The 99,411-nt window shown below is 70.0% G+C and carries 91 protein-coding genes and 13 pseudogenes; 52 read left to right on the forward strand and 52 right to left on the reverse strand.

The window, feature by feature from the left end; translation table 11 throughout:
- Positions 1 to 165: 165 nt before the first annotated feature.
- Positions 166 to 510, reverse strand: a complete 345-nt coding sequence (locus ACZ7GJ_RS30905) for a hypothetical protein (protein WP_470756197.1) — start codon at positions 508 to 510, stop codon at positions 166 to 168.
- Positions 511 to 1,169: 659 nt separating this feature from the next.
- Between ACZ7GJ_RS30905 and ACZ7GJ_RS30910 the strand changes: the two genes are divergently transcribed.
- The gene (locus ACZ7GJ_RS30910) at positions 1,170 to 1,442 is read left to right on the forward strand and encodes a hypothetical protein (protein WP_470756198.1); all 273 of its coding nucleotides are present in this window, start codon (positions 1,170 to 1,172) and stop codon (positions 1,440 to 1,442) included.
- Between the two features lie 30 nt (positions 1,443 to 1,472).
- Here ACZ7GJ_RS30910 and ACZ7GJ_RS30915 read toward each other — a convergent pair whose 3' ends face one another.
- Positions 1,473 to 2,078 carry an anthrone oxygenase family protein gene (locus ACZ7GJ_RS30915; RefSeq protein ID WP_470756199.1) on the reverse strand — a complete coding sequence of 202 codons (606 nt, stop codon included), beginning with the start codon at positions 2,076 to 2,078 and terminating at the stop codon, positions 1,473 to 1,475.
- A 71-nt stretch (positions 2,079 to 2,149) separates the two neighbouring features.
- The gene (locus tag ACZ7GJ_RS30920) at positions 2,150 to 3,112 is read right to left on the reverse strand and encodes an SDR family NAD(P)-dependent oxidoreductase (protein ID WP_470756200.1); all 963 of its coding nucleotides are present in this window, start codon (positions 3,110 to 3,112) and stop codon (positions 2,150 to 2,152) included.
- A 131-nt stretch (positions 3,113 to 3,243) separates the two neighbouring features.
- Between ACZ7GJ_RS30920 and ACZ7GJ_RS30925 the strand changes: the two genes are divergently transcribed.
- The gene (locus tag ACZ7GJ_RS30925) at positions 3,244 to 4,434 is read left to right on the forward strand and encodes a sensor histidine kinase (protein ID WP_470756201.1); all 1,191 of its coding nucleotides are present in this window, start codon (positions 3,244 to 3,246) and stop codon (positions 4,432 to 4,434) included.
- Positions 4,431 to 5,084, forward strand: coding sequence for a response regulator transcription factor (locus tag ACZ7GJ_RS30930; RefSeq protein ID WP_470756202.1), 654 nt, complete (start codon positions 4,431 to 4,433; stop codon positions 5,082 to 5,084). Before ACZ7GJ_RS30925 ends, ACZ7GJ_RS30930 begins: the two co-directional genes overlap by 4 nt.
- Positions 5,085 to 5,140: 56 nt before the next feature.
- Here ACZ7GJ_RS30930 and ACZ7GJ_RS30935 read toward each other — a convergent pair.
- Positions 5,141 to 5,236, reverse strand: a pseudogene (locus tag ACZ7GJ_RS30935) (RNA-guided endonuclease TnpB family protein); the annotation flags it as partial.
- A gap of 10 nt (positions 5,237 to 5,246) precedes the next feature.
- On the opposite strand from ACZ7GJ_RS30935, the pseudogene tnpA (ACZ7GJ_RS30940) reads away from it, so the two are divergent.
- A pseudogene (gene tnpA / locus ACZ7GJ_RS30940) lies at positions 5,247 to 5,450 on the forward strand (IS200/IS605 family transposase); the annotation flags it as partial.
- A 113-nt stretch (positions 5,451 to 5,563) separates the two neighbouring features.
- On the opposite strand, the gene ACZ7GJ_RS30945 reads toward tnpA (ACZ7GJ_RS30940), so the two are convergent.
- Positions 5,564 to 5,722, reverse strand: coding sequence for a hypothetical protein (locus ACZ7GJ_RS30945; RefSeq protein ID WP_470756203.1), 159 nt, complete (start codon positions 5,720 to 5,722; stop codon positions 5,564 to 5,566).
- Positions 5,723 to 5,983: 261 nt separating this feature from the next.
- Between ACZ7GJ_RS30945 and ACZ7GJ_RS30950 the strand changes: the two genes are divergently transcribed.
- Complete coding sequence (locus ACZ7GJ_RS30950; protein ID WP_470756204.1) at positions 5,984 to 6,514, forward strand: DUF6584 family protein; 531 nt, start codon at positions 5,984 to 5,986, stop codon at positions 6,512 to 6,514.
- 62 nt (positions 6,515 to 6,576) lie between these two features.
- Positions 6,577 to 6,786: pseudogene (locus ACZ7GJ_RS30955) on the forward strand (transposase); the annotation flags it as partial.
- An 82-nt stretch (positions 6,787 to 6,868) separates the two neighbouring features.
- Here ACZ7GJ_RS30955 and ACZ7GJ_RS30960 read toward each other — a convergent pair.
- The 3 genes and pseudogenes from ACZ7GJ_RS30960 to ACZ7GJ_RS30970 form a co-directional block, all read right to left on the reverse strand.
- Positions 6,869 to 7,417: a hypothetical protein gene (locus ACZ7GJ_RS30960; RefSeq protein ID WP_470756205.1), complete on the reverse strand. Its 549-nt coding sequence runs from the start codon at positions 7,415 to 7,417 to the stop codon at positions 6,869 to 6,871.
- 362 nt (positions 7,418 to 7,779) lie between these two features.
- A pseudogene (locus ACZ7GJ_RS30965) lies at positions 7,780 to 8,198 on the reverse strand (transposase); the annotation flags it as partial.
- Positions 8,199 to 8,409: 211 nt separating this feature from the next.
- Positions 8,410 to 9,099 carry a DUF4232 domain-containing protein gene (locus ACZ7GJ_RS30970; protein ID WP_470756206.1) on the reverse strand — a complete coding sequence of 230 codons (690 nt, stop codon included), beginning with the start codon at positions 9,097 to 9,099 and terminating at the stop codon, positions 8,410 to 8,412.
- A gap of 465 nt (positions 9,100 to 9,564) precedes the next feature.
- Between ACZ7GJ_RS30970 and ACZ7GJ_RS30975 the strand changes: the two genes are divergently transcribed.
- Positions 9,565 to 9,726: a hypothetical protein gene (locus tag ACZ7GJ_RS30975; protein ID WP_470756207.1), complete on the forward strand. Its 162-nt coding sequence runs from the start codon at positions 9,565 to 9,567 to the stop codon at positions 9,724 to 9,726.
- Between the two features lie 421 nt (positions 9,727 to 10,147).
- Here the strand turns inward: ACZ7GJ_RS30975 and ACZ7GJ_RS30980 are convergent, their stop codons facing one another.
- Positions 10,148 to 10,321 carry a hypothetical protein gene (locus ACZ7GJ_RS30980; RefSeq protein WP_470756208.1) on the reverse strand — a complete coding sequence of 58 codons (174 nt, stop codon included), beginning with the start codon at positions 10,319 to 10,321 and terminating at the stop codon, positions 10,148 to 10,150.
- Between the two features lie 370 nt (positions 10,322 to 10,691).
- On the opposite strand from ACZ7GJ_RS30980, the gene ACZ7GJ_RS30985 reads away from it, so the two are divergent.
- Together ACZ7GJ_RS30985 and ACZ7GJ_RS30990 are read left to right on the forward strand one after the other, a co-directional pair.
- A complete protein-coding gene (locus tag ACZ7GJ_RS30985; protein ID WP_470756209.1) occupies positions 10,692 to 10,988 on the forward strand; it encodes a hypothetical protein in 297 nt (98 codons plus the stop codon).
- A complete protein-coding gene (locus ACZ7GJ_RS30990) occupies positions 10,985 to 12,529 on the forward strand; it encodes a C2 family cysteine protease (RefSeq protein ID WP_470756210.1) in 1,545 nt (514 codons plus the stop codon). The genes ACZ7GJ_RS30985 and ACZ7GJ_RS30990 overlap by 4 nt, the downstream gene beginning before the upstream one ends.
- Before the next feature lie 1,121 nt (positions 12,530 to 13,650).
- Here ACZ7GJ_RS30990 and ACZ7GJ_RS30995 read toward each other — a convergent pair.
- Positions 13,651 to 15,270, reverse strand: a complete 1,620-nt coding sequence (locus tag ACZ7GJ_RS30995) for a sensor histidine kinase (RefSeq protein WP_470756211.1) — start codon at positions 15,268 to 15,270, stop codon at positions 13,651 to 13,653.
- Positions 15,260 to 15,958, reverse strand: a complete 699-nt coding sequence (locus ACZ7GJ_RS31000; protein ID WP_470756212.1) for a response regulator transcription factor — start codon at positions 15,956 to 15,958, stop codon at positions 15,260 to 15,262. The genes ACZ7GJ_RS30995 and ACZ7GJ_RS31000 overlap by 11 nt, the downstream gene beginning before the upstream one ends.
- Before the next feature lie 152 nt (positions 15,959 to 16,110).
- Here ACZ7GJ_RS31000 and ACZ7GJ_RS31005 point away from each other — a divergent pair, with 152 nt between their 5' ends.
- Genes ACZ7GJ_RS31005 through ACZ7GJ_RS31015 form a run of 3 tightly spaced genes read left to right on the forward strand, consistent with a single transcriptional unit; the run spans position 16,111 to position 18,518 of the window.
- On the forward strand, positions 16,111 to 16,926 hold the full coding sequence (locus ACZ7GJ_RS31005) for a polysaccharide deacetylase family protein (protein WP_470756213.1): 816 nt from the start codon (positions 16,111 to 16,113) through the stop codon (positions 16,924 to 16,926).
- Between the two features lie 56 nt (positions 16,927 to 16,982).
- Positions 16,983 to 18,269 (forward strand): glycosyltransferase, encoded by a 1,287-nt coding sequence (locus ACZ7GJ_RS31010; protein ID WP_470756214.1) that lies wholly within the window; start codon positions 16,983 to 16,985, stop codon positions 18,267 to 18,269.
- A 36-nt stretch (positions 18,270 to 18,305) separates the two neighbouring features.
- Positions 18,306 to 18,518 (forward strand): hypothetical protein, encoded by a 213-nt coding sequence (locus tag ACZ7GJ_RS31015; protein WP_470756215.1) that lies wholly within the window; start codon positions 18,306 to 18,308, stop codon positions 18,516 to 18,518.
- Positions 18,519 to 18,571: 53 nt separating this feature from the next.
- Here ACZ7GJ_RS31015 and ACZ7GJ_RS31020 read toward each other — a convergent pair whose 3' ends face one another.
- Positions 18,572 to 20,119 carry an alpha/beta hydrolase gene (locus ACZ7GJ_RS31020; RefSeq protein WP_470756217.1) on the reverse strand — a complete coding sequence of 516 codons (1,548 nt, stop codon included), beginning with the start codon at positions 20,117 to 20,119 and terminating at the stop codon, positions 18,572 to 18,574.
- Positions 20,120 to 20,409: 290 nt separating this feature from the next.
- On the opposite strand from ACZ7GJ_RS31020, the gene ACZ7GJ_RS31025 reads away from it, so the two are divergent.
- Positions 20,410 to 22,167 carry an FG-GAP repeat domain-containing protein gene (locus ACZ7GJ_RS31025; RefSeq protein WP_470756219.1) on the forward strand — a complete coding sequence of 586 codons (1,758 nt, stop codon included), beginning with the start codon at positions 20,410 to 20,412 and terminating at the stop codon, positions 22,165 to 22,167.
- A 635-nt stretch (positions 22,168 to 22,802) separates the two neighbouring features.
- Here the strand turns inward: ACZ7GJ_RS31025 and ACZ7GJ_RS31030 are convergent.
- From ACZ7GJ_RS31030 to ACZ7GJ_RS31045, 4 genes are all read right to left on the reverse strand, one after another.
- On the reverse strand, positions 22,803 to 24,077 hold the full coding sequence (locus ACZ7GJ_RS31030; protein ID WP_470756221.1) for a sensor histidine kinase: 1,275 nt from the start codon (positions 24,075 to 24,077) through the stop codon (positions 22,803 to 22,805).
- A 16-nt stretch (positions 24,078 to 24,093) separates the two neighbouring features.
- A complete protein-coding gene (gene cseB, locus ACZ7GJ_RS31035; RefSeq protein ID WP_470756223.1) occupies positions 24,094 to 24,882 on the reverse strand; it encodes a two-component system response regulator CseB in 789 nt (262 codons plus the stop codon).
- 38 nt (positions 24,883 to 24,920) lie between these two features.
- On the reverse strand, positions 24,921 to 25,817 hold the full coding sequence (locus ACZ7GJ_RS31040; protein WP_470756225.1) for an endonuclease/exonuclease/phosphatase family protein: 897 nt from the start codon (positions 25,815 to 25,817) through the stop codon (positions 24,921 to 24,923).
- 404 nt (positions 25,818 to 26,221) lie between these two features.
- On the reverse strand, positions 26,222 to 26,599 hold the full coding sequence (locus ACZ7GJ_RS31045; RefSeq protein WP_470756227.1) for a peptidylprolyl isomerase: 378 nt from the start codon (positions 26,597 to 26,599) through the stop codon (positions 26,222 to 26,224).
- A gap of 90 nt (positions 26,600 to 26,689) precedes the next feature.
- Here ACZ7GJ_RS31045 and ACZ7GJ_RS31050 point away from each other — a divergent pair, with 90 nt between their 5' ends.
- Positions 26,690 to 28,864, forward strand: a complete 2,175-nt coding sequence (locus ACZ7GJ_RS31050; RefSeq protein ID WP_470756229.1) for a SpoIIE family protein phosphatase — start codon at positions 26,690 to 26,692, stop codon at positions 28,862 to 28,864.
- A gap of 90 nt (positions 28,865 to 28,954) precedes the next feature.
- Here ACZ7GJ_RS31050 and ACZ7GJ_RS31055 read toward each other — a convergent pair whose 3' ends face one another.
- The 3 genes from ACZ7GJ_RS31055 to ACZ7GJ_RS31065 form a co-directional block, all read right to left on the reverse strand.
- Positions 28,955 to 29,542, reverse strand: a complete 588-nt coding sequence (locus ACZ7GJ_RS31055) for an HAD family hydrolase (RefSeq protein WP_470756231.1) — start codon at positions 29,540 to 29,542, stop codon at positions 28,955 to 28,957.
- A 38-nt stretch (positions 29,543 to 29,580) separates the two neighbouring features.
- Positions 29,581 to 30,399: a hypothetical protein gene (locus tag ACZ7GJ_RS31060; RefSeq protein ID WP_470756351.1), complete on the reverse strand. Its 819-nt coding sequence runs from the start codon at positions 30,397 to 30,399 to the stop codon at positions 29,581 to 29,583.
- A gap of 428 nt (positions 30,400 to 30,827) precedes the next feature.
- The gene (locus ACZ7GJ_RS31065; RefSeq protein WP_470756233.1) at positions 30,828 to 33,725 is read right to left on the reverse strand and encodes an AfsR/SARP family transcriptional regulator; all 2,898 of its coding nucleotides are present in this window, start codon (positions 33,723 to 33,725) and stop codon (positions 30,828 to 30,830) included.
- Positions 33,726 to 34,533: 808 nt separating this feature from the next.
- Between ACZ7GJ_RS31065 and ACZ7GJ_RS31070 the strand changes: the two genes are divergently transcribed.
- Positions 34,534 to 35,724 (forward strand): cytochrome P450, encoded by a 1,191-nt coding sequence (locus ACZ7GJ_RS31070; RefSeq protein ID WP_470756235.1) that lies wholly within the window; start codon positions 34,534 to 34,536, stop codon positions 35,722 to 35,724.
- 114 nt (positions 35,725 to 35,838) lie between these two features.
- Here the strand turns inward: ACZ7GJ_RS31070 and ACZ7GJ_RS31075 are convergent, their stop codons facing one another.
- Both ACZ7GJ_RS31075 and ACZ7GJ_RS31080 read right to left on the reverse strand, forming a co-directional pair.
- A complete protein-coding gene (locus tag ACZ7GJ_RS31075) occupies positions 35,839 to 36,000 on the reverse strand; it encodes a hypothetical protein (RefSeq protein ID WP_470756353.1) in 162 nt (53 codons plus the stop codon).
- On the reverse strand, positions 35,985 to 36,455 hold the full coding sequence (locus ACZ7GJ_RS31080; protein ID WP_470756237.1) for a transposase family protein: 471 nt from the start codon (positions 36,453 to 36,455) through the stop codon (positions 35,985 to 35,987). Before ACZ7GJ_RS31080 ends, ACZ7GJ_RS31075 begins: the two co-directional genes overlap by 16 nt.
- Before the next feature lie 316 nt (positions 36,456 to 36,771).
- Between ACZ7GJ_RS31080 and ACZ7GJ_RS31085 the strand changes: the two genes are divergently transcribed.
- Together ACZ7GJ_RS31085 and ACZ7GJ_RS31090 are read left to right on the forward strand one after the other, a co-directional pair.
- Positions 36,772 to 37,743, forward strand: coding sequence for a quinone oxidoreductase family protein (locus ACZ7GJ_RS31085; protein WP_470756239.1), 972 nt, complete (start codon positions 36,772 to 36,774; stop codon positions 37,741 to 37,743).
- 162 nt (positions 37,744 to 37,905) lie between these two features.
- Complete coding sequence (locus tag ACZ7GJ_RS31090; protein WP_470756241.1) at positions 37,906 to 38,052, forward strand: hypothetical protein; 147 nt, start codon at positions 37,906 to 37,908, stop codon at positions 38,050 to 38,052.
- Between the two features lie 214 nt (positions 38,053 to 38,266).
- Here ACZ7GJ_RS31090 and ACZ7GJ_RS31095 read toward each other — a convergent pair.
- Together ACZ7GJ_RS31095 and ACZ7GJ_RS31100 are read right to left on the reverse strand one after the other, a co-directional pair.
- Positions 38,267 to 38,754, reverse strand: a pseudogene (locus tag ACZ7GJ_RS31095) (transposase); the annotation flags it as partial.
- 27 nt (positions 38,755 to 38,781) lie between these two features.
- Positions 38,782 to 39,828, reverse strand: coding sequence for a M4 family metallopeptidase (locus tag ACZ7GJ_RS31100; protein ID WP_470756243.1), 1,047 nt, complete (start codon positions 39,826 to 39,828; stop codon positions 38,782 to 38,784).
- A gap of 311 nt (positions 39,829 to 40,139) precedes the next feature.
- Between ACZ7GJ_RS31100 and ACZ7GJ_RS31105 the strand changes: the two genes are divergently transcribed.
- The 8 genes and pseudogenes from ACZ7GJ_RS31105 to ACZ7GJ_RS31140 form a co-directional block, all read left to right on the forward strand.
- The gene (locus ACZ7GJ_RS31105; protein WP_470756245.1) at positions 40,140 to 40,826 is read left to right on the forward strand and encodes an RNA polymerase sigma factor; all 687 of its coding nucleotides are present in this window, start codon (positions 40,140 to 40,142) and stop codon (positions 40,824 to 40,826) included.
- On the forward strand, positions 40,823 to 41,647 hold the full coding sequence (locus tag ACZ7GJ_RS31110; RefSeq protein WP_470756247.1) for a hypothetical protein: 825 nt from the start codon (positions 40,823 to 40,825) through the stop codon (positions 41,645 to 41,647). The genes ACZ7GJ_RS31105 and ACZ7GJ_RS31110 overlap by 4 nt, the downstream gene beginning before the upstream one ends.
- Positions 41,648 to 41,715: 68 nt before the next feature.
- Positions 41,716 to 42,267 carry a hypothetical protein gene (locus ACZ7GJ_RS31115; protein WP_470756249.1) on the forward strand — a complete coding sequence of 184 codons (552 nt, stop codon included), beginning with the start codon at positions 41,716 to 41,718 and terminating at the stop codon, positions 42,265 to 42,267.
- Between the two features lie 102 nt (positions 42,268 to 42,369).
- Entirely contained in the window at positions 42,370 to 44,718 is a 2,349-nt protein-coding gene (locus tag ACZ7GJ_RS31120) for a bifunctional polysaccharide deacetylase/glycosyltransferase family 2 protein (protein ID WP_470756251.1), read from the forward strand.
- A 158-nt stretch (positions 44,719 to 44,876) separates the two neighbouring features.
- The gene (locus ACZ7GJ_RS31125) at positions 44,877 to 45,449 is read left to right on the forward strand and encodes a GNAT family N-acetyltransferase (protein WP_470756253.1); all 573 of its coding nucleotides are present in this window, start codon (positions 44,877 to 44,879) and stop codon (positions 45,447 to 45,449) included.
- A 98-nt stretch (positions 45,450 to 45,547) separates the two neighbouring features.
- A pseudogene (locus ACZ7GJ_RS31130) lies at positions 45,548 to 46,443 on the forward strand (TauD/TfdA family dioxygenase).
- 451 nt (positions 46,444 to 46,894) lie between these two features.
- On the forward strand, positions 46,895 to 47,545 hold the full coding sequence (locus ACZ7GJ_RS31135) for a DsbA family protein (protein ID WP_470756255.1): 651 nt from the start codon (positions 46,895 to 46,897) through the stop codon (positions 47,543 to 47,545).
- 137 nt (positions 47,546 to 47,682) lie between these two features.
- Positions 47,683 to 47,854 (forward strand): annotated as a pseudogene (locus ACZ7GJ_RS31140) (transposase); the annotation flags it as partial.
- A 28-nt stretch (positions 47,855 to 47,882) separates the two neighbouring features.
- Here ACZ7GJ_RS31140 and ACZ7GJ_RS31145 read toward each other — a convergent pair.
- On the reverse strand, positions 47,883 to 48,635 hold the full coding sequence (locus ACZ7GJ_RS31145) for a hypothetical protein (RefSeq protein WP_470756257.1): 753 nt from the start codon (positions 48,633 to 48,635) through the stop codon (positions 47,883 to 47,885).
- 991 nt (positions 48,636 to 49,626) lie between these two features.
- On the opposite strand from ACZ7GJ_RS31145, the gene ACZ7GJ_RS31150 reads away from it, so the two are divergent.
- Positions 49,627 to 50,193 (forward strand): hypothetical protein, encoded by a 567-nt coding sequence (locus ACZ7GJ_RS31150; protein WP_470756259.1) that lies wholly within the window; start codon positions 49,627 to 49,629, stop codon positions 50,191 to 50,193.
- A gap of 999 nt (positions 50,194 to 51,192) precedes the next feature.
- Here ACZ7GJ_RS31150 and ACZ7GJ_RS31155 read toward each other — a convergent pair.
- The gene (locus tag ACZ7GJ_RS31155; protein ID WP_470756261.1) at positions 51,193 to 52,035 is read right to left on the reverse strand and encodes a MerR family transcriptional regulator; all 843 of its coding nucleotides are present in this window, start codon (positions 52,033 to 52,035) and stop codon (positions 51,193 to 51,195) included.
- A gap of 263 nt (positions 52,036 to 52,298) precedes the next feature.
- Between ACZ7GJ_RS31155 and ACZ7GJ_RS31160 the strand changes: the two genes are divergently transcribed.
- From ACZ7GJ_RS31160 to ACZ7GJ_RS31180, 5 genes are all read left to right on the forward strand, one after another.
- Complete coding sequence (locus ACZ7GJ_RS31160; protein WP_470756263.1) at positions 52,299 to 52,775, forward strand: helix-turn-helix domain-containing protein; 477 nt, start codon at positions 52,299 to 52,301, stop codon at positions 52,773 to 52,775.
- Between the two features lie 200 nt (positions 52,776 to 52,975).
- On the forward strand, positions 52,976 to 53,809 hold the full coding sequence (locus ACZ7GJ_RS31165) for an SDR family oxidoreductase (RefSeq protein ID WP_470756265.1): 834 nt from the start codon (positions 52,976 to 52,978) through the stop codon (positions 53,807 to 53,809).
- A 125-nt stretch (positions 53,810 to 53,934) separates the two neighbouring features.
- Positions 53,935 to 54,402, forward strand: a complete 468-nt coding sequence (locus tag ACZ7GJ_RS31170; RefSeq protein ID WP_470756267.1) for a hypothetical protein — start codon at positions 53,935 to 53,937, stop codon at positions 54,400 to 54,402.
- 45 nt (positions 54,403 to 54,447) lie between these two features.
- Entirely contained in the window at positions 54,448 to 55,938 is a 1,491-nt protein-coding gene (locus tag ACZ7GJ_RS31175; protein WP_470756269.1) for a hypothetical protein, read from the forward strand.
- Positions 55,935 to 56,558 carry a hypothetical protein gene (locus ACZ7GJ_RS31180; RefSeq protein ID WP_470756271.1) on the forward strand — a complete coding sequence of 208 codons (624 nt, stop codon included), beginning with the start codon at positions 55,935 to 55,937 and terminating at the stop codon, positions 56,556 to 56,558. Before ACZ7GJ_RS31175 ends, ACZ7GJ_RS31180 begins: the two co-directional genes overlap by 4 nt.
- Positions 56,559 to 56,650: 92 nt before the next feature.
- Here the strand turns inward: ACZ7GJ_RS31180 and ACZ7GJ_RS31185 are convergent, their stop codons facing one another.
- From ACZ7GJ_RS31185 to ACZ7GJ_RS31220, 8 genes and pseudogenes are all read right to left on the reverse strand, one after another.
- Positions 56,651 to 57,397 (reverse strand): hypothetical protein, encoded by a 747-nt coding sequence (locus ACZ7GJ_RS31185; RefSeq protein ID WP_470756273.1) that lies wholly within the window; start codon positions 57,395 to 57,397, stop codon positions 56,651 to 56,653.
- A gap of 113 nt (positions 57,398 to 57,510) precedes the next feature.
- Positions 57,511 to 57,939, reverse strand: coding sequence for a hypothetical protein (locus ACZ7GJ_RS31190; protein WP_470756275.1), 429 nt, complete (start codon positions 57,937 to 57,939; stop codon positions 57,511 to 57,513).
- Between the two features lie 424 nt (positions 57,940 to 58,363).
- Positions 58,364 to 59,008: a LysE family translocator gene (locus tag ACZ7GJ_RS31195; protein WP_470756277.1), complete on the reverse strand. Its 645-nt coding sequence runs from the start codon at positions 59,006 to 59,008 to the stop codon at positions 58,364 to 58,366.
- 351 nt (positions 59,009 to 59,359) lie between these two features.
- A complete protein-coding gene (locus ACZ7GJ_RS31200; RefSeq protein WP_470756357.1) occupies positions 59,360 to 59,515 on the reverse strand; it encodes a hypothetical protein in 156 nt (51 codons plus the stop codon).
- A 15-nt stretch (positions 59,516 to 59,530) separates the two neighbouring features.
- Positions 59,531 to 59,836, reverse strand: a pseudogene (locus tag ACZ7GJ_RS31205) (DUF402 domain-containing protein); the annotation flags it as partial.
- Positions 59,818 to 60,615, reverse strand: a complete 798-nt coding sequence (locus ACZ7GJ_RS31210; protein WP_470756279.1) for a maleylpyruvate isomerase family mycothiol-dependent enzyme — start codon at positions 60,613 to 60,615, stop codon at positions 59,818 to 59,820. The pseudogene ACZ7GJ_RS31205 and the gene ACZ7GJ_RS31210, both read right to left, overlap by 19 nt.
- Before the next feature lie 350 nt (positions 60,616 to 60,965).
- A complete protein-coding gene (locus tag ACZ7GJ_RS31215; protein ID WP_470756281.1) occupies positions 60,966 to 61,664 on the reverse strand; it encodes a permease prefix domain 1-containing protein in 699 nt (232 codons plus the stop codon).
- Positions 61,661 to 62,002 (reverse strand): PadR family transcriptional regulator, encoded by a 342-nt coding sequence (locus ACZ7GJ_RS31220; protein ID WP_470756283.1) that lies wholly within the window; start codon positions 62,000 to 62,002, stop codon positions 61,661 to 61,663. Before ACZ7GJ_RS31220 ends, ACZ7GJ_RS31215 begins: the two co-directional genes overlap by 4 nt.
- Positions 62,003 to 62,088: 86 nt before the next feature.
- Between ACZ7GJ_RS31220 and ACZ7GJ_RS31225 the strand changes: the two genes are divergently transcribed.
- The 4 genes from ACZ7GJ_RS31225 (at position 62,089) to ACZ7GJ_RS31240 (ending at position 65,074) form a co-directional block, all read left to right on the forward strand.
- Complete coding sequence (locus ACZ7GJ_RS31225) at positions 62,089 to 62,562, forward strand: DUF2269 family protein (protein ID WP_470756285.1); 474 nt, start codon at positions 62,089 to 62,091, stop codon at positions 62,560 to 62,562.
- Positions 62,559 to 62,855, forward strand: a complete 297-nt coding sequence (locus ACZ7GJ_RS31230) for a hypothetical protein (RefSeq protein WP_470756287.1) — start codon at positions 62,559 to 62,561, stop codon at positions 62,853 to 62,855. The genes ACZ7GJ_RS31225 and ACZ7GJ_RS31230 overlap by 4 nt, the downstream gene beginning before the upstream one ends.
- Positions 62,856 to 62,859: 4 nt before the next feature.
- Positions 62,860 to 63,537 (forward strand): HD domain-containing protein, encoded by a 678-nt coding sequence (locus ACZ7GJ_RS31235; RefSeq protein WP_470756289.1) that lies wholly within the window; start codon positions 62,860 to 62,862, stop codon positions 63,535 to 63,537.
- A 676-nt stretch (positions 63,538 to 64,213) separates the two neighbouring features.
- Entirely contained in the window at positions 64,214 to 65,074 is an 861-nt protein-coding gene (locus ACZ7GJ_RS31240) for a TIGR03620 family F420-dependent LLM class oxidoreductase (protein ID WP_470756291.1), read from the forward strand.
- A 220-nt stretch (positions 65,075 to 65,294) separates the two neighbouring features.
- On the opposite strand, the pseudogene ACZ7GJ_RS31245 reads toward ACZ7GJ_RS31240, so the two are convergent.
- A pseudogene (locus ACZ7GJ_RS31245) lies at positions 65,295 to 66,509 on the reverse strand (RNA-guided endonuclease InsQ/TnpB family protein).
- A 51-nt stretch (positions 66,510 to 66,560) separates the two neighbouring features.
- Here ACZ7GJ_RS31245 and tnpA (ACZ7GJ_RS31250) point away from each other — a divergent pair.
- Positions 66,561 to 66,989 (forward strand): IS200/IS605 family transposase, encoded by a 429-nt coding sequence (gene tnpA, locus ACZ7GJ_RS31250; RefSeq protein ID WP_470756293.1) that lies wholly within the window; start codon positions 66,561 to 66,563, stop codon positions 66,987 to 66,989.
- Positions 66,990 to 67,842: 853 nt separating this feature from the next.
- Here tnpA (ACZ7GJ_RS31250) and ACZ7GJ_RS31255 read toward each other — a convergent pair.
- Both ACZ7GJ_RS31255 and ACZ7GJ_RS31260 read right to left on the reverse strand, forming a co-directional pair.
- Positions 67,843 to 68,352 (reverse strand): hypothetical protein, encoded by a 510-nt coding sequence (locus tag ACZ7GJ_RS31255; RefSeq protein ID WP_470756295.1) that lies wholly within the window; start codon positions 68,350 to 68,352, stop codon positions 67,843 to 67,845.
- A gap of 452 nt (positions 68,353 to 68,804) precedes the next feature.
- Positions 68,805 to 69,749 (reverse strand): LysR family transcriptional regulator, encoded by a 945-nt coding sequence (locus tag ACZ7GJ_RS31260; RefSeq protein ID WP_470756297.1) that lies wholly within the window; start codon positions 69,747 to 69,749, stop codon positions 68,805 to 68,807.
- A 116-nt stretch (positions 69,750 to 69,865) separates the two neighbouring features.
- Between ACZ7GJ_RS31260 and ACZ7GJ_RS31265 the strand changes: the two genes are divergently transcribed.
- Both ACZ7GJ_RS31265 and ACZ7GJ_RS31270 read left to right on the forward strand, forming a co-directional pair.
- Complete coding sequence (locus ACZ7GJ_RS31265; protein ID WP_470756299.1) at positions 69,866 to 70,678, forward strand: inositol monophosphatase family protein; 813 nt, start codon at positions 69,866 to 69,868, stop codon at positions 70,676 to 70,678.
- A gap of 82 nt (positions 70,679 to 70,760) precedes the next feature.
- On the forward strand, positions 70,761 to 71,408 hold the full coding sequence (locus ACZ7GJ_RS31270) for an NADPH-dependent F420 reductase (protein ID WP_470756301.1): 648 nt from the start codon (positions 70,761 to 70,763) through the stop codon (positions 71,406 to 71,408).
- A gap of 164 nt (positions 71,409 to 71,572) precedes the next feature.
- Here the strand turns inward: ACZ7GJ_RS31270 and ACZ7GJ_RS31275 are convergent, their stop codons facing one another.
- The 4 genes from ACZ7GJ_RS31275 to ACZ7GJ_RS31290 all read right to left on the reverse strand — a co-directional run bounded on the left by ACZ7GJ_RS31275 (position 71,573) and on the right by ACZ7GJ_RS31290 (position 74,704).
- Positions 71,573 to 72,304 carry a barstar family protein gene (locus ACZ7GJ_RS31275; RefSeq protein WP_470756303.1) on the reverse strand — a complete coding sequence of 244 codons (732 nt, stop codon included), beginning with the start codon at positions 72,302 to 72,304 and terminating at the stop codon, positions 71,573 to 71,575.
- Between the two features lie 846 nt (positions 72,305 to 73,150).
- The gene (locus ACZ7GJ_RS31280; RefSeq protein ID WP_470756305.1) at positions 73,151 to 73,537 is read right to left on the reverse strand and encodes a hypothetical protein; all 387 of its coding nucleotides are present in this window, start codon (positions 73,535 to 73,537) and stop codon (positions 73,151 to 73,153) included.
- Between the two features lie 268 nt (positions 73,538 to 73,805).
- On the reverse strand, positions 73,806 to 74,231 hold the full coding sequence (locus ACZ7GJ_RS31285) for a hypothetical protein (RefSeq protein WP_470756306.1): 426 nt from the start codon (positions 74,229 to 74,231) through the stop codon (positions 73,806 to 73,808).
- Between the two features lie 119 nt (positions 74,232 to 74,350).
- On the reverse strand, positions 74,351 to 74,704 hold the full coding sequence (locus ACZ7GJ_RS31290) for an STAS domain-containing protein (protein ID WP_470756308.1): 354 nt from the start codon (positions 74,702 to 74,704) through the stop codon (positions 74,351 to 74,353).
- A gap of 129 nt (positions 74,705 to 74,833) precedes the next feature.
- On the opposite strand from ACZ7GJ_RS31290, the gene ACZ7GJ_RS31295 reads away from it, so the two are divergent.
- A complete protein-coding gene (locus tag ACZ7GJ_RS31295) occupies positions 74,834 to 75,256 on the forward strand; it encodes a helix-turn-helix transcriptional regulator (protein ID WP_470756310.1) in 423 nt (140 codons plus the stop codon).
- Between the two features lie 288 nt (positions 75,257 to 75,544).
- On the opposite strand, the gene ACZ7GJ_RS31300 is transcribed toward ACZ7GJ_RS31295, so the two are convergent.
- The gene (locus ACZ7GJ_RS31300) at positions 75,545 to 76,444 is read right to left on the reverse strand and encodes a hypothetical protein (RefSeq protein ID WP_470756312.1); all 900 of its coding nucleotides are present in this window, start codon (positions 76,442 to 76,444) and stop codon (positions 75,545 to 75,547) included.
- The gene (locus ACZ7GJ_RS31305) at positions 76,441 to 77,454 is read right to left on the reverse strand and encodes an SPFH domain-containing protein (RefSeq protein WP_470756314.1); all 1,014 of its coding nucleotides are present in this window, start codon (positions 77,452 to 77,454) and stop codon (positions 76,441 to 76,443) included. Before ACZ7GJ_RS31305 ends, ACZ7GJ_RS31300 begins: the two co-directional genes overlap by 4 nt.
- An 879-nt stretch (positions 77,455 to 78,333) precedes the next feature.
- Between ACZ7GJ_RS31305 and ACZ7GJ_RS31310 the strand changes: the two are divergent.
- Positions 78,334 to 78,750: pseudogene (locus ACZ7GJ_RS31310) on the forward strand (tyrosine-type recombinase/integrase); the annotation flags it as partial.
- 36 nt (positions 78,751 to 78,786) lie between these two features.
- On the opposite strand, the pseudogene ACZ7GJ_RS31315 reads toward ACZ7GJ_RS31310, so the two are convergent.
- Positions 78,787 to 78,948 (reverse strand): annotated as a pseudogene (locus ACZ7GJ_RS31315) (IS701 family transposase); the annotation flags it as partial.
- Positions 78,949 to 79,179: 231 nt separating this feature from the next.
- On the opposite strand from ACZ7GJ_RS31315, the gene ACZ7GJ_RS31320 reads away from it, so the two are divergent.
- A complete protein-coding gene (locus tag ACZ7GJ_RS31320) occupies positions 79,180 to 80,079 on the forward strand; it encodes a GNAT family N-acetyltransferase (RefSeq protein ID WP_470756316.1) in 900 nt (299 codons plus the stop codon).
- A gap of 846 nt (positions 80,080 to 80,925) precedes the next feature.
- Here ACZ7GJ_RS31320 and ACZ7GJ_RS31325 read toward each other — a convergent pair.
- Positions 80,926 to 81,048 carry a hypothetical protein gene (locus tag ACZ7GJ_RS31325; RefSeq protein ID WP_470756318.1) on the reverse strand — a complete coding sequence of 41 codons (123 nt, stop codon included), beginning with the start codon at positions 81,046 to 81,048 and terminating at the stop codon, positions 80,926 to 80,928.
- A 324-nt stretch (positions 81,049 to 81,372) separates the two neighbouring features.
- On the opposite strand from ACZ7GJ_RS31325, the gene ACZ7GJ_RS31330 reads away from it, so the two are divergent.
- Positions 81,373 to 82,353: a GNAT family N-acetyltransferase gene (locus ACZ7GJ_RS31330; protein ID WP_470756320.1), complete on the forward strand. Its 981-nt coding sequence runs from the start codon at positions 81,373 to 81,375 to the stop codon at positions 82,351 to 82,353.
- 130 nt (positions 82,354 to 82,483) lie between these two features.
- Here ACZ7GJ_RS31330 and ACZ7GJ_RS31335 read toward each other — a convergent pair whose 3' ends face one another.
- The 7 genes and pseudogenes from ACZ7GJ_RS31335 to ACZ7GJ_RS31365 form a co-directional block, all read right to left on the reverse strand.
- The gene (locus ACZ7GJ_RS31335; RefSeq protein ID WP_470756322.1) at positions 82,484 to 83,047 is read right to left on the reverse strand and encodes a DUF6245 family protein; all 564 of its coding nucleotides are present in this window, start codon (positions 83,045 to 83,047) and stop codon (positions 82,484 to 82,486) included.
- Positions 83,048 to 83,122: 75 nt separating this feature from the next.
- Complete coding sequence (locus ACZ7GJ_RS31340) at positions 83,123 to 83,680, reverse strand: DUF3291 domain-containing protein (protein WP_470756324.1); 558 nt, start codon at positions 83,678 to 83,680, stop codon at positions 83,123 to 83,125.
- 702 nt (positions 83,681 to 84,382) lie between these two features.
- Positions 84,383 to 84,898 (reverse strand): hypothetical protein, encoded by a 516-nt coding sequence (locus tag ACZ7GJ_RS31345; RefSeq protein WP_470756326.1) that lies wholly within the window; start codon positions 84,896 to 84,898, stop codon positions 84,383 to 84,385.
- 406 nt (positions 84,899 to 85,304) lie between these two features.
- Positions 85,305 to 85,454, reverse strand: coding sequence for a hypothetical protein (locus ACZ7GJ_RS31350; protein WP_470756328.1), 150 nt, complete (start codon positions 85,452 to 85,454; stop codon positions 85,305 to 85,307).
- 384 nt (positions 85,455 to 85,838) lie between these two features.
- Positions 85,839 to 87,128 carry a M23 family metallopeptidase gene (locus tag ACZ7GJ_RS31355; protein WP_470756330.1) on the reverse strand — a complete coding sequence of 430 codons (1,290 nt, stop codon included), beginning with the start codon at positions 87,126 to 87,128 and terminating at the stop codon, positions 85,839 to 85,841.
- A gap of 499 nt (positions 87,129 to 87,627) precedes the next feature.
- Positions 87,628 to 88,204 (reverse strand): annotated as a pseudogene (locus ACZ7GJ_RS31360) (transposase family protein); the annotation flags it as partial.
- Positions 88,205 to 88,331: 127 nt separating this feature from the next.
- Entirely contained in the window at positions 88,332 to 88,772 is a 441-nt protein-coding gene (locus ACZ7GJ_RS31365) for a hypothetical protein (RefSeq protein ID WP_470756332.1), read from the reverse strand.
- 117 nt (positions 88,773 to 88,889) lie between these two features.
- On the opposite strand from ACZ7GJ_RS31365, the gene ACZ7GJ_RS31370 reads away from it, so the two are divergent.
- Entirely contained in the window at positions 88,890 to 89,687 is a 798-nt protein-coding gene (locus ACZ7GJ_RS31370) for an SDR family NAD(P)-dependent oxidoreductase (protein ID WP_470756334.1), read from the forward strand.
- 32 nt (positions 89,688 to 89,719) lie between these two features.
- On the opposite strand, the gene ACZ7GJ_RS31375 is transcribed toward ACZ7GJ_RS31370, so the two are convergent.
- Positions 89,720 to 90,832: an endonuclease/exonuclease/phosphatase family protein gene (locus tag ACZ7GJ_RS31375; RefSeq protein ID WP_470756336.1), complete on the reverse strand. Its 1,113-nt coding sequence runs from the start codon at positions 90,830 to 90,832 to the stop codon at positions 89,720 to 89,722.
- 306 nt (positions 90,833 to 91,138) lie between these two features.
- Between ACZ7GJ_RS31375 and ACZ7GJ_RS31380 the strand changes: the two genes are divergently transcribed.
- From ACZ7GJ_RS31380 to ACZ7GJ_RS31420, 9 genes and pseudogenes are all read left to right on the forward strand, one after another.
- Positions 91,139 to 91,387, forward strand: a complete 249-nt coding sequence (locus ACZ7GJ_RS31380) for a hypothetical protein (RefSeq protein WP_470756338.1) — start codon at positions 91,139 to 91,141, stop codon at positions 91,385 to 91,387.
- A gap of 75 nt (positions 91,388 to 91,462) precedes the next feature.
- Positions 91,463 to 92,302: a class II glutamine amidotransferase gene (locus ACZ7GJ_RS31385; RefSeq protein WP_470756340.1), complete on the forward strand. Its 840-nt coding sequence runs from the start codon at positions 91,463 to 91,465 to the stop codon at positions 92,300 to 92,302.
- Between the two features lie 223 nt (positions 92,303 to 92,525).
- Positions 92,526 to 93,611 (forward strand): carboxylate-amine ligase, encoded by a 1,086-nt coding sequence (locus ACZ7GJ_RS31390; protein ID WP_470756355.1) that lies wholly within the window; start codon positions 92,526 to 92,528, stop codon positions 93,609 to 93,611.
- Between the two features lie 140 nt (positions 93,612 to 93,751).
- On the forward strand, positions 93,752 to 93,949 hold the full coding sequence (locus ACZ7GJ_RS31395) for a hypothetical protein (protein WP_470756342.1): 198 nt from the start codon (positions 93,752 to 93,754) through the stop codon (positions 93,947 to 93,949).
- Between the two features lie 200 nt (positions 93,950 to 94,149).
- Positions 94,150 to 94,926, forward strand: a complete 777-nt coding sequence (locus ACZ7GJ_RS31400; RefSeq protein ID WP_470756343.1) for a hypothetical protein — start codon at positions 94,150 to 94,152, stop codon at positions 94,924 to 94,926.
- Positions 94,927 to 95,412: 486 nt separating this feature from the next.
- The gene (locus ACZ7GJ_RS31405; protein ID WP_470756345.1) at positions 95,413 to 96,090 is read left to right on the forward strand and encodes a response regulator; all 678 of its coding nucleotides are present in this window, start codon (positions 95,413 to 95,415) and stop codon (positions 96,088 to 96,090) included.
- The gene (locus ACZ7GJ_RS31410; protein ID WP_470756347.1) at positions 96,087 to 97,214 is read left to right on the forward strand and encodes a sensor histidine kinase; all 1,128 of its coding nucleotides are present in this window, start codon (positions 96,087 to 96,089) and stop codon (positions 97,212 to 97,214) included. Before ACZ7GJ_RS31405 ends, ACZ7GJ_RS31410 begins: the two co-directional genes overlap by 4 nt.
- Positions 97,215 to 97,300: 86 nt before the next feature.
- Complete coding sequence (locus tag ACZ7GJ_RS31415) at positions 97,301 to 98,569, forward strand: cation:proton antiporter (protein WP_470756349.1); 1,269 nt, start codon at positions 97,301 to 97,303, stop codon at positions 98,567 to 98,569.
- A gap of 248 nt (positions 98,570 to 98,817) precedes the next feature.
- Positions 98,818 to 98,952: pseudogene (locus tag ACZ7GJ_RS31420) on the forward strand (SigE family RNA polymerase sigma factor); the annotation flags it as partial.
- Positions 98,953 to 99,411: the final 459 nt, after the last annotated feature.

Genomic DNA, 99,411 nt, shown 5'->3' on the forward strand with positions numbered 1-99,411 from the left:
ACCCCCCCCCCCCCCCCCCCCCCACACCCCCCCCCCCCCCGCCCCCCACCCCCCCCCCCCCCCCCCCCCCCCCCCCCCCCCCCCCCGGCCCCTCCCCGCGTCCCTACCGGTACTCGACCGTCAGCGCGGGCCGCGGCGGCCGGGGAACACCGTGGGAGCACGGCGTCACCGCTGGCACCGTCCGAACGTCACCACGTAGGTCGCGGCGCCGCTCGGCGTGCCCGAGGTGCCCCCGCCGGTGTACGTGATCTCAGCGACCTGCCACGATCGGGGGTTGGGACAATGTTCATGCCGAGCCGCGGTATCGACCAGGGACGCGAGCATCACGCCATCCGTGGCGACGGCCCGCCCGACCGCGCCGTCGCCGTCGCCGTCGCCGTCGCCGTCGCCGTCGAACGAGGCCTGCGCGCGCTCACCGACGTGAACCTGCTCTTCGCGCTCAGGGTGTCCCACCCGGACATCCGGATCACCGCCAAGGACACGACGGACTGCCTCACCGTCCGGCTGCACGACCGCGTCAGCTCCTGGGCCACGCCGTCATCGATCAGGCCGGCACGACGGCAGCGTACGAAGGAGGCCCCCGCCAGCTCCTGGCGGAGGTCGACGCCGGGCGGAGGTACTGGCAGGAGCGCGGCTCACCGGGGCTGTGGGACTTCGGAATGACCCTCACACCCGACAGCCAGTGTGTCTGGTCCGGCGCCGCCGATGCCGGACCGTACGCGCCCTGACCGTTGTCGGTGTTCTGCGGCAAGCCGGCACGTGGGGTCCTCCCTCCTCGATGCGAGCAGGGAGGAGGACACCCCACCACGGTCTGCGGCCGGCAGCGGCATTTCCGGGCTGCCGACCAAACGATCTTGCAGCTGGGACCTACCGCTGCCGCTACTGGCCCAAGCTGTGCCAGCCTTGGCTGACGACCAGCGGGAGCAGTGCCGATCCTGCCCGCCAGCGTCTCGCCATCCAGGGCGGCCGCCACCTCGGGCGGGCTCATCCCGAACCGGCGCGGCCCGACCCCCTCCAGCGGCACCCACTCCCAGAGAGGGCTCTCATGGTCGGGCACCATCGGCCAGGCCCCAGGGTTCCGCCCCAGCTCGTGGACGTCACACCAGTGCATGACGGGCGCCGTCGCGTAGCGGTCGTGGGCCGGCTCGGGCCCGACGAGCAGGACAGAGGTGACCATCGTGTTCTTCTGCTCCAGCCTGCCCCTCGGCAGACAGTCCCAGTTCCTGCCCGGTTCCCAGGGACACCCCCACGCCGCGACCTCCGGGTCACCGCTCCAGTTCACCCTGACCATGACCTCCTCCAGGCGGGCGAGCTCACGTATCTCAGCGCGGAGCTCGGAAGCACCGGCCGATCAACTCGACCTCCCCGACCCTGACCAGGGGACCAACCAGGGCATCTGCTTCGAGGTCCCCTGGGCGCCCGCGATCTCCTCCCACGCGTAGTCAGCCCAAGCGACGGGGCTCCGGCTGCGCTCACCGATCAAGCCTTCGCCGCCATCGTCCCCGCACTGGACGCCCCCGGTAGGGAGCGCCGGCGCCCTCCCGGCACAGCCCCTCGTCGCCGGCTCCGTTGCCCACTACCCCTCCGGCCGGGCCGGGCCGTTGCCTGCCTGCCTGCTCGACGTCGGATCGGCGCAGGACCAGGAGGATCAGCAGGGTAAAAGCGGCGAACGCGGCGCCTGTGCGCGCGTAGTTGAAAGCCTCCCAGCGGTCCAGGATCTCGGCGTGATTCGGGGGCGCCGAGGAGACGGCCCACTCTTTGATCCGGCCGTTGATGGGAACGTTGCCGAGCCGGGTGATCAGGAAGGACGCCAGGGCCAGGAGCCCCGCGCCGCCGGCCAGCCGCCGCGGCGTGCCGCGGCTCATGACGGCGAGCGTCGCGGAACTGAGCGTGGACAGCCCCATGGCGGCCTGCATGGTGATCCCGTTCATCTCCATGAGCCGGGCATGGAAGGACAGCCTCATCTGGAGCGGTACGGCATCGAAGGTGGGGACGAGATTGGCCGCGCCGTAGCCGAACGCCCCAGCGAGGGCACCGGTGGATAGCAGGGCCAGACCCAAGACGAGTCGGGTGCGCATGTGGACTGTCTCCGTAGCTCGGCTAGAGGGGGACGATGGGTGTGAGGCGGTCGGAGTAATGGCGGCGGCCCTCAGGTACCGCTCGGCTGGATCATTCTCCGGCCCGCGGTGCTGCCGCCGTCCACGCTGATCGAGGCGCCCGTCATGTAGGGGAAGTCGTCGGACGCGAGGCCGAGCACCGCGCGCGCCATCTCCTCGACATCGGCGATCCGTTCGAGACCGTCGATGTTGAGCGGCCCCCACGCCCGCTTGTACGCGTCCCAGTCGGCGTCCGGGATTCCCGGCGGGCGGATGAACGGGGTGTCGGTGGTACCGGGCAGCAGGGCGTTGATCCTGATTCCCTTGGGTCCGTAGGCGAGCGCCGCGGACTTCACCAAGCCCTGCACCGCCCGCTTGCTCGCGGTGTACGCGGCGCCGTTCGGCCGAGCCTGTTCGGCCGCCGACGAGGACGTGCAGATGATGACGCCGCTCTGCGCCCTGAGCATGTGGGGGATCTCGTACTTGATCGCGAGGAACATCCCCCGGACGTTCGTGGCCTGGACGTCGTCCCATTCCTCGACGCTCATCTCGTGGGGCGGCTTGCCACCGCCGATGCCGGCGTTGTTGAAGGCCACGTCGATGCCGCCGTAACGGCTCGCGATCCGGTCGACGAAACCGCGCACCTGGGATTCGACACGTACATCGGCCTGTACGTACGTCGCCTCGCCGCCCGCGTCCCGGATCTCGCGTTCCACCTGGCGGCCCAGCCCGTCCCGCCTGCCGCAGAACCCGACGTGTGCACCCTCGGCGGCGAAGGCCTTCGCCGTTGCCCTGCCGATGCCGGAGGTGGCCCCCGTGATGAGAACCGACTTCCTGTGGAAGCGCCCGCCCTCGGGGCGGAACTCCGGCCGAGCGCCAGCCGCGTGGGCCGGGTTGGTGAATGCCGCACCGCCCAGCCCCAGAGCGGCCGCGCCACCGAGGAGGGACCGCCGCCCCATGGCGGCGGATCCGGCGTCCGTCTCGGCATTGGTGTCCGTATGCGCATTGGTATCCATGACGATCATCCTCGCTGTCCGCCCCGGACCTCCGGTTCCGCCCACCGGCCGGACATCGCGGCCGGTGGGAGGAGGCGCCCTCCTCCCATGGCAGGACCCCTGGCGCACGGGGTCCGCATATCGTGGACTCCATGAACCGATCTTGGATCGAGCTCGCGTTCGACAAGAGATTCGCCGGCATGCGGATCCTGGCGCTGGCCGGCGTACTGGTCGGGTACTTCCTGCTGCTGCAACAGCCGTCGGGGACACGGGACTGGAGCCTTGCCGCAGCCGGGGTCGCGCTGTGCCTAGTCGCGGGGAAGTGGCTGTTCGGCGCGCTGCTGGCGCAATCGGTACTGCTCATGGCCGCACACGCGCTGGGCGCGAGCACCGCCTCGTCGTTAAAGGTGCTGGCTGCCGTCACCCTCTTCGAGCTGGCGGTACAGCGCTCCGGACGCCTCCTCGCCGCCGGGGCGGCGGTACTGGCGCTCACCGTCGCAGTACACCGCTTCGACGAGCTGCCGGACGGCGCCCTCCCGCTGCTCTACAAGATGGGGATCGTCGCTGGAGTGCCGCTGCTCCTGGGCTCCTACGTACGCGTGACCCGCGAAGCCGCCCTGCACGCGCGGGAGCACGCACAGCAGCAAGAGCTCCGAGCGGAGCAACAGCTCCTGGCCGGCCGTACGGCGGAGCGCACCGCTATCGCGCGGGAGCTGCACGACCTGGTCGCCCATCACGTCTCCTCCATGGTGCTGCGCGTCGGTGTCGCCCGGCACGTCAACGGCGCGACCGGCACCACCGACCCGCGGATCACCGAAGTCCTCGACGACCTCCACGCCAGTGCCGGCGCGGCACTGGCCGATCTGCGGCGCTTGGTGGCCGTGCTGAGAGCCCCCGGCCGGACCGGTCCTGAGACCGGCTGCCTGGTCACGCCCGGGGCACTGCCGGCGACATTGGAGTCGGTGGTGGAACACGTCCGTCAGACCGGCCTGACCGTGACCGCCTCCGTCGACCCCCGTGTCGCGGGGCTCGACGCCGTACGCGGACTCGCCGTCCTCCGCCTGGCCCAGGAGGGCCTGGCCAACGCGGCCAAGCACGGTGGGCCCGGCGCACACGCCGAGCTGACCGTGCGCGTCGCCGATGGCTCCGTGCACGTCACGATCCAGGACGACGGGGCCGGAAGGGCCCGGACAGAGACGTACCCTTCGGGACACGGCTTGATCGGCATGCGCGAACGGGTGGACCTGCTCGGAGGCCGGCTGGACACGGGCCCCGCGGCTGAGGGCTGGCGACTTCGGGCCGAACTACCCCTCTCCGCAACCGAAATGGAGGCCCCGCTGTGATCCGCATCCTGGTCGTCGACGACCAGCACCTCGTCCGTATGGGATTACGCATGCTCTTCGAGCAGACTCCGGACATCGAGATCCAGGGGGAGGCGGACAACGGCGCGGAGGCGGTACGGCTGGCCGAACGCCTCACTCCCGACGTCATCCTCATGGACCTGAGGATGCCCGGCATGGACGGCATCACCGCCACCCGCCGCATCCTGGCCGCGCGCCCCGCTACCCGGGTAGTCGCCCTCACCACGTTCGACGACGACGACCATCTGTACCCGGTGCTGGCCGCCGGTGCCTGCGCCTTCCTAGTGAAGGACACCCCGCCCGCCGAACTCCTGGAGGCCGTACGCCGGGCGGCCGGCGGAGAGGCCCCCTTCAGCCGGGACGTCCTCGACCGCCTCGTCACCCAGGCCCTCCACACCCGCTCCTCCCCCGACGCCCCGGTGGACATCCCGGTGCCGGGCATCACCCCGCGCGAGCGGGAAGTGCTCAGCCTGCTCGGCGTCGGCCTGTCCAACAAGGAGATCGCCGACCGACTGCACCTCGGGGTCACCACGGTGAAGACACACGTGGCCAGCCTGATGGCGAAGACGGGCCGGGACAACCGCATCCGACTCGCCGTCCTCGCCGTCCTTTCCGGCATCACCCCGAACTGACCCGCCGCTGCTCAAGCCCGGCGCGGAGGACGTGCCCCAGGTACGTCACCACCGGGCTGCCAGGCGTCGCGCCGTTCCTGCAACGCCCCGTTGTAGAGGTGGTCGCGCAGCATCTCGACGAGCGTGATCATCTGGCCCACGGTGGGCCGCATGAGGGGGACCGACCACGTGCACCTGTTGGTCCACTACCCTCCGCAGGTTGCCCGGTCCAAGCTGATCAACTCGCTCAAGGGCGTCTCGCCCCGGTACCTGCGGGCCGAGTACACCGGCCGGATCAACCGCACCGGCATGGGCTCGGTGTTCTGGTCCCGCTCCTACTTCGCAGGCTCGTGCGGCGGAGCACCGCTGACCGTGATCCGTCAGTAGATCGAGGGCCAGGCACGTCCTCTCTGACCGTCACCGCGGAGCCGCAGAGAACTCCGCCGCTTCGCGGCTCCGGGCCAAGGACGCATTTGCCCGAATGGTCCCTGGTGGGGGTATCACCCCAGCCGCTCTTGCTCCCAACGTGCCAGGATCTCGGCCACGCGCGGGTATCGCTCGAGTAGCTCGGCATCGCTCAGGGCCATGTCGGCTGTCCCCAGCAGGGTGGCGGTGCCCACTGGCAGCGCCAGCTCGGGGGTGCGGTACTCGTCGGTCACGGGACCTCCAGCGTTCGATCGGCTGAGCTGCCTACGATCCGCCCGGCAAATGTCCCCGTCAACCCCTGCGGAGGGAGTCGTTCCACAAGGAGCACATAACGTTCACTCCGGCGCCAAGCGGCCCGACCGAAGGCCGTCTCGCACCGCAGGGCTGTCCCGTAAGTGAGGGTGTCCCGTCTCGGTGGGTTCCTTTGGGAGCGGGCAGGCGCTGGGCAAACAACCAGGTCGACGGGGATCAGTGCGATACCCGATCATGCACTCATGCCCCTGAGAGAGACCCTTGCCCGAGTTGATGCAGACCTGGCCGCCGGCCGGGTTCCTGTTGCGCGCCAGCGTTTGCGCGGTCTCGTCTCGTCCTTCCCGTACGACCTGACGCTCCGTCGGCGTCTGGCCGAGGTGTACCGGCTCTATGACGATGTCGCCGAGGCCGGGCGGTGGATGTACCTCGAAGAGGACCGCAACCCTGACGAGACCCTCGCCTTCGAGGCGCGGTATGGATCTCCCGCGTGGCGGATGAAGGCCCTTGCCTGGTGCGGCCCCGAGGCGATGGCCGCCAACTCCTTCGCCGAGAAGCAGCTGGTCGCCGTGCGGACCGCCTGCGCCGAGGAGCTGGGGCACCCCGTCGACTGGGACGCCCCCGCCTCCTACCTGGACGGCCTGGAGGACGAGTACGAGGAGGCGCCCTCCGAGCCGTGGACGGTCGGCGGTGTGCTGGCGGGCGGCGGCTGCCTGGTGGGGGCCCTCGCGTTCCTCGCGATCTGGGTAAATGGAGTCGTTGCCCTCTTCGACTGACTCAGGTCACCAAGGGGCCCGTGGGGAGCGCCGCTCAGGTTAGGTAGGGCGTCGAGAACTGCCGTGAGCGGGACACCGGGCTGCTGCCGAGGCGGTGGGTGGTCGAGAGGTCGCTGAGCTGGCTGATGCGTTCGCGTCGACTGGTCCGCGACTACGAGACGCTGCCCGCCACCAGCGAGTCCATGATCTTGTGGTCGATGACCATGCTTATGTGCCGCCGCCTCACCCGCCGCACCCACACGACCACGACGTCGATGTCCCTGGAAGCCTGAACCGCGCCGTCACGCCCTCCCTGTTCTCGGTCACCGGACTTGGACCGTTTGCCACCGAAGCAGGATCACGTGCCGTGGGCGGCTACAGGCCAGAAGCGGGTACGGCGCGTTCCCACTGCTCCTCGAACTCTTCCCGGGTGATCTCCTGGCCTGCCAACTCCGGGTCGAAGAAGTCGACGACCGGCGGGTTGAAGGGCCAGTCGTCAGGTCCGCTCCTGACGCGGCCACTCCCGTCCTCAGCCAGCTCCACTTCGCGGGTCCGGCGCCCGTCCGATTCAACCTCCATGAGGTAGACCGGGCCGCCGTCGTCCTCGCCGTCCCAGTGACGCCGCACGTACACGATGCTCCTGTCCGCGAGGGCTCCGAAGCCAGGAAGCCCGCGCTGTACCTCGCGTTTGGCCCGCAGGTCGTCCAGACCTGGAGGCATGAGTGGCGCATCGATGTCGACTTCTTCGATTTTGTCGCCCTCGGCCCAGGCCACGGACTCCTGCCTGGTGACTACCTCGGTCCACGCGAACGTTTCCAGGATCTCCCGCGCCGACCGCGCGTGGACCCACCACCATGAACCGCCCATCCCATAGTCGTGCAGGACAAGGAACCGCTTTTTGGCTGCGGGATTTGAAAGAGTCACAGGACCGGACCCTAACAACGGAGCCATCAGACCTGTTCGGGTGGTCGGTCCACCTTGGATGGCAGACGATCCGGATTCAGTGACAGCGGACATTCACGCCGTCACGCCGTCACGCCGTCACGCCGTCACGCCGTCACGCCGCTGAACTCCCCGGACTGGTGCCGGGTGATCCACCCGCGCTCGGCCAGGCGTTTCGCCCGCGAACGTACTCCCTCGATCTACGCGGGCACCGCGTCCAGTCCCAGGGGCCGTCGCGAGGTCCTTGGCCCCCGCCTTGTCCCGGCCCGCCGCCGCCTCGGCCCACAGCACCGAGATGATCCGCTGGCAGTCCGGCGCGAGGACAGCCCTGGTCAGCTGCCCGTGCAGCGGTCAACGTCCTGAGAGGTGGCACTGGTGCCGGACCACCAGAGCCAGACGGGTTTGTTCACCCCGCCACTGGGCAGCTTCGCCACCGTCAATCGGATCACGGTGCCCTCAATGATTGCCAACGACCCTTCATGGTCGAGCCACGCGGCTCGCCGCGTCAGCCGGGGGTGGAACCGGTCCCACGCCTGCGCAGTCGCCGTCCCATACCGGTCTGTGTTGGTGACGGTGACCGTGGCGGCTTCGCCCCACGTGGCCGGGTCGCCGAAGACGAACTCGCCGCCCTGCTTGGGCGGACGACCGCCTTGGGGTGGGTAGATCCACGGCACTGGCACGGGCTTGAGCATCACCCGGCCCGACCGAAGCGGCCCAGGAACTCCACGGGGAGATCGCCCAGGAGATGGGCGATGCGGGACGCACCCCGTCGAGCCTGTACACCCTCGACAGCAAGCTTGACGGAACGACCTACGCGAACAGGAACTGCGGGGTCGGAAACGGAAACCAGCAGTGGGTGTTCGGCGGCTTCTGACCGGCTCGCACGACCCGATCTCAGGATCATGACGCGTCGGAGGACACGAGTGGCTCGCCATTTCTTCGCCGGCGCCCGCAGTGGGGCGGGCGCCGGCGGCTCAGTTTCCGGAGCGGAACAAGGTGTCTTCGACGGCCTTGAGGTCCTTGTTCCAGTACGTGGTCTTGGCGTTGGGGCCGACGTTGAGGGAGCCGATGTCCTTGCCGAAGGAGCTGTCGAGCATCGCCACGTCGTTGTTGCTGCCCAGCTTCTTGTCCTGGTAGCCGATGGATACGGCCGTGATCGCCACGGTCTGTTCGCCGCCCTTGTAGAGCGACAGGCCCGCGTACGCCCTTTCGTTCGCGCCGATCTTCGCGATGGCCTTCGGTGCGCTTCCCATCACGGGGATCGGGCCCGCGATGCCCGCGCCGCCGAACCCGATACGCGGGTAGTGGTAGAGGATGCACGGCTTGTCGGTCATGTTGGTCGCGGCGATCAGGAGGTGCTGGCCGGAGTCCTGCTTCCACACGGACAGGTTGATGCTGAGGTCGTTGTCGGTACAGGCCGCGATGATGCCTTGCCCGTCGGTCGGGGTCTTCGGGGCGGCCGGCGTGGTGGTACCGGGCTGAGCAGTCCCGGGCTGGGTGGTGGCGGGCGTGGTTGGGGTTGTGGAGGGGGCGGGCGCGGAAGGGGTCTTCGTCGCGGCTCCGCCAGGCCCGTCGCCGGACTGGCAGGCGGTGGCCGTCAGGACCACAGCGGCGGCCACCGCCGTAAGTGCGTAGGTTCTCCGGCTGGTGCGGACAGCGTTCATGTGAGCCCCCGTGGTGTGTGGTCTGTCCTCGACAGCGTGCCCCGGGGATGCCGCCGGTGATCCTGCGGCAGGATGCCGTGACCGACTCCGCACGGGGACGTGACCGTTCCGCCCAATGTGGCTTGCGGTCAGCCATCAGGTCCCGTACAGCGGAGGGGTGCGGGGCAGGCCGTGGGGCCGGTGACGGTGCATCCGGCGGCCTTGACGATCACGATGGACTTGTCCACCAGGTCGGCGCGTTCCGCCTGGCACAGCTGGGAAAGCGACCTTGATCTCAGTAGCTACATCTCAACCGATCATGGAACCTGGAGGTCGAACAGGGGTCCTGATGGGGTGGTATTCCGGTTGCACGCGCATGAGGGCAGGGCCTCTCGGTAGCTCGCGGGCGAGCTGACCTGCCGCCCCGTTCGCTACATCGACCTGCCGCTGAGCGAGTTCCACAGCCACCTCCTGTCCACCGCACACATGCCGCCCTGGCTCGCCAGCCACGTGGTGGAGATCCAGCAACTGGCCATCGCACGCCCGGAATCCCCCAACGACACCATCGAGACCATCCTCGGCCGCCCCGCCAGGACACTGCACACCTTCCTCCGCGAACATCTCCACACGTTCACCAAGACCGCCTGACCGACCGCCGAACCGTCTGCCCCCGCCCGTCACCCTTCTCCGGGAGGCCGGGATACCGGTCCCGGCCTCCCGGCCTCCCGGAGAAGGGCATGCGAGACGGACGTCGTCCGCAGCAGATCGCCATCAGCCTGGCGCTACGACTCCCAGCAGGCGGAAGCCGTCGCCGACATGCTCCACACCGTGCTCCGGCGCCGCGCGGCCGGCGAGACCGTCGAGCAGATCCAACCCGACCTGATCATCCCCACCGGCAAACGCAAGGGACACAGCCCCTCCGTCGCCAGCATCCACCGGGCACTCGCCGAGCCCCTTCGCCGTAGCTTCGGGAGAACGGAGCCTCAGACCCGAGCTGCTCCGTCCGCCCGCAGCGCGATCAGGTCCCGGCCCACGTCGCCCCGAGACTTGGTCACCCCTGCCGGGTTGATCAGGGAGCGTGCAGGCCCAGCAGAACAGGAGTGCCGGGCGTCGCCGTGTCGATCTGATTGATCTTGGCTTCGGCGCCAGTGAAGCTGGCGCGGAGTCCCTCGATCTCGCCCAGCCCCCAGCCTTCCCGCTCGGCCTCGGCAACCCGATCCAGGAGGTTGTCGCGGATCTCCACCAGTCGGCTGCGCTGGGCAGGGTCGGGGCGCAGGAGGGAGCAGCGGAAGCAGGCGTGTTCGTGGATGCAGGCGACGCGGGGGGGTGGCCCCGACCCGCGGGCGTCGGCCGCTGACACATCGGGCAAGCGAGCCGGACCCACCCGGCCGGTGGGTGCACCAGCAGCACAAGGCCCTGCGCACCGAGGAGCCCAAGGGCCAACGGCATGACGATTCGTCACGTCTGCCTGGCTGAAACTGAGTTGACCAAGACGAGTCGTTCGAACGGGACTACCGGGCTGTTAGCCTCGGCGAACTGTCCGTGCGGTCTGTGGCCAAAGGGGGCGCACAGTGGTACGACCGGATATGCCGGTAGGGGAGACGCCGGAGCAGATGAAGAAGCGGGCGGGCGAATTGCGGGAATGCGCCCGCAAGGCGCGTGCGCTCGCGGAAAGGCTGGGACCGTACCTCGACGCCGCGGCCAAGAAGGCCCAGCAGGCCGATCCACCGGTCTGGCGCGGTCCGTTCGCCACCCAGGCCACGGCCCAGGTCGTCAACCGCCAAAACACTCTGGGCCAGATGGCGTCCGCGCTCATTCACGACGCGGGCCGCTGGAGCACCGAGGCGGATCGCCTGGACGAACAGTCGAAGACGGATGCGACCCGGCAGAAGACGGGGCCGGTCCATTGAGCGAGTTCCGCGGTTTCGACACCGCCGAGATACGCGCCCTCGCCGCCAGCCTGCGCAAGCTGGGCACCGACGCCCGCGCCATGCACCGGGACCTGGTCGGCGTACTCACCGAGGCGAACCGGCTCATGAACGGCAAGCACGCCACCACCGACCCGCTGCTGCAGCCGCTGGTCGGCTTCCACATCGTGCTGCCGTCGGTCTCGCCCTTCGGCACCCGAAGACCCGGCGGGCGCGGCCCGCTGCCCGGAGCGCTCGACGGTGAGCTCAGCGAATTGGCCGGGTCCATGGAGCGCCGCAGTCAGCAACTCGACGAGTGCAAGATCCTCATCGAGCACGGGTTCGCCATCGACCCGGCGCTCTTGTTCTCGGACGAGGTCGCCCCCAACGAGCAGCGCGTCAGCGACGCTCTGACGAAGTTCAGGGAGCTCGACGGCAAGGACTTCGGCAACAACGGCAACCGCGAGGACCTCCAGAAGATCAGAAGCATGCTGGAAGGGCTGACGGCAGCCGAACTCGACGCCTTCTTCGACCGCGTCCCCGCCGCGGACATCGCGCGCTACAACCGCCTGCTGAACGACGAGAAGAAGAGCGGCTGGGGCGACCGCAACGGCCTGCCCGAATTCGATCGCCGCGACCACTTCAGCCTGATCCTCACGCGGCTGGGCCCCACGCACTGGAACAAGGCACAGGCGGCGTTCCCGGGAATGCAGCCGGGCTTCGAGACCTCGGACGCGTTCTTGAAGGACCCTGGCGGAACGCACTGGCAGACTCCGCCCCTTCCCCTGTTCGCACCCGACGCCAACGGCAACGAGATCACCGCCTCCCAGGTCGGGCAGGGCCGAATGGCCGACTGCTGGTACCTCGCGTCGCTCGCCGGGACGGCCCAGGTCAACCCCCAGTTCATCCGGGACGGGATCAAGCAGAACCCCAACGGGACCATCACCGTCCGCATCTGGGACAAGGACGGCAACCAGCGCTGGGTCACGGTCACTCCCGACCTGCCCGTGGCCAATGACGGCACGATCAGGGCAGCCAACGCCAGGAACGCCCTGTGGCCGGCCTACTACGAGAAGGCCTTCGCACTCGTCTACGGGGACGACCGCGGGGGTGCGCCCACCGGGCGCGAAGGCGACAAGCGCTTCGACCGCAAGGAAGTGGGTTCCTACGGCGCCATCGAATGGGACGCCAACGACAACGCGCCGCCCTATCTGACCGGCAACGAATCCCAGAGCCTGGACAACGACATTCCCTCGCTGCGCGAAAGCTTCGAGTCCGGCCACCCCATCGTCGTGTCCACCGGCAGCAGCGAGAAGGACAGGCAGGAAGGCTCGGCGCTGTGGCCCAGGGACCCGGCGAACCCCGAGAAGAACTACGGCTTCGCCATCCGACACGTCTACTACGTGAAGGGTTTCCAGGGCGACAACATCATTCTGGGCAATCCCTGGGGCCCGGGCTACGCGGACATAGTGGCCACGCCGGAGCAGTACGAGAAGTACTTCAGGGATCCGCAGGCCCTGGAAGTGCCCAAGACCGGGCGCTGAACGAGCCGCCGCCGACCCTGCGGACGCCTCAGTCGGAACCGGTGGTCCCCGCCGGGCGGCCTGTTGGTAGAGCGATACCAGTACGCCGCGTACGGGCGGCGGTGACCTCGGCGACGTCGAGGCCTCGTTCGACGCCGGGCTGCCGCCTCGTCCGTCACCCCGGCCTTCGTCACGGCTTCAAGGAAGTAGACAGAACCGAAGAACCATAAGGAACAACCTCAGCAGTCGTCACCGCCGCCACCAGATAGCCTGCGGAAGAGGCAGGTCGAAGCAGTCGGGCTGTCACCAGAGAGGCGCTGCAAGTTGTCACACATGGGCGGCGCCTGGGTCATACGGATACCGGTACCCGGCATTCCTCGCGAGGAGCTCATCGCCATGCTTCGCGAACAGACCCCGGCATGCGGACCTGCCCGTGACGTCTTGGCCGCCGGAGGCTCCTTCGTCGTCTGGGACGGTCTGGCCCCCGCCGGCCGGCACGCGGGTGTGTTCGCGATTCGTATGCGGACAGCTGCTCGGCGTGGCCACACCGTCGGGGGTCTTGCCGCCTCCGTTGACATCCTCCGGCAGGTCGGGGAAGAGCTTGTGCGTACTGGTCGCATTGATTCTGTGGACAGGTCGTCCGTGTTCACGCTCTTCCTGAACTCCTCAGCGACGGCAGTGCTGGCCTGTGCAGGCGGACTCCGGCCCACTCCCCCGCAGTCGCCGTCGCCGTCGCCGTCGCCGAGGAAGTGCAGCTGCGGATCAGCTCACGGCGCACGCCCAGTCGGCAGGCGGCGTGGTCCGGGCCGAGCGGTACATGCCCACTGCACGCCTTCGCCCGGATGAAGGACGGGCGGCGCCCCTGCGCGCTACGGAACAGCGGCCGGCCCTCCCGCAGGCGGCGGCAGATCCGTTGGTAGCTCGGGCGGCGGAGCTCCGGCGGCTGGCCTCGAGAAGATCAGGGCGGCAGGTCTTCCCCGCTGGCGGGCGGGTAGGCGGTGGGCCACAGCCGCAGCTTGGTGATGCGCGCTCTCCCCCACGGGCGAGCGCCGTCCTGGCCGGCTTCCCGTCGGAGCGGATCATGGTGCACGGCCACGCGAATGCACCCCGCGGGCGGGACGGGCCGGACCGCTCGGCCTCCCTCAGGAGGCGGGGTGTGCGGTGTGTGGTGTGCCGGGTTTCGGTTCCGTGGGGATGCGCAGGGTGAAGGTGGTTCCGGGGGCCGGGTCGCGGGGGTGGGCGGTGAGGGTGCCGCGGTGTCGCTGGGCGATGTCGCGGGCGATGGCGAGGCCGAGTCCGCTGCCGCCGGTGTCACGGGTTCGGGCCTCGTCGAGGCGGGTGAAGCGTTCGAAGACCCGCTCGCACTCCTCGGCGGTGAGGGCGGTGCCGTCGTTGTGGACGTTGACCGTGGTGGTCGTGGCGTCGTCGGTGATGTCGAGGACCACCGCGGTGCGCGCGTGCCGTACGGCGTTGTCGAGGAGGTTGCGCAGCAGTCGGTGCAGTTGGAGGCCGTCACCGCGGACGGGCGCCTGGTCCGGTGCGGTGGACAGGGTGACGGGATGTCCCATGTGCTGGTACTCGGCGGCGAGTTCGCAGGTGAGTCCGGCGAGGTCGACCAGGGAGTGGGCCCTGGGCCGGTCGGGGCGGGCGAGCAGGAGCAGGTCCTCGGTCAGGCCGTGGAGGCGGCGGGTGGCGGCGAGGGCGTCCGTCAGGGTTTCGGCCGGGTCGATGGTGTCGGGGTGATCGACGGCGGTCTCGAGTTGGTAGCGCAGGGCCGCGAGGGGGGAGCGCAGTTCGTGGGCGGCGTCGGCGGTGAAGCGGCGCTGTCGGTCGACGGCGTTTTCCAGGCGGTCGAGTGTGGTGTTGGTCGTTTCGGCGAGCGCCCGGATGGGGTCTCGGCCCTCGGGGACCGGTACCCGGCGCTCGAGGCTGGTGTCGGTGATCTCGGCGAACTCCCGGCGGATCTCCTCGACCGGGCGCAGTGAGCGCCGACTGGTGGCCCAGGCCGTCGCGGCGACCACCAGTGCGGCGGCGGGAACGCCTGCCGCGAGGGGGAGCGTCAGCGCGCCGGACACGTACTCGGCGACGTAAGGGGGCACGAGGACGTAGAGGGTGGACCGGCACGATCCGTCGGGCTCGGTGGGGTGCTCGCACTTCCCCTTGGGAGCGACCACGGGTGTGGCGATCACCGTGACGGCACGGTGCGCGAGGTAGTGGGCTTCGGTGTGGGCCGCGAAGGCCTTCACGTCGGGGAACCCGTCGGAACTCGATGGCAGGCTGCCGTCGGGAAGGTGGAAGCGGTCCCCGTCGTGCTCGTCGACGCCTCCGAGGTGGACGGTGCCGTCCTGGGGCAGGCCGACGGCCCAGCCTGAGGGCGGGCCCGGGGGCGGCGGCGGGAGCAGCTTCGGCAGGTCCGCGAGGTCGAGTGCTCCTCCCGAACCGGTGATGGTCCGGCCCTCGCGGTCGATCTGCACGAACGGTCCGTCGGACGGGCTCCCGGGGATGTCCTTCCAGCCGGCGGCAGCCTGGCCGGCGAGGCGCAGCGACAGTTCGTACGCTCGCTGGGAGGACTCCTGGTGGACGGTGTCGTAGATGTGGCGTTCGAACCACCATGCGGCCCCGGCGGACATGACGAGGGCGGCGAGTCCGGCCAAGAGCGCGGTGCGCAGCGGGGTGGGCAGACGGCGCAGGAGCGCCGGCATCGGGCGTACGCCCTTGGCGTGCGGCCGGTCGGCCGCCGTGGGGTCGGTGTCAGCCGTCACGGCGTTCCTCTCGGGTGTCGAGGCGGTAGCCGCTGCCGCGGACGGTTTGGATGCTGTGGGTGCGGAAGGGGGCGTCGGCCTTCTTGCGCAGGGTGGATACGTACACCTCGACGATGGCGGTGCCGCCGGTGTAGGCCGGGTCCCACACCTCGTCGAGGATCGCCTGCTTCGACACCGGCTGGTCCGGTGTGTGCATGAGGCAGGCGAGGATCGCGAACTCCTTCGGGGTGAGGGCGAGCTCCGTGGTGCCGCGGCCCGCCCGGCGGCCCGCGAGGTCCAGCCACAGGTCCCCGGCCCGCAGCACGGAGCGTGCGCCGGCGCCCGTGTTTCCCCTGCGCAGCAGGGCGCGGAGGCGGGCGCGCAGAACGAGGGAGGAGAACGGTTTGACGAGGTAGTCGTCGGCGCCGGTGTCCAGGCCCTCCGCCTCGTCGTGCTCGCCGTCCTTCGCGGTGAGCATCAGGACGGGTGTGTCCGCGCCCGCGGCGCGCAGGGCGGAACAGATCCGGTAGCCGTTGAGGCCGGGGAGCATGACGTCCAGCACGATCACCGCGTGGTCGCCGGTCAGGGCCCGTTCCAGCCCCAGCCTGCCGTCGGCGACGAGATCGACGCGGTAGCCCTCGGCGGTGAGTCCGCGGCGCAGGGCGGGGCCGAGCTGGGGGTCGTCCTCGATGACCAGGATGCCGTTCACGCGTCCAAGACTTACATGCAGTTTGCCCTGATTCCTAAAGACGATCTTTAGGATCTTTGGGGTTTCTTTGGGTCATCTCCCACATGCTGCTGACCGGTCGGCCGACAGCCGCCCCTCCCCTTCCCGTCAGCAGATCCGGAGAGCGCCCTCCCATGCCCCGCACACCCCGTCGTCCGGCCCGCCCCCACCGCTCCGGCCGCCGCCGGGCCGCCGCCGCGGCCCTGGGCCTGGTCCTGGGCGGTGCGTTCCTCACCGGCTGCGGCCAAGGGCTCACCACTCCCTCTGAGGCCCGCGCCGGCGCCGAGGGCAGGGCCGCCGCCAGCGTCGCCACCGCCGCGGACGGCAGCGCCCCCGCAGTGGACTGCCGGACGTCGAAGTGCATCGCGCTGACCTTCGACGCCGGTCCCGGGCCGCACACCCCCCAGCTCTTGGACATCCTCAAGGAGAAGAAGGTCCACGCCACCTTCTTCCTCCTCGGCGAGAACCACGTCGTGCCGAACCCCGACCTGGTGCGGCGGGAAGCCGCCGAGGGCCACGAGATCGGCAACCACACCTGGGACCACGAGCGCCTCGACCAGATATCCGACGATCGGATCCGCGAGGAGCTCAGCCGCACCCAGGACGCCATCAAGAACATCACCGGCAAAGCGCCCACCCTCATGCGCCCGCCCCAGGGCGGCACCAACGACAAGGTGCACTCCGTCACGCGGTCCCTCGGCCTTTCCGAGGTCCTGTGGAACGCCACCGCGAGCGACTACGCCACCACCGACACCCAGCTCATCGGCGACCGCATCCTCAAGCAGGCCACCCGCGACGGCATCATCCTGCTCCACGACATCTACGACGGCACCGTCCCCGCCGTCCCCCGCATCATCGACGAGCTGCGCTCCCGCGGGTACACCTTCGTCACTGTCCCCCAGCTCCTGGCCCCGGCCACCCCGAAGCCCGGTGCGGTCTACCACCCATGAGCCCGGCTCCGTCGGCCACGCCGACGGAGCCGTCAAGCAGAAAGGGGTGCCGCCCGGTGCGCATCTCCTTCCTCCTCCACAACGCCTACGGCATCGGCGGCACGATCAGGTCCACGTTCAACCTCGCCACGGCCCTCGCGGAGCAGCACGACGTCGAAATCGTGTCGGTCCTGCGCCACCGGGACGTCCCGGTCATGGGGACGCCCCTCAAGGTCCGGCTCACCCCCCTGGTGGACTTGCGCGGCGACTCCCCGGACACCGACACGGGCGACCCTCGCCACGCCCGGCCCGCCCAGGTCTTCCCCCGCGCGGACGGCCGGCACAAGCAGTACAGCCGGCTGACCGACGAGCGGATCGGCCGGTACCTGTCGGGTCTGGACGCCGACGTCGTCGTCGGGACCAGGCCGGGTCTGAACGTGCACATCGCCCGCCAGGCGCGCCCGGGCGTGATCCGGGTGGGTCAGGAGCACCTGACGCTCGCGGGCCACGGCCTGCGGATGCGGCACGAGATACGCCACCGCTACCGGCTGCTGGACGCCCTCACCACGGTGACCGACGCCGACGCGCGCACCTACCGGCGGCTCGGGCCGCCCGGCCTGAGGGTGGAAGCCGTACCGAACAGCGTTCCCTCCTCCCGGGCGGGCCTCTCCGACAGCACCAGCAAGATCGTTGTGGCGGCGGGGCGGCTGACGGGGGTCAAACGGTACGACCTCCTCGTCCGCGCCTTCGCGGAAGTCGCCTCCGTCCACCCCGACTGGCAGCTGCGGATCTTCGGCAGCGGAGACGCCACCGGCAACGAGAAGCGGAACCTGTCCGCCCTGATCCGCGAACTCGGCCTGACCCGCCACGTCCACCTCATGGGCGATGCCGACCCGCTGGAGGCGCAGTGGGTGAAGGGCTCCATCGCGGCATCCACCTCCGACCAGGAGTCGTTCGGCATGACCATCGTCGAAGCCATGCGCTGCGGTCTCCCCGTCATCTCCACCGACTGCCCCGTGGGACCGCGGGAGATCATCGAGGACCGCGTGGACGGACGCCTCGTTCCGCCCGGCGATCCCGCGGCCTTCGCGGCCGCCCTGCTCCAACTCGCCGGTGACGACGGACTGCGCCGGCGGATGGGCCGGGCAGCCCTGCGGAACTCCGCCCGTTTCGACCCCGCCCGGATAGCCGAGCGACACGCGGCCCTGTACGAGGACCTGCTGCGGCGAGGCCCCGGACACCGATCGCTGGGACCCGCCCGGGAAGCCGCGCACCGCACCCGGACCCGCGTGATCGACACCGTGCACGCGGCCCGCTCCACCGCCCGCGTCCTCGCCACGCGCCATCGGGCGCCGATGTGGTGACCCGGAGCCACGGTGCGGCGTTGTCCCGGCGTGGACATGGACGACGAAGACTTCCTCGGCGTACTCCTCGACGCCGTCACCGACACCCGCCTGAAACTGCTGACCGGCGACGAAGCCAGGGCCGTCATGGTGCTGCTCGGCGCCCTTGAGGAAGAAGCCCGCTCCGAAGAGGTCCGCGCCGCCGCAGGCGAGATGCGCAGCCGCCTCGGATCCCGCCTCGCCCTGCCGGTGCCCGCAGTCCCCTACTGAACGGTGCGGGCCTGCCCGAGCCGCGCCGCCCTGCAGGATCCGGAAGAGACGGCCTACCGGCCGGCGGTGGGGTCGGGCAGCGGACCGCCCTCGCACCAGGCGTCGGCGGACGGCATCCGGCCGTCGACGAGGAAGCCCTCGACGTACGCGTCCACGCAGGGGTTGTGCGACTGGTAGACGCCGTGGTCGCCGCCGCCGACGGTGATCAGCCGGGATCCGGTAGTCCCCCGGTGGGCCCGCAGCGCGCCCTCGTAGTAAGTGGCCGGGTCGTGGAGCGAGTTGAGCATCATGACCGGCGGCAGTCCCCGCCCGGTGACCTGCACCCGAGGCGCCCGGGAACGCGGCCAGGCCGCGCAGACCGAGGCGAAGGTCAGCTCGCGGGCCCCGACCATCGGGTACGCGGCGCTGTCGACCGCGCTGCGGCGGACCCAGTAGGCGCTGCCGCGGTTCCACGGGGTGTCCTGGCAGACGACGGAGAAGAAGTCCGCCGCGAACTGGGCCCCCAGCGGGTGCTTCAGCTTCTCGGCCAGGGCCTTGCGGGCGGCCTGCGGAGCCGCCTGCGGGTGCTCCAGGACACCGAGCAGCATCGCCAGGTCGGGGAAGCTGTCGCCGCTGTAGATGATGGAGGTGGCGGCCGCGTCGAGGTGGTTGGGGGTGACCGTCGTCCCCTCCAGGTCCAGCGGGTGCTCGCCCAGCGTGCTCCGCAGCCGCTCGTAGGAGGCCTTGGCCTCCTCGGTGGTCCGGCCCCGGTGGTACGTCGCGTCGTTCGCGGCGAGCCAGGGCAGGAAGTCCTGTTCGAACCGGCGCTGGAAGCTCCTCGGCTGGCCCGTCAGGAACTCCTGCCAACTGCCCGTGAAGCCGATGTTGCTGTCGAGCACCACCCGGTCGACCCGGCGCGGGAACTCGGTCGCGTAGTAGGCGCCGAGGAAGGTGGCGTACGAGGGGCCGTAGTAGGACACCTTCGACTCGCCGAGCAGCGCCCGGAAGAGGTCCATGTCGTGCACGGCCTGGTCGGTGGTGATGTACGGGAGCAGGTCGCCCGACCGGCGCTCGCAGTCCCTTACGAAGTTCCGCGCCCGGTCCACGGTGGCGTCCACGGCCCGGGGAGAGCGGTCGCGCAGGTCGCCGCTGGTGAACAGGGCATCCACCGTGTCCTGGTCGGAGCAGACCACCTGCGTGCTGGCCCCGACGCCGCGCTGGTCGAAGCCGACGACGTCGTACGCGGCCGCCAGCTTGGGCGAGTACGCCGCCAGCCCCGCCGGCCGGCCCAGCCCCGAGGCGCCCGGTCCGCCGGCCGCCATCATCAGCACGCCCCGCCGCGCTGCGGGGTCCGCGGCCCGGTGCCGGGACACCGCGACGGTCAGGTCCGCCCCCGTGGCCGGGTGGTACCAGTCGCGCGGCACCGTCATGGAGGCGCACTCCAGCGCACCGGACCGGCACGGCTGCCAGTCGAGGCGCTGCTGCGCGTACCGCGCGGGCACGGCCGGCGCGCCGCCCTTCGTCCCGGCGGCGCTCGCCGGCGACGCGGGCAGGGCGGCGAGCGCGAGCAGCCCGCACGCGGCGGCCGCGGCCCACCGTGCGGGCTTCGTGAAGAGGTGCATGTGGGTGGTTCCCCCCGGGTCGGAGCGATTCGGTACACCCCGATCCTCCGAGGACCCGGCCCATCGGACGATCCCCCTACCGCCCGTATCCGGGGTGTTGCCAGCACCACCCCCGGCCGGCGCTGTTGCCGAGGCGGTAGCGGTGACGCCTGCCGCAGGATGCGGGAAGCCACATCCCGCCCGTACCGGAACTGCCCGCTCCCCGGGAACCGTTCACGCGCGGACGCGTGTCTCCGAGCACACAGTGAGACGCGTCCGGGCGGGTCCCGGCTCGATCCTCAGGGGGGATCTTGACTTCATCGCACCGTGGAAGACTGCGGGCACTCGCCGCCGGCGGCGTACTGGCCCTGGCCGTCAGCGCCCTGACCGCCGCACCCAGCAGCGCTGCCCCGCAGTCCGGCACACCCGACTCCGCCGCCGCCCGGCCATTGTCCGGCCCGGCGGCGGATTCGTTCTCCGAGACCGCTCCGGGCGGGGATCGCGAATACCCGATCGTCGTCCTGCCCGCCCGCGCCACCGGGCCGGCGCCGGCGGCCGCCGCCAAGCCGCGGCACGACGTCGACGGCGACGGCATCAGTGACATGATCGTCATGGAGTACGACCAGACCACGGCCGTCTACCTGTCGTCCATCTCGACGTGGAGCGAATACACGATCTCCAAGACCGACCCCGACCCCAGCTCCTCGTTCAAGGACCTGCTGCCGGTGGGTGACGTAGGCGGCACCGCCGAGGCCGAGTTGCTCTCGCTCTCCTTCGACGGTGTGCTCACGCTCTACGAGGCCGGCCTGACGAGCACGTCGCCGCCCCTCTGGTCGGGCCGCGGCTGGCAGATCTACAACCGCGTCATGGCCACCGGCGACCTGACCGGGGACCGCCACCCCGACCTGCTGGCCCGCGACTATGCCGGCGACCTGTGGCTGTACACCGGCACCGGCAGCGTCAGCAAACCCTTCAACGGCCGGGTCAAGGTCGGCTCGGGCTGGGGCGTCTACGACCAGTTGGTCGGGGCCAGCGACGTCGACGGCGACGGCCTCGGCGACGTCCTCACCCGTACGCTGAACGGTGAGTTGTGGTTCCACAAGGGGACCGGCAGCGCCACCGCCCCGCTCAAGCCCCGCGCCAAGGTCAGCACCGGCTGGAACGCGTACAACGTGATCACCGGCTCGGACGACGGCGACGGCGACGGCCTGAGCGACCTGCTCGCCCGCGACCGCAACGGCGTGGAGTACTGGTTCAAGTCGATCGGTGGCGGCAAGTTCGCCGCACCCGCGTACTTCGGCAGTGGCTACGAACTCAACAAGTTCATCGTCGGCGCGGGCACCACACCGCTCTACGGCAAGGCACAGAACCTCGGCACCGAAGCGGACAACGACCTCGCCAAGTACAGCGCCCTGGCCAACGGCGACTACCGGATGCCGCCGATCTGGGCCGGCAAGGAGACGCCCGGCTCCCGCAACACGTACGCCACCGGACTCAACAGCCGCAACCACGCGACCTACGTACAGAACATCGGCAGCGACCTGTACATCCAGAACGAGCGGGTCAGCACGACATGGAACTACGCCCTGACGGTCGGCCCCGGTGACCTCACCGGCGACGGCAAGGGCGACCTCCTCACCCGCGACTCCGGCGGCACCCTGTGGCTCCACCCCGGCGACGGCGCGCTGGTGACCAGGTTCGGCGCGCGCATCAAGGTCGGCACCGGCTGGAACGGCTACGACGCGCTCGTCGGCGCGGGCGACTACTCCGGCGACGGGCGGCCCGACCTGCTCGCCCGGGACACCTCCGGCCGCCTGTTCCTCTTCAAGGGGACGGGCACGGCCACCGCGCCGTTCGCCGCCCGGGAGCAGGTCGGCAGCGGCTTCGACCAGTACGACAAGCTGTTCGTCCCGGGTGACATCGACGGCGACAGCAAGGGCGACCTGCTCTGCCGGCTCCCCAACGGCGTCGTGTACCGGTACTCCTCGACGGGCAAGACCGGCACCGCGACGTTCGCCGCCCGGGTGAAGTTCGGCACCGGCTGGGACCTCTACAAGAACATCGTCTGAATCCTGCCGCCGCCCGGTCGCGCAGCAGCGACGGCACGGGCCCGTCCACCGGCACCCAGCCCGGCCGGGGACGGGCCCGTACCCCCCCCATGGCGGTATCCATTACGTCCATGTCTCGCTCCGCATCCGCGCATTCCTCAGGGCACCGCGGAAGCGCCCGCACGGGAACGGTCACCTCTGTGGTGCTGTGCCTGACCGCTGGCCTGCTCGGCGCATTCTGCATCCCACGGGTTCCGCCCAGACCGGCAGCGGCGGCCTCGTTCATCTTCGCCGTGAACCGCTGCTGATCGCCGGAGCCCCAACGCGCCAGCAATCGGGCGACGTTGTGTACTCGTGCCCGGCCAGCACCGGTGCGGTCGATTCCGCGGTCCGCACTGCGCGGCCCGTCGCCGTCGAAGGCGTACCAGGCGCCCGTACCGGTCACCAGGGCGAGGACGGCGAACAGCGGGACGAGCACGGACCCGCGCAGGACGGACCGGTTCTGGTCGCAAGAGGTGCGGTGGCGGTTTGCGGGCATCGGGGAACCTCCAGGAAGACGGGTGCGGATCCCGCACCGGGGTCACCTTCGAGGAGCCGTACTGCCAGACCTGCGCGAGCCCGTTTCTGCCGCCGGGAGAGCGTGTTGCGGTTCCGTTTCAGCCACCGGACGGACCGGGGCCGCCGTCCAGGCCGAGGGTGGCGACCGCGCCCCCGCCAGGGGCGTTCGCGAAGGCCAGCCGGGCCCCGAGGACCTCCGCCTGCCCGAGCGCGATGGTCAGCCCGAGTCCGTGGCCGCGCCCCCGCTCCGGGGTTCCGGTACGGAACCGCTGCGGGCCTTCCGTCAGCAGCGCAGCGGGATAGCCGGGCCCGTGGTCCCGTACGAGGATCCGCGCGCCCGTGGCGGTGGCCTCCACCGCGACCTCGACGGGGGCGGCTCCGTGCCGGTGGGCGTTGGTGACGAGGTTGACCACGATCCGTTCCACCCGGCGCGGGTCGGTCTCCACGATCCTGGTGGTACGGACCGCCACGGCGGTCGGCGTCCCCGTGCGGCGGACGATGTCGGTGACCAGCTCCCCCAGCGGCACCGCGTCGGTCCGGGCCCGCTCGGCTCCGGCGTCGAGCCGGGAGACCTCCAGAAGGTCCTCGACCAGCCCGTTCAGGGCACGGGCCCGGTCCCGGACGAGCTCGGCCACCTCGTCGCCCTCCGGGAGCAGCCCGGCGGCGGTGGACAACCCCATCAGCGGGGTGCGCAGTTCGTGCGCGACGTCCGCTGTGAAGCGGCGCTCGCCCTCCAGTTTGTGCTGCAGGGCCGCGGCCATCTCGTCCACGGCCGCCGACATCTCGGTGATCTCGTCACGAGCCCGTCCGCCCGGTCCGATCCGGGCGTCGAGGTCGCCGTCGGCGATGGCCCGGGCGGTACGGGATCCCCGGCGCAGCCTGCGGTTCATCGGCTCGGTCGCCAGGGCGGCGAGCGGCACGACGACCAGGAGGGCGGCGAGCACGGCCTTGACGATGCTGCGGTCCAGGAGCTGGAGGCCGCGTACCTCGGAGCTCATGTCCGTCCGGACGACGAGTACCCGGTCGCCATCGACGGGCATGGCCGCCCACATCCAGTACCAGTTGGGGGGTTTGCGGTCGTTCCAGGTCGCATACAAAGCGGCCGGGTCCTTGGCGGCCAGGGCCTTCGCGAGAGGTGCGTCGAGCCGCTCCGGAGTGAGGATCTCGACGTCGAGCGCCGCGCTGCCCGTACGGGTGTACTCGCGCTCCGCGGCTGCCAGGCGCGCGGAGAGGCGTTCCTTCCCGGTGCGGTCGCTGCGTTCGGCCATCGCCTGGTGGACGAGGACGCCGATGACGGCGGCCACCGCGCAGCAGGCGGCCGCGGTCAGGGCGGCGATCTTCCATCGCAGGGCGCGCGGGTTGAGGAGTGCCATGGGCGCGAACAGCCCCTCAGTCGCGGACGAGTTTGTAGCCGAAGCCCCGGACGGTCTCGATTCGGTCGGCACCGATCTTCTTGCGCAGCCGCAGCACGCACAGGTCCACTACCCGGGTGTCGCCCTCCCAGCCGTAGTCCCAGACGTCGCGCAGGAGCCGGCGGCGGTCGAGCACGGCGCCGGGAGCCGCCGCGAACTCCAGCAGCAGCCGCAGCTCGGTGGGGGTCAGCGGAACGGGCCATCCGTCCCGGTGCACCTCCAGACCGAGGGTGTTCACGGTCAGGTCCCCGAAGACCAGCTCCCCGGGGGCCGTCCCGGCATCCGCGGAGCCGACTGCGGGATCCGCCGGTCCGGCTCCCCGCGCCGGAGTCGTCTGCGGTTCGGCCGGCCGGAAGGTGGCGCGGCGCAGCAGCGTACGGATGCGGGCGACGAGGACGGCGGTGTCGACGGGTTTGACGACGTAGTCGTCGGCTCCCGCCTCCAGTCCCGAGACCACGTCGAGGGCGTCCCCGCGCGCGGACATCATCAGGACCGGGACCAGGCTCTCCTCGCGGATCCGGCGGCACAGCCCGATGCCGTCGAGCTCGGGCAGCATCACGTCCAGGATCAGCAGGTCGTGCGTGCCCGCCCGGAACGCCTCCAGGCCGTCGAGCCCGTCCGCGGCCACCGCGACCTGGTAGCCGTACCGCTCCAGGGACAGCTGCACGGCGCGGCGGATGGTGGCGTCGTCCTCGACGACGAGGACGCTGACGGGGTCGGGGACCCGGGGTGCCGACACGCCACCTGCCTGTTCATAGAGGGACATATGTGGAGACCATCGTAGTCAGTGGGCGTGTGGTGCGGTCACAGTCGGAGGGAGGCCGCGACGGGGAGATGGTCGCTGCCGGTGGCGGGAAGGGTCCACGAGGAGGTCGCGCTCATCCCCTTCACCAGGATCTGGTCGATGCGGACCACGGGGAACGGGGCGGGCCAGGTGAAGCCGAAGCCGGCGCCCGCCTCCCGCTGCGCGGAGCGCAGGGAGGAGGTCACGGGATCCAGGGCCGAGTCCTCCGTCGTCCCGTTGAAGTCGCCCATCACGACGACCCGGGCCAGGGGCTCCGCCCGCACGGCAGCGGCCAGCTTCCGGGCCGCCTCGTTGCGGCGCGCGGTGGTGAACCCGGCGTCCGGGGTCACGCGTACCGAAGCGAGGTGGGCGGCGTAGACCGCGACGGGGCCTCCCGGGGTGTCGACGGTGGCGCGTACGGCACGCGTCCAGGGCATGATCGGCACCGCTTCCACACCGTTCAGCGGGTACTTGCTCCACAGCCTGACGCCGAGGGTGTCGGAGTGGTGGGGATAGCCGGCGGCCAGCTCGCGCTCGTAGACGGGCGTGGCCTTCGAGGACATCTCCTCCAGGGCCAGTACGTCCGCGCCCGACGCGGCGAGCGCTCGCGCGGTCCGCGCCGGATCGGGATTCTCCTCGTCCACGTTGTGGCTGACCACGGTGAAGTTCCCGCCGCCGGATCGCTTGTCGCCGAGGGTCCCGCCGAAGAGGCAGAACCAGACGACCGCGGGGGCCAGGACGGCGACGGCCGCGAGCCGGGAGCGGCGTACCGCCGCCGCCACGAGGAGGACGGGGACGCCCAGCCCGGCCCAGGGCAGGAAGGTCTGGAACAGACTGCCGAGGTTCCCGGCCACGTTCGGGATCCAGGCGCTCAGGGCCATCGCCAGGGCCGCACACACCGCGGTGGCGGCGATCAACCGGCCACGGCCGGTACGTCTGACGGTGCGGGAGCGGCGGGCGGGAGGATGCGGAAGCGGGCCGGGTAGCTCCTCTTCCCCGGTGGCCTCAGAACGGTACGGGGTGCTCAGCACGGCAGCTGCCTTCCGATGTCGTGTACGCCGGTGATCCGGTACCGGCACAGCCTCGGAGAAGTGCGCTTCCAGGGCGTCAGGAGGACCCTTCGAGGGCCCCGCGATTGCGTTTCAGCTGGGTATCGGTACCGATCGTGCGCAGCAGACTCGGGGTGCGCGGGAACAGCCGGGGGGAGGATGCGGCCGCTGGTGTTCCTCCGCGAGGCGCTCGACGGGCTGTCGAAGGTGCGGAGGTTGAGACCCGGCGGGTCCGGTCAGTGGTTGGCCGTGCCCTGCAAGGTCCGAGTGGGCTACCTCTCGGTGATCGTCACGTCCTGGAGGGTGACCCTCTTCTCGGGGGCGCCGTCGCCTTCACCGTTCGCGTTGTCCCTTCCGGCCTTCGCGACCTGTTCCAGAAGGTCCATGCCGTTGGCGACCTTGCCGAAGACGGTGTGGTCCGGTGGCAGTTCGGAGTCTCCGTAGACCATGAAGAACTGGCTTCCGTTGGTGCCGGGGGCCGCGTTGGCCATGGCCGGGGTGCCCTTGCGGTACGTGGCTGTCTCCTTGCCGGGTGCGGCCTCCGGCAGGCTCTCCTCCCCGTACTTGTAGCCGGCCCGCCGGAGCCACGGCGACGAGTCCGGCCGGCAGAAGTACCTCCAACGGGGGAGGGCACACGATGAGCTGCACAACCTGACGTGCCGCTTCATTCCGCTGCCACGAGCGGCCGCCTGGGCCTCGACCCGCGCGATCCGTTCGAGTTGTCGGCGTATTGTCCTGCTATGCAAGCTGCGGTGCCCGGCTTCGGTGAGCAGCCCAGTCCGGCTGGGCTGCTCGGCGCCGCGCTCGTCGGCACCGTGCGGCGCACCGGCGCCTCCGCGGGGGTTCTCTACCTGCTGGACGAGGCCGCGCAGACCCTGGGCCTGGCGGTGCTGTGCGGGTTGCCGGAGGAGGTGGCCTGGCCCTGGCACCGGATCCCGCTCGCGGCGGCAGCTCCGGTCTGCGAGGCCGTCCGGGAGGGCCGCCTGGTGTGGGTCGGCTCCCAGGAGGACATGGCGCGCGTGTACCCGCGGGTCGCGGCGAGCCTGCCGTACCGCTTCGCCCTCGCGGCCGCGCCGCTGCCGGGCCGCTCCCGGTGCTGGGGCGGCCTGGTCCTGCTGTGGCCGGCCTCCCACCCGGAGCGCGCCACCCGCCGCGAGCTGGGCCACATCTCCGCGGAGGCCCGGAGCATCGCGCACGCCCTGGACCAGTCCGCCGACCCGCCACGGGCGCCCGAGCAGCCCCACCAGGTGTCACTCGCCGGACCCCACCCGTACGCGGGCCGGTCCCCGCAGGCGGCGGCGGACTATGCCGAGCGGCTGCCCGAGGGCGCGCTGGCCCTGGACCTGGAGGGCCGGATCACCTTCGTGAACGGTGCGGCGGCCGCCCTGCTCGGCCAGGCCGCGGACCGACTGCTGGGGACCCGGCCCTGGCAGTCCCTGCCCTGGCTGGACCAGCCCGCCGTCGAAGACCACTACCGCACGGCCGTCATCAGCCGCGAACCCGTCGAGTTCACCGCCCCGCACCCCCCGGACAGCTGGCTTCGCCTCCAGCTCTACCCGGACGCCAGCGGCATCAGCGTCCGCATCACCCCCGAACCCGACCCTGGCGGCGGCGACGGCGGCGACGGCGACCGGCCGGAGTCCGCCCGCCCGTCCCGCGCCGAGTCCGCCGCGTCCCGGACCGCCCATACCGGCCGTCTCTACCAGCTCCTGCATCTGGCATCCGCCCTGACCGAGACCGTGGCCGTCAACGACGTCGTCGAGCTGGTCGCCGGGCAGGTCCTTCCCGCGTTCGGCGCGGACGGGCTGGTCCTCTCAGCGGCCGAGGCCGGCCGTCTGAAGATCACCGGCTGGCACGGCTACGACCGGCAGACCATCGAGCGCCTCGACGGCCTTCCCCTGAGCACCGACGTCACCCCGGCCGGACACGTGCTGGCCACCGGCATCCCGTCGTTCTTCGCCAGCCTCGAGGAACTGGCCCGCGAATTCCCCCGGGCTCCTCTGATGAGCGGGAAACGCGCCTGGGCCTTCCTGCCGCTCCTGATCTCCGGCCGGCCCGTCGGCTGCTGCATCCTGTCCTACGACCGACCGCACACGTTCACCGCCGACGAACGCGCGGTCCTCACCTCCCTCGCCGGGCTGATCGCCCAGGCACTGGACCGGGCCCGGCTCTACGACGCCGTGCACGGCCTCGCCCTCGGTCTTCAGGAAGCGCTCCTGCCCCGCAGCCTCCCGGCCGTGCCCGGCCTCACCATGGCCGCCCGCTACCTGCCCGCCAGCCGGGGCATGGACATCGGCGGCGACTTCTACGACGTCATCCGCCTCGACGCCACCACCGTCGCCGCGGTCATCGGTGACGTCCAGGGCCACAACGTCGCCGCCGCCGCCCTGATGGGCCAGGTCCGCACCGCCATCCGCGCCACCACTGGCGCCCCACCCGACCAGGTCCTGGCGCGCACCAACCAGGTACTGATCGACCTGGGCACCGACCTGCTCGTCACCTGCCTCTACGCCCGGATCGACCTCGCCCACGGGCGGGCCACCCTGGCCAGCGCCGGCCACCCACCGCCCCTCCTGCACCGGCCGGGGCGAGAGGGGCTGATCATCGGGCTCGACCCCGCCCCGCCGCTCGGCATCGATCTCGGCACGCCGTACCCCGTCACCGACCTCGCCCTCCCACCGGGCAGCACCCTCGGCCTCTACACCGACGGGCTCGTGGAAGTACCCGGCATCGACCCCGACGGGACGGCCGCCGACCTCGCCCGGCACCTCGCCGGCCACCACGACGAGGACGTCGAGGCTCTCATCGACCACCTCATCCGCCGCGCCTGGCCCACTGGCCGGTACACCGACGACACCGCCCTGCTCCTGCTGCGCACCACCGGGCCGGGCGGGTCCGGCCACGGTGCGGCGTAATGGGGCCGGACGGAGACCGAACGGCACCCGCCCTGCCGTCGTCCCGGGTCAAGGGGCGGCGACAGGGCGGGTGGAAGGGCGGGCCGGCTGTTATCGGTCGAGGAACGGCAGCAGTACCCGGTGCAGCGGCAGGTAGGCCGGCTTGTCGCGCTGGCCGATCTGGTAGCCCCGCATCCCTGCCGCAGCGGCCGCGGTGACCTCGTCGGGGTTCTCGCCCTCGAACACTGCCCGGCAGCCGCCGGAGTTCTCGACGCCGCGCTGGAACAGGGCCGGGGCCGGCTTGAACTCGTCGGTGCCGCGCGGGGTGAGGATCCGGTCGCCGAAGTACTCCCAGACGAACGGCTCCGCCTCCGACCAGCTCGCCGAGATGTACTTCTTCGTCGCCTCCGCCCGTTCGGGATCGGTCGTACCCCAGCTCGGCGGCACGTTCGTGATGATGCCCACCGGTACCCCGGCGTAGTGCAGCTGACGCAGGTACCGCAGCGCCCCCGGCATGTACTTCAGGTGTGCACGGTCGGAGGTGTCGACCAGGGTGTCGCCCAGGTCGAACCAGACCACCGAGCAGGTCGGAACCCGCCGGTCTTCGGGTGGCGACCCGGCCGCCCACGCCGGGCCGGCGGGTGCGAGCAGTGCCGTCGCGGTGAGGGCCACCGCGGCCAGGCGGGTGAACAACTTCATGAGATCCCCCAACTCCGTTGTACCGACTACTGGCCGGGTCAGACCGCGGTCAGGGCGTACGTACCCGTACCGTCCTGCTTGCCGCTGGAGTACTGGCGGATCAACTCCCCGTCCGCGTAACGGTCATAGCCCATCATGGAGCCGGTGTACTTGTTCTGCACACCGATCTTCGAGCTGCCGGGTACGTCGCGGTAGATGTAGAACCGCTGGAGGTCGTCCTCCCCGCAAGCGGCCGTCGTCAGGTAGGCCTGCTCCTGGTCGGCGATGTCCGCCGGGATGGTGGCGCATCCGCCGTTGCCCCAGTTCCACAGCGTCGCCTCGAGGACTCCGTTGTTCTCCGTCACGTCGCACAGGCGCCAGTTGTCCAGGTGGGCGCTGAAGAACGTAGATACGCGCAGGCGGGTGCCGTCGTTCGCCAGGAGCGGTGCGCTCCAGTTCAGGGGCCTGCCAGGCACGTCGATCCTGTAGGCGCCGGACGTGCAGTTGAACGCGGCCTGCGCGCCCAGCCCGGTGGCCTTGGGCTGTTCGGCGGACATGGCGCTCGTGAAGCTGCTGCCGCCGGGCCTCTCGATCCACTTCAACGTCCAACGGCCGTCGTCCTGTTGGACGCGGTTGCAGTTGAGGCTTGCGGACGTACCGGTGGCCTCCTGGGTGACTCCGGTCGTCTTGATGTACGGGTGGCGTATGCCGAGGTCGGCCGCTGTGCAGGTGTCGCCGGGCTTGACCTGCGCGGCGGCGGACTTCGCAGGTGCGGCCGAGGCCGGTAAGGCGCCAAGGCCGACGGTGACTACCGCGGCGGAGGCGGCACAGGCCATGAACGCTTTGCCCATGCGGCCGACGGACTTTGTGGGGCGCATCATTGCCCTCTCCCCCTGGTTGTGGGTGTTCGGTCAGGGGGCGAACGTAGCCGCCACGGAGGTGGGGGCGGGAGCCCGGAACCTGCCAAAAATGATCATAGAGGGGCCTATTCCGCCCTCGCGCACATAGGCCAGGTGGTGCCGTGGTGGTGGCCTGGCCCTGCACGGTGAGCCTGCCGTCGTTGTTCACACCGCCCCCATTGCCGGCGTCACCCTCCGAGCTGTTGAAGCCCTTGACGCTGTTGCCGGAGATGGAGGCGCGATCCTTCATGGTCCCGGCGTCTGCGCAGGTGTTCGCGGTGGGGGACGACCGGGCCGGGCGGGAGTACTTCGGGGTCGAAGTACTCCCGCAAGACACCGACTCCAAGGCACGTCCGGGTCCGTCTCGAAGCACCAGTGCAGCGAGTACGCCGACAGGCGGCGGCCCGTCAGCCCGCGAGGCGGCGCAGTTCCGGTAGGACCTGGGCGTCGGTGCCCTCCAAGGTGCGCAGCGCGCTGCGCCAGTGTTCCCGAGCCGCCGGTTCCTCTCCCGCCTCACGCAGGACGTGTCCGTATTCGTGCTCCGCCAGACCTGTGGCGTACGTGTCGCCGCGCTTCCGAGCGCGCTCCAGCAGCATCTCGCATGTCAGCCGCGCCGCTTCGAGGCGCCCGAGCAGCCTCTGCGCCCGGGCTCTTCCCCGGTGCATCTCCCGCTCGGCGTTCCAGTGCGACGCACCCGTGGCGGTGACGACGAGGCCCGCGTCGAAGCGCGCCAGAGCGACTTCGGGCTCGTCCAGGGCCAAGTGGGTGTGGCCGATGTTGCACAGCGCCACCAGGCTGAGCGCGTCCGCGCCGATCCGCGTCGCGAGGTCCAGGCTCTGGAGGTGGTAGGAGATCGCCAGTCGTGCGTCGGTCGGCTCGGTCACGTACCCCTGGTACCCCAGGAGGGTCGCCTGATGGAAGTCGGATACGGACTCGGGGCGGAGCGACAGGCATTCGGCCAGAGCCGCCCGGGCTTCGGCGAACCGTCCCAGCGCTCTGAGAACCGCCGCTCTGTTGCCGAGCGTGAGCATGCGGTCGATGCCGTCATCGCCTGCCCCCATCGCGCTGGACTCCTCCAGCAGGCGCAATGCCTCGTTCAGGAATCCGTCGGAATACCGGGCGATTGCCAGTCTGCCCAGGGCAGTGGATTCCGCCTCCATGTCGCCGCTTTCCCGGGCCATGCGGATCGAGTGGTGCGTCAGACGCTGCCTCGCCTGCGTGAGCCCGCGGTCGTGGAGGTAGGGATAGAGCGTCTTGATGAGTTCGATGGCCTGCCGGCGGCCCAGTCTGCCGCCGCCCTTCTGCCCTGCCAGGAAGATCAGGTTCTCCGCCTCCCGATCCGCCCACGCCAGGGCTTCTGCCGAGTCGTGGAAGGACGGGCCGTCCACAGGGGCAGGATCCGCGTCCGCACCAGCACGCGGCGGACACGCCGACGGCATGCTGGGGCGCAGGACCTCGGCGCAGGCCGCTGCCCGGCGGACGTACCACCACAGCGCACCCTCGTCCAGCCCGAGGTGGTGCGATCGCGCGGGGTGGGAGTGTGCCAGCTCTCGGGCGAACTCCCGCACGAGAGCGTGAGGCACGTACCGGCCGGCACGCGGCTCGTCCAGCAGCGCGACCTCGGCCAGCCGCTCGAGTGCCAAATCCGAGCGGCTTTCGGACACGTCCATGAGTCGTGCCATGAGGGCGGCGGAGTACTCGGGCAGGTCCAGGGAACCGAGACGCGTGAGCGCGTACGCCGCGTCGAGGTCGCGTCGTTCTTGTGACGAGGCGAGGGCCTCATGGGCCACGGCCAGCGACCTGCGGACGCTCAGGTCGTCCAGTTCGAGGTGGTCCAGCCGGTCCCCCTGGGCGGCGAGTCGTTCGGAAAGCGCTTCCAAGGTCAGGGACTTACGGGCCGCGAGCCGGGCGCCGGTGATCCGCAGCGCGAGGGGAAGCCCGCCACACAGGGCGACGAGACTGTCCACCGAGCCTGAGTCGCCCGTCTGCAGCGAACGGCCCGATGCCCTGGTCAGCAGCAGCCTGCTCGACGCCGGTGACAGAGGCGCCAACCGGATGTGCCCGCTGCGATCCAGCGTCGCGAGCGGAAGCCGGCTCGTGACCAGTACGGCGCATCCGGGTCCGGCCGGCAGGGCAGGCCCGATCTGTCCCACCGAGGACACGTCGTCCAGGACGAGGAGGACGCGCTTGTCCGCCAGCGTGGTCCTCAGCAGCGCCGACGCCTCCGCGCTGTCCACCGGGACGTGCCGGGGGTCCACGCCCATGCCCTGCAGGAGCCTCGCGACCGCCCGGCAGGACTCCAGCGGCGGAACCCCGGGAGTCGCCGCGTGCAGGTTGAGAAACAGCTGCCCGTCGGGAAAGGCGTCCTGCAGCCCCTGGGCGACGTGCAGGGCCAGGCCGGTCTTCCCCACGCCCGCCATCCCGCTGATCAGGGCGACGGCCGAGTGCGAGCGCGGTGCGAGCAGTACCGCGCGGATCGCTTCGACGTCCTCGGCGCGGCCTACGAAGTGCACCGGAGGCGCGGGGAGCTGGGCCGGCCGGGCGGCAGTGGGTACGACGGCGGACCTCTCCTCGGGAGCCGGACGGCCCGTCCCCGACAGGATGAGCTGATGTGCCTGCCGGGCCGCGGGTCCCGGCTCCACGCCGAGTTCGTCGACGAGCACCCTCCGCAGGCTCTGGTACTGGGACAGCGCTTCAGCCTGCCGGTCCGTACGGTCGAGGACGAGCATCAGCTGGCGGTGGAAGGACTCGCGCAGCGGGTGCTGCGCGACCAGGAGGGCGAGCTCGGCGGACAGGCCGTCGAGTTCTCCCAGGCGAAGAAGGGCCTCGAAGCGGCACTCCAGGGTCTCGAGCCTGCGCTCCTCGAGATAGACGACCTTGGGGTGCTCCGGCACCGCCATCGACGCCACCGTCGTGCCGGCCAGAGGCGTACCCCGCCACAGTCCCAGCGCGGCCTCGGCTTCCCGCTGAGCCTCACGCCACTTCTCCAGGCGCAGTGCCTCCTGGGCGCGGTCACTGTGCTGCATGAAGGCATCACAGTCGACCTCCCCGTCGGCGACCTGCAACTGAAACCCCTGGCCGACCGTACGGATACGGGCGCCGCCCTCCGGGCCGAGGTCCTTGCGGAGTCGTGCCACGTGGTTGTGCAGGGAGGCGACTGCGGAGGCCGGCTGGTCGTCACCCCACAGCGCGGTCATCACCGCACCGAACCCGACGATGTGGTTCGCCTCGAGGAGAAGGGCGGCGAGCACGGCCCGGGACTTCGGCTGCACGACGGGGCAGAGCCGGCCCGCATCGTCATGCACCGTCAGCGGACCCAATATGCCGAACCTCACCAGCCATCCCCCCGAAAGTCTGATCCACGGGACATTGTCCTTCAGAGACAGGAGTTGATCAACATCAGGCGCGGGTACGAGCCGGTTCAGGCCTGGGTGCGATCTCTCGGTTTCGGGACAGTGGTTGTGAGAGGCAGCGGGCTTTGCACTCGAGGCGGTGCGGTCGCCGTACGGGACAGCCACCCGAACTTCTCGCCGGCCGGAGTCTCCATGCTCGGACCGATCGCGGCTACGTGCTGCGACACGGCAGCCGGGCATCGACGGGTCACCGCCCAGCCGAGCCGCCCGGTCACCCCACCGGGCAGCAGTACAGGGACCGCCCAGATCAACGCTGGAAGAGCGCGGCGGCTCACAGCGGCATCGAGCCGTCCGGTCCGCCGGGGCCGCCACCCCAACGGTCGCCAGCCGATCCGGCAGCGCCCAACGCCTGGGAGAGATCGCGCGCGGAGGGCAGACGGTCACCCCCACCGCACTCGCCCTCGTCGATGGCACGTCTGATCGCGCCGCCACCTGCTACCCGACCGGCCCACCGGTACAACCGACGAGTACGCGGCCGAGCACCACCCGCTGACGCCCCACCGGGCTAACCCGCCTGCTTCCGCCGGCATTGCCTTCGCCTCCTCTCATTGCAACGCCGCATTGCATTTGATCGCAGGTCATTGCATCAATTCACCCTCTTCTACCTGCACTTGCACCTAAAGGTCGTTGACTGAAACATAAACGCAACGTAGCTTTCGAGCCGTACCGCACACGTAACGTCGCAAGAAGAGGAACGGCCATGAGTGAATCTGTCCACACCGTCACGACCCTGCCGACGGAGCGTCGGCCCGGCTGCCCCTTCGACCCGCCGGCAGAGCTGATCGACGCCCGCAGCCACGGCCCCATCAGCCGCTACACCCACCCCGGCGGAAAACCTGGCTGGATGATCACCGGATACGACCTGGTCAGGTCGGTCCTGGCCGACCCGCGGTTCAGCTCTCGCAGGGACCTCCTGAACGTGGTCGACTTCGAGCTCCCTCCGGCGCCACCCGGCGAGTTCCTCCTCATGGACGACCCCGAGCACAGCCGCTACCGGAAGCCGCTGGTAGGCAAGTTCACCGCACGACGGATGCGACTGCTCACCGAGCGCATCGAGCAGATCACCACCGACTGCCTGGACGCCATGCAGAAGGCCGGGCCGACGGCGGACCTGGTCACCGCGTTCGCCAAGCCCATCCCCACCATCATCATCTGTGAGCTGCTGGGGGTGCCCTACGAGGACCGAGCCTCCTTCCAGGAGCAGATCGACAAGTTCATGAACGGCGAGACGGGCGATGAGGAGTTGATAGCCGCTTACACCGCGACCCAGGAGTACCTGGCCGAGCTGGTGGTCGCCAAGCGCGCGAACCCCACCGATGACGTGCTCAGTGAACTCACCGACAGCGACCTGACGGATGAAGAGCTGAAGGGGATCAGCCTGATCCTGCTGGCCGCCGGATTCGACACCACCGCGAACATGCTGTCCCTCGGAGCCTTCGCCCTGCTGCAGAACCCCGAGCAACTGGCCACGCTGCGCACCGATCCCACGCTCATCGACCAGGCCGTCGAGGAGCTGCTGCGGTACCTGAGCGTCGCCAAGTCGTTCATGCGGACGGCGCTGGAGGACGTCGAGGTGGGCGGCCAGACCATCGAGGCCGGCACGACCGTCGTCCTCTCGTACAACACCGCCAACCGCGATCCCGAGCGCTTCACCGACCCCCACGTACTCGACCTCAACCGGCAGGACGGCGGGCACCTGGCCTTCGGCCACGGCATCCACCTGTGCCTGGGCGCGCAGCTGGCCCGTGTCGAAATGCGGGTCGCGTTCACCGCGCTCCTCCAGCGTTTCCCCACGCTGCGCCTGGCCGTACCGGCCGAGGACGTGGCCGTGCGCCCGGAGACCGCGGACATCTACGGCGTCAAGAGCCTCCCGGTCACCTGGGACGCGTGACCGGGGGCCAGTGAGTTGCGTTCATCCTGAACGTGCAGGTCACGGGGGTGGCGTGGGTGGGTGATGTCGTACTGGTGCTGGCCGTCTGGGCCTGTCTGGTGTGAAGATCGTCGGTCAGCGGGCGATCTCGTGCCGGGTGAGGATCATCAGCGCCCGGACCAGCCGGGTGGCCCACTTCACGTCGAGGCGGAGTTTGGTCAGCACGCGCCAGTTCTTGAGATGCGCGAACGCGTGCTCACACACCGCCCGTTCCGCGGCGATCAGCTGGTTGACCAGCTTCCTCGCGGCCGCGAGCTGCCTACCCTTGGGCTTCTTGAAGCTTGTGACGACCGCCGGGTGGCGTCCGGACCCCCGCCGTCGTCGAGGCCGATGAAGCCAAGCTCGGCGATCGCGGCCAGGCCCGCTGCACGCAGCCCCTCGATCTGCTCCACGAACGTCACCGCGGGGCAAGCCTCATTGAGACACTTGAACCTGCGCACCACGACCTCGATGAAGACCGGGGCGCCGCCGATGGGTGCGTCGGCGAGGTGACGTACGTAACGGCCGTGCACCCGCCACGACGGCATCGCGCAGGACGGACATCTGGCCGGGAGTGCCTCGCACCTGCTGCGAAGCGTGACCCCTCCCGCCATCCTCTCGACCGACTCCACGACCACACCCGCCGAATGCGGCAGCAGTCGTCCCACATTCCCTGAATTGCACACCTGTTGAATGCCCAGTTCAGCAGCCATGCATCACAAGATCTTCGACAGAGCGAGAATCGCCGTCGTTCACAACAGGCACGTCGAGACAGTAGCGGCGAGAAGGGCGGCGGTCCGGAGAACAATCACCCTGATCTTGTGGCCCGTTGAGCCCCTCGATCTCGCGACGGCATGCCGAGCTGACACCGAGCCGGGGCCCAGAGCACACGAAAGTGTCCCCGCAGCTCAGTGCCGGCTTGGGCCCCGTACCCCACCCGATTGCCACACCCACCTCCGCTCAGTTGGAAAACCTTTCGGCAGCTACAGTCGTAGCGGCCGAGAACGTGACCCGAAGTCAGGAGGACGCATGCCCACAGCAGTGCAGGTTCGGCGGACCGGAGGCCCGGAGGTGCTCGAGGTCACGGAGGTGGAGATCGGCGCGCCAGGCCCGGGCGAGCTCCTGGTCGACGTGGCGGCTGCGGGTGTGAACTACATCGACACCTACCAACGGGCTGGGCTTTACCCGGTCCCGCTGCCTTACATCCTTGGCCTGGAGGGCGCCGGGACGGTCGTCGCGGTCGGCGCTGACGTGCGCGGTTTCCACGAGGGGGACCGGGTGGCCTGGCAGGACGTGCCGGGCAGCTACGCGCAGCGGGCGCTGGTGCCGGCCGATTCGGCGGTGCACGTACCGGACGGCGTGACCGACCAGATCGCCGCTGCTGTGCCGTTGCAGGGGATCACCGCGCATTACCTGGTCACATCGACCTATCCAGTCAAGGAGGGCGAAACGGTCCTGGTGCACGCGGCGGCCGGGGGGGTTGGGTTGCTGCTGATCCAGTTGGCCAAGGCGCGGGGAGCGCGGGTGATCGGCACGGTGTCGACCGCCGAGAAGGAGGCGCTTGCCCGCGAGGCTGGGGCCGACGAGGTGATCCGTTACGACCAGGTGAATTTCGCCGATGCAACCCGGAAGCTCACCGACGGTGAGGGCGTTCACGTCGTCTACGACGGGGTCGGCAAGTCCACTGTGGATGGAAGCCTGGCAAGCCTGCGCAAGCGAGGCCTGCTGGCGCTGTTCGGCGCCTCGAGCGGTCCAGTGCCGCCGATCGACCCGCAACAGCTGAACAAGGCCGGTTCGGTGTATCTGACCCGCCCAAATAGCGACGACTACGTCCAGACCCGCGCCGAGCTGGAGTGGCGGATGGGCGAGCTCTTTGCAGCGATGGCCGACGGCTCCCTCAAGGTACGGATCGGCGCCACATACGAGCTAGCCGACGCGCGGCAGGCCCATGAGGACCTGCAGGCTCGCAAGACCGCCGGGAAGGTGCTGCTCATCCCCTGACCATCGCTCCAAGGAATCCGGGCTGGTCAGAGGTGCTGGCGTGGGTGGCGGGTGGGGTGCTCGTGCTGGTCGGGGGGCGGGTGTTTCCGGCTTTGGCCGCGCCGTAAGCGGCGGGCTTCCTACGATCGCGGCGGGGTTCCTGGTCGTTCGGGAGGGGAAATCGTGTCGTCGCTGGAGAAGATCGCTGCCCGCCGGGCCGAGCTGGACCAGCTCGCGGAGTCGCTGACCAAGCAGCTCGCCGAGGTGGAGGGCGAGCGTGAGGAGCTGGTGGTCGCGGAGCGGGTGCTGCGGCGGCTGTACGAGCAGTAGGCCGAGGCCACCGCGGCCGAGCAGAACGCCGGGACGCCGCGGCTGGTGCAGGTCGCGGGACGTTCGGTGCTGAAGGTGCCGCACCGCAGCGAGGTGGCGGATGCGTCGGCGCTGCCCGTCGGCTGCCAGCGGATGCTGCAGATCGTTGAGGCCGCGGGCGGACCGGTGATGGTCAAGGAGGTCGGCGCCGAGCCGGGCATCGACGCGGCGACTTCTTCATGCGGGCGAAGGTGTGCTCGACGCGGGCCCGCACCCGTCGGTGTTCGGCGTGGTCTTCCTCCCGCCCGCGCAGGAGGGGCCGTCCGGCCCTTGCGGGGGGCGGGACGATCAGTCCGGTGCCGAGGTAAGCGCCATCCGCGATCACCGTCGTCCCGGCCGCCCCGGCCGGCAGATCCGACTCCCGCCAGGCGTGGGGCATCAGCCCTGTTCCCCGACGCCGGCCGGGCCGAAGCGACCACCAGGCAGCTGTCGGCGTGGATGATCACCAGACGTTCGCCGAGAAACGGTAGTTGCGGGAGGAGGCCGCTATGGTGCGGTCGCGGACCGGGATCAGGGTGCCGTCCACGATCCACAAGCACGGCCGCCACCGGGACCATTCCCGCCCCGTTCCCGCACCACCCTCACCACCTTCACGAACCGGTCCATCCCCACGCCCGTGAACGTCTCCACCCACAACGGCCCAGCTCGCAACACTCCACCCATACAGGCGAAATACCCAGGACCGGGGTGTTACTGGACTCCCGGGATCTGCCGGGCCGCGAACGCCTGGCGGACGGCGTCCGCAGCGCTCTTGCCGTACATCTGCTGAGCGGTGGCGATCGTCTTCAGCGCCGCGTCCTGGAAGCTGGTGTCGGGGGCGAAGCCGAACTGCGCGTTGACGATGATGCGGTCGGCGGTTCTCGCGCCCAGTGCGCCCCGGATGTCGAAGAGGGCGCGCGACCAGATCTCACCGTCCGCGTGAACCTCGCCGATCCGGTCCGCATAGACCTTGTTGCCGTCGATCCGGCGCAGGCAGTGCGGGGCGGAGCTGTACGTCGCCGAGTCCCAGTCAGCGACGCATGCCAGGTCCGCCTTCCGCGGCCACCCGTAGGCGGCGTCCGCGTGGGAGCCGACCTCGACGGCAAGGTAGTCGCCGAAGGCCTCGCCTATCGCACCCGCTTCGAGGGAGGTGCCGAAGCCGGGTACCTGGGCGTTGTGCACCGCGTGGCCGTACTCGTGGACGATCACCTCGGCGTCCTCGGCGTCGTCGACCCCGCCCTTGCCGAACCGGATCTCCGCCTTCTTGTCGGTGAAGAAGGAGTTGTCGGCGCCCCATTGGTTGATGCGGACGGGCTGGGGCCGGTCGTTGGCCCCGGGGAGCTCGCTGCCGAAGCCCAGGCCCTGCAGGTAATCCTGTGCCTCATTGACCCAGAAGTAGGCCATGACCTGCTCGAACTGGTCATCGGCTCGGGTGAAGGAGCCCGCGGCCGTGACCTTGGCCGAGGCGCCCGTGTCGGAGCGGACATAAGCCCACTTGCCCGACAGGCCGCCACTGGCGTCCAGGTTGCGCAGTGCGACCGTGGCGTAAGCGGAAGACGGTACGGCGTCCGCGGCGTCCTTCGAGTCGGCGAGCGTCTGGTCGCCCGAGGACTGGACCGGGTTGACCATGAAGACGCGGGCCTGGGGCAGCGCGCCGGCTCCGGCTGGGCTCGAGGCCATGGCCGGTCCGGCCAGGGCGCAAAGGGCCACGGTGGCGGTGGCTGCGGCCGTGAGGCCGCGGGGTGTGCGGCGATCCATGAAACATCCTCCGGGTTGGGATGTGGTGCACGGGACGGGTGTTGTCGTGCGACGTGTGCGTCGTGCCACGCGCGATGCGGCGCCATGCCTGGTGCCGCGGGCGATGCGGCGTGATCATTGCGTACGCCGCCCCGTCTTGGCCAGGGTCCGTACGCACCCGGTTCGCCGGGACCGCCCGCCGCCCGCCGCCTGCCGGGGGCACCGGGCTGGCCGTGCCGCATGATGACCCGGTGCAGAATGCGGAGCGGCCCGGCGAGGCCGGGGACGAGACGGGGAACGCCGCGATACCCACGCGGCGCGGCCCAGGGGAAATGTCCGAGCAGGTGGAAGCCGCCCGGAACGGCGACGAGGCGGCCTTCGGCGCGTTGTTCCGCGCCGTGCAGCCCGGCCTCCTGCGGTACCTGAGGGTGCTGGTCGGCGCGGAGGCCGAGGACGTGGCCTCGGAGACGTGGCTGCAGATCGCCCGGGACCTCGGTTCGTTCCGAGGGGACTTCGACGGTTTCCGCGGCTGGGCGGCGACGATCGGCCGGAACCGGGCGATGGACCTGCTGCGCGCCCAGCGCCGTCGGCCGGTCAGCGCCGTACCGGTGGAGGATCTGCTCGGCGACCGGCCGGCGACCGATGACACCGAGGGCGCGGCCCTGGCCACGGTCGACACGGCGGCCGCGCTGGCGCTCATAGCCGCCCTGCCCCGCGACCAGGCCGAGGCCGTGCTGCTCAGAGTGGTCATGGACCTGGACGCGCAGACCACCGCACGCGTGCTCGGCAAGCGGGCCGGTGCGGTACGGATGGCTTCTCACCGCGGCCTGCGCAAGCTCGCCGAACGGCTCGAAGGAACGCGCCGAACAGCGGGAACGGCCCCGGGGGGCAGCACCGCACCGGCCGAGCAGCCGGGCCCGGAGCCCGCCTCGGGGGCGCCCCCGTCGCAGACGCCGGAAAAAAATTCCGCCCAGGGAGTGACACCGAAGACGGCACCAACGCTGAAGGGCATGAGATGAGCACCAACCGTCCCCGCCGGATGAACCAGAGCACCGCCGAGCAGCTGCTCGCCCGGGTCCCTGTGGCGTCCCCGGGCGACCACGACGCCCTCGCAGGGCTGCTCGATGCCGCCGCTGCTCCCGCCACGGAGAACGAGCTGGCCGGCGAACGGGCGGCGCTGGCCGCATTCCGGGCTGCTCGCCTCGACCCTGCACCTGTCGCCCAGCACCACCCCCGGAGGCGGCCGGTGCGGACGCCGACGCTGGCGAAGCTGCTGAGCGCCAAGGTCGCGGCCATCGCCGTGGCCACCGCGATCGGCGGCGTCGCCGTCGCGGCCGGCACCGGACACCTGCCCGCCGTGCTGGGCGGAGATCCCGTCCGCAGCGAGCCCGGGCCGGCGGCGGCTTCGGCCGCGTCCACGCCCGCTGCCGACGCGTCCGAAACGGCTCCGCCCTCCGTCATGCGGCGGCCCCTACCGTCCGTACCCCCGGACCTGGTGGAACTGTGCCGCGCCTACCTCCAGGCGATCGACGCGCATCCCCCGCAGGTGCCTGCCGAGCAGCGCTTCGACGTCCTGGTCGCCGCGGCGGGAGGCCGGGAGGGCGTACGTCGCTACTGCGCGTCGGCCCCGGGCGGTCCGGGTCACGAGCCGACGGCCGCCGAAGGCCGACCCTCGGCAGGTCGGCCGAGCGGTCACCCGACGCCGGGCCAGGAGCCGGGCATTCGGCCCACCACGCCGGGTACGGCCCGGACCCACACACCGCCGAACCCGCCCGGCGAACGTCCGACCAGCCCTCCGGGCGCCCGGCCCGACGACCCGGCCACTCGATCGAAGGGGTGAACCCCGCCCGACCTCCACCGCGTCCCCGACCGCCCGGCCCCGCGCCACCACCCTGAAGGCCCCCACACATGCAACGACGACACGGCACCCCGGCCAAGGCCGACGGGCCGGCCCCCCGCGCCGCGGAACCCCGCCATAGCGGGGTGGGCGCCCCCGAGCCGCTCGCCCCCGAGCCGAGCCCCGTCTTCGTCGACGCATCCGGGCGCAGGCAGCGCCGGGTGCGCCGGATCGGGCGTCTGCTGGTCATACCGGCCGCCGCCTATGTCGTCCTGCTCATCAGCACCCTGATGGGCGGCCCGACGGTCCGCTCGCACTTCTTGCCGACCCCACCGGCGCCGCACGCACCCAAGGCCGAAAGCTCCCCGTCCCCGAGCGTCCCGAGCCCCTCGTCCGGCAACGCGGCGGGCGCACGTGTGAACCCCACCCGGTCCGCCACGCCCGCCACCGCCCCCTCCGCGGCCCGGACAGCCGCGCCGAAACCCACCGGGGTCCCCACCCTCGTCCCGACGCCCGCGCCCCCTCCCGGGAACCCCGCTCCCCCGGCGGCGACGAGCACCGCGCACGGTCGCCCCACCGCAGCGCCCGGTCAGGGCAACGGCAAGCCCACCTCCCACCCGTAACCCGTCGGAACGCAGCAGGCAGGAAGCCCCTCCCCCTTGTCCAGGAACCGTCGCCGCGCAAGCCCGGCCCGAGGCCGACACAGCACCGTGCGCAACGTCCCGTTGCGCACACACTGGCTGCTGCTCACCACGCTCGTGCTCACCCTCTCGGCGGCACTGCTGCTCCAGGGCTACACCCAGCACATGTTCGACCACACCGCCGACGGCGCTCCCCGAGCGGCGGGTCCGGCCGCTTCCGTACCCGGCCCGATAGCCTCCGGCGGTCCGGTGGTCGAGGGAACCCAAGGCCGCACCGGCGGCCCGGCCGCCCGTACGATCGCGCTGACCTTCGACGACGGCCCGGACCCGGTCTGGACACCGAGGGTCCTCGACGTCCTGCGCCGCAACGGCGTGCCTGCGACGTTCTTCACCGTCGGCACCCGGGTCGCCGAGAACCCGGACCTCGCTCGCCGGATCGTCGAAGAGGGCCACCAGATCGGAGTCCACGGCTTCACCCATACCGACCTGGGCACGGCCTCCCCCTGGCGGCGCTCGCTGGAACTGCGCGAAACGCAGCTCGTCATCGCCGGCGCCACCGGTATCACCACCCCTTTGCTGCGACTCCCGTACTCCTCGTCCAACGACGCGCTCACCGACGCGGACTGGGGCGCCGTCGTACAGGCCGGGCAGGAGGGCTACCTCACCGTGCTCACGACCCTGGACAGCCAGGACTGGCGCCGGCCGGGCGTCGAGCGGATCGTCGCCAACGCCACGCCCCAGGGTGCCGGCGGGCAGGTCCTGCTGATGCACGACGCGGGCGGGGACCGCTCGCAGACCGTCGCCGCGCTGGAGCAGCTGCTGCCCCGGCTCAAGGCGTCCGGGTACACCTTCACCACGGTCGGCGACGCAGTCGGCGTTCCCACGGCGGCGCAGCACGCGACGACCGGCGACCACTGGCAGGGTCTCGCTCTGATCAGCGCGCTCCGGAGCAGCGACTGGCTCCTCGGAGCGATCTCCTGGCTGCTGTGGGCGGCGGGCGCGATCAGCCTGCTGCGCGCCGTCGCCGTCTTCGTCGCCGCCCGGCGCCACGTACGGATGCGCCGCAGGCCGTGGGGGGCCACGGTGACCGAACCCGTCAGCGTCATCGTCCCCGCCTACAACGAGAGCGCAGGGATCGAAGCAGCCGTCCGCTCCCTGCTGGCGTCCGACCATCCGGTTGAGATCATCGTCGTCGACGACGGCTCCACCGACGGCACCGCCGACCTCGTCGAAGCCCTCCACCTGCCCGGGGTCCGGGTCATCCGGCAGCAGAACGCCGGCAAGCCCGCTGCGCTCAACACCGGTATCGCCGCGGCCTCCTGCAACTTGCTCGTCATGGTCGACGGAGACACCGTCTTCGAACCGGATGCCGTCCGCATGATCGTCCAGCCCTTCGCCAACCGCCGTGTCGGCGCGGTCTCCGGCAACGCCAAGGTCGTCAACCGGGGCGGGCTGCTGGGACGCTGGCAGCACATCGAGTACGTGGTCGGATTCAACCTCGACCGCCGCCTGTTCGACCTCGCCGAGTGCATGCCGACCGTCCCGGGCGCCGTCGGTGCCTTCCGCCGCGAAGCACTGATGCGCGTCGGCGGCGTCAGCGACACCACCCTCGCCGAGGACACCGACCTGACCATGGCCCTGTGCCGCAACGGCTGGCGTGTCGTCTACGAGGAGCGCGCCAAGGCGTGGACGGAGGCGCCCGCCTCGCTCGGCGCGCTGTGGAAGCAGCGCTACCGGTGGTGTTACGGCACCCTGCAGGCGATGTGGAAGCACCGTGGCGCTCTCACCCAGCGCGGCCAGGCCGGCAAGCTCGGCCGCCGCGGTCTGGTCTACCTGCTCACGTTCCAGGTCCTGCTGCCGCTGCTGGCTCCCGTCGTGGACATCTTCGCGGTCTACGGCCTGATCTTCCTGGATCCCCTGCGCATCCTCGGCCTGTGGAGCGCGTTCCTGCTCCTCCAGGCCCTGATGGGCCTCTATGCCTTCCGCCTCGACGGGGAACGGCCCGGGCCGCTCTGGAGCCTGCCGTTCCAGCAGTTCGTCTACCGCCAGCTGATGTACCTCGTCGTCATCCAGTCGGTGTGCACCGCGATCGCCGGCTCACGACTGCGCTGGCAGCGGATGGAGCGCTACGGCAGCCTCCAGGTCCCGCTCGGCCCAGCCGGGTCGGCGCCGGGCGAGCCCGCCCACGCCCCCGCGCCCGCCCCCGACTCCTCCGCTCCCGCTTCCACCGCCGGCTCCCTGCCCGCCGACGTCCCCGTGGCGCCGGGCCTGGAGCTCGCTCAGAGCTGGACCGAGGAAGCCCGCCGCGCCGCGGCGTTCACGCCGGACGCGGGCTACTACTCGGATCTCAGATGGGCACCCCGCCCCATGCCGAACGAACAGGTTCAGGAAGCACCCGGACACGAGATGCGCGGAGAATCGCACTGGAGTTGAGACGCCACACTTCGACGAGCCGACCATGACGCATTCCGCACGGTGTTGCGGACTCGCAGCCCATGCGGCGTGGCAGGCGTCGCCGGGGAAGTACGCGCCCCCGATCGTCCGGATAAATGGATGGCCCGAGGCGAGCCTGGCGCGGCAGGATGCTCCGCATGACCTTGCCCACCCCCGAGCTGCACACCGCCCGCCTGCGGCTGCGGCCGTTCGCCGACACCGACGCGGCGCCGCTCTACGCGCTGCACAGCAGCGCCAACGTGCTGCGTTACTGGGACTCCCCGCCGTGGACCGAACCGGCCCGCGCCCAGCGCTTCCTCGCGAGCTGCCGGAGGATCGAGGAGGAAGGCACGGGAGCGCGGGTGGCCGTCGACCGCATCTCCGACGGGGCGTTCATCGGCTGGTGCGGCCTGACCAGCTGGAACCCGGACTTCCGCAGCGCGTCCCTGGGCTACATGTTCGACGCCGCCGCGTGGGGCCACGGCTACGCCACGGAGACCGCACACGCCATCCTGCGGTGGGCCTTCGACGTCCTGGACCTGAACCGCGTCCAGGCCGAGGCCGACACCCGCAACGTGGCGTCCGCCCGGGTCCTGGAGAAGCTCGGCTTCGTCCGCGAAGGCACCCTCCGCGAGGACTGCGTCGTCAACGGCGACGTCTCCGACTCCTGGGTCTTCGGCCTCCTCCGCCGCGAATGGCAGCCGACGGCCACACCGAAGACCGACCACTAGGACCGGATACCCACCCGCCCGGGCACGCCCGGCTCCTAGCATGAGGTCCATCGCAATGCATGAGGGGGCGGGTTCATGGCGCGACACACCACACAAGGATGGACGCGCCGAACCCTCGCTTCCGGCCCGGACTTCCGCGTCCCCTACGACCTCGACCATGCGGCGCTGGCCGGCCGACTGCGGAGCGTGCTGGACGAGGGTGCTGGTTTCGCTGTCGTGACGGGAACACCGGTCACCGCGATGACCACCGTGAACGTTCAGGAGTTCAGCGTCTCGATGCTCCGCCACCTACGCGAGCCACTGCTTCAAGGGCGCGGCACCGAGGCGGCCGTGGCTTGGCTGGTGCGCGACGAGGGAGCCAGCCGTACACCGACGACCGCCGGTTCCACGAGAACGCCTACACCTCCAAGTCCCGCGGATCCCTGCACGTCCACACCGACCAGGCGGTGAGGCCATTCGGCCTGGAACCCCACTACGTTGCCCTGCTCACGCACCGCAAAGCCGAAGAAGGCGGCGAGTCCGTCCTGGTGGACGGCTGGACCGTCCATCGCCTCCTGCGCGAGCACTTCCCCCGCGAAACCGAGACCCTGCGCACCGCCTTCCCCTTCGACCGCCGGCATGTCACCCGGCAGGCCAGGACCCGGTGGTTTGGGCGCCCGTCTTCGAGGAGGACCAGGGCCGTCTACGCGTACGGTGCAACGTGCGGCGCATCGAGACCGCCGAGGAACTGACCGGCGTCCCACTCACCCCTGACCGGCTCACAGCTCTCGACGCCCTCAAACGGGTACTCGGGCAGGCTGACCTCCCCCTGTTCATCCCACTGGAGCGGGGTGACTGCCTGGTCATCGACGACCGCCGCATACTCCACGGCCGCACCTCCTACAAAGACCACCCCACCCGCGACAGCCGCCGCTGCCTCATCCGCCTCATGCTCCAGAAGCGGCCCGCCTACAGCCCCCGCCCGGCCGGCCTCCGTAACCGCACAACTCTCTGACCCCTGGCGGGACCAGGCCAGAGCCCACCGCCAAGCCGCCAGAGGCGCCCCGCAGCAGGGACGGATGGGCACCCGCCGCGGGGCGCAGTGAGATCGCCCTGCGTCAGCGCGCCGCAGCGGCGCGCCGGTCGGGGGTGCTGGCGGCTCATCTGCCCCGGAGCCCGTTCCAGCCGATGCTCCGAAGTCCGGGCAGACGCTGGGCGGAAGGGGTCCGCACTCGGCTGCGGGGCTCACCGGCCTGGCCTGAGCCGCGTCCATCTGAGCCCGGGCGGGTGGCACCGCTTCCCCGCGCGCTGGTTACAGTGTGCGCATTCATCAGGGGAGGGTATCGATGCAGGTCAGATATGCCAGAACGCTGGGGTACGCGGCGGTGTGGGGGGCGGTCGCGGTGGCAGCGGTCAGCTGGGGTCCAGGTGCGTTGGCGAGCCTTGACCCCGACCGGAACGCACCCGTGCCCGTGCCCCAGGCGTACGCGGACATCGCGGAGCTGCCGGAGTCGCTGTCGCCCGACGGTACGACGATCCTGGTCGGCAATCCGCAGGCCAGGACGGTCGTCCGGCTCTACGAGGACCCGCGCTGCCCGGTCGTTGCGGACTTCGAGTCGACCGGGGCCGAGGCGATCCGCGCCCAGACCGTCCTGGGGCGGACGCGAACGGAGTACGTACTGGCCTCGTTCAAGGACGACAGACTCGGCGGCGACGGCTCCCGGCGAGCGGTCAACGCCCTGCGTGCGGCGCTCGACGCGCAGAAGTTCACCGAGTACCACGCCGTGCTGATCGGCAACCAGGCGGAAGTGGAGGCGTCCGGCGGCTATTCCACGGAGCGCCTGCTGAGCCTCGCGGACGAGGTGCCGGGCCTGCGGAGCGAAGCGTTCGACACCGCGGTGTCCACCATGAAGTACGCGGACTTCGTCACGGCGTCGCTGACGGCGTACCGGCAGACCGGGGAGGACCCCATCGGCCCAGGCACCCCGACGGTCGCCGTCAACAACACTGCGCTCACCGGCGACCTCTACGCTGACCTCTTCGACGAGCAGGCCCTGACGAGCGTCTTGCAGGCGGTCGAACGAACCCCCGAGGTCCTGCGCACCCGCCGGACCTAATCAAAGGGCCCCGGGCGGCGAGCCGCACGATCACACCCTCGGACGCTCCCGTGTGAGCTCCGCGCGGTTGATCAACCACGCATGAGGGACGGTCGAACCGCGACCGGGGAGGGCGCGATGCCCCGGAGCGGCTCACCGAGGACAGCTTCCGCGCCCACGACCTTGCGGAGATCATCACGAGCATGCCCGGCACCGGCCCTCTCCTCGGCGCCGAGTTCCTCGCCAGTGTTGGCAGACCTCAGCTTCATCGCGACCCCAGAACGGCGCGCTGCCTTTGCCGGCCTCGCGCCGGCACCGCATGACTCGGGGACGACCGCAAACGAGCCGAGGGAAAGCGTCATGTCCAGGCGGTGTGGTTCTGCGATTCGTTCAGGACTGCCTGCACTTGACGGTGACCGGCTTCTTCGCGAGACCAGACGAGCGTCCGGCGGCGCGGATTCGTATGGTCCCAGCTGTCGTAGTCCATGACGGCAACGGTGTCCGACAGTCGCCACCGCGAGGAACCCCACGAGGCTTCGGACACCTCCACCAGGCCGTCGAGGAGTTTGATGGCGGAGGTGGCAAGACTGTTCATGGGCCATGGCCTCCACGTCGCGACGGTGTCGGTGAGGGCATGTGATTCGATCAGAAGCTGGATCGACGGGGCGATGGGGAGGTAGGGACTGCCGCCGTCGATGTCGGTTCCTACACTGCCGTCGGTGTGGATCAAGTCCCGGCACGGCTTCGACACACGTTCGCCGGTCCACTCGAAGTACCAGCCTCCTCTTGCTGGATCCTGCCATGCTGCCGTCTGCAGACCGAGGTGGTCGTACTCCCACCCTCGGGTGGTCTCGTACCCGTCCCCGTTCACAACCCGGCTACGGCGTACCTCGTAGCGCAGGCCTCCGAACTTCTGCTCGAACCCCTCGCACCGGATGATGAGATCCATGGGGGCGGGGACGAGTTTCCCCTCGTGGTCGTGCACTCGCCAGAGCTCTATCGGCAGCCCGAACTGAGCGGGACACCCCCGTCGGCCCGTGCGACGCAGGAGGTCTTGGGCGCGCTCCGAGAGCTCGGACGGATCTTCCAGGATGTGCATCCTGAGCTTCATTTCCAGAGGAAGGTGCGGCTGTCAGGTAGTCACGATACCGGGAACCATCGCCGGTCCTGCGGCTTGACTTCACCAATGGGGAAGCCAGTTGAGCGTTCGGATCTCACCGACAGTGGGCCACAGTGTCCTCGCAACCATTCCGGCTCCGCACGGATCCTCCGGCCCACGCCTGACTGTGGCGGGCGCCGGACTGCTCAGCCTGTTCCTCGCCCACGGCGCCTGGAGGATCTTCCGTGATCCCGCGAAGGGTCGCCATCGGCGAGGCCTCGCCGCCGTCACTACGACTGGCTTCACCCTGGCCGCCGCGACAGGCGTGTTCCTGTTGTTCTATGGCACAGGGTGCGACTGCCTGTGAAAGCACTCCCCTACCGCATCACAGTTGCCCACACCGCCTGATGCGCCTGGCCTGCGCAGATGCCTACTTCAGGGCGTTCGAGTAGACGCGACGCCGTCAACGGCCGGAAGCGGCACATCGCCGTGGACACACCAATTGCGCGTCCTCCACGGTGGCTGTCGCGGCGCCCAGTGGCGTAGCGGGACCGGGCTCGGGCGGATCAGGAAATACGGAGGAAGCAGGCGAAGAAGGAGCTGAGGAAAGGGGAGGAGAACTGAGAGGGGAATCGACCTCCGTGCAACTGGTCACCACTAACAGCACTACGCCGACACTCACAAGAAGCCCGCGCTTAATCGCTCACCCCCGGGTTTCGGGGATCATAGCCGCAGCTCCTGTGGCTCAGCGTCATGACCAAGCAAGTCTGACCCAAGCAACCTGACGGCCGCCTGGAGCCATCCATGAGAAGACTGATTCGGTCGCCCAGGATGAGGAACCGAGTGGGTCCGCCAGGAGCAGGGCACGTCGACCTCGTTGGCCCAGCGAGTCACCACCCTCGCCGAGCTGTCCCGGTATGGGCTGGCATGATCGCCGGGTGAGAGATGTTCGCTGGCCCGTATTCCGGGGATCGGTGCAGCTGTGCTGCCGGGGTTGTCGCTAATGGCTTGGTGGTTTCGTCGGCGGTCGGAGCGGGACGAGGAACTGGCCGAACTGACGGTTGCGGCGGAGCTGGGCGACGATGTGGCGATGGGGAACCTGGCGGCGGGCCTGTATTCGAAGGGTGACCGGGACGGTGCGCTGCACTGGTGGGGCCGGGCATGGACGGCCGGGAACGTGATTGCGGGCTTCAACCTGGGAATGCTGCACGCGGTGGCTGGCGATGCGAACCGCGCGCAGGTGATCTGGGAGAAGACTGCGGCGCTGGGTGATCCGGACGCCATGCTCGGCCTCGTCAAGCAGGCGCTCGAGCGCGGCGATGCGGCCGGTATCGAGCGCTGGGCGCCGGCGATCCTCGCACAGGACGAGGCGTTCCCGATCACCGCGCTGGGCGTAGCCTTCCAGGACTGCGGTGACCTGGAGCGGGCCATGCAGGTGTTTCTGCGCGCCGAGAAACTGGGTGACGGCTACGCGATGGCATACCGGGCGCGGATCCTGGATGGCTGGGGCCGACACGAGGAGGCTGACGCGCTTCGAGCACGGGCGGCGACGGCCGAGCGGATGCTCTGAGGTGTAGAGCGCGGGGCGCGATGTCGGCGTGTGCCCAGTAACGTACGAATGAGCATGCCCAGTTCTTGACGTGCTGAGGGTTGCTGCTGGGCAGCCTGCCGCTGGCCTGTTCAGGGTGGTGGAGGGCGGCTCGCCGTGGTCTTGGACCCACAGCGATGTATGGAGCTTCGACGATTTCGCGGGCTGTTCGAGTCCGGGGCCATGAGCCTCTCCGAGATCGCGAAGGAGGCGGGGCTGCCACGCGTTGAGGACGCCCACGGAGTTCGGTGGAGCTGCCTAGCGACTCGTCCACCAGGTCGCGACTACACCACCTGTAGTCGTGATGAGCCCGATCGGCCACGCGGGAACACGCTGGATGACGACGTGGAGTCCTACACAGCGCAGTTCGAACTCTGGCTGACTGCTGCGGCTGGCAGCTGTGCGAGTCGTAGTCGGGGTGCGCATCCCTCTCTGGCCTTGGGTCGGCATCGGGCCCTACTTCCATGGCTCCCGTCGCGCGCCGTTGCGTGACGTAGGTAAGGAGAGGAATGGAATGGCGCCTGCCCTGATATGCGCTCGCTGACGGGCTGCTACGTCAGACGGGATGTCGATGGGAGTGACGACGCGGGTGTGTTGAGACAGGGGCTATGTCCGGCGCGAGTTCGGCGTCCGACCCGAATGGCGTCGAGCACCTGGCCAGGAACAACCTCAGGCCTGCCGCCCAGCGAATGCTCGGGCACACAGAGATCTTTGGCGCGAAGGGCAGCGAAGACGACTGCACGCCGCGCCGGCCCTCCTGAGCCCCAAGAAGCAACGACGGACTGTGCGTCGCGACGCAAGGGTACGGGCGGCGTGATGTCCACCGGCTCGTGCATGTCTGCACGGACTGCCCCAGGAACCAGGCCGGGGCGTCGGCTTGGGTTTCCCGCTCGTGGAGTGTGCGGGCCCTGTCGAGACGTCGAGACCCTGGCTTCGTGTCGATGGCCAATCCGGGATCCTCACTCACGGCCACACCAGCGATCAGCTGTCTGGGGAGAGGTCCCCGGCAAGGAGCCGTGCTGTGAGTTCCATGCACCGCGTCCGGGCCGCGGAGAAGCCATAGGGCATCTTGGTCACCGCTTCGAAGGCACTCATCTGGACGTCTTCCTCGCCGCTCGCCTCGGCGTCGTAGATCTCGAAGAGCTTCTCCTCGGCCTCGTCCAGTCCGGCCGCTTCAATGGCCTGGAGCAGGGCATTGTGGTGGGCGCAGTGCTGCGCGGCGAGTTCCTCGACCCGCGGGTCGTGGGGGTCGACGGTGTCATCGAGGGCGGCGTCGGCCGCGTCGAGGCGGTCTGCCTCGGCCCGTAGGCCGGGATGGGTCGCCAGGGTGATGAACACGCTGGCCTGAACTGCGGCTCCCAGCGGCCCGAAGATCCGTTCTGTGACCAGCAGGGCGTCCAGGTCGGAGGGGCGCAGTGCGCCAGAAGGCAGGTGACTGATCCGGTCCGTGACCAACGGGGAGAGCAAGCCGAGTGGGCTGCCCACGACCCGCAGGCGCCGGACTGCCGCGCGCTGACGCTTGATGGCGGCCTCCTGGGCGGCCAGGGTCTCCTCCAACCGGCCCAGGACGTCCTCGACGTCCCGGGCTTCGTCAAAGGCGGCCCGCATGTCGTCCAGGCTGATGCCGGCCTCGGACATCTTGCGGATCCACAGCAGGCGGATCATGTCGTCGTAGCCGTAGCGGCGGCGTCCGTCTCCGCCTCGCTCGGGCTCCGGCAGCAAACCGATCTGATGGTAGTGACGAATGGCGCGCGGGGTGGTTCCGGCGAAGGCGGCGGCATCGCCGATCTTGACCTCGCGGGGAGGCGTGGCGGAGGGGTACATCGCAGACAGGGCCTTTCGTACTGTGGTGCCCTCGAAGACACCACATGCCGCTACGGCATGTGCAACTACACACCACCCGGACTCTGACGGGCTATCGGGTGGTCCGTCACCATGGGTGTCCGGTCCAGGACAGGCCCGGAATGGCTGGGGGATACGTCGAGCGGATCTGACCGCACCCCCAATTCCCCACGGGGCGCACCTTCGGCCTCACGTAATTCCCCGCCCCCGTCCGGACCTCGGTTCGACGGAACGTCGCGGATGCGATGGAGAAGACGTTCGGCTCTCACCACGGTTGCATCCGGGCCGCGTTCGCGGCGACCCCGGTCATGGCGGAGGCAACCGCCAGGGACCTGGTCACGCCGGAGCCGTCTGAGGCGGTGGTCGCGCCGTTCGTCACACCGGACGGCACTCTCGACGTCCGCCGCCACCCGCGGCGTCTGGTGGCCCGCACGACCCAGAGATACGAGGCAGTCCGTGCACTGCTGGCCGAGGGGAAGTCGCTGGCGGCGATCGGCCGGACGCTGCGGCTGGACCACTCCACCGTCCGCCGCTTCGCCCGCACCAGTAGCCTCGACGAATTGCTGGTCAAAGCCACCGGCGACTGTCTGTGCTCGACGAGCACAGGCCCCATCTCCATGCCTATCCCGAAACCCCGCCGCGTTGTCAGCTGGTCCCCCGGCAGCGCAGCCTCCGCGGGCCGGCCGGGAGTCAACTGCGCGACCTGCTGGAGCATGACGTGACCGGCACCGGCGTTCCAGTTCCCCGGAGCGCTGACATCGCCGCCGACCACACCGCCCGGGCCGAACATGAGCGGCACGCCACTCCTGGTGGGGACGTACGAGCTCAGCCGCGGGAGTGGTCAGACACTCCTTGACCTGAAGCATGATTGAGGTTCTAGCGTGTCGTCTACTTGCTCATCTGATGACGGGAAGACACGCTCATGATCCTCGTGACCGGAGCCACCGGAAACATAGGCGGTGCGCTGCTGAAGGAGCTGCACGCGCGCGGTGTCGGGCCGCTGAGGGGGCTGACCCGCGATGCCGCGCGGGCCCGCTTCCCCGCTGGGGTCGAGGCCGTAGAGGGCGACTTCGTAGAGCCGGCGACGCTGAAGCCTGCGCTTCAAGGGGTGCGCTCGCTGTTTCTTGTGTCGCGTCTGGGCTCGGACGCCGACATCATCGAAGCCGCCCGGCAGGCGGATGTCGAGCATGTCGTGCTGGTGTCGTCCATCACCGTCCAGACCCACCCGCACCTCGGCCCCGCCGGCGAGAACCTGACGGTTGAGCAACTGCTCAAGGCGAGCGGCATGGCGTGGACGATCCTGCGGCCGACGCAGTTCGCATCGAACGCCCTGATGTGGGCCGCGTCCATCCGTGGCCGGGAGACTGTCCACGCGCCTTACGCCGAGACCGCGCTGCCGACCATCCATCCGGCGGACATCGCGACGGTGGCACGAGTGGCACTGACCGAGCCCGGCCACCACGGGCGCACTTATGCATTGACGGGTCCGGAGCCGGTGACCGCCCGACAACAAGTCGAGGCCATCGCGGCAGCCCTGGGTCGGAACGTTCCTTTCGCCGAGATCAGCCGCCAGCAGGCCCACGCACAGATGGCAGAGGTCTTCGGCGCCGAGGCCGCGGACGCGGTCCTCGACGTCACGGGCGGAGACGTGAACGACGAACTACTGAAGGTGCGCGACACAGTTGCACGGGTCACCGGAACGCCCGCCCGCCCGTTCCAGCAGTGGGCTACGGAGAACGCCAACGCCTTCCGCTGAACGGGGCGCACCCGCTCTCGCGCTCGCCCGAACTGCCGGGCCCAGGGCGGGAATTCGGTCCGTGACACGTTTGGCTCGGCTACGGTGGCGGGAGGTTCCACAGCGGGGCGGACGTAGGAGGACGCATGGTGTGGGATGAGTGGGAGCAGGCCAAAACGGCTGCGGGGGATCGCCACGAAGCCAAGACACGACTGAACCTGGCTCCGGGCGCCGGTTCCGCCGAGAACGGCGATCTCGTCGTGTACCAGGACGACTTGGGCGCCGTGGGGCATGAGGCCGCCATAGTGCACGGAGAGCTCAAGAAGCGGGCCGATATCGCCGGGGCCGGCATCGACCAGAATGGGGCGGGATCCACCATGCGGGCCGCCGCCGCGCTCAAGGGCCGCAATCTGACGCTGGGGACGGAACTTGAACTCACCGTCGAGGTCTGGACCTCGCAGGTGAAGCACGTCCTGCAGGCGTGCGCGCACATCTCGAACCACCTCGACTACAGCAAGAAGCTGCACGCTCGGGAGGACGCGAGGATCGCCGCCGAATTGCAAGGCCGGACCGGCCCGCCGTCCATCTCCGCGCTCAACGACCACTTCAAGTAGGGGAAGGGGGCGGGACGGGTGGGGGTCTTAACCTACTCGGACCTCATGGCCTTGGACCTCACCGGCCTCGGCACCGCCGCGGCCGACTGGAGGACCGTGGCCGGCGAGCTGGCCAAGCTGGAGAGCGATGTCCGGGGCGGACTCGTCAAGAAGTCGGACGAGGCCCGCTGGGAGGGGGTCAACGCCGGTGTGACGAGGGAGTTCATCGGCAAAGCGGCCAAGGAGTTCTCCGACCTCCAGAGGGAGGCCGACAGCATCGCGAACGTCCTCGCGGACGCGCACGCCGAGTTGACGCAGTACCAGAAACAGGCCCGGTACCTCACCGAGGAGGCCGCCAAGGGAGACCCGTCCCGCAATCCGCCGGACCTCGGACTCGCGGTCCTCAGCGGCGCGGACGGCACGGTGATCGTCACCGTGACCGTCTGCACTCCCGGGGAGACCGACCAGCGCACCTTGGATCGAATCCGGTGGTACCGGGACACCCTCAACGGCATCATCCGGCACGCCGCCGAAGTCGACGCCGCCGCCGCACGGGCCCTGCGGAACAGCCACGGCAGCGACGCGCAGAACGCGGGCCACGCCCAGTACACCTCTCTCGACGAGGAACAACTCCCGCACGCCATGGAGCTCGCCGCTCTCGGGAAGGGCGCGAATCCGCAGCAGCGGGCGGAGCTGCACCGCCTGTGGGAGTCACTGAGTCCGGCTGCACGGGCCCAGCTCTGGCTGGCCCGGAAGGACGAACTGATGGCGGCGGGCATCCTGAGCCCGACCATGCCGCAGGTCGCGGCGGACGCCGGTGCCGGGGCGTACAACTCCGAATCGGACGGATTCGACGACTGGAAGACCAAGCAGAAGATGAAACTCCTGGTCCAGGCCGCCGACTTCAAGGGCATGACCGACGCGGCCCGGCACATGTCGCACTTCCTCGGCAACAGCGGCACTCCCGTGGACCTGCCGGTGGACAGGATGATGGCGGACGTGCCCGCCTTCAAGACGTACGTCGACGGCATCGTTCGGAGTAACCAGGACGCCTGGCGCACGCAGGCACTGGAGGAGTTCCGGAAGAACGGCGGGCAGCCGATCGCCTTTCCGGTCGAGGCCAGGGCACCGGTCGGCTTCCACTTCAGCAAGGACGTCGACCAGAACTGGTTCTTCGCGGTGGGCAGTACCAACACCAATGTCACCGGGGTCGTCACGGTGGTTCCCGACGAGAACGGAAATCCCAGGATCGGCATCGACTACCAGGCCAACGTCTGGGACCGCTACAACTGGGACAAGGGCAAGGGCGTCGACATCGGCCCCTTCTCGATCCCCGACGGGGATTTGGCCGAGCTGCACCGGGCTGGGGTCGCCCAGGAGTTCGACATGTCCGGCAGCAGCGGAGTGCGGCACTACGAGCTGGGGTCCGCCGAGGCCAGCAATCAGGAGCCTCTCCCCGGTCCCGGGGAGAGCAGGGACGGACGGACCAATCCCGGCCGGGAGCAACAGCAGGACCGTCCGCCGACGACGGGTGGCGGGAGGGGCACGGTCCGATGACCGGATTCCCCACGGGGGGCACCCGAACCTCCCGCCTCCGGCCGCTCGCGGTGCGAGCCGCAGCGGGCGTGATCGCCGTCTTCCTCGCGGGGGCCGGGTGCGCCGGTCCGAACGGCGCCGACGGCGGCACGGGGCGGACACCGGGCTCCGACTGGGCGCCCGGCATCACACCGGAGTGGATGAGCAGGCAGATGGGCCTCCCGGTGCCGGGTACGGCACGGTCACCGGAGGCCGCGTACGAGACCACCTCCCGCTACGACAAGGGCCTGCTCACCTTCACGCTGGCCCGGGCCGAAGCGGACACGTACTTGAAGGAGAACCCCCCGAAGGGCAAGTGGCTGGAGCCCACGGCAGCCGATCCCGTCCCACCGCACGACTTCGCCCACTTCGGCCTTCCGGAGCCGGAGACACTCAAGGACGGCGTGCGCTACGGATACGTCTGCCCGGGCTCGAACACGGGCGGGCCGACCGCGCCCCCTTCCGGCGTGCCCGAGGCGTACGACATGTCCGAGGAGCCCTGCGTCCTCCTCTACGCCCACGCGTACGCCCCGGACCGCACCCGCATCTACCTGAGGGCTCACTACCGGCCCGGGGCCGGACCGGCCCTACCGAGCCCCTGACCCCGCCGCCGCTCCACGAACTGGGAGGGCCCGCGCGACACCTGAGGCGCGACGCCGTGATCGCCTTGGCGGCTCAGCATTCATGTGCCGAATCAGTGCGAGTGAGCGTGGCCGTCCGGGGCGGAGGTCGCCGGGGCTGACGGACCCGCCGTCGTAGGGGCTGCTCCCGGCGTCCGGGTCGTGGAGGGAGACGGCGGGGTGGCCGAAGGGTCTTCGTCGTGATGGGCGGGGTTCTCGGGGGCGGGGTTCTCGGCGGTGCCGTGGCTGTGGCCTCCGCCTGGGGTGGTCTCCATGGAGGCGGCCACCTGGCGCAGGCCGAGGAAGGCCAGGGCTGCGGTGATCAGAACCGCGAGGCCGAGGAGGCTGAAGATCCTCCGCACCGGGGTGTCGGCGTCCTTGATGACGTAGGCGGCGAACGAGACGACGAGGCCGGCGGGGACGAGGACGGCGCCGCGGGCGGGGAAGTCGTCGAAGTGCTGGAGGCCGCCGGAGAGCATGCCGATGCCGAAGGAGAGCGTCAGGGACGCGCCGATCACGACCAGCATGCGGGGCAGGCCGGGGCGTTCTCGGGTGAGGAGGAACTCGTTGAGGATGGTGGCGGCGAGGAAGACGGCGGCGCCGTAGAGGGCGATGCGGGTGTAGCGGGCGGGGTCGAGCGGGTGGTGGACGACGGCGCCGCTGATGAGGCCGGCGCCGACGAAATAGCCGACGTAGCCGAGGTAGCGGGCTGCCAGGGAGTGGCGGCGGGCCTGCCGGGTGTGTTCTCTGCGGCGGGCGGCGCGGCCGCCGTTCTCTTCGGAGTCGGGCGTGCGGGCATCGAGAAGTTGGGCCTGAGCCATGGAAGTTCCTTGCGAAGGCATGCGTGGTTCACGACGGCGTACGCCTGACAGGGCGGACGACGGCGGACGGCACGATGGACAAAAAGGGATGGACCGGGGCAAACTGCCCAGATCTATACCTGCTGCACCACGGAGCTGAGGGAACTTCGCAAGGGGGGAAGGGTTGTTGCAGTGTTCGCGTCGGCTCGGGCGGCGACTTGCGGGCCGACGGTTGTCTGACCGGCCAGGGGGACGAGCCGTGGCGCGTCGAGGATCTTGCCGCTCGGGGGATGTGCGGAGTCGCAGGCTTCGGCGGGGTGCGAGTGGCCGCCCTCGTCGTGTCCGAGGTTGCCGTCGTGGCGGTGGCCGTCACCCGGAGCCCGGTCTGCGACGGCCTGCGGTGCGGAGGCGGGGATGCCCGTGACGTGGGCTGTGGCGCTGTCGGCGCCCGCGGCGTGGGTGTAGAGGAAGCCGAACATCAGGGCGGCCAGCAACAGCAGGCGCAGCGGGCCCGCGCTGGTGCGGGCCCGCGGCATGCCGGGTGCGGGGCGGGCCGTGACCATGCCGTGAAATGTATCGTGCCGCCCGGCGGATCCGGCCAGGGGGTCCGGCACACCACGCGGAACTCTGACCTTGGGCAGGTCAGGGAACCGGCCGGAGCCCACGCAGGGTCACGTCCACGAGCCGGCTCCGGGCGGCGGTCGAGGTGAGCGTGGTGGCGGCGGTCAGGGCGTGCAGGCAGTAGGCGGCGAGGGTGACTCAGCGGGTGAGGCCTGCGCCGGCTGCGACTTCGGCGGCGCGGATCCCGACGGCGGAGCCGCCGTACAAGAAGTCCCGGCCAGCAGTGCCAGGCCGCACCCCGACATCCCCGGCCGCCGGCTCACCACACAACATGCGCGGCCGCACAGGCCCCGCACGACCTTCGCAGCAGACGGACGAGTCGGCACCCCGGAGGCCTGCCGCACCGAACCGTCCGCACCTCTGCGCTTAGGCCGAGACAGGCGTACGGGACAGGGCGGTGCGCAGCGCGAAGACGCCGAGCAAGCCACCTGCCCCGAACCGCTGCGCGGTCATCACGCGGGGCCGGGCCGCCAGGAACCCCGAAACGCGTGCTGCCCCCAGCATGATCAGACCGTTCACGGAGAGCCCCACGATGATCTGCACACCACCGAGCTGGAGCAGTTGCGCCCAGTCCGGACCCGCCTGCGGATCCATGAACTGGGGCAGGAGAGCCGCGTACATGAGAGCGATCTTGGGGTTGAGCAGGTTGGTCAGGAGCCCCATCGAGAACAGGCGGGCGTCGGAGACCGGAGGCAGGTCCTGGGCCGGGGCGAAGGGCGAACGGCCGCCCGGCTTGAGCATGCCCCAGGCCAGGTAAGCCAGGTAGACGGCCCCGGCGAGCTTGACCACCGTGAACGCCAGCGGCACGGCGGCGAACAACGCGGACAGTCCCGCGGCCGCGGCCAGCAGGTAGCACAGGAATCCCACCGCGGTCCCGCTCAGGCTGACCAGGCCGGCCCTGCGGCCTTGGGTGATCGCGCGCGAGGCGAGGTGGATCATGTTCGGTCCCGGAGTCACGGCCATGCCCAGTTCGACCAGGGCCACTCCCCCTGCTGCGGCCAGACTGATCACTGGTCAACTCCAGATCGCTTGACGGGTACCTGGTACCCGGTGTGGGGCGCCGCCCGGCTGCGACAGGCGGTGTGACGCATCGGCAGTCCCTGCGTCCTCCGCCTCAGGATACGGTCCTGCCGTTCTGCATCTCCGCGCCCCCCAAGGGTTGTCCCATAAGTGGGTGGGTGTGCCTACCTCGCCCAGTTCCTCGGCGATGGCCTGTCAAGGGCACCTCTGGTGTCGGGACTCGACCTTGACAACAGCTGAACCGTGCTTCCGGTGCGCAAGCCGCGACCGCCGAGGCCGGACCTCCTACGTTCACGACCAACGACGCCCTGAGCGACATGACCCGCGCGCTGGTCGCGTCGGTCAAGAGCGCCGTCCCATCGGCTCGCCGCAGCTCCGGGGCAGCCGCGGCTGGGGCCAGGCCGGCTCCCAGCGCCAGGCAGCCCACCGGTCGGCGTCCGCGAACGGCCCGGCCCGTTCCTCCAGCATCGCCAGGACCTGGGTGCGGGCGAGGTCCACCGCCTGGTGCTCGATGTCGGTGACGATGCCCAGGCGCCGGACCTGGGCGTACTCGTCTTCGTCCTTCCACTGCCAAGCGGTGAGGTCGGGGTCGATGACGAGGTCGGCGGTCAGGTCGAGTACTCGTCTCTGACCGTGCGGAGGTGGTGAGTTCGAGCTCTGGCCAGGTAGACGGTCGGCTGGGTGACGCCTCGAGGCCGCCTCGCCGGTTTGAGCCCGGTGCCACGACTCACGAACCTGGTGTGAAGGTCGTGGTCTACCGGCTCGAGGCGCAAGCCAACCGCCGCCGCCGCCGCTACGTCCTACTCCTCCGGTTCCCAAGCGCGGAGCAGGTCGAGCAGCCCTGCGTCTCCGTCAACGCGCAAGGAGTCGGCCGGGATACGGTCGTACAAGTAGATGACCAACTCACTGGCCGTGCCGTGGACGGAGGCGCCGGCCGCGTCCGAGTCCTCGCCGGTCGCGGCAGTGGGTGCGGGTATGCGGGTGGAGCGTGCGCCGTCGCCGTCGACCGTGAGGCGCCAGGAGCGGCCCTCGGCGGCGTGGAAGTCGAAGGTCGTGGGCTTGTGCGGCCAGGCGCTGGGCGACGCGACGCAGGTGAACAGGAACTCCTCGACGCCGTCGAGGGCGACCTCGGCCGGCAGCGGCTGCGCGGCGCCCGCGGCGAGCCGGGCGTCGTAGGTGTGCACCGCGCTCTCCTGGACCCGGTGCCGGGCGACTCCACCAGCGGTCCGCGGCGTCTGCAGGCCACTCCACCACGCCCAGCAACCGCTCTCCGGTCCTGCCTCGCGCAGGGCGCTCAGCAGAAGCTGCGTCGACGCGGCCAACCAGGCCAGCAGGGCCTCACGCTCCCGCGGCAGTTCCAGAGCGGCGCGCGCAGCGGCGGCCTCGGCCGGGGGACCGTCGGCAGGCCCCGCGCTGACGATGGCGGCCCAGAAACGGTCTCCCCCACCCAGGTGCTTCACCAGATCGAACAGCGTCCAGTCGGGGCAGGTCGGCACCTGTGCGTCGAGACTGGGCGCGGCGGCGACCGCGGCGCGGAAGGCGGTCGACCGCTCATCGATCAGTCGCAGCAGGTCAGGGAACTCAAGATTCTTTTCCACGCCGGATGTCTATCACCGTGCTTCGGTGATCGGCTAGCGCTTTTCACAGTCGCCGACGGTTGGCCATTGCGGTCGTCGTCCTCGCTTTGCTCTGGCCTCGCCGCGCGGCCGGGCACCTCGGCGACGTGACGTCCACCCGGTGCACGCGGTCATGTTGCGCTCGATGTGATGGACGCGGAGGTCACGACGGCGGGGAGGATCGGTCGGGTCGGAAGTGTCACGCCAGTAGAACGCATTTACGTGAGCGCTGTGCTGAGCGACAGAACCGTGACGCCGGTCAGTGCGGCAAGGGCGGTGGTGATGTGACGCCTCTTCATGGATCCCCCCGGAGGGAAGGCGGAGCCTGCGGGTCAGTCGCGCAGCCGGGAGACGTTGGGATGCGTGGCCGGTAGGCGCGCGCATCGGCGGCAGGCGCGGGCCGAGGCTGCCACCACGGCGTGCGAGGCGGCTGCAAGCACGCCGGCGAACGCGAGCAGCAGCCAGTTCGCGCCCAGGACGGAGGCGGTGGCGAGCGCAAGCGTCGCGAGCGCCATGGCCACGCTGGCGGTGGTACCGGTCCAGGCGACCGTGAGGGGCAGCCGGTGCGGCGTAGGCAGCCAGCGGGCGAGGGTGCCGGTGGCGGCCAGCGTCGCCGCGGCGAGCAGTGCGGCGACGATCGCGACACCCGCCAGATGAACGGCCAAGAGCTGAGCCGTGTGTGCCGGCTGCCAGGGCCGATCGTGGTCGGCGGTCCGGGACAGGCACCAGCAGGCGACCAGGAAAGGAGCGGTGAGAGCGACGGCCCGGGCGGTGTGCCGGGCCTGGGCGATGGTCAGTTCCCGTTGGCAGCTCGGCACGAGCTCGTCGGGCGTCCCGAACTCTCGCACTGCTTGGTGGGCGGCGCGCTGGTAGGGCATTCCCTCGCCGGTATGCGCCGCTACCGTGTCCGCGAAGCCGTCGCGTATCTCCTCGATCATCCGGGCCTTGGCCCGGGCAGGGCCCTGCAGGGCCGCGGTCAGGGCTGCAACGTAGTCCTCGATGGGGTCGGCTTGCCGACTGATGGCGTTCATGTGGCAAGTCCGGGCGCTGTGGCGGGGTTCAGGACCGAGCCGATCGCTGCGGTGAACTCGCTCCACGCGGTGCGCTCGACGGCCAGGGTGTGCCGTCCCGCGTCGGTGAGCTCGTAGCTTCGCCGTCGCCGTTCGCCCGAAGATTGACAGCTGCTACTCAGCAGCCCGAGCCGCTCCAGCCGGTTCAAGGCCGGGTAGACCGTGCCCGTGCGCAGCTCAAGCGCGCCCCCGCTGCGGTGTTGGACCGCGGTGATGATCGCGTAGCCGTGCAGCGGGCCCGACTCAAGCACAGCCAGCAACAGTCCATCCAGGTGCCCTCGCACCGCGTCTGCCCTCATAGGTAGGCAGCCTACCCAAAAACATGTAGGCAGTGTATGTATTGGCAGCCAACGTATTCGCATACTCTGACTTGGAGGCGACCGCAGTGACCAAGGTGCTGCTGTCCGTACATGTCCTCGCGGCGATCCTGGCGGTCGGGTCGATCACCGTGGCGGCCTCGATGTTCCCCCGCTACGCGCTACAGGCGGCCGGCGGCCCGGACCCGGACGCTCGGGCCGCCTCGATCGCCGCACTCCTGCACAAGATCTGCCGCGGTTACGCTGTCGCCGGTCTCGCAGTGCCGGTGTTCGGGCTCGCCACCGCTGCCGCACTCGGCGTCCTCACCGACGCCTGGCTGATCGCGTCGCTCGCGCTGACCGTGATCGCCGCTGCCATCCTCGCCATGACCATCCTGCCCGGCCAGCAGCGTCTGCTCGCGTTGGCCCAGGGCTCGCCCGCCCAGGATGGGCCGCGTCCTGCGGCGACGCGGCTGACCATGCTCACCGGCATCTTTAACGTCCTCTGGGCGATCGTCGTCATCCTGATGATCGTCCGCCCCGGCTCCACCACGGGAGCGTGATCCCCCTGCGTACGTTGCGGATCGCGGCCGGCGCCGAGGCCGCCTCCTTCGCGGTCCTGCTGGGCAACCTGCTCACCACACACACGCAAGCGATCACGACGCTCGTCGGCCCGCTGCACGGCACGGCCTACCTCGTCACCATCGCGGCCGCTTCGACGGCCCCGGCTGCCGCCTCGCCGGGCGCCCGATGGCGCGCTGCCATCCCGGGAGTCGGCGGACTGCTCGCCCTGCGGCGGATCCGAAGCCGTTCCCGAGGAAGCCAACCTCTCACCCGCCATGCCCAGGAAGGCTGACGTAATGGACGACGACGCATACGGCGAACTGCCCTTTCCCCGTACCGACATAGCGTTGAGCGCGATGCGCTTCGTGCAAGGCATCGAGGACCCAGCGATCTTCAACCACAGCATGCGCACCTATCTCTACGGGCGCTTCCTCGGAGAGCAGCAAGGCCTGCAACCCGATCGCGACTATGACGACGAACTGCTGTTTCTGGGCTGCCTTTTACACGATGCCGGGCTCAGCCCCGAGGGCAACGGCGATCAGCCGTTCCATATCGACGGTGCCGACTTGGCCGCCCGCTTCCTCACCGACCAGGGGGTGCCACCCGAGAGGGTCGAGGTCGTATGGGATGCGATCGCCCTGCACCTGCACCACGAGATCGCCATACGCAAACGTCCCGAGATCGCGCTGGTCACGGCCGGTGCCGGCTTCGACCTCGGCCCCGAGGGACCCCACACCCTCCCGGCCGGCTACGCGGACCGCATCCATGCCACGCTGCCCCGCCTCCACGCCGCGCCCGTGCTCTACGACACGATCGTCGGTCAAGCACTCGACAAACCCCACAAAGCCCCGCCATTCAGCATGCCTGGCGAACTTGTTCGCCAGGAGACCCAGGCAATCTGGCCCACCTGGAAACAACTGATGACCCAGTCCCCCAGCTGGAACGACTACGACGGCTACCAGTCGAGCACGTGAACACCGGTACGCGGACAGCGGTCGCCGTGCCGAGGCCCCTGTCGCGTCTGGTCAGGGGACGCGACGGCCCCGCCCCCCTCACTCTCAAGAAGTTCGGCTCTGTCGGAGCTGCCCCGAAGCTCACATCTACGGCGGCCTCGACGAGTGGGGACTCCATGGCGGCTGACTCGTGGGGCGGCATCTGAGCACCCACTGCCAGAAGGACCAACTGTCGGGTCCCTTCAGGGCGGGTGTCCGTCTGATTCATGGCACTCCCCCGCAGCCTCCTTGCTCGCCGAGGCATCGGCTACGCGGGGCCGGCGGGCGTGCTGGCGGACTGTGGAGCGGATGCGCATGGCAAGCGGGTGGCGCGCAGCATGGGGTGGTATCCCTCGCCGAAGGGGCCTCCGCTGAGTCCGGTACCGCCGCGGGTGGGCAGGGGCGAGGGGTCGGCATGCGGTTCGTTGATTTTGATGAGGCCGATCTTGGTGACAACCAGCTTGCCTCTGTGCCACCTGTTGTCGGGCGACACGAGAGCGTCAGCACCGGGCGTTCCGCGTCCGTCCTGAGCACCTGCTTCGCCGGCCATCGACGCTTCTGGACACAGGTGGACAGGTTCTGGACAGAGTGACGCACCATCCGGATGGGGAGGAGGGCACGAGGCTAGAAAGGAGCTCCCACTCAGTAGGAGCCGCTGGTGAACCTCGGAGCGATCGGTATATGGAGTACGGCTTTCACACACGGGGACCGAGGGGAGGCCAAGGAGGCAGCGGCGGAACTTGAAGACCTGGGATACGGCACTCTCTGGCTCGGCGGCAGTCCTGGCGGCAACCCGCGCGGGGACCTGGCCACCGCCGCTGAACTTCTGACCGCGACCGGTCGGATCACGGTTGCGACCGGGTGCGTGTCCATCTGGGAACAGCCTGCCGAGCGCCTTGCCGCCGCCTACCACGCGCTGCCCCAACACCAGCGGGCCCGGCTCCTGGTCGGGCTGGGGGTCAGCCACGCCGAATTCATCGACCGCTACCAGTACCCCTACGCGGCGCTCGGGTCCTACCTGGATGCACTGGACGCGGCAATTCCACCGCTGCCCGCCGCCGCACGCATCATCGGCGCCCACGGACCCCAGATGACGCGTCTGGGTGCAGCCCGCTCTCTCGGAGTGCACCCGGATCTCGTGGATGTGGCCCACACGGCCCGGGCCAGGTCCGACCTCGACGCGACCTCCCTGCTGGCGATGGAACAAACGGTGATCCTGAACACCGACCCTGATACTGCCCGATCACGAGCGCGGACCATGCTCGCCCCGTACCTGAGGCTCACCAACTACCGGGCTGCCTGGCTGCGCACCGGTTTCGACTCCCGGGATCTGGCCAACGGCGGCAGTGACCGTCTGGTGGACGCGCTGTTCCTCCACGGAACGCCCGATGAGATCGTCACTCAGCTCACCAAACGCCATGCAGCCGGAGCTGACCACATCGCTCTCCGGGTCGTAACCGCCGACCACCGTCTCTTCGCACGCAGCGCATGGCGGGACCTTGCCACCGCACTGCACTGAGCTGCCCCTTGATCGCTTCGCATCGAAGCACCGTCTGCTGGTTCAACGCACGTGACCAGGGTCCAACTACACGGCTCACCCCGGCGGGCCCAGCACTGGCGCCGGGGTGGGCGGCGCCAGGCGTACGCAGCGTTCGTGGAGGCTGCTGTCGACTATGGCGAGGCCATCGGCACCGTCCAAGTGCGTGACTCCTCCCCCTCATGAATGAGGGGGCTTCTCGCTATGCCGGTTGGGCTTCGCGACGGACCAGCCCGGCCCGTAGGACATTCAGGGCGCCCACCGTGTCCGCGTGCGCGGTGTGGCCGCACGCGACGCAGTGGAACTTCTCCTGTGTGGGCCGGTTCTCCTTGGCGGTGTGCCCGCATTCGGGGCACCGCCGGGAGGTGTCGCGGGGGTCCACGGCGATCACTTCCCGTCCAGCGCTTTCAGCCTTGGCGTTCAGGATCGCGAGGAACACCCCTCATCCGGCATCGTTGATCGAGTGGTTGAGCCCTGCCTTTGCGCTCGCCCCGTTGGGCAGGAAGCTGCCCGGCGTCTGGGGGTCGGGCTTCGGCGCGGGGGATTTGATCATGTTGCGGATCTTGAGGTCTTCGTGCGCAATGAAATCGTGTTCGCGGACCAGGCCGAGAGCGGTCTTGTGTGCGTGGTCGAGGCGCTGGCGGCGTACCTTGCCGTGCAGGGTGGCAACCTTCGCAACCGCTCGTTGGTGGTTCTTCGTCCGCTTGTCGCGGCGGACTCGCGGGAACCGTGACAGGGCCTGCTGTGCGGCTTCGAGCTTCGCGGCAGCCTTGCGGCCGTGGCGGGGGCTGGGCACAAACCCACTGCCTGAGTCGGCGAGGAAGTTGGTTACGCCCAGGTCGATGCCGACCACGGACCCGGTAGCTGGAAGCGGCTCGGGCTGGTCCTGCTCGGCGGTGAGCACGACGAACCACTTGCGGCCCTCACGCTTGACCGACACGGTCTTGACCTTGCCGATCACCGGCCTGTGCTGGTTGACCCTGACGTGTCCGACGCCCTGGAAGCGGACACGGGTGACCGGGTCGTGTGGGGTGGAGGCCCACCGGCAGCCGTCCCCGTCCTTGGGGAAGTCGACGGTGTCGAACCAGTTCACCCCCCGAAATCGCGGGTAGCCGGGAGTGTCGCCGGACTTGACCCGGCGGAAGAACGCTGCGAACGCCTTGTCCAGACGCCGCAACGTCGCCTGCTGCGACGAGAAGGACCAGCGGCCCTGGCGCTCCGGATCGGACGTCCGGATGTCCTTGAGCTGCGCGGACTGCTGCCCGTACTTGACGCTCGTCTTCGAAGCGTGCCGGTAGGCATCCCGGCGTTCCTGCAGCGCGCCGTTGTACAGCGAGCAGTGATCCCTCAGCATCTCGCCCAGCGCAATCGCCTGGCCCGCGGTGGGCCGCATGAGGAACTTGTACGCACGGATCACCGGCCCACCCCCCTTCCAGTCGCTTCGCGGTGCTCATACTACGGTTGGCGTATGTCACCGCGCTGGGAAACAAACCCTGACATCCGCACTGGCCGACATGTCACCTACAACCTGCACGCACACTTGGTGTTTGTCACCAAGTACCGCCGCGGGATCTTCGATGACGACATGCTCAAGCGGTGCGAAGAGATCATGCGCGAGGTGTGCACGAGCTTCGAGGCAGAGCTGCGCGAATTCAACGGCGAGGCCGACCACGTGCACCTGCTCGTCCACTACCCGCCGAAGGTCGCCCTGTCGAAGCTGATCAACTCGCTCAAGGGCGTCAGCTCCCGCTACCTGCGGGCCGAGTACACCGGCCGGATCAACCGGATCGGCATGGGGTCGGTCTTCTGGTCCCGCTCATACTTCGCCGGGTCCTGCGGTGGCGCACCACTGAACGTGATCCGCCAGTACATCGAGAGCCAGAAGCGGCCCGTCTGACTGTCACCGAAGAAGACGCAGAGAACTCCGGCGCTCCGCGCCTCCGGGCCAAAGATGCGTTTCCCTCCCCGGCTGAAGCCGGGGATACCCACGCAAGATCAACGGATGGTGGCCCCGCGACCACCCCGGGCCGGACGTGGCAGCCCTGTGTAGGCGAGTCGACGAGTTGCGGCCTGCCGTGAGTAAGGCGCTGGCCATGGCTTTGGTGGACGGGCCGGGAGCGTGTGGCCCGTGCCGCCCACCGGGCAGTGCGCACTATGACGGCCTGGGCGGTGACGGCATGCACCGCCGGTCCTTGCCCTTGCTCCTCGCCGCGCTGCTCGCAGCCTCCGGATGCGATTTCCGCCAACTCGACTCCCAGCCCCTACGGCCGGACACAAGACCAGTACTTCCCCTCTCCCGCATCCCCGAGCCCCCTCCGCCGCCCCGCCCGGCGCCGCCCCCGGGGCGGGCCGAAGATCCGGCGCCGGCCGGCCCGCCCAAGCAGGCCGCCAGGCGTCCGGCGAGGGCCGGCACGCCGAGCCGGGACCCCGTCGGGCCGCCGCGCCTGCTTCGGACCAACCGCGCAAGGCCACCCCACCCGGGCGCGCCATGCGCCCCACCGCGAAGCCCAAGGCACAGACCCGGCCGAGCAGCCACGGGCCCGCACCGCATCGCCCGGTCCAGCCGCTCCGCGGCCTGGACGCCCGCGCTGGCCCCTGCGCAGATTGCGTCGGAGTCCGGGAAGCTGCCAGATCCCGGAATCCGTGCGGCGACTGCGGCTCAGCTGGTACAGATCAAGCCCTTGCACGACACCAGCAAGTGCCTGGACGTCGAAGCTGGCTGGACCCACGGGCGGAGAACGAACCCCTGGTTAGTCCCCGGCCTCTGCTGCAGACCTCTTGCTAAGGAACTGCTTCGCTGCCTCGACCGCTTCTCTGTTGAGTTCTTCGACGGAGACTCCCCAGCTTTCCTCCCAGCCGTCTAGATTGTGCGCGCAGTGCACAAGGGGTTCTAGCTCTTCGGGGTCGCCGAGGTCATAAGCGATGTCTGCCCAGATGAGGTGAGTGCCGACGGCGGGATCCAGGGATCCGTCGGCGATCTGACCGGCGATCCAGCAGGCCATCGCCCACTTTGCGGCCCGGGGGTCCGCGGGCGGGTGGAAGAGCAGTCCCAGCTCCTCCAGTACTTGGTCGAAGAGCTCCCGTGCCTCGGGCTCTTCGCTCCGGAGGAGTCCAGCCAGCATGGCCAGGGACGGGCTCACGACCCCAGCCATCAGCGCGTCCAGACCTGCCTGAATGAGCCTGTCCGACCCGACATGCCGGCCAAATGCCCTCTCACGTGCGATGTGTCTGAACTGATCGAGGGCGTCGTCGCTGGTCATCAAGGTCTTCTCCATCGGCGTCTGGAAGGGAAGGCTTGCACATCCACCGCTGACTCTGCCATCGACTTCCTCCCGGCCTCGGTGATCAGGACATGAGTCCGGTTAACGTGCCCTTCCACGACGCCTGAGCTCCAGGGCAGAGTCAGGCCGGCGATGACGGCGTCGCGGTCGACGCCTGCTGCGAGGGTGCGGAGGCTGGGCAGGTGGTCCTGCCGGACGGCGTCGAGCCAGTCAGGCAAGCGCTCGTCCTGGCGCTCGGTGGGCATGGTCGCGAAGGAGCGGACGTGCCCGGTGAGGGCGTCGAGTTCTGAGCAGTGCGCCCGGACGGCCCTGAGCTGGAGTTTGTTCGGTCGCGGTGAGTCCCCGGATGGCGGAGGATCCGTCCGGCGACGGTCCGGGGCGAGGGCGGCCGGGCGGTCACCGGCAGCGGTGCCTTTCCCCAGGCGTACTCTTCACTGCCCGCTCGGGGTGACGAGGGACTGTTGAGAGGTGGTTGGTGGCGCGAACAGTGCCTGGACGGTTTCGGCGGCCACCTCGCGCAGCCAGGCGTGGGCGCGATCATCGTCGTAGCGCTGGTGCCACAGCAGGTACAAGGGGACGTCGGGCAAGGGGAGTGGCAGCGGCAGCGTGACCAGACCGAGCTGGTCCCGGGCCTCGCGGGTGACCGCGTCCGGGAGGGTGACGACCAGGTCGGTGCCGAGCGCGAGTTGCAGAGCGAAGGCGGCGGTGGGCCCGGCGGCGATGACACGGCGTTCGTTGCCGCGCGTGGTCAGGGCGTCATCGATCTGGTCGCGCAGGCGTCCGCGCCGCGAGACGGTGAGGTGTTCGGCGGCCGCGTAGCGCTCGAGGCTCAGTGGGCCTTCGGTGAGCGGGTGGCCCGGGCGGACCGCGACGACCAGCTGGTCCCTGCCAACGAGGCGGTGGCGGACGTCGGGGAGTGTCGGCAGGCTGGAGCTTGATTCGAGGTCGACCTCACCCCGGCGCAGCTCGGGGGTGTCCGTGCCGGGTTCGGCGGGCAGGCGCAGCTGGACGCCGGGGGCCTGACGGTGGACAGCGGTGATCAGGGCGGTGCCGCAAGCGGCGATCAGGGCGTCGTGCCAGCGCACGGTGAACACGCGCTCCAGAGCCGATAGGTCGAGTTCCTGCTGCGCGGACATGAGTAGGTGGGCCTGCTGCACGAGGGCGTGGACTTGGGCGCGCATGGCCAACGCGCGGGTGGTGGGGACCATGCTGCGGCCGGTGCGTACCAGGATCTGGTCACCCGTGGCCTTGCGGATGCGGCCCAGGGAGCGGCTCATCGCCGGTGAGGTGACGTGGAGGCGGGCCGCGGCGCCGGCGACACTGCCCTCTTCCAGCAGGGCGTCCAGGGCTGTGAGCAGGTTCAGATCCAGTTGCATGAGAGTAACTCTACGAGTGAAAAGCATGCACTTGTTGTTAGTTGTCAAGCGGCCTAACTTCGAATTGCGGGTGCAGGACAAGCCGCCCCGCATCGACCGAACCCGGGGAGTCCGCCATGAGCACAGCCATGCCTTTCGACGTCGACACGACGCTCATGTCCGAGGTGACCGCCGCGGTGAAGGCCGCCGGTCTCACGCTGCGCGACCGCTACACCCCGCACGCCCGAGGCGTGAGTCTGGACGAGATCGTCGACGAGATCCACGCCAACGACGACGCGGTGCTGGACGTGCTACGGGAACCGCTGCTGCGGGCCCGGCAAGGATCGCAGTGGGCCGAGGACGAGCTGGCCGGCGGCGCTCTCCCGCCGGGAGAGTGGTGGGTCGTCGACCCCGCTGAGGGCAACATCAACCACGTCCACGCCATGGAGGAGTGGGCCGTCACCGCCACCCTGGTCCGCGACAACCGGCCGGTACTCACCGTCGTCCACCTGCCGCTGACCGGAGACACCTACACCGCGGTCGCCGGCGGCGGTGCCCGCCTCAACGGCCGACCCCTGAAGGTGTCGGGCAAGGCCGACCTGGGCGCCGCGCTCATCGGCACCGGCCAGGCCAAACCCGGCGAGGACGAGCGGACCTTCCGGCGGATCGGTGACTCCGTCACCGCGATGCTCATCAACGGCCTGGTCGTGCGCGTGTCCGTTCCCGCCACGATGCAGCTCATCCACGTCGCCGCCGGACGCATGGACGCGTTCTGGCAGTTCTCCGATGTCCGCTCCGGCTTGGTCGCCGGCGCCCTGCTGGTCTCCGAGGCCGGAGGAACCGTCACCGACCTGGCGGGCGAACCCTGGAGCACGGGCAGTCGCGATTTCCTGGCCGCCGCCCCCGGCATCCACGCCGCCGTACTCAAGGTCCTGTCGCCGATCGCCTGACCACGAAGCGGCCTGCGCTCCTGCCCGCCCCGCCTGTCCCGCCCGTCCCGCCTGTCCCGCCAACAGCAAGGACCGTAACCTCATGACCAGCATCGGCATCCTGGGTGCCGGCCGCGTCGGCACCAACCTCGCCGGCAAGCTCGCCGCCACCGGACACGACATCATCCTCGGCCGCCGGAGCCCGATGGAAGAGACCGGAGCGGCCGCCGAAGGCACAGGCCCGCGCATCTCCTTCGCTGACCAGCGCACCACCGCCCGTACCGCGGAGATCGTGATCAATGCGACGCCCGGCGACAGCGCCCTGGACCGTCTGACCGGTCTGCGAACCGAACTCGCCGGCAAGATCCTCGTCGACGTCTCCAACGCCACCCGCGACGCCGGCGACGGCCTGCCCGGCGACCTGTGCTATCCCGGCAGCAGCCTCGCCGAGCAACTCCAGGCCGCCCTCCCCGACACCCATGTGGTCAAGACCCTCAACACCATGCTGTACACGGTCATGACTGCCCCTGACACCTTGGCCGCCCCACCGACCGTCTATCTCTCGGGCAACAACGAACACGCCAAGAAGACCGTCACCGGCTTGCTCGGCGACCTGGGCTGGCAGCCCGCATGGATCGAAGACCTCGGCGGCATCACCACAGCCCGCGCCACCGAGGCCATGATCCTCATGGTTCCCCACGTCCTGCGCCGACACGGCTTCCAGCCCTTCGCCATCTCTCTCGCCCGCTGACTCCACCACGGCCCGGTTCCGACCAAAACCGGGCCCGTGCGAGGCAGCTGGGCACTGACACGGACAACCGCCGCCGGGCCGCAGGTGATGCCCGGACCCTTCGATATTGATCATGTCTGCTACGCGCGAGACACCTCCCGAAGTCGCCTACAAACGACTCCCATTTACGGATTTCCGCGGCGCAGGAGCTCAGAGCGGGACTGGAAGATGTCCAAGGCCTCGTGGATCGAGCAGCCGAACTGGTCCCGGAGCATCTTGATGCCCTCGATGGCCCTGCCGCTGAGGATCTCCTCGTCCGCGAAGGAGAGCGGGCCGGCTGTCCATGGGACGGACGCGGGATCTCCGCCAGGCCAGTCGACGTCGGTCAGGGTGGCGAGCAGGCGGCCGTCCGAGAGCGCCACCGCCACGTCCATGCCGCGGGCCGCTTTCTCCGCGAAGGCAACGGGTGCCGTGTGGTCCAGGAGGAAGACGAAGTGCTGGGCTATGCGCTGCCGCCCTTCATCGAGCTCACCGTCGCCGTCCAGGCGGAGGTTGGAGTTCCAGGCTGCCTGGGCGAGGACCGATACGAACAGCCCGAGGAAGTCCGACTTCAGCAGGTCGTCCGCATGCTCGATCAGGATCGCGAGGTCCTGGTTGCCGTGTCCGGGACCGTGCCAGTCGTGGAGGCAGTCCACGAGCGCGTCCCAGTTGTGGCCGAAGTAGCCGAGGAACGACAGCTCCCGGGCGAACGTACGAAAGACGGACGCGGCATCCCGCATTTCCCGGGCGTCCAGCCGCAGGACCAGCCCGTTTTGCCGCACGAGCACAGCCGTTTCCGACGCCAGCCATGGGTCGGCCGGGGAGGTGAACACGACCCATGGGGAGCGGTGTTCCGTCAGAGTGGGCTTGATCATCATGGGCGAGATCCTTGCACGCCAGTCACTCAGAGCCCGCGTGATTAACGGAGGGTAGATCGTTCCCAACGAATACAGTCCGCCCCTCGTTGGCGTGGCAACCCTCCGAGCCAGCATGGGGCCCTGCTTCCATATCCCGCACCGACCGCGACCACCCGAACGAGACTCCCGTGCGCTCGGCTACGACGGCGACATGACGCTGGGCGACTTCCTGGACGCGATGATCCGCAGTTGATACTGCACCCCTTACCACGGCGCCCGCTGGGCAATGTTCCGCGACGGAGCGCCTCCATCGAAGAGGCCCCCATCGGCGAGGTGTCGGCGGAGTGGCCAGGCCCAAGGTGCGCGGACGAGGCAGATCGCGACCGGCGCCCTGACTCACTGGCCCCCGCCTCGACCAACCTGAGACTGCAATTCCGGTATCACTCGCAGAGCGTTCCGCTGGCGGCGGAACCGTACTACGACAACACCCACACCCCGCCCAACATGCTGATGGTTTGGACGGTCTTTCTGATCGAGGACTTGGCGCGGCCATGGCGGAAGCCGCGCGTCCGCCTCCGGCGAACTCGGGAGTGGACCGGCTCGGCATCATCTGCCTTATGGCGATCCACGAGTGGGTCACCTGGGCTCCTCCACTGCTGCGCCGGCCGTCGCTCGCTGCATCACGCCTCCGAACTCAAGGCCGTCACACGCACCCTGGCGGCCATGCCCGAGATCGCCTGGGCCCGTGCGGTGCCCTCCGCGGGCGGTGCGCCCGGGGACCGCACGGCCACGCACCCGGTTCGGGTCAATAGCGCAGCGAACCCCGCCGCCATTCCTCAGGCGACGGGGTTCGTGGGGCGCGGGTGTTTACGGGGCGTCGCGGCAGGTGCGGGCGGTGCCGTACGCGTAGCTGATGTCCACGCAAACCCAGGACCCGGGCGAGACGTACCAGCCGAGCTGCCGGTAGTAGAAGCCGTTCTCCCGGGTGTCGTCGTCCGCCGCGTTGCCGTTGGAGAAGTAGTGGGCGTTAGTGGCCGTCCCATTGAGGCCCGCGTTCTCCATCTGGGCGTACGCCCCGACGATGACGTTGCCCTCCCACCACGTGGTGAGACACGCCCGAGCTCCGGAGCCGAGGTCGTCGCCACAGGCTGTTCTGCTGACTGCGGCCGAAGCGGTCGGCGCCACCGCAGTCATGACACCGAGGAGTGCCGCGCCAGCGGTGGCGACGGCGGCAAATTTCCTGATCATGTCCATGACAGGCAATGTTGGCAGCGGAACGCGCGAGCACCCAGCTGTCCCTACTGAGACTCAAGGGCCCCCCTTCGAGGGATGTAGCGGCCGCGGGGACGGCCGGGAGCCGGAGGCTCCGCACCCTGTTCCAGCAACGGTTCAACCAGTGGGATTCTCGCAAGCCGGGGGGCGAGGAGGAGGTGGTGGAGTGTGACAGGTTCACGCAGGATGTCAGCGACGCCGACTGCCGCACGGTGAACGCGTCACCAGCCCGACGCCCCCGCAACCGCTCTCACGCGGGCAGCCACCACGGCCACCACGGCGGCACGTTGTCCGGCCCGCACAGACCCGAATCCCCGGGATACCCGCCCAGGGTGCCCCTGACGGCGAAGAACCCGATGACCAGCACCCCCAGCACGAGCACCACCGGCACCAACCGCAGCAGCGGGTGCCGGCGCGGCGTGAGCATCGCGACCACCACGGCGCACACCGCGAAGCCCACCACCAGGACCGGGAGCAGGAACGTCAGCTCGGCCACACCGCCCGCATCCCAGCCCGCGTCGCAGTAGGCGCGTGCGCGGGACGAGAGGGCGATCGCCAGGCATCCGGCCGCGGCGCCCAGCAACCCGGAAGCGATCATCGAGAGGACGCCGGGCCACGTGGGGGACCTGTCCGGGGCAGAGGCCGGGGCCGGGTCCGGGTCCGGGTCCGTGGGCATGGGTTCCACTCGGACTCTGTGCGGGTGGCGTTCGGTTCCTGTCACAAGATCAGGTGACGCCCCCACCGCGGCTACGGTTCCACGAACCCGGCGCCGACGTCCCGGACCGGGGTCGGCGGTCAGAGGAACAGGGACCGGGTGTCGGTGAGCTGGAGGAGCCTCTCCACGGGGCGGCTGGCTGCGGTGATGCGCAGGCGGCGGCCGGCCCGTAGCGCGGCGAGGCGGACGGTCAGGAGCGCGTTGAGGCCGCCGCAGTCGCAGAAGGTGACCTCCCGCAGATCGAGAAGGAGGTCCGCGCGGTAAGAGGTCAGGGCTATCAGGAGGGTTCCCCACAACAACGCCGCGTCATCGAGGTCGATCTCGCCCCTCACGCAGACATGGACCGCCTCGGGCCTCGGTCCGGGAACGACATCGATCTCCAGGCTCTCGGCAACGGTGGGGGCGAGGCGCTCTCCATGGATGATCCCGGTCATGTCTGCCTCCCCGAAACGCTCTGGGGCCGTTGCACAGCTCTAAGCAGCATCGTCAGCAGCGTGGCAACATACGTCAAGGATTTCGCAAGAAACAGGACGTATATACAAAATCCGGGGCATAATCGAGGTATGGGTGATGAAGGAGTTCACCGCGCCCCGTGGACGTTCCTGACCAGCCACGCACGCGTGCTCATGGCCCTCGAACGCGACCCCGGCGTCCGCCTGCGGGATGTCGCCGCGACGTGCCTGCTCACCGAACGGACCGTCCAGGCCCTTGTCGCCGACCTCGAAGAAGCCGGATACCTCACCCGGGTACGCGACGGCCGCCGCAACCACTACCGGATCACACCCGGCTCGAAATTCCGCCATCCCGCCGAAGCCCGCCACGACATCGCTGAACTCCTCCACCTCTTCACACCGACCTCCGACACAGGCCTCGGCCTCCACACCGACGGCCGGCCCCGCGACACCACCGACGGCACGGCCGGGCAACCCGACCCGGCTCACCCGCAGGCCGGACTCGACGACAGGAGGGGTGAGCCGCGGTTCTGAGGCGCCGCTCCACGGTTCATCCGTAGCCGCCGGCTGGCGGGGAGCGCCATTCGAACCGTGCGGCGCGGCGTGTTCACACGGGAGGGCAAGGTGGAGCTCAGTCCTTGAGGAGCGCAGGCGGCTCGGCTCGGCGCCGTCGACGCATGCCGCGCCGGCGGTCCCGCCCCAGACCGCACCGCGCCGCACACGTCTCCGGCGCGCTACGTCCGCTCCTCCCGGCGCTGCCGCTTCGACCGTCCCGTCCATCTACTCCCCCGCTGCGGTCCGCCAGGCCGTCGGGCGGGGCGCTCACGTCACCAGGTGCAGTGACGTACCGGCGATGCCCAGCCGTACGCTCTGGCCCCAGGTCAGCTCCAGGGCGTCGCCCTCCATCCCGTCGCCGAACACCACCATCCGGTCCGACTCCACGGTCAGCTGCAACCCCTGCCCCTGCCCCAACTCACCGGCGACCTTCGTCGTTCCGGTCGCGGGAGAGGGCCAAGCCTCCCGTACGAACCACAGGAGCCGCCGCTCGCAGGGTGCGGGCAGCCCCGCGGAGCTTCCGCGCTCCAGCCACAGGGAACGCAGCCAACCGGTGGCGCCCGTACCGGTGCCCACCAGCACCCCGGAGGATGCCTGGGCCTCGGCCGGGCCGTTGTCGCCTTCGGAACCCAGGCGGTAGCGGGCCGTCTGGTGACCGGGCGAGCCCAGGTAGATCTCGTTCAGCGCGAGAAGGCGCTGGGTGTCGTCGGCGACGGCCTCGACCATGGTCAGCTCCTCCGCCCGGCCCCCGGCGGCGACTGCCGCACGCAGCAGCGCGGCCGCGTCGGTCCAGCGGTGACGGACCAGGACCCCCGGGTTTCGCTCCGGGTCGGTGTCGATGCCCACTACCGGCTGTCCGCGCAGATACTTCGCGGTGTTGGCGACCAGGCCGTCCTGGCCGACCACGACCACCACGTCCTCCGGGGCGAACAGGAAGCGGTCCAGGTCCGCCCGCTCCACCCGGGAGCTGCGCCAGGTGAGCGGCACCGCCGCCGCCACCTCCCGCAGCGCCTGCCGCGTGCGTTCGTGGCGGCGGACCACCTCGTCGATCGACCTGCCCCGGCTGGAAAGGAGGAACGCGGCCTGCCCGTGCGTCCCGTGCCGGGCGAGCAGTTCCTCGTACTCGGTCCTGCGGTGCACGAGCACCGCCCGTGGGGCCAGGCTCACTCGCCCGCGCCGCCTTCCGGGCGTCCGAGCCTGGCGAGAAGCCCGGTGAGGACGTCAGGAGAGAGGGTGATGCTCTCGACCCGCGGCAGGTTCTCCGCCAGCCTGGTCACCGCCAGGGCCTGCAGCGTGCCCGGGCCGGCTGCGTCGTGCACGCGCAGCCAGGCGGCCTGAGCCTCGGCACTCGCCGCGCCCGTCTCGCGCGCCGCCTCGGCGTCCGCGCGGGCCAGGCGGACCTTGCGGGCCGCTTCGGTCTCGGTCCGGATGCCGTCCGCCGCCGCCTTCTCCTCCGCCTCGCGGCGGGCGTTGGTGCCGCGCTGGTCGATCAACTGCTCTTCACGCCTGGCAAGTTCGATCTGGCTGGCCAGCTCGTTCTCAGCGATGGCACGCTCACGCTCTACGGCAACAGCCCGCCGTTCATAGGTGGCCCGGTCCGCCTCCTGCTGGATCTGCTCACGGGCCGGGGTGCGCAGGGCGCGCTCCACCTCGGCCTCGGGGCGGATCGCCACGACCCGCACGGCCACCACATCGATGCCGGTGGCCGGGAGCCTGGGCTCGGCGGCGAGACCGGCGGTGACACTCCCCCGCACGGAGGCGACGCCGTCCACCAGGGCGACGGCCAGCGGAGTGCGGGCCAGTACGTCCAGCGTGTGCTGCTGCGCGGTCTCGGTGAGGAGAGTGGCGATCTGCTCCAAGGGGGCCCCGCGCCAGCTCCCGGTGTCCGGGTCGACGGAGAAGTCGAGTCGGGCCGCGGCTTCGGCCGGGTCGCTGATCCGGTAGGTGACGGTGGCCTGCACGGCGACGTCCTGGAAGTCGGACGTACGGGCGTGGAACGCCATGGCCAACTCCCGGTCGTCGACCGGCACTTCAGACAGGGCCGCCGAGAGCGACCGGTACCAGAAACTGAGCCCCCGCCCGTCGTGGACCAGTCGGCCGCGCTTGTGGTGGCGGATGTGAGTGGTGGGCGCGGAGCGCAGATGACGCCAGCCGAAGCGCCGGGTGATGTCGGCCATGGCGGAACCCCCTTTATTTCGTCAACGCGACGATAACGAGGTATGTTTATATCGTCAAGAGGACGAAAAGAGGGCCGCCGGGGCGCCGCCCCGGCAAGCAAAGGAAGCCGCTCTTACCGGCCCTTGGCCTGCGGGGCGAACTGCCCCGAGCGGCCGAGCACTGGCCGACGCGAGCCACCTACTGGCCGTCCTGCAAGGAGTTGGCCTGTTAACTGCACCAGTGACTCCGATCCCGGAGCGGGCTGATCCATGTCCTGAAGGAAGCTCCTGTTGTTAGACCTGCGCCACCAGCTGGTCGAAGGCCGGGCTGATGCGCCCCGTGTCGGTTCGGTCATCGCGCTGGACACCATCCCCTGGTACGCCGTCGTGGACGCTGACGGCTCCGTCGTTGCGCACGTTGTTCCGTACCTTCGAGGCCTGATCCTGGACGACAACCGTCCGGCGACCGCGAAAAGCTACGCTCACGACCTGCTCCGCTGGCACCGGCTGCTGTGGTTCCTGGGCAAAGACTGGGACCGCGCGACTGAGGCGGTGACCTCCGCACTGGTTGGATGGCTCCGCACCGCGCCGAGCCCGCAGCGCCGCCGACGGAACCCGAACTCGCCGCAGGCGGGCGCGGTCAACCCGCGCACCGGCAAGCCCTACCTCAGGGCCGGATACGCGCCTTCCACGATCAACCATTGCCTGACCGTGGTCAGCGGCTTCTACACCTGCCACCGGCACTACAACCGCGGTCCGCTGACCAACCCGGTGCCTGAGCCGGAGACGCAGCGCCGGGCACTGGCCCACCGGGCTCCGGACCGCGAGGTCTCCCAGTTCCGACGGGCCCGGCTGCGCCAGCGGGTCCCCAAGACCGATCCTCGCTCCATTCCGGACGGGATGTGGGACGAGTTCTCCGCCGCGCTGACCTGCGACCGGGGCCGGGCAGCCGTCCTGCTCTACGTATCCAGCGGCTCGCGCGCCGGCGAACTCCTCCAAGTCACGCCAGGAGACATCGACTGGGCCGAGCAGTTGATCTGGGTGGTCACCAAGGGCCGGGACGACCGCGAGGCGGTCCCGGTCAGTCCGCAGGCCTTGATCGTTCTGGCCGCCTGTCTCGACCGCATCGGGCTGCCGGCGGGCGATCGGCCGGTCCTTCGCACACGCCGGCGTCCAGACCGGCCGCTGACTTACTGGGCGATGCGGCGCGTGATCCAGCGGGTGAACGACAGGCTGGGCACACACTGGACGCTGCACGACCTGCGGCACACCGCCGCCATGCGGATGGCAAACGATCCGAACCTCACGCTCGCCCAGGTCCGTGTGATCCTGCGGCACAGCGACCTTGCGACCATGGGTCGCTACCTCAATGCCAATCATCGTGCGGGCCGGCTCCGGCTTGGTCGCGAAGACGGTTTCCTCGCCGAGCCCTGCCGGCCGGCAGCGGTCCGGGTCGCCCGTCCAGGAGCGCGGGACGTACAGCTCCCGGTCCACCGCCGCGTGGCCCCGCGGGCCTTTGAGAGCGCTCTGCATCGTCCCGCGAACCCCCTCCTTCAAGGGGCGCGGAAATCCGTGGACGGACCCGGGGAAGATCACGTACTGTGTGGCTTCACGCCCTGAGATGGATGGAAGGAGGAGAGTGCCGTGCAGTTCACACCTTTCCAGCGCTCCCTCTTCCGTTATCCCGGCGTAGTTCGTCAGTTCTGACCGGGAGCGCTCCAAGCAGCCTGTATCCCGGAGGAATCCATGACCGATACGGTCATCCGCGCGCTCTCCGCGAGCGACGCACATCTTTTCGACGCACACCCCGACCCCCTCGGCGCCCGTGAAGGCCACCGGCGTACCCAGTTCCGCCCCGACTGGAAGCGCGTCGCCCTGCGCGACGGCGAGGTCGTCGCACGCGGCGCGTGGTGGGGCGGCCCCGACGACTCGGAGCCCGTCAACATCAACTGGTTCGACGTAGCCGAGGGCGCGGAGGAGGCCGGGGCCGAACTCCTGCGCTCCGCTCCCTGGCAGGTCGAACTCGAGATCAACCTGCCCGGCGGCTGGCGGGAAAGGACCGACCTGCGCGCCGGAGCCGAGGCGCGTTTCGCCGCCGCACGAGCCGCAGGGTACGAACTCCTGGCGGAACGCTTCCTGTACCGCTGGACCCCCGAGCGAGGTCTGCCCGAGCGGCCCGGACGCCTGCGCTTCAGCGCCGAACCCGACGACACCGTGTTCTTCGACGCGTTGCGCCGCATCCACTCCGCCACCCTGGACGCCCACGCGCTCAGGGCCATCGAGGAGGGCGGCCTCGACCAGGCCGCCCAGGAGGAACTCGACTTCTTCCACTGGTGCCCCTCGCCACGGGAATGGTGGCAGATCGCACACACGCCGGAGGGCGACCTGGCCGGCATCCACATCCCGGCCCACAACCCCTCCGGCCCGACGATCGGCTTCATCGGAGTAGTCCCGGAACAGCGCGGTCGCGGCTACGCCTACGACCTCCTCGCGGAGTGCACCCACCTCCTCGTCGAGCAGGGCGCGGAGTTCGTCAGCGGAGCGACGGACCAGGCCAACTTCCCCATGGCCGCGAACTTCGCCAGGGCTGGCTTCCCCGTCATCCGTGAACGCATCAACTTCCACCCGGCGGGCCAGGCAGCCTAGCGAGGAGTAGCACGCGGTGAGCGGTCCGGTCCGAGGGCAGGTCCGGACCGCTTGCGGTGCCCGGCGGCATGCCGGCCGACAGTGAAACGTGCAGGATCTACGCTGTGGAGTGGCCACCGTCTCGTCGTCAGCCCACACCGACGATGATCAACGGCGGCCGCGCCCGTTCCCTTACAGGTCCCACCAGCAAGATCACGATCTACAGCTGGAGTACCAGGCCGTCTCTGGGGGTCGAACCCTGCCGGGAACATCAGCATCTTCGGCTGCGGCCACATGTTCTCCGGCCCGTGCTCGTCGCAGTGCAGAGCGATGAGATGCGGTCCTTCCCCGCAGGACTCGTGCCAGTAAGGGCGGTCTGCGTCTGGCAGAAGTACCCGAACCTCCAGCAGTCATCTTCTTTCGGTCGGCTCGTAGAAGCTCGGATCGCGAACGATCGTGGTTACCGGCTCCTGCCGGTTGAACCGGGGGATGGGCCGGGGGTCACACCACAGCAGTCGGGGAGGTATCACGAGCCCATCCTGACCCGAGGTCGACCTGTTCGGATCATTGGGGTCGTTGGCGAGGCTGGATCCCACCTCGCAAGGCATCTTCATCCGGACCGCTCGTTGATTCGAAAGAGACGCCGTAGTCCGACTGACGATTCAAGATCGGCTCGCTTGACTTGGTGCAGAGAAGCCCGGGGCGCGACGTCTGCTGTGAACACGAGTGGCGGCCTCTGCAGTTGGAACTCCTGACCACCCGCCTTCGAAGGCAGCTCGCGTTTGACGCCGCCGCACGCCGGGAGCTCACCTGATGAACGGATGCGCCCCTCCAGCAATACCGTGCTGGCGGGGCGCACCTGCTGATCTACAGCTCGCCCGGACGGGGCCTGTCGAGCCAGCTCGCGGGGGTCACGGAGTACTCGGTCACGTGCGGAGTGACGTCCGAACCTGCCACCGTCGTCGGCTGCTGGCCCAGGAACGAAATCATTGGCGCCGGGTGCCCGGTCGGCCGGGTGGTGCCGTTCCCATCCGTACCAGCGAGCGCCACGCCGCCGCCGAGTACACACAAAGCGGCCGCCGCCAGGCCAACCGTTACACACTTGCTCACGATGGTCTCCAAGATCTCGAAGAGGTCAGTTCCCGTAGTAGACCGGCCGCCGACAGACAAGCGATCAACGCCAGCCCCTCGACTGCGGCGGTGAGGCAAGGCCATCGGGCCTGGTCACCGGCCTCCGTCGGCGGCGAATCCTTCACATCACCATGCGGTGCTGCTCGTGGTGTGATGAAACAGGGGTCCGGGAAGGAGAGAGCGATGACCTCACCGGCAGCGGAGCGGAAGACCGGCGCGGGCTTGGTGTCGGTCCGCCCGTTGGCCGAGGCGGACCTGGATCAGGCCGATGACATCTTCCGGGGCGCCTTCGGGACGTTCCTCGGGCTCCCCGAGCCGAAGACCTTCTTCGGGACCGCCGATTACGTCCGCACGCGCTGGGCGGCCGATCCGCAAGCGGCCTTCGCAGCGACGATCGAGGGTGAACTGGCCGGAACGAACTTCGCTGCCAACTGGGGCAGCGTAGGGTACTTCGGGCCGTTGACCGTGCGTCCGGACCTGTGGGACCAGGGCCTCGGCAAGCGCCTCATGGATCCGATCATGAGCTGCTTCGACGCCTGGGGGAACCGCCACCTGGGCCTGTTCACCTTCTCGCACAGTCCCAAACACCTTGAGCTCTACCGCAGGTACGGATTCTGGCCCCGATTCCTCACAGCCGTCATGAAGAAGCACGTCGCGGGCAGCCCCACGGCCCCCGGCCGGGTGATGTACAGCGCGCTGCCTGCCGCCGAGCAGCCCGCCGGCCTCAGTGCCTGTCGCGCACTGACCGGAGCCGTGTACGAGGGCCTGGACCTGGAAGGCGAGATCGTCGCCGTGCACACGCAGGGCCTCGGTGACACCATCCTGCTCCAGGGCGGCGGCTCCGAGCTCGATGGCCTGGCCGTCTGCCACTGTGGAGCCGGATCGGAGGCCGGCGAGGACGTGTGCTTCGTCAAATTCGGCGCCGTACGCCCCGGTCCGGAGGCCGCCGACCGCTTCGAGCGACTCCTCGACGCGTGTGAGCAACTGGCAGCCGAGCGCGGGCTGAGTCAGCTGGACGCCGGGATGAACCTGGGCCGCCCGGATGCCTATCGGCGCATGATCGACCGTGGTTTCCGCACGTGGATGCAGGGCGTCACGATGCACCGGCCCAACGAGCCCGGCTACAGCCATCCCGACGCCTACGTGATCGACGACTGGCGCTGAGACCACCCGCCTGGCTACCGGGCTTCACCCCCTGGTGGACTGCACCGTCGCCTCGCCCGACGGCCGGGGATCCCCGCCGGCGAGCCGGTTGCGGCTTCCTCGAGGAGCCCGGCAGCCGGGGTCGGGACGGCTACAGGCCGGTCGACTTGACCGAGTCCAGCATGATGTCGGTGTTGTCGAGGGCGGCCACCAGTAGTTCCCGAGCCGCCTTCATCACCCCGAACTGGGCGACGACGGTCTCGACGTCGCCGGTCGCGAGCCCCACGTCGACTGCGCCGATCACGCCCAGCAGTACGTGCAGCGCCTCGGCGGCGTGCGAGGCCGCGACCACGGCTGGCCCGGCGCTCGAATCCTTGGCGATCCAGGCGACGGGGATGCCCGCCCGCCGGACCTGCCAGCCCAGGAAAGCGATCTGCTTCGCCGGGTCGTCCCAGGCGTCGGCGGCCTTCAGCTGCTCGAACCACGCAGTGAACAGGTCCTCGCCGTCTCCCTCGACCTCGTCGGCGAGCTGTGCCTGTACCTGCACCGCGCCCAGCAGGGTGTTGAGCAGCTGTAGCCGGTAGATGTCGGCGCTGCCGAACTGTGCGGCGTTTTCGGCGTGCTCGGCCGGGGTGTTGTTGCCGTCGTGCACACCTAACGCGACCAGTGCCGCGCCGATCTGTTCCACCGTCACCGGTATGTCCTCACTCTTCATACCGGCACGCTACCGGTCCCTGGCGGGGTGTGGGAGGCCAATGTGCTGGTGGGTGTGTTGGTTCAGGCTTCCTTGTCAGCGCACCTGGTCGCTCTTCGGCCCGATGCCTTTGATCCGGGTCGGAGTTCCCTCCGGGGCGAACGAGTGGTGGAAGGTGAAGGCGTGCGGCGTGGAGCCGTGGTCGTGGAGGTGTTCCAGCCTGGAAACCCCGTCCTGCCAGGTGGGTATCACGCCGTCGGAGACCCACCAGAACGCGTAAGCCGGGTGTCCCGTCCTCTCGAACCAGTCGTAGCGCCTGTTCAGCGCCTCGCGGTGCAGACCGGTGTAGATGGCGTCGAAGGCGGGCCGCAGGTCGGTCCAGAGTGAGAGTGTCGCGGCCAGGGCGGTGGTTTCCACCGTACGGCCCTTGCCGTACCAGGTCGGTACGGCGAACTCTCCCCATGCACCCCAGTCCAAGTCGAAGTGTGCGCCCTGGCCGCCGTCTGCCGCCTCAGCATGAGCGAGGTACCCGGGGTGCTGGCTGATCTTCTGGTAGACGGCCTCGCCGCGGTCGTGGAGTTCGCGTGTGAGAGGTGCGGGATCGGCGAGAGGTGACTTCAGGACGCCGAATGTGTACAGCGCAAGATCGGGCATGCGTCTCTCCCTGGTTGGGGGTGCCTGGTGTGGACCCTGTTCGGTGGCCTACGCATGGGGGTGAGGGGTCGTGGGGCGTGACCAGCTCATCCCGTCACGGGTGGCTCAGCCTGAAGGAACTCCTTTGCGACGGTGGGTGATCGCCGAAGACCAGGTGAAGGTAGCCGCCTCTGCGGCCCATGTCGAAGTTGCGTTTTCCCTGTCCAAGTGGCCTCTTGCACCGGTCATTACGGGCTGGCTGAGGTGGTAACGGACGGGGCGGGCTGCCGGCTTCCACGAGGTGTGCGGCCGGTCTCCCGGGCGGCGACGATCGAGTAGGGCCAGCCGGCCCGGGAACATCCGGTGCTTGCCGCGTCCGAGCCGAAGGCATGGCAGGAGCGGTCCGAGCGGGTATCGGCGTCCGCCTCCGGTGCTCAGGGCAACGGGAGAACGCGTTCGGGGAGTGGTCGCTGTGACCACTCCCCGAACTCAAGCCCTTGCGTCGATCAGCCTGCTGTAACAGATGCCGGCGGCCCGGCCGTGACTGATGGCTTGACCGCCGGGATGGCAACGTAGAACTGCGGACCATCCTTGTTCGATGCAGCGAGGCGTACTCGAAGTTGTTGCGGATCCTTGCCGTTGGGCGAAGGCTGACCGTTGCCGGCAGGCGCGTCCAGGCCCCCGGTTGCTCACCGCCACAGCAGGCTGTTGGACGGGGTCAGGTCAGCAAGTGCCGACCCGGCCGAAGCGGGTGGACCAGACCGGGGTCCACGGGCCGTCGCCGTGGGGACGGTAGACGACCAGGTTGCCGTCGTTCTGCAGGCGCACCCAGTTGGCGCTCGGGTTGCAGCCCAGGGCGGTCCCGGAGGCCCAGAGGGCCCTCTTGAAGGTGTCGTAGACGACGAAGTTGCCGTCGTACTGCATGATGACCTTGCCGGGCGCCGTGTTGACGGTTCCGGTGGCCCAGACCGCGTGGCCGCTCGCGTTGTACTGGACGAGGTTTCCGTCCTTCTGGTAGACGAGCCGCTCGTCACCGTTCCCGGACACCAGCCTGTCACCCGGCAGCAGACAGCTGCCCCAGTCCATGTGGTCCCAGCCGCTCGGGTTGCGCGAACAGTTCCACTCGCTGTTGACGTCTGCCGACGCGCTGGTGGCGGTGGTGAGGCCGATGACGCCGGCCAGGGCGGTCGCGGCACTTGCGAGTGCGATTAACTTCTTGTAAGTCCTGCGGGTGGTCATGGCGTTCTCCCTCGCCCCGGAGCGGTCCCGACCCGCTCCCGGGCCTCGTGTCGTGGCGGCGCTTGGTACCGGTCCTTCGGTGCGCCGACGGGATGGAGCCCCGCGTTCGACGGCTCCGTACCTGACAACGGGGCCCGCACGTCCGGCGGTTCAGACTCCCGGGGCGGCGCGGCCGACACGGCCTACAGCAGCGGCCCCATCCGTGATTGCCTGCGACGGCGGGGAATCCGCCACACCATTGCGGAGAAGACCGACAGCCCGCGCGGCCGGCTACGCAAGGGCGCACGCGGCGGACGGCCACCAGGCTTTGATGAGGACCGCTACCAGAAGCGCAACGCAAACGCGGATACGTCTTCCTCGGTACCACCCCGGCGGCCGTCGTCCTCTGGCTCCGAACATGGAACTTCTACGCCACCCAGCAGTAGACGCTCTGGTTCTGGCGCCGGGCGCTACCGCCGAGAGCAGCCAGATCACTCACGATCGCGTCGGCGATCTCCGTGTCGATGACCTCGCCGTCCTCCGCACGCAGCTGAGCCCACGAGGAAGCGAGGCTCACCGGCTTCGACGAGCTCCTCGAAGCTGCCGCCGGCCAGAAGGCGTTCCCACTCGACCACGGCCTCTTCGGGACCGAAGTTCCCGAAGGAGAACGACTCGTATGCCCGTCCCGGCCCAGTCTGGAGGGTCAGAGCCGCTGACGCGTCGTCCGGCGCCACGAAGGACTTCACGATGATGCTCACCCGGGCATCATGCCCGACTGCCCCCGATCATGATCGACCGAACTGCCGCCAGAAGGGGTAAGGCCTCCACCACGCCGTCAAGGCCGTGACACGGTGAAACAGCCGGTCAGAGACCACTCAGGCCTACCCAAGACGGACCTTCTGCAACACCGAACCGGAGCCCCCCCCCTCGCTCCGCGGCCGAAGTCGGGCCCGGCGCGCCCTCACGGATTCGGGAAGTCGACGACGGACAGGACGAGGGGCAGCTCATCGGTGCGGGACTGCGCCTCGGGCAGCCTGCCCTGCAGGAAGGTGCCGCTCAGGTAGTCGTCGGTGACCACCCAGGCCGAGTAGGGGATCTGGCCCTGGTAGGTGAAGCGGTCGATGACGTAGGGGACGGCGTCGGCCTCCAGCAGTGACGGGTCGTTCATCAGCTGGAAGTGCAGGTGCGGGGCGTTGGAGTTGCCGGTGTTGCCCAGATCCGCGAGCTTCTGGCCCTTCGTGATCTTGTCCCCCGGCTTGACCAGCAGGCTGCCCTTGACCAGATGTGCGTACATGGCCCAGACGCCATCGCCGAGGTCCTGGATGATGTGGTTGCCGTCCACGTTCTGGACGGTGAGCTTGGGTCCGAGAACAGGGTCGTTGGCCGGCAGGATGCCGGGGGTGCCTGCCTCGACCGTGTCGAGCGTCGAACTCACGGTGCCGTCGGCGACCGCGTACACCGCCTCGCCGTAGTCGGCGTAGCTCTCGTTCTTCGTCCTGTCGCCGCTGTAGAACTTGCCCTCGTCGGTGAGCTTCATCCAGTCGATGGCGAAGCGCTGGGAGTTGGCCAGTTTGCCGTTGACCGAGTTGAGCGAGGGACGGTGCGGTCCGCCGGTGCCGCAGCAGCCGTTCGCGGCGACCCAGTCGTCCCCCCTGAGCGGAGGCGCGATGACTCGCGGCTTGCCGGAGGAGATGTCGAACGGCGCGGCGAGGTAGTTGACGGGGCTCGGCTTGGTGGCCGGGGGTACGGCCTGCCCGCTGAGGAACAGCCGGTGCATGACCTCGGCAGGCGCCTGGTCCAGCGAGTCGAAGGTCAGGTCCACCATCAGGGCCCGGGACTGGCCGGGGGGCATGACGGTGTCGGTGGCGTTCGACGAGGGCAGCATCCGCAGCAGATTGCAGGCTCCGTACTCACAGTCCGGATCGACCAGTTGGCGGCTGGAGAGTGAGGCGACCACGGTGTCGGGTCGTTCGGCGTCGACCACCTCCACCTTGGTGAGCGTGGCCGGCAGCCGCGAGGCGTTGGTCAACTGCAGGTCGTAGGAGACGTGGTACTTCTGGTCGCTGCCCAGCCAGGGGAACGTCGGATCGCTGATCGGTGTCACGACCACGGGGGTGAAGCTGTCCGGCACGATCACCGCGGCTCGTGCGCCGGCGGGCACGGCCTGCTCGCCAGGGCCCGAGGACGCTCCTTGTGCGGACGTGTACCCCGCGACGAGCAGCACCGCCACCAGCGTCGCGGACAGCGTCATCGGGCGCGTCCGCCGCCGCCCCGGGTGCGACCGCGTCCGGTGGACTGAGCGCGCTGCTCGCGACGCCGACCGCTTGGTCATCCCGTTCGGGTCCGGACGGGAGCGTTGAATGTCCATCACTCCACCTCGCATGGCCAGGTGTCTTGATACTTGGCACTCGTCGCGCAGCGACAGGTTGGTATCCGAGGGGCTTGGGCGGCGGGCGTGCGGTGTCGGCGGGGCGTCGACTTCATCGAACGGCTGAAACGTTCTCCGGGGATCCGACGGCCCTCGTCCGGAACCGCCGGGCACCGCGTCGGTGAGCCGCTGGGGGCAGTTCTGGGCTCAATCCTGGCACGGCCCCGATATTGGTGCCAGCCGTACGGCAACCTGCCGCCGTGCGGGCTCCTGCCGAGTTCGCGGGAGGCCGCGGTGTGGATCGCCGAGGAGCGCCCGAGCCTGTCCTCTCTGGGCGGCGTCCTGGCCGGCGCCGCCTACCCTCCGGTGTCGGTCTGACGGTACGGGCGAAGGTGTGCTCGACGTGGGCCCGCACCCGTCGGTGTTCGGCATGGTCCTCCTCCTGCCCCGCAGGAGGGCGCGTCCGGCCCACCTGCGGTGGGGGACGATCAGGCCGGTGCCCGGGTAGGCGCTGTCCGCGAGGACCGTCGTCCCGGTCGCCGCGGTGGGCAGATCCGGCTCCCGGCAGGCGTGGGCATCGGCCTTGTTCCCGCGCGTCGGCCGGGCCGAGGCAACCACCAGGCGGCTGTCGACGTCGATGATGACCTGCACGTTCGCCGAGAAACGGTAGTTGCGGGAGGAGGCGCCGACCTGTCGGTCGCGGACCCGTGCAAGCGTTCGATCTCCGCGACGGCCCGCGGCACCGGCTCCAGCGCGAGCAACGGCCCCAGGCGCTGGATGACCCTGCAGACCGTCGCCGTGGAGATCCCGAAGGGCGGGGCGAGCTGCCGCATCGTGAGGTTCGTGCGGTAGTACACGGCCACCAGCAGCACCCGGTCCGCCAGCGGCAGACACCACGGGCGGCCACCACCGGGACCGTTCCCGCACCGTTCCCGCACCACCTTCACGAACCGGTCCATCCGCACGCCCGTGAACGTCTCCACCCACACCGACTCAGCCCGCAACACCCTTTAGTCGGCCAGGCATTGCAGCGTCGGATCGTTGGATGGCCACCAGCTCGACGCCATCGTGCGTGGGTGGTCCCGATCAGCGGCGGCCCGTGGCCAGGACGACGAGGAACTGGCCGCCGCCCGCCTCGATGCCGGCGGTCACCGGCAGCCCCGGTACCAGTCGCGAGAACCGGTCCATCAGCCAATCCGCCGCCTCTTGGGCGTCCTTCCTGGTCGGGCAACGGCCCACCACCTCGCGGCCCCCCTTGCGCTCCAGCCTGTCGGCTACGGCGATCAGCGGCGCGGGTTCGACCACGTACAGGCGCTCCGGCCAGGCGATGACCACCTTGACCGCACCCTTGCGGGTATTGCACCCGCGGTGCGCGAGCCGCTCGGCGACCTTGGCCTTCCGGTCGGCGGTCCTGCTGTCGACACTGGGCCCCCGCGGGTCGTTCACCGACTCGTCGGGGTCGACCGGTTCGTCACACACCCAGCACAGCCAGCCGTCACGCTCGGCCACATCATCAAGGAGACTCATCCGCACAAACTAGCCTGCCCGGACGCCACTTGCGCACCAGGGCCCCGGAAACGTCGCAACACCGGGCAAACAGCTCTGCGACGCCCGGCCGACCAGCGCAGGGGCATCATGATCCACATGACTTCCGTAGCGTCTTCCTCATCCGCCGAAGCCTTCCCGTCGACCGGTCGTCGCGTGCTCGTCAGCGGTGCCTCGCGCGGGCTCGGCCGTGCCCTCGCTCAGGCGTTCGCCGCCAATGGCGACCTCGTAGCCGTCCACTTCGGCTCGCGGCGCGAGGAGGCCGAGGAGACCCTCGGCTCCCTCCCCGGCACGGGGCACGTGCTGGCCGGAGGCGACCTGTCCACCCCGGACGGTGCGCACGCCGTCGCGGAGGCTGCGGCGGCAGGACTGGGCGGGCTGGACGTGCTCGTCAACAACGCCGCCGTGAACCTCCCCCACCCGCTCGCCACCACCTCCTACGAGGACTGGGCGGCGGCCTGGCAGAGTCACGTATCCGTCAACCTCCTCGCGACGGCGAACCTCAGCCACCTCGCGGCCCGCCGGATGATCGCGCAGGGCGGCGGTGGCCGGATCGTCAACGTCGGCTCGCGCGGGGCCTTCCGCGGCGAGCCCGACCACCCGGCGTACGGGGCGACGAAGGCTGCGGTGCACGCGCTGGGCCAGTCCCTCGCGGTGCACCTCGCCCCGTACGGGATCGCGGTCGCCTCCGTCGCACCCGGGTTCTTCGAGACGGAGCGGGTCGCGCACCGGCTGAGCGGCGCCGAGGGCGAGGCGATCCGTACGCAGAGCCCGTTCGGGCGGGTGGCGTCGGCGCACGAGATCGCGGCGGCCGTACTGTGGCTGACCTCACCGCTGGCCGAATGGGCCTCGGGGACGGTGCTGGACCTCAACGGGGCCTCGTACCTGCGTACGTGAGTCAGCCTCCCAGGCGTAACAGCCCGAGTCGTTCAACGCAGTTGGAGCACGCTCTTGACCCCGGCGTGGTCGGACGGCCACAGGCCCGAGGGAGTGCGGTCGGCCTGCGTGTGGCCCACTCGGGCGCTCGACAGTGCGGTGACCTTGCCGCGGAAGAGCACGTAGTCGATGCGCTGGCTGAGGCTGGAAGTGGGATTGCGCAGGTCGGGGGCCTGGCAGCAGGTGAAGCCGGGAGTGCCGGGGCGGGTGGCGCTCCAGGCGTCCGTGAAGCCGGCGGCCAGCAGCTTGTTGTGACTCTCGGTGTCGGTCGATCCCGGCAGGGCGCCGACTCCGTCGGCGGCCGAGTTGAGGTCACCGAGCAGCACAGCGGGCAGCTTGGTCTTCAGCGGGCCGGCAAGCAGTTCGTCGGTCTGCGCTTCCTGAACGGTGGGGGAGGCGGGTTCCAGATGGGTGGTGACCACCCGGGCGGTACGGCCGCGCACGGTGGCGTCGGCAGCGACCCAGCCGCGTCGGATCTCGAGGGGGGCATTGGGCGGGCAGCCGAGTACCGGGCGGCAGAGGGGCACGAAGTTCTCGAACGTCGCCGCCTGCGCCTTGGCCACGGAGAACTCGCGCGCGGGCAGGTCGGTGCGGGCCAGGAGTACGTCGCGGTCGGTGAGACGGATGTCCTGGAGGCCGGTGGGCGTGGAGCGCGGGGCCTCGAAGTCGCTGCCGACGGTGACGGTGGCCACGGCCGCATAGTGCTTTCCCCGGGCGGAGAGCTCGTCGAGGAGGATCTGCAGGAAGTCGTACTCGACGTGGGTGGCGCTGCCCTCTCCGGCGGGGGTCTGGCTGCGCCACAGCACGGCTTCCTGCAGGCCTACGAGATGGGGGTCGCTGTCGGCGATCTCATCGGCCAGCGCCTCGGCACGTTCGGGGAAGTTGGTCGCCCGGACATTCGCGTACACGGCGGTCACCGCGGCGACGAGCGCCTCGGGGCTGGTGGCGGCCAGTACGGGCGCGAGGTCGGCACCCAGGTAGAGGTTGCGGGTCATGACCCGCAAAGAGGCCGGGGGCTGGGCCTCGGCCGAGGCCGGGGCGAGTGACCCGGGTGCGAGCAGTAGCAGGAGCGCGCCCAGGGCGGATGTGAACCAACGGCGAATCATGCAGGCAGACCTTTCGGCGACGAGCGGACGGAAGTCCGCACCCTCGGTCAAGCTAGGGCGACCTGCTGGATGCGGCGATCCGGGTGTAGGCCGGGCGGCCGATGCTGCCGATACGTTTCCTCGGGCGAGCCGGAGCGTGGCCGCCGATGACCTCACTCCTCGTAGTCGCCCGCGCGATGAGCATCCCCACCGGCTCCCGCTGGATCATGCAGCTGGCCGGGGCCAGGTGTTCTCACCCAAGGTTTCCCACCGCGGGGGACGGGCAGCCGCCACAGAAGAGACCCGCACAAGACTGAGGAGGTCGGCATGGACGAGCAAGGCGGTGCCGGCGGTGTGCCTCCGCACGACGGGCACGCCCTACGGCGGACGCGGCCGCTCAGCGAGCGCCGCGGCGAAGAGCGGACGGATGCGGCCGACACGGACGAGGCGAGCCGCCTCGACCGGCCGGGAGCCGTACCGGACCCCGCGACGGGGCGCCTGCGCTGGGTCAGTCCGAAGGGCCAGGAGGGCAAGGAGGCCAAGGAGGGCAGGGAACGCGGCAAGAGCGGCGAGTGATCGACTGCCATGTGCGGGCGGGGAGTGTCGGTGGCCGGGTTAGGCTCGGAGCAGGCCCCGAAGGGGATGGTGCGCATGTGCCGCTGGCTCGCATACTCGGGTTCTCCCATGCTGCTCGACGCCGTGCTCTACCGTCCGGAGCACTCGCTGATCAACCAGAGCCTCCGGGCGCGGATGGGCGTCGAAGCGACCAACGGTGACGGCTTCGGCATCGGCTGGTACAGCGCGGACGGTGACGGCACACCTGCGGTCTTCCGGGACACCGCACCGGCCTGGAACAACCGCAACCTGCGCGAGCTGGCGGCCCACGTCCGCTCGCCACTGTTCTTCGCCCATGTCCGCGCTTCGACGGGCTCGCCCGTCCAGCAGACCAATTGCCATCCCTTCCGCCACGGCCGCTGGCTGTGGATGCACAACGGGGCCATCGCGGACTTCCAGCGCCTCCAGCGGGACCTGTGCATGGCCGTCGACCCGGCGCTCTTCTCGTCCATCGAAGGGTCTACCGACTCCGAGGTGATGTTCTACCTGGCGGTCACCTACGGGCTCGACCAGGACGTCCCTGGCGCGGTCGCAAGGATGGCGGAGCTCGTGGAGCGGCTCGGCAAGGAGCACGGTGTGCCGCATCCGCTCCAGATGACGTTGGCCGTCAGCGACGGGGAGCGGGTCTGGGCCTTCCGCTATTCCAGTCAGGGAGCGTCCCGGTCGTTGTTCTACAGCAGCCGCGCCGAGAGCGTGCGGCGCCTCCACCCGGAGCTGGAGTACTTCCGCGACATCTCCGACGGAACGCGCATCGTCGTCTCCGAGCCTCTGGGTGACCTGCCCGGTGTGTGGAACGAGCTTCCCGAGGCCACTTACACGGTGATTCCTTCCGTGACGCACACGGACTACCTCCCCTTCGAGCCGCACCTCCGCTGAGGATCCGCTCCCCGCTTGGGAGGCGATTCGAGGGGTATGCGCCCCTCAGCAGTCCCCAGCAGTCGCCCAGCCCCCCTCCCAGCCGCCCCTCAGCAGCCCCTCAGCAGCCCCTCGACGAAGGGGGTCATTGACCGTGTCGAAGCCCTCTTCCGTGCGTGCAGGAACCGCCCGCTCATCGGCCCCGACGCCAGAGGACGGCCCCGATCAGGGTGCAGCCGTGACGATGGGCGTCGAGGAGGAGTTCCTGCTCGTCGATCGCCACAGCCGGGCCCCGGTGGGACGTGGTCCGCGTGTCATCGAAGCCGCCTCGCGCACGCTCGGCCCACTGGTACAGCAGGAGTTCTTCACGGCTCAGGTGGAGGTGTGCACCAGCCCCACCACGAGCCCCGCTGATCTCAGAGCCCAACTGGCCTGTCTACGGGCCGAGGTGATCCGCGCCGCGGCCGCCGAGGGGTGCCTGCTGCTCGCCTCCGGGACACCCGTCGTACCACCGGAGCTCCCCCTGACGGTCACCGGAAACGAACGCTACCTGCGGATGGCCGAGCGCTTCGCGTCGGTGCTGGGCGACTACGACCAGGCGCTGTGCGGATGCCACGTCCACATCGGGATGACCAGCCGGGCGGAGGCCCTTGAGATAGCCAACCGGATGCGCCCATGGCTGCCCTCCCTCCAGGCGCTCGCCGCCAACTCTCCCTTCAGTCGCGGCGAAGACACCGGCTACGCCAGTTGGCGTGCGGTGGAGCACGCCCGCTGGCCCACCGTGGGGCCCGCCCCGGTCCTGGACGAGGCGGCGTACCAACGGCTCGCCGACGCGCTCGTCCGGAGCGGATCGTTGCTGGACCGACGGATGATCTACTGGTACGCCCGTCCGTCCGAGCACGTCCCGACGCTGGAGATCCGCGTCGCTGACGTCAATGCCCGGATCGACATCACCGTGCTCCTCGCGGTGCTCCTACGAGGGCTCGCCGCCACCCTGCGCCGGGAGACGGCCGAAGGAACTCCGCCCCCGGCCCTCGAGACCGCCAAACTGCGCGAAGCCCACCGGCGCGCGGCCGCGCACGGCCTGCAAGGCGACGGCCTCGATCCGGTCAGCGGGGCTTCGGTGCCGGCCTGGGACCTCGTCGCCCGGCTGCGCGCGCGGGCGGTGCTGGCCCTCACCGCCTCGGGCGACCTGGCCCTCGTCGACACCCTGCTCGACCGCGTACGGGCCGAAGGCACCGGGGCCGCTCTGCAAAGAACCGCCCACCACCGCCGCGGACGGCTGAGCGATGTGGTGGACAGCCTCGCCGAAACCGTGGCCATCGCCTGAGACACAGGGCCAGACGCCGGCAGCGCGCCGCGCGCACGACACCGACCAGCACTCACCGTTACTGACAATGTGCATATTGTGACGCCTGGTGTCAGTGTGGAGGGAAGAGCTTCACCCCCACACCTCAAAGGAGTCCCCTCATGGGTAAGCAGGACAAGCGCCAGGCGCCGGGTAAGGGCCGCGACGAGCAGCAGCGTCCTCCGAGGCCCGACCAGGACCCGGCGCACCCCGAGCCCGGCACTCCGTCCCGCGGGGGCAAGGGTCCGGACGAGATGGGGCGTCGCCGCGAGGAAGAGCTCCGGCGAGACGAGCACAACCTGCGCGACGAGGACTTCTGAACGACCCGCACCCCACGCACGCAGGGCCCGGCCGGCGCGTATCCACCCGGCCGGGCTCTGTCGCGCCCGCCGCTACGGTCCGATGTCCGGGCCGCTCAGGACCTGATTTCCACCTGCCAAAAGGCCGGCGCTGTGATCCTGGAGGACATCAACGTGGAGCCGCAATCGACACGGCCCTCCGGGCCAAAGCGGAGAGGCCGGTGAAGACGAGATCTGCGACCGTCTGGTTCACGCCCGCCTTGCGTTCGCTCACGGCGCTCATGGGTGCGGGGTCATTCGGTTTGGGCGCACTTGCGGTCTTCGCGACCCAGAACGGGACCGGCGCGGCGGCGCTGATCGTATTCGGGGGCGTCTTGCTTCTCCTGGCTCTGCTCGGCAGCCGCATCGAGAGCCTTGAGTTCGGCGGTGCCACCCTGAGGATTCGGGCTGCCGCCGCGGAGAGGTTCGCGTTGGCGGAGGAGTCCGAGCGCCGCGGCGACATCGCCTCGGCTCGTGAGCTGCGTGCAGAGGCGAGGACCATGCTGGACGCTGCCGGGCCCATCGCGGCCGACTACAGCTCAGTACGTGGCTCGATGCGCGCCGGCGACCCGCGCACCCGGGCCATGGAAGGGGTGATCGCCCGTGCGCGCCGCTTGGCACGGGAGCAGTCCTTCGAGTCGGCCGAGGTCTTGCGCTGGCTGCGGGACGGTACGGACGAGCAGCGCATCACCGCCGTGGCGATGATGCAGGCCAGACCTGAGCTGCGGAACTTCGAGGCCACTCTTGCCGCCATCAGGAACCCGCGCACCGCTTTCGAGCAGTACCACGCCATGCGGCTCGCTCTGCAAATGATCGACGACCTCGACACAGCGCAGGCCAGGAGGCTGGCTGAAGCAGTCGAGGAACAGAGGGGCATTCGCTTCAGGAGGGACCCGGGTCGCAGGCGGCTTCGCGAGGAGATCCTCCAGAGAGTGCGTGGGCGGCCGCAGGGGCCGTGACGATCTGGTTTTCCTTGTCCAGGTAGCGGAGGGGCTCGGCCCGGGCAGGGCATCGACGCCGGCAAGAAGACCGTCGGCAGGAAGCGGAGCCTCGTCATCGGCACGCTCGGCCTTCTCCTCGCCGTACTGATGACCCCGGCCAGCGTCCAGGTGACCGGGCGGTACGTGCGGATCCCCTCCACGGCGGGCGTTTCGTCGGGGGCGTCGGCGGCTCCAGGTACGAACGCTTCGCCGAGTTCGTCGCGTACGGCGCGCAGCTTCTGCCCGTCGCGGCCAATACCGATGACGCGGGTTGCCCGGGCCACGAGCGCGGGGGGGGTGTCCCTTGCCGGTCGGCGCGCCGTCCGACACCTGCCGGCGCCTCCGCCGACCGGCGGGAACTGCCCCGCCGACCGGCTGGAACCGGGCTCCCAACCGCTCCGGGGATGGCGAGGGACCTTACGGTCGGGTACGACAGGGTTCGACGAACGACGGGGTGCGACGCACGTGATTCGGGTAGTGGTGGTGGATGACGAGGCGCTGGTCCGATCCGGTTTCAGTCTCATCCTGGGCACGGCGGACGACATCGAGGTCGTCGCCACGGCGTCGGGCGGCGACGCCCTCGACACGGTGCGGGAACACCGTCCGGATGTCGTCCTCCTCGACATCCGGATGCCGGACGTCGACGGCCTCACGGTGCTGGCTCAGCTGCGCGCCCTGCCCGTTCCCCCCGTGGTGGCGATGCTCACCACCTTCGACACCGACGAGTACGTCCTGGCGGCCCTCCACTCGGGCGCGGCCGGTTTCCTCCTCAAGGACACCGAACCGGATCACCTGCCCCAGTTGGTGAGGACGTTGGCCGACGGTGGAGTGGTGATGTCCTCCAAGGCCTCCCGGAGCCTGCTGCGCTCGCATCCTGCTGCCGGGGGGCCTGCGGCCGTGGACGAGGAGGCGGCCCGCGTGGGGCGGCTGACCGACCGGGAGCGCGACGTGCTCGTACTGCTGGCGGAAGGTTTGTCCAACGCCGAGATCGGAACCCGTCTGCATCTGGGCACCGGCACGGTCAAGGACCACGTCAGCGCCCTTCTCACCAAACTGCGGGTGGCCGGCCGGGTCCAGGCGGCGCTGCTCGCCCAGCGGGCAGGGCTGCTGGACGATGGCCGGCAAGGCAGGGAAGGCCGGTGAGCGCAGCGGCTGAGGCGAAGCGGCTGTGGAACCGGGTACCGCCGGCCGCGCGGGATGCCGCTCTGGTCGTCCTCGCCGTTCTCGACGCGTGGCTCACCTTGTGGGACGGCACACCGCTCGGCCTCGTACTCGCCGCGATCGCCTGCGGTGCACTGGCCCTGCGGCGACGGTTCCCGCTGGCCGTCTTCCTCCTCACCCTGCCGGCCACCCTGGTCCAGGACGTCCTGGTCGCCCCGGTCGCCGCCCTGTACGCCCTGGCCGAACGTTCGCGTGACCGTCGCCTGCTCGGCACATGCGCCGTCCTGTCCGCCGTCGCCATGGTGGTGCACACTCCGCTGGACGATGACGTGTCGACCAGCGGGGCCTGGTCGCTGGTCTACTTGCTGTACAACCTGGCGACGGCCGCCGCTCCGGTCCTGCTGGGCCAGCTGGTCCAGGCACGCAGGGACCTGGCACGGCGTCTGGTGGAGATCCAGGAGGCGCGGGAGCACGAGCGCGAGCTGCACGCGCAGGCCGTCCTGGCCCAGGAACGGGCCCAGCTGGCCCGCGAGATGCACGACGTCGTCTCCCACCAGGTCAGCCTGATCGCGATTCAGGCCGGAGCCATGCAAGTGGCCGCCAAGGACGCGGACAGCAGGGAAGCGGCGCGAACCATCCGCTCCCTGAGCGTGGACACGCTCGACGAGCTGCGCACCATGGTCACGCTGCTACGCGCCTCCGGCGGAGCCGCGACGGAACTCACCCCGCAGCCCACCCTCGCCGACCTGCACAGACTGGTGGGGTCCAGCGGCATCGAAGCGGAGCTCACGGGCGAACTCCCCGCCTCCGTGGGCACACCCGCCCAGCGTGCTCTGTACCGCACGGTGCAGGAGGCGCTGACCAACGCCCGCAAACACGCCCCCGGAGCCACGGCGACCGTAGAGCTGTGGCACGACGGCGACGACGTCGGAGTGACGGTCACCAACAGCCCGCCGTCCCGCCCCTCACTGCCCCTGCCCGGCGCACACCAGGGCCTGCTGGGCCTCAAGGAGCGCGCCGACATCCTGCACGGCACCTTCGAGTCCGGCCCGACCGGCGAAGGCGGCTACCGGGTACGGATACGCGTCCCGTCCCGCGGGGACTGACCCGCCCGCCGCGCACTGCCCGTCCAGCAGGACGTCCCGTCCATCGCCAGCCCGTCAACGTTCTGTGCCCAAATCCAGGAATCCCCATGCTCTTCACCGTGATCGTGATTACCGCTGCGGCCGTCGGGTGGGCGCTCGTCGCCGGATGGCTGGAGCAGCGGCACGTCAGGGCCCCTCTGGTGCTGGTCCTCGCGGGGATCATCACCGGGTTGTTCACCCAGAACCAGATCGCCGCCACCTTGAACTCCGAGGTCGCCCAGCACGTGGCCGAGGTCATCCTGGCGGTCCTGCTGTTCGTCGACGCGACCGAACTGCCGGGCGGCCGACTGTTCGGCAAAGATCCCGGCGCTGCCGCCCGGGCACTGCTGGTGGCACTGCCCCTGAGCCTGGCCGCGATGGTCCTGCTGGGCTCTCTGCTGCTGCCCGCGCTGCCCGTGGTGGTCCTGCTGCTGATCGCGTGCGTCATCGTTCCGACGGACTTCGCCCCGGCCGAGACACTGGTACGCGACACGCGTATCGCCGCACGGGTGCGTAATCTCCTCAACGTGGAGAGCGGTTACAACGACGGGATCGTCTCGCCCATCTTCCTCTTCGCATTGATCCTCGCCGGTGCCACGACACAAGCCCACACCCCCATGCAGGCACTGGGCACGGCCGTCCCGTCCGCGGCGAAGGCAATCGCCGTCGGCATCGTGCTGGGGCCACTGCTGGCGTGGTTGATGAACTCGGCCGACCGCAGGCACCGGATGACCGCACAGTCACGCCGGATCCTCGTCCTGGTCGCGCCGCTGCTCGCCTACACCATGACGGTGGCGGCCGGCGGCAACGGCTTCGTGGCCTCTTTCGTCTGCGGCATCGCCTTCCGTTACGTCCGGCAGGCGCCGACCCGGCGAGGGGCTGTCCCAGCCCCGGACGCCTCGGACTTCCGGCTGATCGAGGACACCAACTCGATCATGACCATGTGCATGTGGTTCTTCTTCGGAAACGCCGTGGTCCTCGCGCTGGGCGAGGGCATCCACTGGCCCACCGTCGCGCTCTGCGCCGCCGCACTCACCGTCGTGCGCATCGTTCCGATCCTGCTCGCCTTCCTCGGCTCGGACTTCACCTGGCGCGAACGGCTCATGGTGGGAGCCCTCGGACCACGCGGCACCACCTCGATCGTGTTCGGGCTGATCGCCTTCAACACCCTGCCCGACGGGCCCTACGCAGACACCGTCCTGTACGCGACGACACTCACCGTCCTCGGCAGCGTTCTGCTCCACGGCGTCGGCTCGACCACCATCGCCCGCCTGCTCACCCGGCCCTCTGCTCCGTCGACCCCTGAGACCACGACCCCGGAGCGGATGGCGTCATGAACCCGCGCCGGGGCTGAGATCCGGGGGGCCCGGCCCCTCGGACCGTCACCTGGCGGGGCGCGCTCCGCCAGGTGACGGATGGGCTCCGGCCGCCCGGCGGATACCTCCACGACCTGCCCTTGAACGAGGTTTGCAGGGCAGGGCACGACAGGGCACGGCCGAACACGACCACGCCGCCCTGCTCCGGCGGCCGCTCTCCCTCCACCTGCGCGGGCGCACGCCGGCCCCGGAACGAGGAGGACGCGGAAATGTTCAGCGGCAACGAGGCTCTGCGCTTCGAGGACTACGTACGGCTCAAGCAGGACGCGCTGCTGCGCACGGCCCGCCGCCTGGTTCCCGACCCGGTGGACGCCCAGGATCTGCTCCAGACCGCCTTCACGCGACGAGGTCACGGGCGATGAAATCGCCCGGTACACCCTGTCCAGTGGCGGCTCCCACACCGCTCTGATCATGGCCAGGGTCTCCCGACTGGATGATGGATGGATGCTGGTCGCTATTGGGGAACCGGCGTCCGGAGAAACCTTCCAGGCGCTCCTGCCCGCCATCGAAAGCTACCTGTGACAGCGTGATAGACGGGCTGGAGGACTGAAGGCCGGCGGGGTGGCTTCGGCTGGGCGGACACGGCCGCGCTCGGCCGGACCCACTCGGCGAGCAACACGGTTGTCACGGGCGACACCCACACCCGCCGACCTGCACGGGCGACACATCCGAGATCGCCTGATCCTGCCGGACCGATCGGGACACGGTCCCGGGGGGGGGGGGGGGGGGGGGGGGGGGGGGGGGGGGGGGGGGGGGGGGGGGGGGGGGGGGGGGGGGGGGGGGGGGGGGGGGGGGGGGGGGGG

Source organism: Streptomyces sp. NPDC037242, assembly GCF_055604165.1.

Coding starts and splice junctions, on each gene's coding strand:
- ACZ7GJ_RS30915 (WP_470756199.1), bottom strand. CDS start 2,078: ATGCGCACCCGACTCGTCTTGGGTCTGGCCCTGCTATCCACCGGTGCC.
- ACZ7GJ_RS30920 (WP_470756200.1), bottom strand. CDS start 3,112: ATGGATACCAATGCGCATACGGACACCAATGCCGAGACGGACGCCGGA.
- ACZ7GJ_RS30925 (WP_470756201.1), top strand. CDS start 3,244: ATGAACCGATCTTGGATCGAGCTCGCGTTCGACAAGAGATTCGCCGGC.
- ACZ7GJ_RS30950 (WP_470756204.1), top strand. CDS start 5,984: ATGCCCCTGAGAGAGACCCTTGCCCGAGTTGATGCAGACCTGGCCGCC.
- ACZ7GJ_RS30970 (WP_470756206.1), bottom strand. CDS start 9,099: ATGAACGCTGTCCGCACCAGCCGGAGAACCTACGCACTTACGGCGGTG.
- ACZ7GJ_RS30975 (WP_470756207.1), top strand. CDS start 9,565: ATGCCGCCCTGGCTCGCCAGCCACGTGGTGGAGATCCAGCAACTGGCC.
- ACZ7GJ_RS30985 (WP_470756209.1), top strand. CDS start 10,692: ATGAAGAAGCGGGCGGGCGAATTGCGGGAATGCGCCCGCAAGGCGCGT.
- ACZ7GJ_RS31005 (WP_470756213.1), top strand. CDS start 16,111: ATGCCCCGCACACCCCGTCGTCCGGCCCGCCCCCACCGCTCCGGCCGC.
- ACZ7GJ_RS31015 (WP_470756215.1), top strand. CDS start 18,306: ATGGACGACGAAGACTTCCTCGGCGTACTCCTCGACGCCGTCACCGAC.
- ACZ7GJ_RS31020 (WP_470756217.1), bottom strand. CDS start 20,119: ATGCACCTCTTCACGAAGCCCGCACGGTGGGCCGCGGCCGCCGCGTGC.
- ACZ7GJ_RS31030 (WP_470756221.1), bottom strand. CDS start 24,077: ATGGCACTCCTCAACCCGCGCGCCCTGCGATGGAAGATCGCCGCCCTG.
- cseB (WP_470756223.1), bottom strand. CDS start 24,882: ATGTCCCTCTATGAACAGGCAGGTGGCGTGTCGGCACCCCGGGTCCCC.
- ACZ7GJ_RS31050 (WP_470756229.1), top strand. CDS start 26,690: ATGCAAGCTGCGGTGCCCGGCTTCGGTGAGCAGCCCAGTCCGGCTGGG.
- ACZ7GJ_RS31055 (WP_470756231.1), bottom strand. CDS start 29,542: ATGAAGTTGTTCACCCGCCTGGCCGCGGTGGCCCTCACCGCGACGGCA.
- ACZ7GJ_RS31060 (WP_470756351.1), bottom strand. CDS start 30,399: ATGCGCCCCACAAAGTCCGTCGGCCGCATGGGCAAAGCGTTCATGGCC.
- ACZ7GJ_RS31070 (WP_470756235.1), top strand. CDS start 34,534: ATGAGTGAATCTGTCCACACCGTCACGACCCTGCCGACGGAGCGTCGG.
- ACZ7GJ_RS31080 (WP_470756237.1), bottom strand. CDS start 36,455: ATGGCTGCTGAACTGGGCATTCAACAGGTGTGCAATTCAGGGAATGTG.
- ACZ7GJ_RS31085 (WP_470756239.1), top strand. CDS start 36,772: ATGCCCACAGCAGTGCAGGTTCGGCGGACCGGAGGCCCGGAGGTGCTC.
- ACZ7GJ_RS31100 (WP_470756243.1), bottom strand. CDS start 39,828: ATGGATCGCCGCACACCCCGCGGCCTCACGGCCGCAGCCACCGCCACC.
- ACZ7GJ_RS31105 (WP_470756245.1), top strand. CDS start 40,140: ATGTCCGAGCAGGTGGAAGCCGCCCGGAACGGCGACGAGGCGGCCTTC.
- ACZ7GJ_RS31110 (WP_470756247.1), top strand. CDS start 40,823: ATGAGCACCAACCGTCCCCGCCGGATGAACCAGAGCACCGCCGAGCAG.
- ACZ7GJ_RS31115 (WP_470756249.1), top strand. CDS start 41,716: ATGCAACGACGACACGGCACCCCGGCCAAGGCCGACGGGCCGGCCCCC.
- ACZ7GJ_RS31125 (WP_470756253.1), top strand. CDS start 44,877: ATGACCTTGCCCACCCCCGAGCTGCACACCGCCCGCCTGCGGCTGCGG.
- ACZ7GJ_RS31145 (WP_470756257.1), bottom strand. CDS start 48,635: ATGAAGCTCAGGATGCACATCCTGGAAGATCCGTCCGAGCTCTCGGAG.
- ACZ7GJ_RS31150 (WP_470756259.1), top strand. CDS start 49,627: ATGGCTTGGTGGTTTCGTCGGCGGTCGGAGCGGGACGAGGAACTGGCC.
- ACZ7GJ_RS31155 (WP_470756261.1), bottom strand. CDS start 52,035: ATGTACCCCTCCGCCACGCCTCCCCGCGAGGTCAAGATCGGCGATGCC.
- ACZ7GJ_RS31160 (WP_470756263.1), top strand. CDS start 52,299: ATGGAGAAGACGTTCGGCTCTCACCACGGTTGCATCCGGGCCGCGTTC.
- ACZ7GJ_RS31165 (WP_470756265.1), top strand. CDS start 52,976: ATGATCCTCGTGACCGGAGCCACCGGAAACATAGGCGGTGCGCTGCTG.
- ACZ7GJ_RS31170 (WP_470756267.1), top strand. CDS start 53,935: ATGGTGTGGGATGAGTGGGAGCAGGCCAAAACGGCTGCGGGGGATCGC.
- ACZ7GJ_RS31175 (WP_470756269.1), top strand. CDS start 54,448: ATGGCCTTGGACCTCACCGGCCTCGGCACCGCCGCGGCCGACTGGAGG.
- ACZ7GJ_RS31180 (WP_470756271.1), top strand. CDS start 55,935: ATGACCGGATTCCCCACGGGGGGCACCCGAACCTCCCGCCTCCGGCCG.
- ACZ7GJ_RS31185 (WP_470756273.1), bottom strand. CDS start 57,397: ATGGCTCAGGCCCAACTTCTCGATGCCCGCACGCCCGACTCCGAAGAG.
- ACZ7GJ_RS31190 (WP_470756275.1), bottom strand. CDS start 57,939: ATGGTCACGGCCCGCCCCGCACCCGGCATGCCGCGGGCCCGCACCAGC.
- ACZ7GJ_RS31215 (WP_470756281.1), bottom strand. CDS start 61,664: ATGAACGCCATCAGTCGGCAAGCCGACCCCATCGAGGACTACGTTGCA.
- ACZ7GJ_RS31220 (WP_470756283.1), bottom strand. CDS start 62,002: ATGAGGGCAGACGCGGTGCGAGGGCACCTGGATGGACTGTTGCTGGCT.
- ACZ7GJ_RS31235 (WP_470756289.1), top strand. CDS start 62,860: ATGGACGACGACGCATACGGCGAACTGCCCTTTCCCCGTACCGACATA.
- tnpA (WP_470756293.1), top strand. CDS start 66,561: ATGTCACCGCGCTGGGAAACAAACCCTGACATCCGCACTGGCCGACAT.
- ACZ7GJ_RS31255 (WP_470756295.1), bottom strand. CDS start 68,352: ATGACCAGCGACGACGCCCTCGATCAGTTCAGACACATCGCACGTGAG.
- ACZ7GJ_RS31260 (WP_470756297.1), bottom strand. CDS start 69,749: ATGCAACTGGATCTGAACCTGCTCACAGCCCTGGACGCCCTGCTGGAA.
- ACZ7GJ_RS31265 (WP_470756299.1), top strand. CDS start 69,866: ATGAGCACAGCCATGCCTTTCGACGTCGACACGACGCTCATGTCCGAG.
- ACZ7GJ_RS31270 (WP_470756301.1), top strand. CDS start 70,761: ATGACCAGCATCGGCATCCTGGGTGCCGGCCGCGTCGGCACCAACCTC.
- ACZ7GJ_RS31275 (WP_470756303.1), bottom strand. CDS start 72,304: ATGATGATCAAGCCCACTCTGACGGAACACCGCTCCCCATGGGTCGTG.
- ACZ7GJ_RS31280 (WP_470756305.1), bottom strand. CDS start 73,537: ATGGACATGATCAGGAAATTTGCCGCCGTCGCCACCGCTGGCGCGGCA.
- ACZ7GJ_RS31285 (WP_470756306.1), bottom strand. CDS start 74,231: ATGCCCACGGACCCGGACCCGGACCCGGCCCCGGCCTCTGCCCCGGAC.
- ACZ7GJ_RS31290 (WP_470756308.1), bottom strand. CDS start 74,704: ATGACCGGGATCATCCATGGAGAGCGCCTCGCCCCCACCGTTGCCGAG.
- ACZ7GJ_RS31295 (WP_470756310.1), top strand. CDS start 74,834: ATGGGTGATGAAGGAGTTCACCGCGCCCCGTGGACGTTCCTGACCAGC.
- ACZ7GJ_RS31305 (WP_470756314.1), bottom strand. CDS start 77,454: ATGGCCGACATCACCCGGCGCTTCGGCTGGCGTCATCTGCGCTCCGCG.
- ACZ7GJ_RS31320 (WP_470756316.1), top strand. CDS start 79,180: ATGACCGATACGGTCATCCGCGCGCTCTCCGCGAGCGACGCACATCTT.
- ACZ7GJ_RS31325 (WP_470756318.1), bottom strand. CDS start 81,048: ATGATTTCGTTCCTGGGCCAGCAGCCGACGACGGTGGCAGGTTCGGAC.
- ACZ7GJ_RS31330 (WP_470756320.1), top strand. CDS start 81,373: ATGACCTCACCGGCAGCGGAGCGGAAGACCGGCGCGGGCTTGGTGTCG.
- ACZ7GJ_RS31335 (WP_470756322.1), bottom strand. CDS start 83,047: ATGAAGAGTGAGGACATACCGGTGACGGTGGAACAGATCGGCGCGGCA.
- ACZ7GJ_RS31340 (WP_470756324.1), bottom strand. CDS start 83,680: ATGCCCGATCTTGCGCTGTACACATTCGGCGTCCTGAAGTCACCTCTC.
- ACZ7GJ_RS31345 (WP_470756326.1), bottom strand. CDS start 84,898: ATGACCACCCGCAGGACTTACAAGAAGTTAATCGCACTCGCAAGTGCC.
- ACZ7GJ_RS31355 (WP_470756330.1), bottom strand. CDS start 87,128: ATGACGCTGTCCGCGACGCTGGTGGCGGTGCTGCTCGTCGCGGGGTAC.
- ACZ7GJ_RS31365 (WP_470756332.1), bottom strand. CDS start 88,772: ATGAGTCTCCTTGATGATGTGGCCGAGCGTGACGGCTGGCTGTGCTGG.
- ACZ7GJ_RS31370 (WP_470756334.1), top strand. CDS start 88,890: ATGACTTCCGTAGCGTCTTCCTCATCCGCCGAAGCCTTCCCGTCGACC.
- ACZ7GJ_RS31375 (WP_470756336.1), bottom strand. CDS start 90,832: ATGATTCGCCGTTGGTTCACATCCGCCCTGGGCGCGCTCCTGCTACTG.
- ACZ7GJ_RS31380 (WP_470756338.1), top strand. CDS start 91,139: ATGGACGAGCAAGGCGGTGCCGGCGGTGTGCCTCCGCACGACGGGCAC.
- ACZ7GJ_RS31385 (WP_470756340.1), top strand. CDS start 91,463: ATGTGCCGCTGGCTCGCATACTCGGGTTCTCCCATGCTGCTCGACGCC.
- ACZ7GJ_RS31390 (WP_470756355.1), top strand. CDS start 92,526: ATGGGCGTCGAGGAGGAGTTCCTGCTCGTCGATCGCCACAGCCGGGCC.
- ACZ7GJ_RS31395 (WP_470756342.1), top strand. CDS start 93,752: ATGGGTAAGCAGGACAAGCGCCAGGCGCCGGGTAAGGGCCGCGACGAG.
- ACZ7GJ_RS31415 (WP_470756349.1), top strand. CDS start 97,301: ATGCTCTTCACCGTGATCGTGATTACCGCTGCGGCCGTCGGGTGGGCG.